Source organism: Pseudomonas sp. FP818, from assembly GCF_030687335.1.
GTDB classification, from domain to species: Bacteria; Pseudomonadota; Gammaproteobacteria; order Pseudomonadales; family Pseudomonadaceae; genus Aquipseudomonas; species Aquipseudomonas shahriarae.
Genome location: NZ_CP117427.1, coordinates 3,191,690 through 3,305,091, shown reverse-complemented (window position 1 = coordinate 3,305,091; position 113,402 = coordinate 3,191,690). Strand labels below are relative to the sequence as shown.

Sequence of the window (113,402 nt, the reverse complement as noted above, 5' to 3'; positions counted from 1 at the left end):
TCGGGCGGTCGGCAGTGAAGTCGCCCACAAGCTTGTCGAAGAATGCCTGCCGATCAGCGCCCTCCAGGCCCGGCACTGGGGAATGGTCCAGGACATCGGCCCACGCTGCCCACGGGCATTTGGCTTATGGCTGCTGCAACAGGCCAGTGACGCGTTGACCGATGAAAGATACGCCCTGCATCGTGCGCGCAAATCGAACATGGACCTTGCGCAGATTGAGCGCTGCCGCGAAAACGAGCTGGCACAGATGCGGTTGGATATGGTGGAAAACCGCCAGCAGTTTGCCGAGAAGTGCCGCAACTTCGTGTTCAAGCGCAAAACCTGCCAGACCCCGCAGCGCTTGCAGGCGCCGTGGGCATTGGCGCCCAGGGCCACACTGGTTGACTGAGAGGAAAACGCCGCATCTACTCTTTTACCGCCAGGGCGGAATTTCCTTTCTGCCGTGGCGGTCCATAATGCCAATGGAAAAAAGACAGAAAAGGGTGAATTGATGCGGCGAATTTATAGGGGCGTCATCTGCCAGGCCTTGCTGGCCATGGTTATGGCTATCAGCCTGCCGGGATGGGCAGATGCGGCCGCCACGCCGGCGCCAGTAGAGGTCGTCGACAGCCTGGTGCTGTTGCCCGAAGACGCCAACCTCAAGCAGCTTGGCCAGCAGCTTGAGCTGATTCGCCAGAGTGTCCCCATCAGTACCAGTGACGAAAAGCTGGCGGAATTTCGACAGGGCGCACTGCAGGTGCAACAACTGGCCGGGGCATTGCTCACGGTGCGCGCCACCGAGATGGAGCGCATTGACGATCAACTCAAGGTATTGGGCGCGGCCCAGCCAGGAGAGGCGCAGAGCCTCACCGAGCAGCGGGATGCCCTGACCCGAAAAAAGAACAGCCTGCTTGAGGATGAGCAGCACGCCAAGCAACTGAGCCAGACGAGCCGCGAACTCGCCGCGCAGATCGTCAACCTGCGGCGCAATCTGTTCAATTCCCAGGTCACCTCCCGTACCGATTCGCCCTTCAGTCCCACATTCTGGTCGACCCTGATCCGCCCCACCGCTGAAGACCTGCAGCGCCTGGACAACCTCAAGGCCGAAGGCATCGTTGCCCTCAAGAGTGCCATCAGCCCGGAGCACCGCTGGGCGTTCTTCAGCACGCTGTTGGTGGCGGTACTGATCTGGAGTTTCGGCCGGCGACTGCTCGAGCATCTGCTTACCTGGGCGATGATCCGTTGGCTGCCGGAGGGGCGCCTGCGGCGCAGCACGTTGGCGGTGGCGGTAGGCTTATCGTCGATCCTGACGATCATGGGGGCCGTCTCGCTGATGCGCTGGGGCCTGGAAAGCAATGCGGTCCTGAGTGAAAACCTGGGCCGGCTGTCCGATCACTTGGTCACCCTGGCCACCTTCTGCGCGTTTATTGCCGGCCTTGGACGCGCCTTGCTGATGCTGCCACGCCCGTCCTGGCGGTTGCCGGCCATTGCCGATGAAATCGCCAGTGCCCTGGGGCCTTTCCCGGCGATTCTGGCGGTGGCGCTGATGCTGGTGGCGACCGAGGAGCGGATCAACAATGTCACGGGCGCCAGCCTGGCGCTGACCGTGGCGCTCAATGGCCTGACCGCCCTGACCACCGCGCTGATCTTCATCGCCGCGCTACTGCGCGTGCGCCACGTGCGCAAAAAACTCGAGTTGCAGCGCCCGGGCGGGCTCGTCGGCATGTTGCCCTTTGTCGCGTCGATGTGGGTGGCGGTGATTGTCCTCGCGTTGTTCACCGGGTATCTGTCCCTGGCCTACTTCCTTACCGTCAAACTGTTGTGGGTCAGCGTCGTGGCGGCCACGGCCTACCTGTTGATCGCCTTTTTTGGTGACGTCTGTGAAACCCTGCTTTCGCCCAGGCAGCCCAGCGGCCTGGCACTGGCCAACGCCCTGGGGCTGTCGCCACGGCACCAGGCCCAGGCGTGCACGGTGCTGGCGGGCGTCGGCCGTACCTTGCTGCTGCTCACCGCCGTGATGGCGGCCTTCCTTCCTGCGGGCTCCAGCCCCAGTGAGTTGCTCCAGGGCTTCAGCCAACTGGGCGAATCCAGCAAGACCCTGGGCAACCTGCAGATCGTTCCCCAGGACATCCTCATTGCGCTGCTGATGTTTGTCGTCGGCTTGTTCGCCGTGCGCACCTTGAAGCGCTGGCTGAGTGAGCGGTTGCTGCCGGAAACCAACATGGATGCCGGCATGCGCGCGTCCCTGGTGACCCTGGTGGGTTACCTCGGTTTTGTGTTGTTGAGCCTGCTGGTGATGTCCACCCTGCGGATCAACCTGACCAGCCTGACCTGGGTGGTCAGTGCCTTGTCGGTGGGCATCGGCTTCGGTTTGCAGGCGATTGTGCAGAACTTCATCTCCGGGCTGATCCTGCTCACCGAACGGCCGGTGAAGGTCGGCGATTGGGTCAGCCTGGGGGGCGTGGAGGGCGATATTCGCCGGATCAACGTCAGGGCGACCGAGATCCAGATGTCCGACCGCTCGACGGTGATTGTGCCGAACTCGCAGTTCATCTCGCAAAACGTGCGCAACGTCACCATGGGCAACGCGCTCGGTGTGGTGAGCATCACCCTTACCTTGCCGCTGGATACCGATGTGCTGAAGGTTCGCGAACTGCTGATGCAGTCGTTTACCGAGCACGAGGCGATTCTCGACACTCCCGCACCTTCGGTCACGTTCAAGGACCTGGCCAGGGATGGCTTGATCATTGGGGTCAGCGGCTACGTCAACAGCCCGCGCTCGGTGTCCGGCACCCGCAGCGACTTGCTGTTTATCCTGCTAGCGCGCCTGCAGGACATGGGGATTACATTGTCTTCGCCCCAGAGCATGGTGCTGATTCCGGGAGAGGCCGGTGCAGTGGCTGGTGATGTTCCTGTGAGGCAATCATGAGGTGGCAGTGCGTGACACTGAAAAGCCCGATAACCGTGATCGCTGCGGTCGTGTTCTGTTTTTCCATGGCGGCGTGCAAGAGTAAAGACATGCCTGAAACCTATAGCTGGACGGGAACTGTCTCTGCACCACAGGAATACCCCATGGAGGTATACGGTGGCGCCCTGGTCGCTGAGGGCTTTACCTACGGTTTTGATGCGATCTGGGGCACGCAGAACACCGGTTGGGGGAGTCCTGGCGGAACCATGACCACGGCGCTGGAAAAAAAGGCAGTGCCCTATCAACTGGAGTTCACGTGGTACTCGCTGGTGGAGAGAACGTTCTATAGCGGCCAATGGAACTTGGACCCACAGAAGATAAAGAGCCTCCTGGATGAGGGCTTTATTGATCAAGACACCCATAAAAAAGACACCTACAGCACGTTTATCGTGGGGTTGGCGCCACAGGGCAGGGTGGTGCTCTGGATGAGCGGGGCGGGAAACCAGAAGGAGGTGGGGGTCTTTCAGGCGCAGGCCACAACGCTTACCAAGGAGAGCGCCTACAGCAATGCCCAGTACATGTTCAAAGACGGCTATGCAGACCGCATGCTCAATGATCCATCCTATAAGACCTTCAGTGCCGATATCCGGCAAAAAATAGCCACGCAGGGCTATCCCCTGGCAAACATCTACGACACCTACCGGGAGAAATACAACTGGAGGCCTGTCGTTGTGCTGCAGCAAGGCGAATGGCTAGATTTTGGATTCAGCGCCTACAACGGCGAGCAGGAGAATCTTTTCGGAAAGGCCCTACTCGACAATCACTATGTAAAACGGGCCATTCCAACGTTCTGCGGGTTCTATTGGCGCAATGGCAACAGCCGGTATGGCGTCTGGATTGACGCATTCGATGAAAAAGAAATCTTCGATGTTTTCCAGAAACTGGGCAAACAAAAAGACATAGACCTGCTGGTGAAGGTTGACGCGCAAAACACCCGGGTTTCCCTGGCATTAAGGGCGGGCGCGCAAGAGTTTCCCATCGGCAAAGCCAAAGTCAGGCTGTCCCGTAAAATCGAGTAGGCTCCCCCGCCTGAGGGGAGAGCCAGGTTTCACTGCTCAGCAGGGCTGGGCCGCAAGGCTGTTGCTGACATTGCGTCCCAGCACCAGCACCGTCACAAAACCCAAGCCTACCAGCACCGTGGCGAGGCTCAGGAGCACCGAGCTGCCCAACTGGTCGACGATCCGCCCACCGAAGAATGAACCCAGGGCAATAATCACCTGGAACAGGGCGACGAAGAGCGGCATGCCGCGTTCGACATCCTTGGGCGCCACGACAAACATCCAGATACTGGCACAGGCCGGGAAGGCGCCGAAGGCAAAACCCCAGAGCCCAATCAACATGGCTGCGCCGGTCATGCCGGTGGCGAAGTGGGGGAACAGGGCGGTGCTGGTGCCGATCATCAGCGCCACCAGCAACAGGGTGTGACGTACGCTGCGGTTGGCGGCAAAGCCGGCAAAAATATTACCCGCGACCCCAGCCACGCCGAAGAGCAACAGCAACGAGCCAATCGTCGGGCCGTCGAAGCCGGCACTGTGCTTGAAGAACGGCGCCACATAGGTGTACGCGGCAAAGTGCGCCAGGCCGATCAGCAATACTGCGATCAATCCGACCCGCGCTTGGGGGTTGATAAACAAGGCGGGCAGGTCGCGGATGTGGATGGCTTTCTCCGGGTTGAGTCGTGGCAGCAGAAATATCTGCGCCAGGAGGACCGGGACGCCCATCAGCGCGGTGACCAGGAAGGTCATGCGCCAGCCCATCAGGCCGCTAAGCCAGGTGCCTACGGGCACGCCCAGCACGGTGGCGAGGGTCACGCCGACCATGATGATCGAAGTCGCCTGGGCGACGCCCACACCCTTGGGCGCCAGCCGGCCGCTGAGGGCAATGGCGGTCGCCCAGAAGCCGCCGATGCTGATGCCCAGCAGTACGCGGCCCAACAGCAGCAGGCCAAAGTCGCTGGCAAAAGCCACCACCGAGTTGGCGATGATCATGATCAGCGTCAGGCCGATCAATAAATAGCGACGGTCCATGGTGCCAATGCTGACCGACAGCAAAGGCGCGGCGAGGGCGGCCATGATGCCGGGCAGGGTCACCATCAGCCCGGCGTGACCGGCAGTGATACCCAAGTCACTGGCGACATCATTGAGCACACCCACCGGCAGAAACTCACTGGTTACCAGGGCGAAGGCACCTACGGCCACGGAGAGAATCGCCAGCCACTGCTGTTTGACACTCTGTTGATTATGTTCGGGAAGGCTGCGAGGGGCCTGGTGGGCACTTGGCATGGGTGAAGATCCGGGGGAAATGCAGCCTGAAGCCAGGCCGGGGGGAGAATGTGGAGGCGATTATAGGAATCAGTGTGGGTAATTAAACAGGGCGCTCGGTTTGATAGTCATCATCAATGCAATCAATGCCGCCCCGGCGATGGATTGGGGGAGATGCTGGTGCGCCAGGCGCAGCAAGTGCAAGGTCACGCTATCCGGAGCCAGGCAGATGACCACGCTGCCGGCGGCAACCGCGCCATGGGAAATACTATAAAGTCTCTGCCCAATACTTTTGGCCGCGACTAATCGGTGGTCGCTGGCACAGCGGTGGCGCCGAAGTCGAGCAGGGAGATAAAACTGTCGAGCAACGGTGATTGGTTGTCGGTGTTCCAGCTCAGGTACAGGCCGATGGCCGGATTGGGGGCGGCGCCGACCGGGCCGATCCGGAGAAACACGACCTTGTCGCGCATGATCGAGTTGGCAATCGACTCCGGCACCAGGGCAACGCCGAAGCCACAGGCCACCAGGCCGATCAAGGTATGGAGCTGCGCGGCTTCCTGCACCACCCTGGGGTAAAAGCCGGCGGCTTCACACAGGGCGATCAACTGGCTGTGATAGCCGCTGCCCAGGGCCTGGGGGGTGAACACGAAGTCTTCCCCGGCGAAGTCCCGCAAGTCGATCTGGCCAGCGCCAGCCTTGGGGTGGTCGGCGGGCAATGCCATCACGATCTGTTCGTTCAGCAACAGGCGCGACTCGACGTTTTGCGCCGCAATCGGCAACTTGCGCATGAAAGCAATATCCGCTTCCCCCGACACAATGGCCTTGGCCTGGCTGGCGGAGGGCATCTCCTTGATGACCAATTGCACCTTGGGGATGGTCTCGCGAAACCGGCGCAGGCTACTGAGCAGTGACGCGTAGTAGGTGATCGACACCGCAGTCACCGTCAGTTTGCCCGCAATCCCCTCGGTTACCTGGCGCGCGTGCTCGATACCCCGCTCCAATTCGTTGAGGGTGCTGTAAGCGGCATCCAGGAATACGCCACCGGCCGGGGTCAGTTTTACCCCGCGTTTGCTGCGGGTAAACAGACTGAACCCCAGCTTGCCCTCCAGGCGGTTGATGGCCTGGCTCAGCGGCGGTTGGGCCATGTGCAGGCGTATCGCCGCCTTATGAAAGTGCAGCTCTTCAGCCACGGCAATGAACTGGCGCAGCAGGCGGGTTTCGATCATGTCTTCTGTTCCTTCATTTGAACCGATCAGTGGGCCAGGCGCGGCAATGGTACCGTTTATTGGCCCGCGTCGAGCCCCAGCCTCTTGTCACTGCCCGTCCGCCCACCCCGGCTGGCGCCCGAACGCCTCGAACAGCTCAATGATGGTTGCCTTGACCTTCTGTACCGCATTGCTCTCGACCACCGTGTCATGCCAGCACAGTGAAAGATCGCGCTTGAACAGTCGATGATCGATCCTGGCCAGCTTGAGCCGCTGTTGCCCCAGCTCGGCATGGGCCGCCGCCCACGGCAGGATCGTGACACCCAACTGCGCCTTGACGGCTGAGAACAACAGGTCGGTGGAGTTGGCTTCAAACTCAACCTCGCATTTGAGGCCGGCCTCCTGCAGGGCAAACTCGACCCGGCTGCGGATGGTATTCGGCGCACACGGCAGCACCAGCGGCATTTTTGCCAATGCCTCAATCGACACCGGGTCTTCGGCCAATTCAAATTCCGGCCAGGCCACCAAATACAGTGTTTCAGTTAACAGCCGCTGGAACGCCATGCCTCGGGTTTCGACCACATCAACGTTCACCGCCAGTGCCACCCGCCCCACGGTGATCAGGCGCCCCAGTTCGGCGCTGGGGGCGTCAATCAACTCCAGCTTGATGCCGGGATATCGCTGGCCAATCGCGCGCGCCAAGGGAATGGCCAGCATGCGTGCGGTACTCGAGGGCATGCCGACCGAGACTTTGCCCTGGGGGAAGTCGGCGTCCTGGCGCAGCATTTCCCGGGTGCCATCGGCTTGGCGCAGCAGCTCGATGGCGTGCCGGTAAAGGGTCTGCCCGGCTGCCGTGGGCACCACGCCATGCACGCTGCGCTCCAGCAACTGCATGCCCATATCCAACTCCAGGTTACGCATCTGCTGGCTGATGGCCGGTTGCGCAATATGCAGCGCTTCACTGGCGCGGGTGATGTTGCCGCACTCAATGACTTTGATGAAATAGCGCAATTGGCGCAGGTCCATAGGTGCCTCTCACGTCATATGATTTTCCGATGAAGGTAGAGGAATATCATATTTTAAGTTTATGAGATACGACGCCTAGACTCGGTTCACCACCCACCAAGTGCCCGTTACTGGAGAACTCTATGCAAGCTTTGCACGGCGTGAAAATCGTCGACCTGAGTCGCGCACTGTCGGGGCCGTTCTGCACCATGGTGCTGGCAGATCTGGGCGCCGATGTGATCAAGGTCGAGTCCGGCCCCGATGGCGACATGAGCCGTACCTGGGGGCCCTTTGACCGGGGCGTGAGCACCTACTATCTATCGTGCAACCGCAACAAGCGCGGCATGTGCATTGACCTGCGCAACCCCAAGGGGCTGGCCACCCTCCAGCAACTGATTGACGACGCCGATGTGGTCATCGAGAACTTCAAGCCCGGCACGCTGCACAGCATGGGCCTCGGTTATGAGGTGCTCAGCGCCCGCAATCCGCGACTGGTGCTGGGCAGCATCAACGCCTTTGGCGCCGATGGGCCGATGAGCAGTTGGCCGGGCTTCGACCAGATCGCCCAGGGCTACTCGGGGCTGATGAGCCTGACCGGTTTCGGCGATGGCGACCCGACGCGCACCGGCACCGCTATTGGCGACCTGACGTCGGGCATGTGGCTGGTGACAGCCGTGCTGGGCGCGCTGCTGGAGCGCGAGCGCAGCGGGCGTGGCCAGCATGTCAGCACCTCGCTGCTGGCCAGCCTGGTCGGCTTGTTGAGTGTGCATGGCCAACGCTACCTCAGCCTCGGGGACGTGCCGCGCCGCACCGGCAACGCCCATTCGGTGATTGCGCCTTATGGCGTGTTCCAGACCCTGGATGGCCCGCTCAATCTGGCGCCGATTACCTCGGCCATGTGGGGGCGCCTGTGCATACTGCTGGATTTGCCCGGGCTGCCGGACGATCCACGGTTCGCCACCAATGAAGCGCGGGTCGAACGTCGTGATGAATTACGCGATATTCTCGAAGACCGCTTGAAAACCCGCAGCAAACGCGAATGGACCGCTCTGTTTGTCGACGCAGGATTACCCGCAGGCCCGATCAATACCCTCGATGAGGTGTTCGCCGACCCACAGGTGCTGCACAGCCAACTGACTGAAACACTTACCCATCCGACCCTCGGTGCCCTGCGCCAGGTGGTGACTCCAGTGTTTGGCAGCACTGCCAGCGGTGCCAGCCGCCCACCGCCACTGCTGGGCGAACACACCGTCGAAATCCTGCGTGAAGCCGGCTTCGACAGCACATCCATCAACGCACTGCTCGACGCAAAGGTCGTGTTCCAGGACTCCGCCGACAGCCCCTGCACCCAATCAACAGGAACCGCACAATGAATCCCGCTGCTACTGCCACCGTGACCGTCCACCCAGTCGATGAGCGCATCGCGCGACTGGTCTTCAGCAACCCCGCACAACGCAATGCACTCAGCGCACAACTATTGCAGTCACTCGATGAGAGCCTGCAGACCCTGGCGGCACAACGCATCCCGGTGGTGATCCTGGGCAGCGAAGTCGGCCAATCGGTATGGAGCGCCGGCCACGACATCCGTGAGCTGCAACACGACCGCGACCCGATTGCCTACGGCAAGCCGCTGGAACGGGTCATACGTCGCATCCGTGCTTATCCCGGAGTGGTGATCGCCCTGGTGTCCGGCTCGGTGTGGGGTGGTGCGGTGGACCTGGTGATGAGCTGCGACCTGGTCGTCGCGGACCCCAGCGCCAGCTTTGCCATGACCCCGGTAAATATTGGCTTGCCGTACACCACCAGCGGCTTGCTGCGCTTTTTCAACAATTTGCCGATTCATGTGTTGAAGGAAATGTTCTTCACGGCGCAGAAGCTTGATGCGCAGCGTGCGGAACGCTTTGGCCTGGTCAACCGCCTGGTCGACAGCGATGTATTGGAAGCGACTGCGCTGGAGCTGGCGCAAGGTATTGCCAGCAAGGCGCCCCTGGCGGTTGCGGCGGTCAAGGAACAGCTGCGCATCCTTGAAGACCTGCAACCGATGCCGGTGCAGGCGATGGAACAGATTGCCGAACTGCGCCGACAAGCCTGTGAAAGCGCCGACTTTGGCGAAGGCCTGGCAGCCTTTGCCGAGCGCCGGCCGGCGGTGTTCGGCGGTCGCTAGAACACGCGTGCGGTAGCGCCACATCCCGAAAAAATAATAACAAGGGCGGTACCTGCGGGGCCGTCCGACTGCGGGGAGTCAGATTGCAATGAATAATGAGCTTCTGTCGATTCTGGTGTTGGTGGTCATCTTCGGCATCGCCAGCGTGTTGCCCATCAACATGGGCGCGCTGGCCTTTGCGGCGGCCTTTGTCGTCGGTTCGGTGATATTGGAAATGACCCCGGCGACGATCTTTGCCGGGTTTCCCAGTGACCTGTTCCTGACGCTGGTCGGGGTCACCTATCTGTTCGGCATCGCGCAGAACAACGGCACCATCGACTGGCTGATCGAGCGGGCGGTGTTGATGGTGCGTGGACGCGTCGCCTGGATCCCCTGGGTGATGTTCGTGGTGGCGGCATTGCTGACCGGTTTCGGCGCGCTGAGCCCGGCGGTGGCCGCGATCCTGGCGCCGATTGCGCTGAACTTCGCCGTGCAGTACCGCATCAACCCGGTGTTGATGGGGCTGATGGTGATTCATGGTGCCCAGGGCGGCAGCTTTTCGCCGGTGAGCATTTTCGGTGGCATCACCAATCAGATCGTGGCGTCGTCCGGGCTGCCCTATGCGCCGTTCACGTTGTTCATCACCAGCTTGCTGTTCAACCTGGGGATTGCCATGGTGGTCTTCGTCGTGTTCGGCGGTTTGCGCAGCGCGCGCCTGTCGCTGGCACCGGTCTCGTTCGGCCCCACGTTGCATGCGGCGGGTGCATCCCTGGCGATTCTTGGCCATGGCGGTACGCCGGCTTCCCCGGCCTATCACCGCACCGACCTGACCGGCGCCGGTGCGCCGCTACAGGCTGTCAGTGGCCTGGACGGGGCCAAGCTGTCGACACTGATCGGCTTGTTGGCCCTGGCGATCTCGGCGCTGGTGTTCAAGTTCAATATCGGCCTGGTGGCGATGACGGTCGCGGTGGTGTTGGCCATGTTCGCACCCACGGCGCAGAAGGCGGCCATCGACAAGGTCAGTTGGTCGACGGTGCTGCTGATCACCGGGATCATCACCTACATCGGCGTGATGCAGACCATCGGCACCATCGACTATGTCGCCCATGGCATCTCCGGGCTGGGTGAGCCGCTGCTGGTGGCGTTGCTGCTGTGTTTTACCGCCGCGATCATCTCGTCCTTTGCGTCGTCCACGGCGTTGCTGGGGGTGATCATTCCCCTGGCCGTGCCCTTCTTGAGCCAGGGCCATATCAGTGCGGTCGGCGTGGTCGCGGCCATCGCCATTTCCACCACCATCGTCGATACCAGCCCGTTCTCCACCAACGGCGCACTGGTGGTTGCCAATACACCGCCGCAGGAGCGCGAAAAAGTCTTGCGCAGCCTGCTGATCTACAGCGCAGTGATTGCCCTGGTCGGGCCGTGTGTTGCCTGGCTGACCCTGGTGGTGCCGGGCCTGCTGTGACGATCAGGTACCCATCAGTGGGTTGAACAGTGACTCCAGTGACAGCCGGGCACGGCTCTCCTGGAGCGCTGCTTGGACCGCTTCCTCACCGAATACCAGGCCCTGGAGGTAGGTGAAGTGCGGGTCGAACAGCCCGAGGGTGCCCAGTACCTGGCGCAGGTAAGGTGTCAGGAAGTCCGGTTGCCGTGCCGACGCGCCCTGATGAAAACCACCGGAACCCACCAGCACATACACCGCACGGTTGCTCAGCAGACCGGTCTTGCCCTCGGGCCCTGAGCTGAATGTGCGGTGAATACGCAGGACGTAGTCGATCCACAGCTTGAGTGCAGCGGGCAGCGTGAAATTGTGCATTGGCGTGGCAATCAGCAGGATATCGCAGCCTTCCAACTCGCGGATCAGCGTTTCGGAAACCTCGAAAGCCGGCGCGTCGAACGGCGTGGTCGTCGCCAGGCCCCGGGCGTAATCCATGCCCAGCGGTGGCAGTGGGTGTGTGCCCAGGTCGCGTTCGACCAGTTCGAGCCTCGGATGGCGCTGGCGAAGGGTGTCCACCAGTTCCAGTGCCAACTGGTTCGCATGGGAAACCTGGCCATTGGGGCTGGCGTTGATCAATAGAACACTCTTCATGCCGGACTCTCTGTGTGAAGGCGTTGGGTGAAGTGTATGCCGTGGGCCAGCAGCCCTTGGCGAAAGTAGAAACGTTGGGCCAGCGGCATATGCAGCCCGGTGTCCAGCACAAAATGCGCGCAACCGCGCTGCACGGCTTCTTCGCGCACGGCGTCCAGCAGCCGTGCGCCGAGGCCACCGCGCTGCAGGTCGGGGTGTACCACCAGGTCATCGACGTAAATGAAGCGCCCGTAGAGCAGGTTCTCCAACTCGCGGTAACCGGCCAGACCCACCACCTGCCCAGCTTCCCATGCAGCCAGTAGACGGTAGCCTTGCCCGACCTGGCGCAGCAGTTGCGCGACATAGTGGGCCGGGTTGGCGACATGGGGTCGCAGCACGTGCATCAGGTTGAAACTGGCCGCGAAGGCCTGCTGGTCCTCCAGATGCCCAAGGGTATAAGCCATGTCGGTCGTCCGTTGTAGAGAGGTAGCTGACCTTAAAGCCCCGATGACTTAAGCTACAGGGCCGAAAAGTGCATAAATGACTAGGCCATGATTCCTCCCTTTACGCTGGACCGTAGCCAGAGCGCGCCGATGTATCGCCAGCTTTACCAGCGATTTCGCGAATCCATTGCCGATGGCCGCCTGCGCCCGGGGGATCGCGTGCCTGCCGTACGCGCGTTGGCGGCGCAGTTGAACCTGGCGCGTGGCACGGTAGAAGCGGCTTACCAGTTGTTGATAGGGGAGGGTTACCTGATTGCGCGGGGCGCCGCCGGGACGATTGTCACGCCGCAACTGGCTGCCGTTGCCTCGCCCGTACTCCAGGCCCCGGTTGCTGCGCCGCAGTACTCGTCCAATCATTGCGGGGCGCTGCCGTTGGCACTGCAGATGGGGCTGCCCGCACTGGATGCATTTCCCCGCAAGCTCTGGACCCGGCTGGCCGGTCGTCAACTGCGCCAGGCCGGCCTCGAGGGGCTGGTGTACCCGGACCCGCGTGGCCATGCAGCATTGCGCACAGCCATTGCCAGCTACCTGGGGATTGCCCGAGGGATTGCCTGCCGCCCGGAACAGGTGTTCGTCTGCGCGGGCTATCGCGCGTGCCTGGACCTGATCAGCCACACGCTGATGCGCCCCGGCGATCGCTGCTGGCTGGAAGAGCCGGGCTACTTCATGGCGCGCAACACACTCCGGGAGGCCGGCGTGCAGTTGGTGCCGGTTGCCGTGGATGAGCAGGGGCTTGATGTCGCACAAGGCATCGCCCGCTGTGCGGATGCACGCTTTGCCGTGGTCACGCCGACCCACCAGAGCCCGCTGGGGGTATCACTGTCCCTGCCGCGCCGGCTGGCACTGCTGGACTGGGCCAGTCGCCAAGGCAGTTGGATCATCGAGGATGATTACGACAGCGAATACCGCTATCAGGGCCGGCCCTTGCCTGCGCTCAAGAGCCTCGATCAGCAGGGGCGGGTGCTCTATACCGGCACCTTTAGCAAGGTGTTGTTTCCGGGCCTGCGCCTGGCCTATCTGGTGGTGCCGCAGGCGCAAAGCGACGCCTTCGCCCGCCAGGCTGACCGCCTGCACAACCACTGCCCGCAGCTTCTCCAGGCGACGGTCAGCGCCTTCCTCTACGAGGGGCACTTTGCACGGCATTTGAAAAAAATGCGTACGCTCTACGCGCGCCGCCGCCAGTGGCTGGTCGATGCGCTACAGCAACAGTTCGGCGAACGGCTGTCGATCAACCTCCAGGCCGGAGGCATGCACCTGATTGCGGGCCTGAGTGAAGGGGATGATGTGGAACTCGCCCAGCGTGCCCGGGCCATTGGCCTCGCTGTCGAGCCGCTGTCGCAGTGGTACCTCGAGGCCAGGTCCAGGCACGGCCTGGTACTGGGTTTTACCAACATCGCCAGCGCCGAACAGGCTGCCGCGGTGGCGCTTCGATTGGCTCAAGTCATCACTTAGGTGGTGTGCCGGAAAAAGGCTTTTATCGCTAGGTAAAACCCTACAACTGTGTGTCTCGAAGGCACTCAAAGGACGTGCTAGCGTAGCCCTTTCATTGCCCTGGGAAGCAAACATGACCACCCGCTACGCAAAAATCGTCCTGACCCTGATGCTGGCGGCCTTCGCCGCGCTGGTGGCGTTCAACAACCTTACTGATTACGGCTCCAACTTTGCCTTCGTCAAGCATGTGTTGAGCATGGACACCACCTTTCCCGGTAATACGGCCATGTACCGGGCAATCACTACACCCTGGCTGTGGCATGGCGCCTATGGGCTGATCATCGCCGGCGAAGCCTTGACTGCCGTATTATTGGCCCGTGGGGCGCTGGCAATGTGGCGGGCCAGGCTAGGTACTGGCCGGCAGTTCGATGCCGCCAAACAGGTGGCCATTGTCGGTTTTACTGCGGGCCTGCTGGTGTGGTTTTTCGGCTTCATGGTGATTGGCGGTGAGTGGTTCCTGATGTGGCAATCCCATCAGTGGAACGGCCAGGAAGCGGCATTCAAGTTCTATATGGCGCTGCTCGGGGGGCTGATTTTTCTCAACCAGGCGGAGGCTGATCGCGACTGAAGCGCCTCATACGGTCCGCGAACGAATTTGACGAACATCCGTTCAGGGACGTGTTCGTCAAGGTGCTCGATGCTCCCGCTGGGGATAAACCCGGCCTTTGCGATCATGGCCTGGGAAGCGGTGTTGGAGGCAGGGTGCGAAACCGTCCCTATGCAGGCTGAGGATTGGGGCCTTCTGCCTTAAGCCATTTGCGCAAGCGCCCACGTGCATTGTCATAGGGGGAGGCGGTGTTGAACTGGATCATCCGCCCCATCGTCCAGTGCTCGTACCACGGGCATTCATACAGCTCGGCATTCTCGCGGCTCTGGATGCTGGACACGATCCGCTGCTTTGCGCTGTCGAGCCGCTCGAGCAATTGCTCAAAAGGGATGCCTTGGTAGTCGCGGTAGAACTTCTGTGCAAGCTGGCCCAACTGGTTCCACTTGAAGCCGGTTTCCGGGAAGTCGATGACAGTGCCGGCGGCGTCCGCGTCCAGCCACTTGAGCACCAATTCATTCCAGCCCACCAGGTAGGCGACCAGATTGGCGACGCTCATCTGCGTCCCCTTGGCGTGCCCCTCCAGGCTGCATTCGTTGACCCGGGGCATGGGTACCCGCCGGATGACGCTGAGTAATTTTTCATAGGTTGCATTAATGGCATCGAGCAACTCTTGTTTGTCTTGAGGGACCGCCATAATTCACCCGCACTGTAAAACTGCATCCTGCCTCAGCGTGGGGGGCGAGATCTACACCCACTGCCCTCGATCCTGCCCCATGACCGTCTGCGTGCCCCGTGTGCCGGTCCGAGGCGCCTGTATCGGCCGGACTAGAGTCGGCCGCAGACGACTGCCTTTCTCAACGGCGTTTCGAGAGACTGCTGGTCGATGACGACCCATTGGTACTGATCAGCAGTGGGGCGATGCCGGATATGACGGGTAGACACCGGCCGCCCTGACGCTAATCCGGATTTCGCAATTTGATCTGAACTAACGCCCCCGGGGTGTCCTCGCAAGAAGAGGAAAACCCAGGAGGAACACTGATGATCAACTATCCAAAACCCCCTTTCGCACCTCAACAGCAACCTGTGCCGGGTGATCAACGCCGAATGGATCCCCAGCCCGATTGCGGTGAACAAACCTATAAAGGCTCAGGCCGGCTTGCCAACAAAATCGCCTTGATCACCGGGGCTGACAGCGGCATCGGGCGCGCCGTGGCCATCGCTTTTGCCCGGGAAGGCGCTGACGTAGCGGTGTCATACCTGGACGAACACGAGGACGCAAAAGAGACTGCGCGCTGGGTCGAGGCGGCCGGGCGCCAATGCCTGCTGCTGCCGGGAGATCTGAGGAACCTGGCGCAGTGTGCGGCCATCGTGAATGACACGGTGGAGACGTTCGGGCGCATCGACATCCTGGTCAACAATGCTGCGTTCCAGATGTCCCACGAAACCCTTGAAGAAATCAGCGATGAAGAATGGGTAATGACATTCGATGTCAACGTGACAGCGATGTTTCGCATCTGCAAGGCCGCGCTGCCCCACATGGCCGAGGGCAGTTCCATCATCAACACCAGCTCGGTCAACTCCGACACCCCCAACCCGACGCTGTTACCTTACGCGGCCACCAAAGGCGCCATCGCGAACTTCACCGCCGGGCTGGCGCAGTTGCTGGGTAAGCGCGGTATCCGCGTCAACAGCGTTGCACCGGGGCCAATCTGGACGCCCTTGATCGTATCGACTATGTCGCAGGAGGCGGTGAAGCATTTCGGTGCCAATACGCCCCTCGGTCGGCCCGGCCAACCGGTCGAGGTGGCGCCGATTTACGTACTGCTGGCGTCGGACGAGGGCAGTTACATCTCCGGTGAACGTTATGGCGTGACCGGCGGCAAGCCGATTCTCTGACGCGCCCCTGGTGCTGAACGAAGCGGCGCAGGTCACTGATCCGCCGCGACTTTCAAGGCCTCGGCGCACCCCCAATTCACCGGCGAATTGGGGGTGTGTACCGCCACCTCCGAGCCGGGGATCGGTCACTATCTGGGCATTCTCGCCAAGGCGATTACCCCACCGGCGGCAGGTGGGATGATTGCCGGGATACCACCATTTCCTCGAGGATCTCCCGGACAAGCCTATTGATTCCCGACTCGGCGTGATACTGGGCACGATTGATGCTCGCGATGGTGAATTGATTGGCATCTTGCGCTAAAACAGTCACTGACAGGCTGCCGTCCGGGTTGATCAGGCAGGTGACGACACAGTTGGGTAGGCGACTGGAAAGAGCACTTTCGATCTCTGTTTTGGTGAGCGTTTCCATGAGTTCACTGTGTAAGAAGGAGCGGCAGGGCAAGGCTAGCTCAAAAAGACGCTGCGTAAATACTGGCAGGGTAATGGCAGTGCCTGATGGCGCCACGGTGCGGATTTGTGTGGCGCGATAGTGGACGTTTCGTTGTGCCTCGCCCGGGAGAAAAACAGCGGCCAGGCGCTTCGTGGCTCTAGCTGGACTCATCGAAGTTTGACGTTCTCGCGGCCTGGCTTTGCTGGTGTTTTTCAAACGCCTGCGCCAGAAAGTCGATCAAGGTGCGCACCGACGGTAACAGCCCGCGCCTTGAAGGGAAGACAGCGCTGATCACGCCTTCGGTGGGCTGCCAGTCGGGGAGCAGGCTGACCAGGCGGCCGTCGTCTATCTCATCCTTGACCACGGCCAGTGGCAGGTTGGCGATGCCCACGCCCAGCAGTACCGCACTTTTCAGGGTCGGCATGTCGTCACTGACCAGCCGTGGCGTGTGGCAGATCTCAGCCCTCATGCCTTCTGGCCCGGTCAGCCCCCAGGTGTATTGCAACAGCGGGCTGCCCCAGTTGATGGTCGGCAGTCCCGATAAATCCGCAGGGCGTAGGGGCAATGGATGCGCCTGCAAAAACGCCGGGCTTGCTACCAACACCTGGGGGCTCCTGGCGAGCAGTTTCATCACCAGGTCGCTGCTTTCCAGGGGCGGGAAACACAGGTTCAGCGCAATGTCATAGCCCTCGCTGATCACATCGACCTTGCGGTTGAAACTCTTCACATTGAGTTCAACGCTGGGGCACTGCGCCATGAACTGGCCCAGCATCGGCGCTACCCAGTAATTGAGCAGCGCGGTGGTGCAACTCAGGCGAATCACTCCGCGCGGCTCGGCTTTGTTGAAGGCGATCAGCTCCTCGGCGGACTCTGCCTCGGCGGTCATTGCCACGCAGTGGCGGTAGTAGGCCTGGCCAATATCAGTGACCTGGAACTGACGGGTGGAGCGTTGTATCAGGCGTGCCCCCAGCCGCGCTTCCAGCTGGCTGACCCGGCGGCTCAAGGTCGACTTGGGCATGTTCAGCGCCCGACCGGCCGCTGCGAAACCACCATGCTCAACCACCTTGGCGTAGAGGAAGAGCTCATTCAGGTCGAACATGGGTATCGTTCCATTTTTGAGATGGTGAAGTTTAATTCAACCACTACCGAGCACCTAGTGTGATGACTAAAGTGGGACCCTGGTTTTTTCCTACAACCATCAGCGGGGCACGCGAGGACGGTCAATAGGCGGGTTTTGTCAGTGAAAGTGGTTCAGTGACGACGAGCTAGACTCCCAGCGCCATAAACACCGTTGACTCTTTCCGGTGCGGCCCATTTCGGGAAACACCTTTTTACCAGGAGCATCATGATGTCTAAACCCTACGTTCGCCTGGACAAAGACAACGCAGCTGTCCTGCTGGTTGACCATCAGGCTGGCTTGCTGTCACTGGTCCGCGATATCGAGCCCGACAAGTTCAAGAACAACGTACTGGCCCTGGCTGACCTGGCCAAGTACTTCAAGCTGCCGACCATCCTCACCACCAGTTTCGAAACCGGCCCCAACGGCCCGCTGGTGCCCGAGCTCAAGGCGCTGTTCCCGGACGCGCCGTACATTGCCCGCCCTGGCCAGATCAACGCCTGGGACAACGAAGACTTCGTCAAGGCCATCAAGGCTACCGGCAAGAAGCAACTGATCATCGCTGGCGTGGTGACCGAGGTGTGCGTGGCGTTCCCGGCGCTGTCGGCCCTGGCCGAAGGCTATGACGTGTTTGTGGTGACCGATGCCTCCGGCACTTTCAACGAACTGACCCAGCAATCGGCCTGGGCCCGCATGACCGCCAACGGCGCGCAACTGATGACCTGGTTTGGCCTGGCCTGCGAGCTGCACCGCGACTGGCGCAACGATATCGAAGGCCTGGGGACCTTGTTCTCCAACCACATCCCGGACTATCGCAACCTGTTCACCAGCTACAACGCGTTGACCGAGGGCAAGTAAGCCCCAGCCCCCACCTCCTGCAGGAGCCGGCTTGCCGGCGAAAATCGTCAACGATAATGCGGGCAACCTGCAGAAACGCAGCCAGTTTGCGTTTTTCGCTGGCAAGCCAGCTCCTACAAAAAGCCGGGGCTCATCTGACCCTGTAGGAGCCGGCTTACCGGCGAAAACCGTCGACGATGACGCCGGGTGTCAGGTCTCTTATTTCACCGCAGGTTGGCCCACCGGTATACGTCGCTCTTCACTCGTCAGCAGGCGGATCAGGGGCGAGGCGATAAAGGTACTGATGATGGCCATGATCACCAGCATGGTGAAGTACTCCTTGGGCAGCACGCCCAGGTCATAGCCCACGTTGAGCACCACCAGTTCCATCAGCGCCCGGGTGTTCATGCACACGCCGATCAGCGCGCTGTTGCGCGGTGTCTCGCCCAGCCAGCGGCTGGCGCCGTAAGCCCCGAAGAATTTGCTGGCGAACGCCACCAGGCACACCAGAAAGCAATTGAGCAGCGCCGTGTCGCCGTTGAGCGAGCCGATGTCGGTGCGCAGGCCGGTGTAGGCAAAGAACACCGGCAGGAAAAACGCATTGACCAGACCACTGACCTTGGCATTCCACTGTGTGACAAAGGGCCGGTGGGTGTGCAGGGCGACGCCGATGATAAAACCGCCAATGATCGAAAATACGCCGATCAGGTTGGTAATCACTGCACTGCCAAACAGCACGATCAGCATCAGGGAAATACCCTGGGCCGACAGCGGCTTGCGCTCCAGGTCGCCGATGATCCAGCGCAGCACCAAGGGCCGCACCACCCACAGCACCAACACGATAAACACCGCCAGCGCGAGGATCCTGCCCAGGGAGGCCCACACACTGAAATTGGACGCGATGATCGACGTTACCCCACCGAGGATCAGCCAGCCGCACACATCATCGATGGCCGCCGCGCCAATCGTCAGGGTGGCCACGCGGGAGCGGGACAGCCCCAGTTCCATGAAGATCCGCCCAAGGATCGGCAAGGCGGTGATCGACAACGCCGTGGCAAAAAACAGTTGGAAGGCCAGCAGTGGCGGCTTGTCGCCGACGATCTGTTGCCAGAAATACTCGGCCACCAGGAAGCCACTGGCAAATGGCACCAGCAGTCCACCCAGGCTGATCGCCATGATCGAGCGTTTACGCCCCTTGAGGTGGGCGCCGAATTCAAATTCCAGGCCCACCTGGAACATCAACAGAATCAGGCCGACCTGGGCCGTGGCGACAAAGGCGGTGGAGGTTTGCGGCACAAAGATACTGCTGAGCAGTTCCGGGAAAAAATACCCCAGCAGGCTCGGGCCCAGGACCAGCCCGGCGAGAATTTCCCCAGCCACCGGGGTTTGCCCCAGGCAGCGGGTGCTGAGCCAGGAGATCAGGCGGCTGGCGCTGAAAATCACGATCAGTTGGATCAGGAACAACAGGGTCAAATGCTCGGCCTGGGAGCCCACGGCCGATTGCCCGCCCGCAGGCGCAGGGGCTTGTAGCGTGATAGCGCTGGTGTTGGTTTGCATGGGGATGTCCTAGTACTTGAGGTGTCAGAGCGGGGGCTTGCGCCAGCCGCCGAATTCCATTTCCAGAAAGCGCGCGGCTTCCAGTAACAACGCGTCCTGGCCCAGCCCGGCCACCAGTTGCACGGCCACCGGGCAGCCCTGGTCGAGGCGCCCCATAGGCAAGCAAAGGGCCGGAAAACCGAGGACATTGAACAGTGCGCAATAGCCGATATCGAACGGGCGCTTCAGGGCGCTGCCATGGGCCGGCGCCACGCCCGGGGTGGCCGGCAACACCAGAATGCTCTGGCCGTCGAACAGCCCGGCCAGGGCCTGCTGCAAGTGATCGCGCTGCTTCAGGAACCGCGCGAGCCCCGGGTTGCCCAGCCGATCGCCGCAGCTGTCCATCAAGCTGGCAAGCAGTGGCCCCCGGGAGAACTGCGGCCTGCCAGCCAGGGCTGCATACAACGCCCGTGGATAATTCAGTGGCTGCCCATCCCCGAGGTAGTCGGCCAGGTGAATACGGGTCTCGCACTTGAGGACGGCCAGCCAGATAAAAAACGCGTTGGTTAAACAGCTTTCACTCCAGGCTTGCACCTCCACACCTTGGTCCGCATAACGCTGGCCGGTCTCGATCACCGCAGCAGTCACGGCGGGCGAGAGTGGCGTGCCCCATTTGACAGGGGCCGGCAGGCAGATGAATACGCGCTTGAGCGGTGTCGCCTGGGGCGGTTGCTGGTAGCCGGAGTGGATATTGCGGTCGATCCCGTCGCTGCCGGCGATGACCTCCAGCACTACGCCCAGGTCCTCTGCGTACCGGCACAGGGGGCCCGCTGCAAAGTGGCCGGCAACGGCTTGGGACACCGGCAATGACCACCGCTGGTCATCCAGCGGCAGGTGCCCACTCAGCGGCACCAGCCCCCGTGACGGCTTCAAACCAAAAATCCCATTGAACGCCGCCGGGATGCGGATCGAGCCGCCGCCGTCGGTGCCCAGGGCAAAGGGCACGCATCCGCTGGCGACCATCACTGAGTCACCGCCGCTGCTGCCACCGGCGGTGCGTGAGGTGTCGTAGGGGTTGAGTGTGCGGCCATACACCAGGTTGTCCGTTTCGGGCCACAACGCCATCTCTGCCTGATTGCCCAAGGCCAGGGGGATGGCGCCGGCCGCCAGCAGCCGCGTGGCCACCGTGGCGGTGCTGCGGGCGCGGGTGTTGCTGCGCAGGCGTGAGCCGCAGGTCTTGGGGGCCCCCGCAAGGCCCAGGCCTTCCTTCATGGAGAAGGGCACGCCGTGCAAGCGTCCCAGTGGCCGCCCCTTGAGCACATCCTCTTCGGCCCGGCGGGCAGCGTCGCGGGCAGCCTCGAACAGGTCGACCGCCATCGCATTGCACAGTGGCTGGACCTGCTCCAGGCGCGCAATGCATTGCTCGATCAGTTCCACCGGCGATATCTGCTTGCCGCGAATCAACCACGCCAGTTGCACGGCACTCAGGTCCAGCAGGTCAGTGCGGACCTGCGCCATGCCGTTCATCCGCGACGTACCAGGTCGAGGAAGCCACCTTCCTTGCCAAACGGCGACTTCAGCAGCTCCGGCGACTCGCCATATTTGTAGAACAGTGAAGGGCGCAGGCGCAGGACCGCGGCCCGTGCCAGGTCCTGCACGGCGCCACCGCCATGGCGCAGCAACAACTTGAAGTGGCGTGCGGACAGCGACCACTTGACCATTTTCATCAGCCGCACCCGCAGCAGCGCCGAGCGCAGGTAATAGTTGGAGGCGTAGATCGGCCGTGCGCGGTTCTCCGCCCTGTACAGGTCGAAGTTGATGGTGCGTGAGTAGAGGTTGGGCATCATCTCCGGGCTCAAGCCCGGGTTCGAGCGACGGATCTCTTGCAGCAGGCAGGCAAACGGCAGGGGCGAGGGTTGCATCTCGCGGGTGTAGCGCGGCAGCAGGTCGGCAAATTGCTGGGCCTGATGACCATCGAGAAAATCCCCGGTCATGTACATCGGCAACACCACGTGGAAGTACGCCATGTTGGCGAACAGCAGGGTCCAGCCCATCATGAACGGGTCGTCCATCACCTCGTACCACTTGCTCCAGGTGTCCTGCAGGGCCAGTTGCGCCTGGATGTGCGACTCCAGGCAGTTGACGTAGGCGGGTGTCAGGCTGCCGTGGATATCCTTCTCGATCATCGCAGCGACTTGCGGGATCTGCTGCGCCACATAGGCCAGCCCGGCGCTGTTGGCCGGGTCGAAGGTAAAGGCTGCGTCGCCCAGCAGGAACCAACCTTCGGTCGAGTAGTATTGCCGCGCCTCGTACATGTAGTTGTGCATGGCCTGGGTATCGACCAGTTGGCCCGACTCGATCAACTCGGTAATCACCGGATGGTCGGCCATGACCTTTTCCTTGAAGGCCTCCAGGGTGCCGATTTTCTGCTCGATCATGTCCGGCCGGTAGGTGATGCCGATGCTGATCATCTCGTTGCCGTCGTCGCTGCGCATCGGGATCATCCAGATCCAGTAGCCCTTGCCATAAAAATGATGGGTCACGTAGTACGGGTCGTAGCAGTGATGCTTGTCCTTGTGCGCGGTGATGCTGGACAAGATGCTGCGGTCGAAGTCCTTGAGCCTGAGCCAGAAGGTACTGCGCTGGTACGTCGCTTCTTTGTGCAGCTTGAGCTTTTTCGCCATGAAGCGATTGCGGCCGGTGGCGTCCACCACCCAATCGGCGGTCAGTTGCTGTTGCTCATCGGCGGCACTGCGCAGGGTCAGCAGGTGGGTGGCGTGCTCACCGGCATTGAGGTCGACGGCAGTGACATCGGCCTCAATCATTTGTACCTGCTGATCACCGACAATCTGGCGCAGGTCCTTGTCGAAACTGAAACGGTTGAGATTGTAGGCCGGCATGCGGATCACGCCCGGAGCCTCGTGCACCACGTAGTTGCGGCACTCGGGGTTGTTGCGCAGCTTCAGGTAATAGGTCAGGCCGTACTTGTGGTAGTGCTTTTCTTCCAGCAGGCGCCCCAGCCCCAGGCCCTTGAAGAAGTGGGTAGTCAACTCGACTGTGGACTCGCCGACGATCGGGCGCTTGCGGTCCGGACGCCCGATCAGGATGACTTCGACACCCGGTAACCTTTTTTTGAAGTACAGCGCGGCCAGAGGTGACCGGCTACACCGGCCCCCATGATTGCGATTCGTTTCATGTCGTCAGTCCCTGAACAAGTGGGTTCGCCAAAGGCGTGGGTGCCTTCGGCGAGGGTTGCCGGTTATACGCGGCTGGCGGCCGTGATCAATTCCTGTGGCTCTACCCGTTGCGAGTAGTCCACGTTGACGAAGGCGGCGCGGATCAGCCCGTCCTGGCCGATCACAAAGGCGCTGGCCAGGGGCAAGGTCAGGGCGTCGGAGCCGTTGAATAGCTTGAGGTCGGCACCCAGGGAGCGGTAGACCTCATCCAGCTCGTCTTCGAGCTTGAACACGATGCCGTACTGGCGCGCCAGCTGGTTATCGGTATCGCTGAGCAACAGGTATTTGATGCCGAGGGCTTCGCGGGTCTTGCGCGTGAACTCCGGCGTTTGTGCCGACACGGCCACCAGGGTGGCGCCCGAGGCGGCAAGGTCTCCGACCATCTGCTGGTAGGCGGTCAATGCCTGGCCGCAGAAGGGGCACCACAGGCCTCGGTAGAACACCAGCACCAATGGACCTTTATCCAGCAACTGGCGTAGGTCCACATCCTGCTCGTCAGCATCCTTGAGCACCGCCAGGGGCGCCTTGTCGTTGACCTTCAGAGCCTTGTCGCCCAAATGGCTGTCGAGCAGCGTCTGTAGCGATGCCTGGAACTTGTGCAGGACCTCGGCAGGCAGCTGGGCCATCTGGTCCTTGACGGTTTGTAGCTTTTCTTTGAGCGACATTTGTGACTCCTGTTCACATCTATTGAGAAAGGCTGCGGGTAGCCCGGGTAAAAATCCTGGTGGCGGCTTTGCCGCTGGGTGGGTAGCGCTCGAACAAATGCTGCACCCAATCCGGCCGGGTCTTGCTGGCGTCGTTGATCCAGTTGGCGACCGAGTCCTGGGCGTATTTGTCGGTTTCATCGAGCATGGCAATCAGCAAGGGTTCGGCCATCTGCGGCTCGGCTTTGAGCGGGGCGATGTGCTCGCACCAGACCCCACGCGGGCGCAGGATTTCAACGCAGAAACGGCGGATCAGCGGGTCATCGCTGCGGGCATGGCGGCGTAGCATCTCCAGTGCGCCCGTCAGGTCCCGGGCCAGCAACGGTCGCAAGGCAATCCAGGCCCATTCGCGCACGCCGAAATGCGGGTCGGTGGCGAATCGGAACTGGCTCAGCAAAGCCTGCTCCGGTTCGCTGTTGCGTTGGCAGTAGGCGTTGGCAAAGGCCGCCCAACTGCGCACGGTGTCCGACGGATGCTCCAGCAGCAGGCCCCAGGTCTGCTCGCGCAGGGGCAGGGCGGCGCTCTCCAGCCACTGCCCCAGCGCAAGGCCCAGGGCGGCGACTTTCTTGGAAATGCCCAGAGCCTGGCCGGCCTGGGCTGCGCTGTAAAGTGTTCGCGCCAGAGACGGCTCCAACTGCGCGCCAAGGGCCGCTGCCAGCGCTACCTGGTCAACGGCCAGACACTCGCCCAGATTGCGGGTGGCCAGGCGGCCCTGGTCAATCAGGTCCTTGCGTTCCTCACTCATCTCGATACCACCTACGCGGTCATGGCCTGGTCAGGCGTTGGGTTTGTGGCGCAGTAACGCCCTGGTGAAAGCAGGTTGCCCGGATCCAATGCGGCCTTGATCCGCGCCCCGAGCTGCCAGGCGGGCCCCTGAGCGTCGGTCAGCAGGTGCATGAAGCTGGCGGGCACGCGATACGGCAATACGCCCTGTGCCTTGCCTTGGGCGAACAGTTGGCGATAGCACTCATGGGCCCGGGTTGACGCCTGGGCGTCCGCACGATCGAACAGCAGCGGTACGGTGCAGTCGATGGCACGACTCGACAGGCTGGTCAGCGTCACCGGGCAAGGCATTTGCTGCTGGCGGCACCGACGCTCCATGGCGCGCACAAAATCGGCGACCTCCTGGATTTTCAGCGGCAGGATCGGTGCGTACCAGATCAGCCCGCAGTTATCCCGCGCCGGGTTCAGGGGCGCATCGGGCAGCGGCTTGGCGCCGGCAGTGTAGGCCAACGGCAGGGCCACTTCGCTGGGCTGGCCTTCCATCAGGTCGATGCCTTGCAGCATCTTGCCCAGGGTCCGCTGCCAGCGCCGGGACCAGCCGCCGGGCAGATGGCCTAGCAAGCGTCGAGCGGTGGTCAACTGACCACGGCTCTTGAACATCGATTTGCTGGCGAAAGCCTCAAGTTCACGGTTGATCATGTGTTTGAGCGGGGCGTACTGGGCTTTCTGGCAATAGATCGAACCGACGCCCATCCACGCCGGCAGGCCCAGGGCATCGGCGGCGGCCCGTTGCTCCTCTTCACTCATGCCCACCACCTGGGTGTCTTCGCTGGCCATGGTCAATAGCCGTGTGCGGTTCATCAGGTTGATACCACCAATCTGCCCGGGGGCCAGGTCCAGCATGCGCTTGATCCCTGCCAACGCGGCTTCCAGCCCTTGCTCTTCATCCACCCAGAAATAAAACGGCTGGATAACCTCGGGCTTGCGCACCAGGGCAATCGACATTTGCGTCACCACGCCCAGCCCGCTCTGGCTGAACAGCCCGTCCAGGTACGGTCCCACACCCCATTTGAAGCAGGGCGCCGTGACCCCCAGGGCCATTGGCGAGCGGTACAGCGTGCCGTCTGCCATCACCGCTTCGATGCCGAGTACCGCCTGAAAGTGATCGGTATGGGGGGTGATGCCAAAACCGCGCTCCAGTGCATTGCCCAGCACGCTGCAGGTCGGGCCCGCGCCGGTGACGGGTGTCAGCCAGGGCAAGTTGTGCTCCTGTAGATAACGGGCGAGATCGCCCTGGGTCACCCCTGGCTCCAGGGTCACCACCGACAGCTCCTCATCGAACCCCAGAACCCGGTCCATCCCGGACAAATCCATCAGCACACAGCGGGCGTCGCTGGTCGAGGCGCTGCCATAACCCCAGTTGTGCCCGGTGCTGATCGGATGCACGGCAACCCCATGGCGCTGTGCGATCACCATACATGCCGAGACTTGCTCGGTTGAGCGTGGCGCAATCACCACCCTGGCATACGCGGGGGAACACATGGTGTCTTGCCCGAAACGCTCGATGCTTGCCGGGTCGACGCGCACACCCGCGTCACCGAGAACCTCGCGCCATTGTTGCTGGGCAAATGTCAGGTGGGCGGATTCAAAAGGCACTGGCCAGGCCTCCCAGGCGCAGGAACAGGCGCAACTGGTTCACATCCGCCTGGCGACTGGCGGGTAGCGCAGTGTAGCGGCGGCGGAACTCGGGTTTCATTACCTTCACGCAGCGTCGCTTGGGCGTGCGAATCACCATCATCAACGGGCTGAACGCGGTGCTATAGACCTTGGCACACGGGCCCAGGTAACTGGCGGCCAGGGTCTGGAACTCTTCCAGCGAGAAAGCCGCGAGCAGCGAGTTTCGATAGTCCAACAGGGTTTCCGCGTCCGCGCCGTCGCTGGCGCGCTGGACAAAGTAGTCGACGGACTCGATGGTTTTCAGGCGCCCGAAGTCATTCAGGTAAATCGCCCGGTCATTGCGCAGTACCCGGGAGATATTGCGAAAAGTACCTTCCAACTGGCCAAGGTTTTCCAGGTGGTGCAGGGCCATCGACGAGATCACTACATCCACGCTGCGGTCAGCGATCATGCTGAGCCGAGTCATGTCATCTTCAACCAGTTGCACGTTGTCGATGCCTTGCTGATGACACGCTTCACGCGCCACTTCCAGCATGTTCTGCGACAGGTCCATGCCAATGAATTCGGCCCGTGGGTTGAGCCGTGCGACTTGCAGCAACAGGGCCGCCGGGCCGCAGCCGATGTCCAGCACCACGTCGCCGGGCTTGATCAGCGCGCACATCTGCGCACAGTGATAAAGGTGGGTGCCGGACAAGGCCTGGCCCTGGGCCGCACTGTCGGCATAGGACGCCACACTCTGTTGTGCTTCCATGACCAAGGCCGGTTCGGGTATGCGCTCGAACGGTTGCTTGATCGTTATTTCCCTGAATATCGCGCGCAGCAATCCGCTGTCCATACTGCTTCCTCCATGAAATGACGTTTGAACGTGCTTACGCCAGGGCCAGTGCTCGCTGGACCCGTGGCGACAGGTTTCGGCCATGCACGCCACAGCGCGCCATATGCGTCAGCACTTCTTGCGCGTCCCAGCGGCGTACGCTGCCGGTAGCGGGCAGGCGGATATGGGCGTAGTCACTGCGGCAGAAAAAATCGAAGAAGTGCGTGCGCTGGCCTTCGACGGAAAACCCCAGGGTGGGGCGCTGATAAGCCTGCTGAAAAATCGCCGGCGCGTTGCCCAGATCCAGACACAAGGGCAGCGACAGGGCGTTGTTTAGCTTGGTGTAGGGCTGCACCCGGCCCATGGGGGAGAAGAACAATACATTGCGATAAAACGCCCCCGCCCGCGGATGCACGGCGATCAGCAAGCGCTGTACCCCGCGAAAATGCATGGCCCAGCGAAACATCGCATTGTAGAGCATCAAGGGCACCCCTTTGCCTCGGTAACCTGCAGCCACCGCCAGGGTGCCGACCTCTGCCAGCCGGCCGCCGGCCAGGCGCTGCATGACGACCTCGTTGCCATGGACTTCTTCCAGGGGCAAACCGAGCATGGAATCTTCGATCAACGAGACGGTGCCGACGATCTGTTGATCCTTGATCGCCACAAAGGTGGTGGTGCCCGGCAACAGGTGGAACGCCGAAAAGCGCATTCCGGCCCGGCACACTGTGGAGATACCGCGCCGTGCATAGCTGTCGTTGACCAGGCGCAAGGCCTCTTCCAGTTCGAACAGACTTTGCACCGGGCGAAACTCAAAGCCTTCGATGGCCAGGGAATGGCGGGCGATACGCTTGATAAACAAGCGCCGGTAAAGCGTGGGTGGGATGTAGCGTTCCAGGGAAACCATGCTGTGGCGGATGACATCGACGCCACTGTGGATCCGTGGCTTCCTGCCGAAATTGGTCATCACTCGCTGACTGTGCAGCATCAAACACCTCCTTGTGTGACTACCGCGATTGAAGCAATTGAAACCCGGGCCTAATGCTCATCCGGCAGTTGCTGGGACAGTGCGTGGCTGGCCGAGATGCAATAAATCGACTCGGACAATGCCTGGCGCTGCTCAATGCTCAAGCCCTGGATGATGCCGCTGATCCAATCCGTGTGTTCGGCAAACACCTCATCGACCACGCGTTTACCGTCGGTGGTCAGGCTGATAATCAGCTTGCGTCGGTCGGTCGGGTCGGTTTTGCGCTTGATAAACCCGTCGCCCTGCAAGCCATCGAGCAAGCCGGTAACGGTGCCGGTGGTAATTGAAAGGCGGGTCGCCAACTCCAGCGGCGACAGCTTCCCGCCGGCACTCTTGAGGGTGAGCATGATGACGAAGCGGCCCTCCGACAGGTTGTAGCGAGCCAGGCGGATGGCACACACACGATTGATCGCGGCCGCGGCCGACAGCAGCTCGAAGCACAGCTTGACACTGTCCCTGACCTCGGCTGGCACCCCATCAAGCTCGCGCAGCATGATGTGGTGTTTGTTCTCTAAAATATTCATAAGGCGCAGTTTATCTTGGCGCCTTACTAAGTCAACATTTTGTTTATCGTGCGCGGTGCGTCATTGTCTGCGGGCCCTGGGCCACGCCGCAATTAGCCCGCCGTATCCGCCGCCGGTACGTCTGTGCGCGGCTTGCTCACCGACCGACTGGCCAGCAGCCCCAGCTCAAACAGAATCCACATCGGCACCGCCAGCATGGTCTGCGAAAACACATCCGGCGGGGTCAGTAGCATGCCCACCACAAAGCAGCCGACGATCACATACGGCCGGCTCTTTTGCAGGGTCTGCACATCGGTGATACCGGCCCAGATCACCAGGAAGGTGGCCACCGGAATTTCAAACGCCAGGCCGAACGCCAGCAACAGCGCGAGGATGAAATCCAGGTACAGGGCGATATCAGTCATCATCGCCACGCCGTCCGGGGTCACGCTGGTAAAGAAGCCGAACATCATCGGGAACACCAGGAAAAACGCGAACGCCATGCCCAGGTAAAACAGCACCACGCTGGCGGCCAGCAACCAGGCGGCGGTGCGGCGTTCCTGGCGATACACCGCCGGTGCGATCATGCCCCAGGCCTGGTGCAGCAACAGCGGCATGCTGATAAACAGGGCAATCATCATGGTCAGCTTGAGCGGCGCCAGGAACGGTGACGTCACCCCGGTGGCGATCATGGTTGCGCCGCTGGGTAAGAAGTCGCGCAACGGTTGCGAGACGAAGCTGTAGAGCTGCTGGGCAAAGGGGAACAGCGCGCAAAACACCAGGAGGATCGCCAGGACGCAGCGCACCAGGCGCGAGCGCAACCGGGTCAGGTGGCCGGTCACCGACAGGCGCGGAGCAGGCAAGGGCAGGTCGCTCATGGGGCAGGTGGTCCTTTGGGCGTGGCGGTTTCTGGCAGCGGGGCGTCCAGGCGGATGCCGTCGCGCAGTTGCTGCTCCAGTTGCCGCAAGGGTTGCTGGTCGATGCTCTGCAGCAGGTGTTCGTGGTCCAGTTCCTGGGTGACCTGGGCCTTGAGCGTATTCATCGCCCGCTTGGCCCGGCCCAGCCACAGCCCGGCATTGCGCGCGGCAATCGGCAGGCGCTCGGGGCCCAGCACCAGCAGCGCCACCAGGCCCACCAGCAGCAGTTCGCTAAAACCGATATCGAACATCAGAGTTTGCTGTCGGCAGGTCGCTGAGGTTCGGCTTGCACCTCAAGGCTGGTCTTTTCTGCCGCCTGGGCGCCGGGTTCGTTGCCCATGGAGGAGCGAAAGCCCTTGATGGCCTCACCCACATCACTGCCCAGGCCCTTGAGGCGCCGGGTGCCGAACAGCATCACCACGATCAGCAGCACGATGACCAGTTGCCAAATCCCTATACCGCCCATAACGCCACTCCAAGCCATTGATTTGAAATATGAAGGCGCAGTTTGCCGAGGCTTTATGACGGCGCGGTGACGGTTTTGCGGGAATTGTGTGAGTCTGCCACTTGGTTGAAACATCCACTGTGTTGACTGTCGCCAGGATCTCCATAAAAGGTGGCGTGGCAATGGACAAGAAACGGCAGCAGGGGGCGGCGTTGTTGATGGTGCTGGTGGCCCTGGCGATGCTGGCGGGGGGCATGGCCTGGATGGTCGAGCAGGGGCGCCAGCAGGTCGACAGCGTGCGTCTGGTGCAACAGCGGGTGCAGGCCCGCGCGATCGAACGGGCGGCGCTGGCCTTTACCGAACAGGCCCTGCAAGACCCGCTGTGGCGCGCCAGCCCGTTGTTCTGGCAGGCCATGCGCGGGCAGCCGTTGGCTTATGACTTCAAGGGGGGCAAGGCGAGCATCCAGATTCGCGACCTGCACACCTGCTTCAACGTCAACGCGCTGATCGGCCCCGAAGCCGAACGTGCCCAGCGCCAGTTGGTGCATCTGCTGGGGGCGGACATGGCCGCCGAACGCTTGGCCCAGACCCTGGCCGACTGGCTCGACGCCGACCAGCAGACCCGCCTGCAAGGTGCCGAAAGCAACGAATACTTGCGCCAGTCGCCACCGCGCCTGGCGGCCAATCAACGCATGCGCGATATCAGCGAGCTGAACCTGCTGGCGGTGCCCGACGCGCTGCGGGCGTTGCGTTACCCGCAGTTATGCAGCCTGGACGAGACGGCGGGCTGGCGCCTGAATGCCAATGCGTTGAACCTGGAAATGCTGCCGCTGCTGGATGCGTTGTACGAGGGCGAGGTGTCGCGTTCGGTGCTGACCCGCTTGGTCAGCGCGCGGCCGGCGGGGGGCTATCGCGATGCGGGCGAACTGCGCCAGGCCCTGGGGGCGATGGACGACGCGATGTTCGAGCGCTTGAGCGAAGGTCTGCAGCTCAACGGTGACCACTTTCTGCTGCTCCTGGACATAGACCTGGATGGCCAGCGCTTTCGCAGCCAGTACCGTGTCGAGGCCCAGGGGGTCGTGAAGTGGCATGCGCGGGTGCCGGCGCAGGGCATGCTGCTGCGCTCGCGCGAGCCTTTGCCGTTATAGCGCGTATGGGAGCGGATTTGTGTGGGAGCGGGCTTGCCCGCGATGACGGTGTATCAGTCGATAAATCTATTGGCTGACCTGCCGCCATCGCAGGCAAGCCAGCTCCCACATTTGATTTGTGGTGGTGCCAACATTCTCTGCCCCGCGCAGATCCCCTGTGGGAGCGGGCTTGCTCGCGAAAGCGGCAGTCCAGTCACTGTTTCTGGCGGCTGATCCACCGCCATCGCAGGCAAGCCCCCACATTTGCTGTGCAGTGTGGCGCAAACCCGAGATCCCACCTGTTGATTTTGAGATCACCACAAAGCAAATGTGGGAGCTGTCGAGCCCCGGCGAGGCTGCGATAGCGGTAGATCAGCCAACATCCATGCTGGTAATGACCTCGTCATCGCAGCCTCGCCGGAGCTCGACAGCTCCCACAAGGATCGTGATGCAGGAGCCGGGCCGGCTCCTGCCGCTGGATCAGATCGCCAATTCACCCCCGTCAGCACGCTGGATCACAACCGTGGAGGCGCGAGGGCGGACTGTGCCGACCGTGACGTCGGTAGCCACACCGGTGGACGGCCAGTTGTCCGGGTGTTGGATGTTGACGAACACCGTCTTGTTATCGGGTGTGAAGGTCACCCCCGTCACTTCAGAACCGTTAGGCCCGACGAAGAAGCGGCGCAGGTCGGCCTGGTTCTGCGCATTGACCGGCACTTGCTTGCCCTGGGCATCGACCATATTGGTCGGGATCACCACCAGCATCTGGTCGTTGGTGTAGTCGGTCAGGGTTTTTTCGCCGTTGTCGGTCTGGATCCACATTACGCCACGGCTGTCGAAGGTCATGCCATCCGGGCTGGCGAACTGGTTCAGTGTGGTCAGGCCTGAGCGGTTGATGTCCGGGGCGCCTGCGGCGTTGGCGCCAAACACAAAGATGTCCCAGGTGAAGGACACCTGGTTGTCCGCGTCATGCCAGCGAATGATGTGCCCGTGCTTGTTTTTGACGCGCGGGTTGGCGGCGTTGGCCACGGTGCGGCTGGTGTTGTTGGTGAGCGTCAGGTAGACGTCGCCATTGAGCGGGTTGACCGAGGTCCACTCCGGGCGGTCCATCGGCGTGGCGCCCACGGCGTCGGCCGCGCCACGGGTGTTGAGGATGATCCCCGGCAGGTCGGTGAACTTCGCGCCCAGGGTGCTGCCATCCACGGTCGGGCTGGCCACGTCGAGCAGCAACCAGTTGCCGCTGCCGTCGGCATTGAAGCGCGCCACGTAGAGTTTACCGCTGTCCATGTACTTGGCGCCGGTGGCCAGGCGATCGCTGGGGTTGGCATCGGCCGGGTCCCACAGCGCGGTGGAGACGAATTTGTACAGGTACTCGTTCTGCGAGTCGTCACCGCTGTAGAACACCACTGGCTTGCCGGCGGTGGTCAGGCCCGGCCAGCAACCTTCGTGGCGGAAACGGCCGAGGGCGGTGCGTTTCACGGCGCGGGTCGAAGCGTTGTACGGGTCGATCTCAACGATATAGCCATAGGTGCTGGCTTCGTTGCGGTAGTCATCAGTGGCGGTGGCGCCGCTTGGGGTCACGTCGAAGCGGCTGAACTCACCGTTGACCTCGCTTGGATCACCGGCAACGCTCTCCCAGCGATAGTTGCCGTTGCCGGTGCCCACGCCGATGCGTACCTGGTCTGCCGGGCGGGCGCCACTTTTATTGACGAAAATTCCTGGCCAGTTTTCTTCGCAGGTGAGGTAGGTGCCCCACGGGGTATAGCCGTTACCACAGTTGTTGTTGGTGCCGCGGGTCTGGGTGCCGGTCGGCGAGAATTTGGTTTTTACGTGCTCGGTGCCTTTCATCGGCCCCGCCAGGTCCATGACCGTAGCCGTGGTGAAGCGGCGGTTCAACGGATCGTTTTCCATCACCTGCCAACGGCCGTTGACCTTGCTGATGCGCATCACGCCCGCACCGTGGGCGTTGATTTCCTTGCGCACTTCTTCGACCGGACGAACACCGCCGACCAGGGTCGGGCCCGCCGGGTGCAGGGCTTGCGCATCGATGTATTCGTGGTTGATCGCAAGCAGGCCGTCGGTGGAGCTGCCATTGATTGGAAAGAAGTGCATGCCGTCGTGGTGCATGCCTACCGCGTTGGCCTGGTCGGTCGAGGTGTTGCTGCCATCGCTTTTCCAGGGGGCGGCGTTGCTGTTCAGCGGTGTACCCCAAGGGGCCAGCACGTGGGCGGTGTAGCCGGCGGCCACGGTGCAGGCATCGGTGAGGGAGCCGGGGATCGAGTTGAAGCCCAGTTTCAGTGCAGGTTTGCCGGGTTCGGTCGGGGTGTCGTGGTCCGAGCCACCGCCGCTGTCAAAACAGCCCGTCAGGCCGGTACCGGCAATCATGGCGATCGCGGCGCCAAGCCCGCCCCGTACCACACTGCGGCGGCTCAGGTAGGCAGTGAGTACCGATTCCATCGGCTCATTGAGGCTCAGGTTGCGATTCTGGTTGTCGCCAGTCTCTCGACTCATTTCATCAGGTCCTTTGTAGATCACGATTTTTGAAAGGAGCCCGAACTCTAAGAGCCGAATGTGATGATTCGCGGTCGGTTTTGTTAAAAATGTATTTAAGTTTAATTTTTTTATTTCCTTTTGTTGCAAATTTGCATATTTCACTCCTGTTAAAAAACTGACATTAAACCGTCATTAATTGACCCCCACTATGCCGCCCTTAAAGCAGTTAGCCTCAGGGTGAGAGATCAATGGTTTCAATGGTGCGGCGCGATGTATTGGGATGGATGACGCTGGGCGCCTGTGCCCCGTGGCTGGCCGGCTGCTCCAGCCGGGGGGCTGCGGCGGGGCCTGCGGACAGCCAGCCGGTCGACCTGTTGTATATCGCTGACACCCTCGATGCACGCCTGCCGGGTCGCCCGGTGGTGCCCGCCACACGCCTGGGGCCGGCGACACGCATCGGCCAGGCACCGTGGATCACCGGGGCCAATGCGCGTTTTCGTCAGGCCGATGGCAGCCAGTTGGATGGCCTGCTGGATGCCTCCTTAAGTGACGGTGTGCAAACCGGCGGCTACGCGGTACTCGGCGCGGTGTTGCAACGCCTGCGCGATGACGCCGGGCCTGAGAATAGCCTGACCCTGGAAAACGGCCAGTGCTGGAATGGCAGCGGCCTGGCCTACCTGACCCGTGGCCTGTCCGGGGTCCAGGGTAGCCAGTTGCTCGGTAGCGAAGTGCGAGTCAGCAGCGACGAGCGCGTGCTATGGCCCGAACAATGCCAGGGCCTGTACCAGCAATTCGGCCACCCGGTGCTGGGCGCCGGGCTGGCCAGCGCCAGCGCGCAACGCCTGGCCACCCCAGGCATGCAGGTGTTCCGCCGGGGCGGCGTGCGCATCGCCGTGGTTGGCATTACCGACCCTTATGCGCGGGACCAGCAAGGGTCTTTGAAAGAGTGGTTGCACAGCCTGCAACCGGTGCTCACCCAGGCCCGTGAAGAAGCCGACCTGGTGGTGGCCCTGGCCGATGTCGGTACCGGCCCGGGCTTCTGGCTGGCCGAGCGCCTGAGCCAGGTGGACTTGATGTTGTGTGCCCGTGGCCAGGACCTGTGGCCGCAGCCGGTAGAAATCCTGCAAAGCTCCGGCAAGCGCGTCCCGGTGGTGCTGGGCGGGACCCGGGCCAGCGGCGCCTTCCGTATCCGCTGCCAGGCCCAGGCCGGGCAATGGCGCTTTGATGCGCGCTTTTTTGCGGCCCAGGCCAGTGCGTTGGACGCTCCCGCCCAGGCCCACGCCCAGCGCCTGCAACCACGCCTGCAACAACAGCGCGCAGCCCACGCGGCGTGGCTCGACCAACCCTTGGCCAAGGCCCCGGAAAACCTCTGGCGCCGCGATGTACGCGCCGGCAGTTGGGATCGCCTGTTGCACCAGGCCCTGGCCCGCGAGCCCAAGAGCGCGGTACTGCTGCCGGGCCTGCGCTACGACAGCCCCTTGGCCCGTGGCCAGATGATTACCCGCGAACACTTGATCAGCCTGAGCGCCAGCTACCCGGCGCCGGTCGTGGATGTCCCGGCGCAGCAGGTGCGCCAGGTCCTGGAAAACGGCGCCGAACAGCTGTTTGGCGAACCACTGCTATTGGATAACAGCCAGGACTTGCCACGCTGGCTCGGCCAACCCTGGCAGGTCACCTATAGCCCGGGCGGCAAGCGGGTCAGTGAGTTTGCCGAGCCGGTCGGCACCTGCCGCACCTTTGGCCTGGGCTTTGCCGCCGATGCCGGGCAACCGCTGTGGCAGCACCTTGAAGGCTGGTTGCGCGAGCAGCCGGCGGATTGGCAACTGGCGCCGCTGCAATTGCCCGAAGTGCGCTACGTGCAGGGGCATCCGGGATGGCATCCACGGAGCCTGGTCAGTTGAACCGTGCGGGCAACCTGCTGCTGGCAACGCTCCTGGCCTGGCTGGCAGCGCAATGTGTGCTGCAACTGTGGCACGGCATCGCGCAACCGATCGCGCTAAACCCGCCAGCGGCGCCGGTCGCCGACCTGTTGAGCAACCACTGGACACCGCGTCAGGCCCCCAGCGACGACCTGCCGTTGACCACCCTCAAGGTCGATTACCTGGGCAGCCTCAAGGCCACGCCGTTGCGCGCCACGGTACTGGTCCTGCGCTATCAGCAACAAGAACGCACGCTGACCCTGGGTCAGCGCCTGGCTCCCGGCATCGTCCTGCAAGACATTGATGACCGTGGGCTGATTTTCGACAATCAAGGGCAGCGCGAGCGCTTGCCATGGCCGACTGAGCGACCGGTGATCGGCCTCAAGCGCAAGGAATGAACCGACGATGCACATGATCAATAAATGCCTGGGCCTGAGCGCATTGTGCCTGGCCTTGAGTGTGACTCCAGCCCACGCCGAAGACGCGCCGGCCTTGTATGAAGTGAACTTCATCGACACCGAACTCACGGACTTTATCGACAGCGTGTCGCGCATCACCAACACCACCTTCATCATCGACCCACGGGTCAAGGGCAAGGTCACGGTGCGCAGCCTCGATATGCTTGGTAGCGAGGCCATCTATGACATCTTCCTCGCCCAGTTGCGCGCCCAGGGTTTTGCTGCGGTCAACCTGCCCAATGGCAGCGTGAAAATCGTGCCGGACCAGGCCGCACGCCTGGAACCGGTGCCGGTGGAGTCTGCGCGCCAGGCCGTGCAAGCCAACGATGGCATGGCTACTCGGGTATTCAGTGTGCGCAATGCCGCCAGTGAACAGATGCTCAATATCCTCAAGCCGCTGATTGACCCCCGGGTGGGAGTGATCAGCCCGTACCCGTCGGCCAACCTGCTGGTGATCACCGACTGGCGCAGCAACCTCGACCGTATCGACGCGCTGTTGCAGCAACTCGACCAGGTCAGTCAGGAGCCCCTGGAAGTGCTGCCCCTGGTCAATGCCAGCGCCAACGACACCGCACAATTGATGACCCGCCTGCTGGCCCGCGAGCAGGGCGCCGATGGCGCGCAGGTGGTTGCCGACCCGCGCAGCAACGCGTTGCTGGTACGCGGCAGTGCCGACAGCCGCCAGCGGGTGCGCGCGTTGCTCAAGCAATTGGACCAGCCACAGACTGCCTTGCGACCTTCGAACACGGTGGTGATGTACCTGCGCCATGCCAATGCGGCTGAGGTGGTCAAGGTGCTGCGCGGCTTGAGCCAGGACACCCCGGGCGCCGGTGGCGAAGGCGTGCCCACCGAAGGTGCGCCCAAGCAGATGGCGGTCAGCGCCTCAGGCATTCGCATGGAGTCGGAGGAGGGCACCAACGCCGTGGTGATGGTCGGCCCGGACAGCGAAATCGCCGCCTACCGCACCATCGTCGAACAACTGGATATCCGCCGCGCCCAGGTGGTGGTGGAAGCAATCATCGCCGAAGTCTCCGATACCCGCGCCCAGGAACTGGGGGTGCAATGGCTGTTTCTGGGCGACTCGTTTGGCGGCGGCGCGGTGAACTTTACCAATGGTGGGACGAGCATCGCCGGCCTGGCCGGGGCCGCTGGCAGCGGCGACACCGCAGGCCTGGGCAAGCTGTTGGCCAATGTGCCAGGGGCGACCGCCGGCTTTGGCAAGCTCAATGGCGGCGGGCTGAACTTCCTTGCGCTGCTCAATGCATTGAAAAGCGAAAGTGGCTTCAACCTGCTCTCGACCCCGACCCTGCTGACCCTGGACAACGCCGAAGCGTCGATCCTGGTGGGCCAGGAAGTACCGTTTGTGACGGGCTCGGTGACACAGAACAACACCAACCCCTACCAGACCATCGAGCGCAAGGAAGTGGGGATCAAGCTGCGGATCAAGCCGCAGATCAATATCGACAACACCGTGCGCCTGGACATCGTGCAAGAGGTTTCGTCGATTGCCGAGAGTACCGGCGCCAGCGATGTGATCACCAACAAGCGCGAGATCAAGACCAAGGTCATGGTCGAAGACAACGGCCTGGTGGTGCTGGGCGGGCTGATCGGCGACGAGGCCAAAAACAGTGACCAGCGTGTGCCGTGGCTCGGCGATATCCCAGGGATAGGGCGGCTGTTCCGCTCCAACGCCAGCCAGCGCACCAAGCAGAACCTGATGGTGTTTATCCGCCCGCGGATCATGCGTGACGGCGAAACCCTGGCCCAACTGAGCAGCGAGAAGTACCGCAACCTCAAGGTCAATTCGAACCTGGCATTGCCCGCGATCTCCGATAACAACGCCTTGCTGCGCCTGTTCCCGGCCAGCCGCGAGCGTCTCGACGAGGGCGTGTGGTGAGTACGTTGTTGCCCTATCGACTGGCACGCCAGGCGGGCCTGGCGCGGGCGCCGGGCGCGCAAGGCTGGACCTTGTGTTTGCGCGAGGATGTCGACACCGACGCCTTGCAGGAAGTGCTGCGCGTGCATGGCCTGCCGACGCTGGTCGAGCACCTCGATCCGGCCCAATACGAACTGCGCCTGGGGGCCTTGTACCAGGCCGGCGAGTCGGCCACGGCAGCGTTGATCGAGGGCATCGGCGAGCAGGTCGATCTCGACAGCCTGATCAACGAGCTGCCACGGATCGAAGACCTGCTGGAGAGTGACAACGAAGCGCCGGTGATCCGCCTGATCAATGGCCTGTTCGCTGAAGGCCTGCGCTTGCGGGCCTCGGATATCCATATCGAGACCTTCGAACAGAGCCTGGTGGTGCGCTTGCGGGTGGACGGCCATCTGCGCGAGATCCTGCGCCCGCCACGGGCCTTGTCGGCCATGCTGGTGTCGCGGATCAAGGTCATGGCGCGCCTGGATATCGCCGAAAAACGCCAGCCCCAGGACGGGCGCATTACCTTGCGCTCCGGCGGGCGCGAGGTGGATATCCGGGTTTCGACCTTGCCCGGCATTCACGGCGAACGTGTGGTAATGCGTGTGCTGGACAAGCAGGCCAACCTGCTGGACCTGAACAACCTGGGCATGCCTGCAGAGGTCGAACAGGCTCTGCGCGCCTGCCTGTCGCGGCCCAACGGGATCTTGCTGAGCACCGGGCCCACCGGCTCGGGCAAGACCACCACGCTGTATGCCAGCCTGAATGCGCTGAACGATGGCTCGTGCAATATCCTCACCGTCGAAGACCCGGTGGAGTACGCGATTACCGGCATCGGCCAGACCGCGATCAACCCCCGCGCCGGCATGACCTTCGCCAGCGGCCTGCGGGCGATCCTGCGCCAGGACCCGGACGTGATCATGCTCGGCGAAATCCGCGACCAGGAGACCGCCCAGATCGCGGTGCAAGCCAGCCTCACCGGGCACCTGGTGCTGTCGACGCTGCACACCAACAGCGCGGTGGGCGCGGTCACGCGGTTGCGGGACATGGGCATCGAACCGTTCCTGATCGCCTCCAGCCTCAAGGGCGTGATGGCCCAGCGTCTGGTGCGGCGTTTGTGCCATTGCGCAACGCCGGCACCGTTGCTGGCCGCCGAACGCCAGTTGTGGCCGGAGCTGGCCCTGCTGGAACACAGCTTTCACCCCCAGGGCTGCGACGACTGCCAGGGCAGTGGTTACCACGGGCGGATCGGCCTCTATGAATTCATCACCCTGGATGCCGGCTTGATCAGCCTGTTGTACGACGGCGCCAGCGAAGCGGCCATGCACGAATACCTCGCCGACAAGCGCCAGAGCCTGACCGCCATGGCCACCGAATGCCTGCGCCGTGGCGAAACCAGCCTGGAGCAGGTTCTGCGTGCGGTGCGCGACTGATGCCGACCTATCGCTACCAGGCGCTGGACCTGCGCGGCAATCGCCGCAAAGCCAGCATCCAGGCGGAAAACGAGCGCCATGCCCGGCAACTGCTGCGTGAGCAGGGCCTGTTTGCCCGTGAGTTGCAGGTGCAGGGCGCAAGCCTGTCGAGCCCGCGCGGGCAACGGTTGAACCATGGGCAACTGTGCGAATTGACCCGCCAGTTGGCCACGTTGTTGAGCGCCGGCATCCCCTTGGTGGATGCCTTGGCCACCCTGGAACGCCAGTTGGCGGAGCCGGCGATTCGCAACCTGCTGGTGGCGGTGCGCGGTGCCCTGGGCGAAGGTTTGAGCCTGGCCCAGAGCCTGCGCCGCCAGGGTGGGCAGTTCAATACCCTGTATTGCGCACTGGTCGAGGCCGGCGAGCGCTCGGGCAAATTGGCGCCGGTGCTGGAGCGCCTGGCCGAGCACCTGGAGCAAGTGCAGAAACAACGGCACAAGGCGCGCACGGCGTTGATCTACCCGGCGGTGCTGATCCTGGTGTCGCTGGCGGTGGTGATCGGCCTGATGACCTTTGTGGTGCCCAAACTCACCGAGCAGTTCAGCCACACCGGGCAAAGCCTGCCGCTGATTACCCGGGTGCTGATCGGCGCCAGCGAGGGCCTGGTGATGCTCGGCCCGTGGTTGCTGGGGCTGGGCTTGTTGCTGGCGCTGGGCGCGCGGGTGTTGCTGCGCCAGGCGGTATGGCGCTTGCGCCGCGACAGCCTGGCCTTGCGCCTGCCGCGTATCGGCGTGCTGTTGTCGGTGCTGGAAAGCGCACGGGTCTCACGCAGCCTGGCGATTTTGCTCGGCAGTGGCGTGCCATTGCTCGAATCCCTGGAGGTGGCCACCGCCACGGTTGGCAACCGGCAGATCCACCAGGCCCTGGAGGCGGTGCGTGAACAGGTCGAAGGTGGCGTGACCCTATACCGCGCCCTGAGTGCCAGCGGGCACTTCCCGCCAATGCTGCTGAACATGGTCGCCAGCGGCGAGGCCAGCGGCACCTTGCCCGACATGCTGGAGCGCGTCGCCGACAACCAGGAGCGTGGGTTTGCGCGCCAGGTCGACCTGCTGCTGGCGTTATTCGAACCCCTGATGATTCTGCTGATGGGCGCGGTGGTGCTGTTCATCGTGCTGGCGGTGTTGCTGCCGATCATGCAGCTCAATCAGGGCCTGAGCCTTTGAACAGACAACCTGAAAACGGAGAACTTGAAATGCAAAAGCACGCCATGCCTGGCAATCGTGCGGTCAAGCGTCGCGAGCGCGGCTTTACCCTGATGGAAATCATGGTGGTGATTTTTATCATCGGCCTGTTGATCGCGGTGGTTGCGCCCAGCGTACTCGGCAGCCAGGACAAAGCCATGCGCCAGAAGGCCCTGGCCGACCTGGCGACCCTGGAGCAGGCGCTGGATATGTACCGCCTCGACAACTTGCGATTCCCCACCTCGGAGCAGGGTTTACAGGCCCTGGTCAGCAAGCCGAGCCTGGAGCCCTTACCGCGCAGTTGGCGTGCCGACGGCTACATCCGCCGGCTGCCTGAGGACCCGTGGGGCAATGCCTATGGCTATCGCACCCCGGGGCAGCATGGCCGGGTGGACCTGTTTTCCCTGGGCGCCGACGGCCAGGAAGGCGGCGAAGGCACCGACGCCGATATCGGTAACTGGGACCTCTAGGCATGCAGCGCAGTCGCGGGTTTTCGCTCCTGGAAATGCTGGTGGTGTTGTTGATCGTCGGCTTGTTCAGTGCCCTGGGCGTGGCCTACCTGGACGCCGGCCAGGCGCCGATGCGCCAGGCCCTGGCCCAACTGGCCAGCGAGGCGCGCAGCCAAGCGGCCCAGGCGCGGCATGCCGGGCAGTTGCTGGGCTTGCGCTGGAATGGCCGCAGCCCGGAGTTCGTACGCTGGCAGGTGGGCCGGGGCGCGCATGGGTGGCAGGTCGCACCCTCGCGCGGCGCGCCCTGGCCGGCCGGCTTGCAACCTGACTGGCCGGTGAGCCGCGAGCCCCAGGTGATGTTCACCCCGTCGGGGCTGGCCCGCCCGGTGTCACTCACCTGGCGCTGGGCCGAGGGCCGCCAGCGTTGGCAATGGCAAGCGGACAACACCTTGCATATCGCGACCCTGCCATGAAGCGCCAGCGCGGTTTTACCTTGCTCGAAGTCATGGTCGCCCTGGGGATTGCCGCGTTGATGGCGGTGATGGTCAGCCAGTTGTTGCGCCAGCGCATCGCCACCCATCAAGCGGTCGCGCAACATCGCCTGGGCAGTTTGTGCGCGCGGGAGCTGGAGACGCGGTTTGGCGTGGAACAGTACTGGCCGCAGATCAATGCGGTGAGCGGCGAGCTGCGTCAGGGGCCTGCCACCTGTTACTGGCAACTGACCCTGGGCAACACCGGGGTCAACCGCTTGCGCAGGGGTGAGTTGAGCTTATTTGCCGATCCCCAGCAGCGTCAGCCCCTGGGTCAGTTCAGCTTGTTCCTGGTGCGCCCATGAAGGCGGCGCAGCGTGGCCTGACCCTGATTGAGCTGTTGGTAGCCATGGCCCTTACGGCGGTGGTCGGGGTGTTGCTGGCGGCCTTGGTCAATGGCTGGGTCAAGGTGCGTGAGCGCCTGGACGAGCCCGGCAGCGAACCCCAGGTATTGGAGTTCTGCATGGCCCTGGAGCGCCGCTTCGATGGCCTGGTGTTGCGCCAGTTGTACGAGCAGCGCTTGCCCCTGGACCTGGCGTGGCTGGAGTGGCAGCCGAGCCTTGGGCAATTGCAGTGGGTGGCCCTGGGCGCCTGGCCGCCGGCAGAAGGCGCGTCGCGTGTGCAACGCCAGCGCCTGATGTTCGATGCGCGCCAGCAGCGCTTGAACCTGCTGGTCTCGGCCGACCTGTACGCCGCCGACAAGCCGCGCTGGCAACTCAAGGAGTCACTGGCGCCGGTCGAGCGCGCCACGTTCAGTTTTTACCAGGGCACGCGTTGGCTGGCCTTTCCTTCTACTGTTGCCGCCCAGCCCAATCGCGGCGTGCGGATCGAGTTCGAGCACCATGGAGCCCCTTATGTCTGTACTTTCGCCTTGCCCGATACCCAGCCATGAGCCGGAGCGCAGGCATGTTTGAGCGTCTGCGGGGCAAACCGCGGGAATGGTTGCTGGTGCGCCCGCCGGCCACCGCCGAGGGCCGTTGGCAGTGGTTGCACTACAGCGCGCACCGGGCTTGCGCAAGCGGCGCCTGGCCGCCACCGTCGGCGCTGCTGCAATTGCCGGGTGCCTTGATTATTCCAGCGCTCGATTGCAGTCACTTCTGCCTGCCGGCACCGCCGGGGCTCAAGCGCCACGAGTGGCCGCAGTTGTTTGAAGAGTATGCGCAGCAGCCTGGCGAAGCGTTGCTGGTCAGCTGCCTGTCCCGCGAGGCCGGGCAGCTTGAGTTGTTGGTGATGCAACGCGAGCAGGTCCAGCAATGGCTGGCCGAGTGCGCCGCGCTTGGGCTGCAGATCACCCATGGCTGGGCGGAGTTGCAGTTGTTGCCGCCAGCAGAGCCTGGGCAGGTGGTGGAGTGGCGGCGCGAATCGCTGCGTTGCCTCAAGGCGCATTCCCGGCAATGGTTGGTGTGGCCGCCGGTATTGGGTGAGCGCTTACCCCAGGCTTGGCGCGACCTGCCTGCCGAGACGCTCGAGGGCGACTGGCCGTCGCGCCTGGCGCGCCTGGAGCAGTTGCCCAGTGTGCTGGAGGGTATGCGGCCGACGCGTACACGGGGGCCGCGAGCGCCACGGGTGAGCCGCGTACAACGACATTTGCTGCTGGGTTGCGTGGCGTTGGCGGCGTGTTGGAGTGCGGTGTATCTGGTGCAAAGTCTGCGTCAGGTTGATGTTTGGAAAGCCCAGGTCAGGGCGCTGGCCGGGCCGGCCAACAACCCGCAACAGGCGCGTACGGCCCTGGCGCGGGTGCAGGGCGAGGCGACCGAATGGCAGGTGCGTCAACAAAAAATCGTGGCCCTGGAGCAGGCGCTCTCGGGCTGGTTGCAGCAGCAACCGGGCTGGTCGGTGTCGCGCATCGAGTTTGACGGCAGCCGTTGGCGCCTGGCCTTGCGCGGCAATGGCCCCCAGCCGCTGCCCGCCGAATGGCAGGCCATGGCCCAGGCTGCCGGCGCGCAATGGACTGACCAGGCGCAACATGTCGCCGGTCAACTGCACCTGAGTTTTGATCTGGGAGAACAACCATGAAAGCCCGGATGCTGGAGTACCTGGCCCACTTCAACCAACTGCCACCCAAGCGCCGCTATGGCCTGTTGGCTGGCTGGTCAACCGTCGGGCTGTTGTTGCTGGTGCTGCTGACACGGCCGCTGCTGGCGGCCTGGCAGGATGCCCGCCAGTGGCAGGCGTTGGCGCAACAGGCCGGCGCGCTGGTGCCGCCAGCGGCGTTCTCCAACGAGCAGTGGCAGGCCCTGGCCGTGTCGCGCCAATGGGTACTGACCCGCGTTGAACAGCAGGGCGACCGCTGGCAATTGCAGGGCGAGCTGCCGGGGCCTCAGGCCCTGCAGCTGCTGCTACGGACCGTGCAGGAGCAGGGTGGGCGACCCGTGCAGTGGAGCCTGGAGCAGGGCGGCGGCCAGGGTTATGCCTTCAGCCTGGAAGTGGCGGCGCGGCCATGAGTCGCGCGGTCATCCTCTGGGGTATTTGGGTGTTCAGCCTGACCGTGCTACTGGAGCTGCCGGCCGCCTTCGTTGCCCGCCAGTTGCCATGGCCGACCGGCTGGCAGCCCGGCAGCGTTTCGGGCAGCCTGTGGACTGGCCGCGCGGCACGCGTCGGAGCCCTGGCGCCGGTGGACTGGAAGATCCGGCCGTGGGCGGCGCAAGTGAACCTGGGCTTTCAACAGCGCATCTGGGAGCTGTCGATCCATGGCTGGCCGTGGAACTGGCAGGCGCAGATGGCACCGCGTGCGGTCAGCGCCTTGCCCGCGCCGATGTTCGTGCTGGACGGACGTTGGGAAGGGCGATTGCAGGTCAATGGCGCGGGCATGAGTTGCCTTCGGGCCGAAGGCGAATTGCTGGGGCACGAGCTGGCGCTGTTGAGCCCGTGGCTGGTCAAGCTGGGCAATACCCGGATCGAGTTGCAGTGCCGGGATGGGGTGCGGTTGCTAGCGGATCTGCAACTGGCTGGCGAGCATCATTTCAAGGTCGAAGCCAAGCCACAGCGGTTGCAAGTAGACGGGCAGGTGGAGCCGGGTGCTGCCGTGATTCCGCTATTGGTGCAGGCGCGATGGCTGCAGCCCGCTGCCCAGGCGTTCAGCAAGGTGCTGGGTAAACCCTGAGGGTTCGATGGATCACCAAAAACTGTCTATCGTCTATGGGCAGGTAGTCTCGCACTTGCGTGTGCGTGGTGTGATTTTCGGTGCGGGTTGTTAGGGCGCCCTGGCGCCTGGAGCGCTCATGGAAAAGCTCAACGTTGGCCCCAAGTCGTCGCTGCAAGGCAAGGTTTCCAATCTTTCTACTGCACGGGCTTATCTGCTCGCCTGTTCGCTGCTGCTACTGGCCATGTTTCTGTTGGTCGGGGTGTTGCTGGTGTCCATTGCCGAGCACTTGAATCACGATGCCGGCGAGCACAGCCGCATTGATATCGAAAACGCCCTGCTGTCGGTTGAGCGCGTCGCTGGTTCGACGGTCAAGGACTATGCGTTTTGGGGGGATGCCTACGAACACCTGCATCAAAAGGTGGATGTGGACTGGGCGTTTGTCCGGCAAAACATCGGCACGACGCTGTTTTCCGACTTCGGTTTCCAGGGGGTGTTTGTTGTCGATCCAGCCGGTCGCACGGTGTATTCGCTGATTGAGGGCCAACTGCAGAGCGTCGCCGTGCAGGACTGGTTGCACCTGCCGATCGAGCCCCTGCTGGCCCAGGCCCGGCAGGCCGCGACCAACAGCCAATCGGTGACCCGTCTGATACAGGCCGATGGCATGCCGGCGGTGTTGGCCGCCGCTGCGCTGACGCCTGGCACCGATCCGAACGTAGAGGCCGATAGCGGTCCCGCTTCGGTGTTGATCTTCATTGCCAAGCTGGCGCCGCAACGGCTGGCTGCACTGGGCGAGGATTTTGGTGTGCAAGGTCTGCGGGTCGCCCCGGCCGGCGGGGCGGCGGCGGGCGCACCGAGCCTGAGCCTCAGGGACAATGCAGGTGTTGTGCAATGGACCGCGGAGGATCCTGGGCGCCAGTTGCTGGGGCTGGTTGTGCCGCTGGTGACAGTTGCCGGCCTGATCTTTGCCTTGATGGCCTGGGTTATCCAGCGCCGCAGTACCGCTGCCGCGCGGGTCATGGACCTTAATTACGCCACCCTGCAAGCCAGTCGTGCGGCGCTGGCGGTCAGCGAGGAGCGCTTTCGTGATGTGGCCGAAGCGGCGTCCGACTGGATCTGGGAAGTCGATACCCAACTGCGGTTTACCTACCTCTCGGAGCGCTTTGATGTAATTACCGGCCTTGTCGGGGCCAACTGCCTGGGGTTGGCGGTGGATCAGCTGCTGACCTCTGATCAGGGCCTGTTGGCCATCTGGTTCAAGGACCACGCCCATCGCCCGAATGCCATCGTGCAGTGCAGCTATGTGTCTGGCGAGGGTCAGCGACGCATTTGCCGGCTGTCGGTGCGCGAGATACCTGGCCAGGGTTATCGAGGCACCGCCAGCGACATCACCGAAGAGGTCGAGGCCCGGCGGCGCATTGAATATCTGTCGCAACACGATGCCTTGACGGGGCTGGCCAACCGCACGCGCATGCAGGAATTCCTCGAGGGCAAGCTCAAGGCGGTGCCGACCCTGGCAAGGCCGTTGGTCATGCTCAGTATTGATCTTGACCGCTTCAAGCCGGTCAACGACCTGCTGGGGCACGCGGCTGGCGATGATGTACTCAATCAGGTGTCCCGGCGTTTGCAGGGCTGCCTGCGTGGGGATGATCTGGTGGCGCGCATAGGTGGCGATGAGTTTATGTTGGTGGTGGCGGGCGTGAGCTCGCCGCTGGAGGTGGAAGGCCTGTGTCGGCGCCTGATCGACTGCATCGAACAGCCGTTTTACATCTGCGAACATGAAGTGTTTATCAGTGCCAGCATTGGTATTGCCATGGCGCCGGCGGACGCGACCCTGGCCGAAGAGCTGCTGCGCTATGCCGATATCGCCCTCTACGAAGCCAAGGAAGGCGGGCGTAACACCTGGCGCTTTTATGCGGGCGATATGAACGCACGCATCATTGAGCGGCGCCAACTGGAAGCCGATTTGCGCCAGGCGATCAAGCACGGCGAACTGCGCCTGGATTTCCAGCCGCGCTACCGCATTGAAGGCAAGCGCCTGGCCGGTGCCGAGGCCCTGGTGCGTTGGGAGCACCCAAGGCGCGGGCTGCTGGGCCCCGACGTATTCGTCCCCATCGCCGAAGAAACCGGGCTGATCCTGCCGTTGAGCAACTGGGTGCTGCACGCGGCCTGCCAGACGGCCGCGGGCTGGCCTGACGACGTGATGATTTCAGTCAACCTGTCCTCCACCGAGTTCCAGCGTGGGCACTTGGTGTCGCGGGTCAAAGCGGTGTTGCTGGAGACGGGCTTGAACCCGGCGCGGCTGGAGCTGGAGCTGACCGAAAGTGTGATGCTCAATGACGAGAAAGTCGCCTTGAGCATCATGCAAGGCCTCAAGGCCCTGGGCGTGCGCTTGCTGATGGATGACTTTGGCACCGGCTACTCGTCGCTGAGTTATCTGCGCTCATTCCCCTTCGACGGGCTGAAGATCGACCGCAGCTTTGTCGGCGGCCTGACCTCCGGTGGTGGCGATCAGTCGATCATCCAGGCGATTGTCGGCCTGGGCCGGGCGCTCTCGCTGACGGTGACCGCCGAAGGCGTAGAGACCCTCGACCAACTCACGGCGCTGAAGGACGTGCAGTGCGATGAAGCGCAGGGTTTCTACCTCAGCGTGCCGGTGGATGCCCAGGCCATCGGCGCGCTGATCACGGGCCGGACTGCTTAGCCGCTCCTGACCCTGCTTGCACTGACCGCATATAGATAATATGTTAACAATATAACTATAAATGGTCTGTGGGAGGGGGTATGCCTGCCTTGTTCAACCCTTGCGTTGAGTTCGCCAACTGGAATCGTGACTTGCGTGCAGTCTGCGGCAATTTCAGCACCGCGCAGTCAGATCGACACAGCCTGTTTATTGGCAGCGTCCACGGCCAGGACGTGTGTGGCCTGGAGTTGGCGCATATCCGCACCAATGCCGGGCTGATCAGCCGCCATCACACCCACGGCGATGGCGACGATGACCGCCACTGTTTTCTGATCCTGCAGGGCAGCGGCCATCAACGCATCCGCCAGCAGCACCGGGTGATTGACCTGGGGCCCGACGATATCGCCCTGGTGGACTCGGCCCAGGCCTTCGAGATTGAGCCCCAGGGACTGGTACAGAATATCTCGGTGCATCTGTCCCGCGCCGAGGTCGCCCGGCAATTCGGCCAGCAGCGCCTGTTTGGCAAGCTGGCGCGCAACAGCGTCGCCACCCATATGATTCGTGCATTGGTGCGCTCCCTGGAGGATGCGCAACTGAGTGAAGGCTATGGTGGCGAGAACGATGGCCCGGCCGTGGAGCAGGCCCTGATCGGCCTGGCGGTTGCCGGTCTGGACGAGCGCGCTGAGGGCCAGCCGGGCTTTGCCTGCGTGGGCCAGGACGACATTTATGGCCTGGCCACGCGCCTGGTGGAAGCCTCCCTGCAAGAGACCGAATTGAGCCCCGAATACCTGGCGCGGCACCTGAATGTCTCAGTGCGCCAACTCTACCGGCTGTTCGAGCAGCGGCATGAAAGCATCGCGCGCTACATCCAGCAGCGCCGTCTGGAGCGGGTGGCCCAGGACCTGCGTGCGCGGGATTTGCGGCATGAGTCAATCACCCAGATCGCCTTCAAGTGGGGGTTTGTCGATGCCGCGCATTTCAGTCGCGCCTTCAAGCGGCATTTCCAGCATGCGCCCCGGGACTTTCGCCAGCAGCCGCTATAGGCCGCGCTTTGGCAGGGAATGCCAAGGGCTTTGGCAGCCTCAGTCAAGTGGCCGCAGGTGGCAGACCCTCTAATAGCGTGGCCTGAGTCGATTAATGTTGGAGAACAATAACAATGAATACACGGAGCCTGCTGTTGGGCACGCCTCTGCTATTGAGCGCGTTCGCCACCCTGGCCTTGGCCGGGCCGGCCCAGGTCGATGGGCCGCGCATCATCGCCGCCGACCGTGAGCCCGGTAACTGGATGAGCCACGGTCGCACCTACGATGAACAACGCTACAGCCCGCTGGACAGGGTGAATGCCGGCAATGTCGGCCAACTGGGCATGGCCTGGACCACCAAGCTGGATATCGACAGTGGCACCGAGGCCACGCCGCTGGTAGTCGATGGGGTGATGTACACCACGGGTGCCTTCAGCATCGTCTATGCGATCAATGCGGCCACGGGTGAGTTGTTGTGGAAGTACGACCCCAAGGTCCCTGCCGAGAACCTTGGCCAGGGCTGCTGCGGTCCGGTCAACCGTGGCGTGGCGGTGTGGCAGGGCAAGGTCTATGTGGGCAGTTTCGATGGGCGCTTGATTGCGCTGGATGCCGGCACTGGCCAGCCGGTGTGGAGCGTCGACACCCTCATTGATCGCAGCAAAAGCTACTCGATTACTGGCGCGCCACGCATCGTCAAGGGCAAGGTATTGATCGGCAACGGGGGCGCCGAATTTGGCGTGCGCGGTTATGTCACCGCCTATGACGCCGACACGGGTAAGCAAGTCTGGCGCTTCTACACCGTGCCGGGTGACCCCAAGCTGCCGCCGGAAAATGCGGCGATGGCCAAGGCCATGAAGACCTGGGACGGTGACGGCTGGGTCAAGTGGGGCGGCGGCGGCACGGTGTGGGACTCGATGGCCTACGACCCGCAACTGGACCTGCTCTACGTGGGCACCGGCAATGGCTCGCCGTGGAACTACCAGTTCCGCAGCAATGGCAAGGGCGACAACCTGTATGTGTCATCCATCCTGGCGCTGCGCCCGGACACCGGCGAGTACGTCTGGCACTACCAGATCACCCCGCAGGACCAGTGGGACTTCACCGCGACCCAGCACATGATCCTCGCCGATATCGAGATGAATGGCAGCGTACGCAAGGTGATCATGCAGGCGCCCAAAAACGGCTTTTTCTATGTGCTGGATCGCACCAACGGCAAACTGTTGTCGGCAAAGAATTTCGTGCCGGTGAACTGGGCCAGTGGCATCGACCTGCAGACTGGGCGGCCGATTCTTACCGGCGCGGCGGACTATTCCAAGGAGCCCAAGGTGGTGCAGCCGAGTTTCCTTGGCGGGCATAACTGGCATCCCATGTCCTACAGCCCGAAAACCGGCTACGTGTACATTCCGGCGCAGTACACCCTGGCCGAGTTGAAGGCGGCCAAGGTCCCGCAGTTCCTGGCGAACAAGTCAGTGGTGAACTTCGGCCTGGATGTGCCGGACCTGCCGGAAGACCCGAAAGTCCTCAACCAGATCCGGGATGCGTGGAGCGGAGAGTTGATCGCCTGGGACCCGGTCAAGCAGAAGGCGGCCTGGAAACAACCCTATGTCAGCGCCGGCAACGGCGGCACCCTCGCCACGGCCGGCAACCTGGTGTTCCAGGGCACGGCCGATGGACGGGTGGTGGCCTATCGCGCCGACACCGGTCAGCCGCTGTGGGAGCACCGGGCCAACTCCGGGGTGATGGCGGGGCCGGTTACTTATACGGTCAATGGCGAGCAGTACGTGGCGTTTTCCGTGGGGTGGGGCGGGATCCTGCCGCTGTTGACCGGCCCGCTGACCAACAAGGGCAAGGTGCGCGCTGAGTCGCGGGTGATTGCCTTCAAGCTCGGTGCCACCGGTGAGCTGCCACCCCCCAAGGCCGCGCCGGTACTGCCGACTACCCGCCAGGTACTCACGGCGACCCCCGAGCAACTGGTGCAGGCGCGTGGCATGTTCAATGGCCTGTGTGCCGGTTGCCATGGCCTGAACGCGATCAGCGGCGGGGTCGTGCCCGACCTGCGTTACCTGGATGACAACAAGCACGCGGCATTTCCGGCCTTTGTCAGTGGCGCGTTGATCAATAAGGGCATGCCGAACTTCTCCGACATTCTGCAGCGCGAAGACATGGAGTTGCTGCGCCAGTACCTGGTCAAGCGCACCCGGGATCTGCAGGCCGACCTCAACGCCATTCACTGATCTCCCCTTGTTTGAACTGTGCCGGGCGACGTCTTTTGACGTCGTCATGGCCGAGTGTTGCCTCCAATAACAATAACGGTACTTGCCATGAAAACACTTAGCATCCTGACCCTGCTCTTCAGCCTGGTTCCATTGGCTCACGCCGACGTCAAGCCGGACCCCGGCGACTACACCGCCTTGCCCCAGGGCACCGATGTGGTGGTGCTGTACCAGCAGAACCCACGGGGCGACAAGGTTTACTCGGGCGGCAAGAAAGTCGCCGACAACCTTGACCTGGACATGACCGTCGGGGTGTTGCGCCTGATCCACTTCACCGAGTTCCTCAACACCGGCCTGACCTGGGACCCGCAAATAGTCATTCCTTTCGGCTACCAGAAGACCGGCGCCAGCGACAGCAAGCACTCAGGGTTGGGCGACATTACGTTTGGCGGCACGCTGTGGACCCTCGCGGACCTGGCCAACAACCAGCACCTGGGCTGGTCGGCGTTTGTCACCGCGCCCACGGGCAGTGACAAGGACCAGGGTTTTGCCCTGAGCAACAACCGTTGGGCCCTGGATTTCCAGGTGGGCTATATCAAGGGGCTGACCGACAAAATCACCTGGGATGTGATTGCCGAGACGGAGTTCTACGGTGAACAGCGCGCCACCGATGCCAAGAAATATCCGCTGCTGCAACTGCACAACCACCTGCGCTACAACTTCACTCCAGAGACTTACGCGGCGATCTCCTATCGGCACAATTGGGGCGCCCGCGAGACGCTGGACCATGAAACCCTGGCCACCAGCCGCAGCAATGGCACGCTGGGCTTCACCGTGGCCACGATGGTGGGCAAGCAGGTACAGGTACTGGGGCAATTGATGCATGACGCGGCGGTGCGCGAAGGGGTGAAGATCGACAATTCGCTGCAGTTTCGCCTGGCGTATTTCTACTGACGCTGTCTGTAGGCGCTGTCTCGCGGGGCGTGACAGCGCGGTCTTATTGTTGGGCGAGGATGCTTTCGAGCAACCCGGGAAATCGCTCGGCCAACACATCGGCCCGCAACGAATTCATATGGGTCGTGCCCACGCTGCGCGTATGCACCAGCCCGGCATCACGTAAAACCCGGAAGTGGTGGGACATGCTGGACTTCGGCCGCCCGCCATCCAACTCGCCGCAACTGGCTTCTTCTACGCCGGCCAGGCAGCGCACGATGTCCAGGCGCACAGGGTCACTCAACGCATAGAGCAGGCGTTCGAGGGTCAAGTCTTCGGGGGAGGGGTGTTTAAAGGCTCGCATGAACCGAATGATAACAGGGCTGGCATTGTTTACCATAGTTCGATTAAGATCGAACTATCGAATCAAACGTCACCCTCGTTTCAGGAGCTTTTTCATGTCTGCATTGTTCGAACCCTTCAAGCTCAAAGACGTTACGTTGCGCAATCGCATCGCCATTCCACCGATGTGCCAGTACCTGGCCGATGACGGCATGGTCAATGACTGGCATCACGTCCACCTCGCCAGCCTGGCCCGTGGCGGCGCCGGCCTGGTGGTGGTCGAGGCCACCGCCGTGGCTCCCGAAGGCCGGATCACGCCGGGTTGCGCGGGTATCTGGAGCGATGCCCATGCCCAAGCCTTTGTGCCCATGGTGCAAGCGATCAAGGCGGCAGGCGCGGTGCCCGGCATCCAGATCGCCCACGCCGGGCGCAAGGCCAGTGCCAACCGCCCATGGGAAGGCGACGACCATATTGCCGCCGACGATGCCCGTGGCTGGCAAACCCTGGCACCCTCGGCGATCGCGTTTGGCGCGAACCTGCCGAAAGTCCCCCAGGCCATGACCCTGGAGGATATCGCCCGGGTGCAACAGGACTTCGTTCAAGCCGCACGCCGTGCCCGTGACGCCGGTTTTGAGTGGATCGAACTGCATTTCGCCCACGGTTACCTGGGCCAGAGCTTTTTCTCGGAGCACTCCAACCAGCGCACCGATGCCTACGGTGGCAGCTTCGACAACCGCAGCCGTTTCCTCCTGGAAACCCTGGCCGCCGTGCGTGAAGTCTGGCCGGAAAACCTGCCGCTGACCGCGCGTTTCGGGGTGCTCGAATATGACGGGCGTGACGAACAGACCCTGTGTGAGTCCATCGAACTGGCCCGTCGTTTCAAGGACGGCGGCCTGGACCTGTTGAGCGTCAGTGTCGGCTTCACCATCCCCGACACCAACATCCCTTGGGGGCCAGCGTTTATGGGGCCGATTGCCGAGCGCGTACGCCGCGAAGCCGGTCTGCCGGTCACGTCGGCCTGGGGTTTCGGTACACCGCAACTGGCTGAAGGGGCGTTGCAGGCCGGTCATCTCGACCTGGTTTCCGTGGGCCGTGCGCACCTGGCCGACCCACACTGGGCATACTTCGCCGCCAAGGAACTGGGGGTGGACAAGGCTTCCTGGACCCTGCCGGCGCCTTACGCGCATTGGCTTGAGCGCTATCGCTAAGGGTGACCGTGTTGTGTGTGGGAGCTGTCGAGCTTTAGCGAGGTTGCGATGGCGTCCTGTCAGCGATCCATATATCGACTGATCCAGTGCTATCGCAGGCAAGCCAGCTCCTACAGTGGAGAGTCTTTACTCAGCCGTCGCAGCCTCTGCGACGGCTTTTTTTGTGGGCCATGAAAAGTACAATCTTCCATCCGGAACGTGCATGTTGCGCTGCGACCAAGCGCCACATACTGGGCGTGTCTTTACGAACGTTCCCGGTTGTTTCAAGCCTCCTGCCGAGTGAGCAGGGCGCAGGCAGGCCAGGAATGGGGATATCCAATAATAAAGAGAGCACCCATGAAAAAGCCAAACCCTCTGTTGGAAGACCTCAAGTCGGTCTTGCCCGCGATTGCTGCCAATGCCTTCGCCGCCGAGAAAGATCGCAGCGTACCTGCCGAGAACATCGCGTTGCTCAAGGGCATCGGCATGCACCGGGCATTTCTGCCGAAAAAGTACGGAGGCATGGAAATCTCCCTGCCGCAGTTTGCCCAGTGCATCGCTTTGCTGGCCGGCGCTTGCGCAAGCACCGCGTGGGCCATGAGCCTGCTGTGTACCCATAGCCATCAGATGGCTATGTTCTCGGTCAAGTTGCAAGACGAGGTCTGGGGCGTCGACCCCGACGCCACCGCCAGCAGCAGCATCGCGCCATTTGGGCGTACTGAAGAAGTGCCGGGTGGCGTGACCTTCAGCGGTGAGATGGGCTGGAGTTCGGGTTGTGACCACGCCGAATGGGCGATCATGGGCTTTCGCCGCAAAAACGCCGAAGGCACCCAGGATTACTGCTTCGCGGTACTGCCGCGCAGTGACTATCAGATTCGTGACGACTGGTATGCCGTGGGCATGCGTGGCAGCGGCAGCAAGACCCTGATCGTCGATCAGGCTTTCGTGCCCGAGCACCGTATCCAGAAGGCCAAGGACATGATGGAAGGCAAGTCGGCGGGCTTCGGCCTGTACCCCGACAGCAGGATTTTCTTCGCCCCCTACCGTCCGTATTTTGCCAGTGGTTTCTCCACCGTCGGCCTGGGCGTCGCCGAGCGCATGCTCGAGGTGTTCCGCGAAAAAACCAAAAACCGTGTGCGGGCCTACACCGGTGCGGCCGTCGGCGCCGCGACCCCTGCGTTGATGCGTCTGGCCGAGTCTACTCACCAGGTGGCCGCCGCACGCGCCTTACTGGAAAAAAGCTGGGACGAGATCGCCGAGCACAGCGAGCGCCATGAATATCCAAGCCGCGGCACCCTGGCGTTCTGGCGGACCAACCAGGGCTACGCCACTAAAATGTGCATCCAGGCGGTGGATCGCCTGATGGAGGCGGCGGGCGGTGGCGCCTGGTTTGAAACCAACGAACTGCAGCGCCTGTTCCGCGACGTTCACCTCGCCGGCGCCCATGCCTACACCGACTATGACGTTTGCGCACAGATTCTCGGGCGCGAATTGATGGGCCTGGAGCCTGACCCGGCGATGGTCTGACCACGCTACGCTTACCTATAAGAATAATCAGGGCAGGGCCTTCAGCCTGTCCGGGAGTCTTGCATGTCTATTGAAAACCAAGTCGATACCCGCGCCTTTCGCCGTGCCCTGGGCAATTTTGCCACCGGTGTCACCGTGGTCACCGCCGCCGACGCCAGCGGGCGCAAGGTCGGTGTCACCGCCAACAGTTTTAATTCGGTGTCTTTGGACCCGCCGCTGATTCTCTGGAGCATCGACAAACGCTCCACCAGTCACGCCGTGTTTGAAGCCGCCACGCACTTTGCGGTGAATGTGCTGGCCGCCGATCAGATTGACCTGTCGAATAACTTTGCCCGGCCCCGGGAGGACCGTTTTGCCGAGATCGAATACCAGGCGGGTGCGGGCGGGGCGCCGGTGTTGGCCGACTGTTCGGCACGCTTTGAGTGTGAGAAGTACCAGCAGGTCGATGGGGGTGATCACTGGATCATGATTGGCAAAGTGGTGGCCTTCGACGACTGCGGCCGCTCACCGTTGCTCTATCACCAGGGCGCCTATTCCATGGTCCTGCCACACACCCGCATGACCCGCCGTGAGGAGGGCCAGCCAGCGAGCAGCCATTTCCAGGGGCGCCTGAGCCATAACCTCTATTACCTGATGACCCAGGCGCTGCGGGCCTATCAGGCCAGCTACCAGCCCCGCCAACTGTCCACCGGCCTGCGCACCAGTGAAGCGCGGATGCTGATGGTGCTGGAGAACGATGCCGGCCTGAGCCTGGCCGAGTTGCAGCGCGAAGTGGCAATGCCGGTGCGCGAGATCGAAGAGGCGGTGAACAACCTCAAGCGCAAGGCGTTGGTACGCGATGATCAGGACCGGGTAAAGCTCACCACCAAGGGCATCGACGAAACCGAGTCGTTGTGGACCATCGCCCGAGAGCAGCAGGACACGGTCTTCAGCCAATTCAGCGAGGAGCAACTGGAGACCTTCAAGACGGTACTCAAGGCAGTGATCCGGCACTGAGCGCGACGGGTCAATCCAGGTGTTGGAATTCTTTGACAATAAAGTCGATAAACACCCGGGTCTTGGCCGGCAGGTGGCGTCGTGAGGGGTAGACGAGGTTGATTTCCAGGCGAGGCAGGCTCCAGTCGCTGAGGATCGGCACCAGGCGCTCGGCGACGATATCGTCGTGGATCACATAAGTGGGTTGCGCGAGAATGCCCTGGCCCTGCAGCGCGGCCGCGCGCAACAGATAGCCGTCGTTGGATTCCAGCGCCGGAGTGGCGGGCACCGTGATGGTCTGGTCTTCGCGCTGGAACGTCAGCTCATAGGGATCGGTGGCGTAGGTGTAGAGCAACAGTTGATGCTCGGCCAACGCCTGCGGATGTTGTGGGCGGCCGCAGCGCTCGAGGTAGTCCGGCGAGGCAGCCAGTATGCGTCGGGTATCGGTCAGGCGGCGGATCACCAGGCTGGAGTCCGGCTCACTGTCACGGGTGCGCAGGGCGACGTCGATGTTGTCGTCAATGATGTCGTGGTAGCGGTTCTCGGCCACGATATCCAGGCGTACATCCGGGTACTGCTCCTTGAACTTGGGCACCAGCGGCAGGATATGTTGCAGGCACAGGGATAAGGATGCAGTCACACGCAACACCCCATGGGGGTGGTTTTTGCTCGCGCTGACGGCCTCGGTCGCGCCTTGCATCGCCGTGAGGGCTGCCTTGGAATTGGTGTAGAACACTTTGCCGACTTCGGTGACGAACAAGCGCCGGGTGCTGCGCTCGATCAGCCTCACGCCCAGGCGATTCTCCAGTGCCGCCAAGTGCCGGCTGGCTGCCGCACTGGACAGGTCCAGGGCGTCTGCGGCCTTGGTCACGCTGCCCAGCTCCGCGACCTTTACAAACAACTCATATTCGGTCCAGCGATCCATCAGCATTGCTCCACTGCGCGCAAGGGTGTTTTCCAGTTACAGCATTTTTCAGGTGTATGCCGACCGTTAAGCTTTTTTTGCCCCTGCCAGTCTAGCCGTTGAGTGCAGGGAAAAACTTGATTGGAGTCGAAATGAGCAAGCATCTGGATGTGGTGAAAAAGTACTTCAAGTATTGCGTCGACGGTAAGGATGTTGAGCGCGTAGCGGAATTTTTTGCCGACGATGTGGTGGTTCACCGCCCCGATTGTCCGGCGCCTATCGTCGGTGTCGAACCGTTCAAACAGGCCTTGCGCCTGAACGTGACCGAGCGCTACGAGTCGATCGCGACAACCTTCCAGAAAGAAGTGGTGGCCGGTGATGTGGTGGTGGTTGCGTTGATGCATCACGCCAAGGGTTCCAACACCTGGCATGGTTTTGATGTGAGCGGTAAAGACCTGTCCTGGAGCGCGTTGACGTACTTCCGGTTCAATGCCGAAGGCAAAGTGGTCGAGGAAATCGTCGAGCGCAATGAGCTGTTCATGGCCAAGCAACTGGGGATTGTCGAGTACGACTGACCCGGGCGATTCCCCTGCAGGGACGCAGGCGCACAGCGCACTTTCACTGTGCCAGTGAAACTCTTGACGCGTGCGGGTGGTTTTTCTCGGCGGGGCGAAGGGTAACGATGGACTCGCTGTTTTTGCCTATTTTGATTGGAGTCCTTTTATGGATCTGGTAAGCCTGTCCAAGCGTCGTTATACAACCAAACTCTTCGATTCATCGCGCAAGATTCCCGTGGCAACCATTGAATTGTTGCTGGAACAACTGCGCAACAGCCCGTCTTCCGTCAACTCGCAGCCCTGGCACTTTATCATTGCCCACGAAGACGAGGGTAAAGCTCGGATTGCGGACAGTATGCAGGGTGGTTTTGAGTTCAATCGCGCGAAGACCCTCGATGCCTCCCATGTGATTGTGCTCTGCACGCGTACCCAGATGCCCGAGGAGTACCTGCAGGCGCTGCTGGAGCAAGAAGCCAGCGATGGGCGTTTTGTGGATGAGCAGGCCAAGGCCGGGCAGGACAAAGGCCGGCGGCGGTTTGTCGATCTGCATCATTATGACTACAAAGACCTGCAACACTGGATGGAAAAGCAGACTTACCTGGCCCTGGGCACGCTGTTGCTCGGCGCTGCTGCCCTGGGCCTGGATGCCACGCCCATGGAAGGCTTTGACAGTAAGGCGCTGGATGCCGAACTGGGTTTGCGCGAGCGCGGCTTTACCAGCCTGGTGGTGGTGAGTGTGGGTTACCACAGCCATGAGGATTTTAATGCGGGCCTGCCCAAGTCCCGCTTGCCGGCGCCGGTGTTGTTCGAGTTTATCTAAGGGGGGGCTGTGGCGAGCGGGGCAAACCCGCTTGCCGTTCAGCTAAGCGAGGGTGCAGGCAATCGGTAACCTGTGGCGAGGGCGCTTGCTCCCGTTGGGGCGCGAAGCGGCCCTAAAATGCGACTGCTACGCACAATAAGCCATAGGCTCCAAGCTTGCTGTCAGCTCACCGGTGCCAGCCACCCACGCAGCCTCTGCGGATGGCGCGCCAGCCACTCCCTGGCCGCCTCATCCGCCGAGCGTTCACCCCGATTGAATGCATCATCCAGCTCGGCAACGATCGGGTTCGACAGACGAATATTATCCAGCACCTGAATCTCTGCCCGGGTCAGCAACGCCAGGCGATCTTCCCGTGCCAGCAGCACTGCCCGATCCACATTACCGAGCAAACCCCTGGGGTCCTTCAGTTCGCGGATACGGTAGCGGTGGTGCAGGAACTGCGGATGCCACAAGGGCACGATGCCCCAGTGCCCTTGGCGATACAGGGCCTCAAAAGCGTCGACGCAATCGTCCTGAGTGCCGGTGCGGAATTGGTAGCCGGCGTCGCTCAAGCCGTACTCATCCATGATTTTCAGGGAAAACCGGGTAATTCCCGCACCCAACCCAATGCCCTGAATCAGCGGGTGCATGCGCGCGCGAACCTCGGGTTTGCGCAGGTCGTCGATGGATGCCACGTCAGCCTCGCTTACATAGTCGGGCACGCCCCACATGGCATAGGGCTGGTAATGCAGGCCCAGTTCACGGGCGGGCACGGCCTGTCGGTACACGCCATGGCTGCATGGCAGCCAGGCCGAGGCCAACATGTCGATGGTGCCTTCGCGCAAGCGCTCGAAATTCACTTCGTGCAGGGCATATTGCCGTTCGACAGTCAGGCCCATGCGCTGCAGGACCAGCGCCACCACGGCGGCAGTGGCGCGATGGAAGGACAGATCGGTGACGCCCAGGCGCACCACACGCGAGCCGTTGGCGATATTGGCCAGGGAAAAATCCTGGTGGGTCACGGTCGGCGTTTTTGCTGGGCGCCGGGGTGGGGGTCTGCGCATGTTGCTTCCTTCAAGAGCTGCGGCTGATCACGGAGCTAGAGGGTGGGGGCCGGCGCTGCATCAATCTTCACGCGCAGCAGGCTGTAGGGCTTCTGGCGCAAGTCGCGACCTGCGTGGAAGATGCCCTGGCGATGCAACTGGTTGGCCATGAAGTACAGGTAGCCGTCCGGCCCGATGGACAGGGTGTCGGGCCAGAGCACACGCGGGTCGTGGACGATGGTCTGCCACTGTCCATCCGCCAGGCGTTTGCGCACGCTGTTGTGTTCGTAGTCGCCGGCATACAGGGCGCCGGAGGCATCGGCTTCGAGGCCATCGGAAGCGCCTTTTTCCCCCAGGTCCTTGACCGCCATATCCAGCCGCGCTTCGCTGACCGAGGTGTCACGCAGCAACGCGGTGGGTACCGAGTACAGATGGCGGCTGGACAGCGGGCAGAAGTACAGCGTCTGGCCGTCAGCGGACAGGGCGATGCCATCGGACGCTACTGCAAACGGACGGGTGCTGCCGTCGGTGTTGCGAACCTGCAAGACCTGGCCTTCGACCTTGGGCACGAAGTTCGGGTCTACCGAGGTCGAGGTGGCGCCGCTGAGTCGGCGCAGGGCAGTGCCGCTGGCAATGTCCATGACGATGATCGCCCCGGGGCCGCTCAGGGAAGAGTCGGTGATGTAGATCACCCCTTCATCGCCCACCCGGAAGTCAAAACGCATATCGTTGACGTAGGTGCTGGGCAGCATCACGTTTTTCGGGAACACCAGGGTCTTGACCACTTTGTTGGTGGCCAGGTCGATGGCTACCAGCTTGGCACCGCCCGGCGTTGGCGAGGCGAAACCGGGGGCGGCAGTGTCCAGTATCCAGATCCGCCCGCGACCATCGGCCACCACACTTTGCACGCTGATAAAACCCTTGGCCGGGTCTTTCGGGTCGGCCTGGTTCATAGCCAGGTCAGGGTAGGGCACGACCTGGCCATCGCGCAGTTCACCCACGGTGAACGGCACCGCGTCGCCCCAGCGTGGAAAATTGACAAAGATCCGCCCGTTTTCGGCAACGCTGACGCCGGTGGGCATGGCGGCGTGGAAGGCGAACACCTGCTCGAGGGTGCCAATGGTTTGCTCGCTGGGCATCGGTTGGGCCTGAGCCGCCTGGCTGCTGATGGCAATCGACAAGGCCAGGGCAGACCAGATAAAGGAGTGCTTGAAGTGCATGAAAAGCTCCGGGAATCCGCAGGAAGGGGCGCGTTGCAGCCCATGGTGTGCGTTCCCGGTCCATGGAAAAACCCACGAATGGCGCTAACAGTTTCATCGCAATCGAGAAAGTGCAGGGCGTTTGAGCCTTGATTTGCGGCGGTTCCAGGTAAATCTGCGGTTGCATGCGCCACTGTTCGCCCGCCAACAGTCAATCAACAGTTTGCTGATTAACCGTGTGTGGCATGGCTATGGAGCTGTCGCAAAGTGAGGAATCATGGGGTTCTCAATCTTGGCGTAACTCGTGCAACGGAGCGCACCTGGCTATATAACTAACGCATCCACGTCGCTCTGCACGCGGGTTTACACCGGCGCAGGCGATGGCATGAGCATTCTTCGGGCAACCAGTAAGGGCGTATTTGCATGAGTGAAACCGAACGCGGACAGGCGACAAAGGCCATCCGCAACGCCGATGTGCTGATCATCGGCGGGGGCCTGAGCGGCACGCTGCTGGCCGTGCAGCTGTTGCGTTTGCCCGGCACGCGGAAGGTTCTGGTGATCGAGCCGCGCATGGAGCTGGGGCGAGGCGAAGCCTATAGCGCGGTGGAGCTGGGGCACACCCTCAATGGCAATGCGGCGCGCATGAGTGTGGACCCGGACAACGCCGATGACTTGACCCACTGGTTGAGCGAGTACATCGCCGCCGGCGGCTGGCCGGAATCGGACCAGCAGCACGTGCCGGTCAGCGAGCTGTTTCCACCCCGGGGGATCTTTGGCGTGTACGCGCAACAGCGGCTGGCGCAGGCTCGGGCGGGATCGGCGTCAACCGTGGAGCATATTCGCGCCGAGGTCATCGACGTGCAGGTAGAGCTGGGAGGCGTGCGCCTGACCCTGGATGACGGCCGGGCACTGCGCGGTGCCCGGGCCGTACTGGCCACCGGAATGTTTCCGGCGGCGCGCACGCCACAAACCCACTCCAGTGGTGTGAATGCGGCGGCGGTTGATCCGTGGGATGTGCGCGCCATGACGCAACTGGACCCACACGCCACGGTGTTGATCATCGGCTCCGGCCTGACCATGGTCGACGCCGTGGTGTCACTGGAACAGGCTGGCCATCGCGGGCCGATCGAGATCTTTTCGCGCCATGGCCTGTTGCCCCATGTGCGCCGGCAACCCCCTACGTGGGCGGACTTTCTCGCTGACGATCATGGCCTGCGCAGCCCACTGCAATTACTGCGGGCAGTGCGCCGCGAATGCCAGAAAGCCCTGGCCCAGGGCATCGACTGGCAAGCACCGCTGGACACCGTACGCGCCCATATCGGTCGTTTGTGGAGCCAGGCCAGCGAGCGCGAGAAACGCCAGTTCGTGCGCCATGTGCGGCCCTGGTGGGAGAGCCATCATCATCGCTCGCCACCCCTGAGCGCCGAACTGCTGGCGCGCCTGCACGGGGAGGGGCGCCTGCGTATCCACGCGGCCTCGTTCCTGGGCCTGGAGCCCACGGTAAACGGCGAAGTGACCCTGCGCCTGCGCCGTCGTGGCGAACAGCACACCACCCACTTCAGTGGCGCGGCGTTGATCAACTCCAGCGGGATCGAATACGACTGGCGCCGCGTGGCCCGGCCGTTGCCCAGGCAATTGCTGGCCCGCGGCTTGATCAAACCCGGGCCCTTGGCATTGGGGATAGCGGCGGATGCCTCGGGGGCGGTACTGGATGAGCACGGCGTTGTGAGTGAGCGACTCTTCGCCATGGGCCCGCCGCTGCGCGGTATGTGGTGGGAGAGCACGGCGGTGACGGATGTGGCGCTTCAGGCCAAGGCACTGGCGCTAAAGCTGGCGCAACTCTAAAGGTGGGAGCTGTGGTGCATCCAAAATCGCCCCGCCGACAAGGCCCCCTGTGGGAGCGGGCTTGCTCGCGATGGCGGCAGCTCAGTCACCGTTTCTAGCGACTGACCCACCGCCTTCGCAGGCAAGCCAGCTCCCACCTTTGATTTGTGGTGGGGCCAAAACTCTCTGCCCCGCGCAGATCCCCTGTGGGAGCGGGCTTGCCCGCGATAGCGGCAGTTCAGTCACTGTTTCTGGCGGCTGACCCACCGCCATCGCAGGCAAGCCAGCTCCCACCCTTGATTTGTGGTGGGGCCAAAATTATTTGCCTCAGTGAGATCCCCTGTGGGAGCGGGCTTGCTCGCGATGGCGGCAGTTCAGTCACTGTTTTTGGCGGCTGACCCACCGCCATCGCAGGCAAGCCAGCTCCCACATTTGATTTGTGGTGGGGCTAAAATCATCTGCTCCAGTGAGATCCCCTGTGGGAGCGGGCTTGCCCGCGATGGCGGCAGTTCAGTCACTGTTGCTGGCGGCTGACCCACCGCCATCGCAGGCAAGCCAGCTCCCACATTTGATTTGTGGTGGGGCCAAAATTATCTGCCTGAGTGAGATTCCCTGTGGGAGCGGGCTTGCTCGCGAAAGCGGCAGTTCAGTCACTGTTTCTGGCGGCTGACCCACCGCCATCGCAGGCAATCTCCCACCTTTGATTTGTGGTGGGGCCAAAATTATCTGCCCGAGTGAGATTCCCTGTGGGAGCGGGCTTGCCCGCGATAGCGGCAGTTCAGTCACCGTTTCTGGCGGCTCACCCACCGCTATCGCAGGCAAGCCAACTCCCACATTTTGGATCTACGTTTATCTTGGGGCTGCATCCAGCCTGACAAACCCGGGCTTGAGCCCGAATACCTCTACGCCTTGGGCGGTAGACTGGCCCGTGGTGACTGTCATCCGTTCCACCGGCTGGTCCATTGCCGCCCGGTACTCCACGCTCATGGTCCCGGCATCATGGCTGATCGCCTGGGCCGGCACGATGATCGCCTGGTCATTGTTGTAGGTCACGACGGTCAGGCGTGCGCTCATGCCCAGGCGGACCCTTTGCAGTTGTTTCTCGGTCAGTTTGGGAATCGACAGGGTCACCGGAAATTGCGCGCTGCCCTGGCTGTCATTGGCGATCGCCAGGCCGCTGACGACGCTGACCGAACCGCTCAGGTGTTCGCCATCGAAACCGTCGCCCATGACTTCCACCGGCTGGCCCTGATGCAGCTGGTTGATATCCAGCTCCGAGACTTTGGCGACGATCTTCAGGCGTTCGATATTGGCCAGCCCGAACAACACCTGGCCCTGGCTGACCTTGCTGCCCGCCTGTACCGGCGCGTTGCTATTGCCGCTGCCTTGCGGGGTGGCGCTGCCCGGTGGCGGCACGACGATCCCGGAAAACGGCGCCTTGACCTCCTGGCCTTCGAGCAGTTTGCGCAGGGCGTCGTACTTGACCGTGGCGTTGGTCAATTCCATGTCTGCAATCTGCCGGTATTCACCCTTACCCTGATCAAGGGCCTGTTGCAGTTCACTGCGGGCGGCGGTCAGGTCCAACTGTTGCTGCTGGGCCTGTTGCTTGAGGTCGTCCAGTTCGTTGCGTGGGATGATGCCGCGCTTGAACAGGTTCTCGCTTTCAACCAGTTTGCGCTGGGTGTTGTCGGCGCTCATTTGCGAGGTGCGCAGGCTGCGTCGGGCGCGGCTGACGGTGGGGCCGCTGTCCCAGTCCTGCATTTCCTGCACGGTCCGCCGGGCCTTGAGCTGGGCGGAGAGCGCTTCGCGCAGTTGCACTTCGAGGGTGGCGGGGTCCATGCGTAACAGAACCTGGCCGGCTTCGACCCGTTGCCCCTGTTCCACCAGGTTGGCCTGCACATTGCCGTCGAAGGGGGCTGTCAGGGTGACGGTGGTGTCCGGTTCGATCTTGCCCACCAGGCCGATCTGGTGCACCAGGGCTTCGCGCTTGACCTCCAGCCATTGCTCGGCCGTACCGGTCTGATCGGCGGCAGGCGTTGGGCGACTGAGCAGCGCGAATCCGCCAGCGCCCAGCAGTATCAGCAGTGCAACGCCCAGCAGGGCTTTTTTAGTAGTCATTGAGGGCGATTTCCCAACTTTCCAAGGTCATGCCCAGCGTCAGGTCGAGCTGGGTCTGGGCATTCAGGTAAGCAATCAGGGCATTGAGGCGGGCGTTTTCGGCGTTGCGCAAGTCCGCTTCGAAACTCAGCACCTGGAAGTTGGTGGAGCGCCCGGCGCCGAGCTTGTCCCGTTCGATCTCGATCTTGCGCCGGGACAGTTCCACCGCCCGCTGGGCAATTTCATACTGGCGCCAGCGGGTGCCAAGGTCGCGCACCACGTTATTGACGCTACGCTCCAGTTCCTGGCGCGCGTCGGTGATCAGGATGGCCTGGTTCTCCACATTGACCCGTGCGCGCACTTCGGCCTGGCGGGTACTGATATCGCCGATGGGAATGCGCACCTGGACCCCGGCATAACTGTCCCAGCGCCGATTGCTGGTACTGCCCGCGTCGTTGTCGGTGTTGGCGCGGATCTGATTGGCGCCGCCCACCAGGTCGACCTGCCAGCGCCCGGAATCCTTGGCCAGCACCAGGTTGAGGTCGGCCTGTTGGCTGCCCAGCAGCGCCGAAAGGTATTCGGGCTGCTGGTTCTGCGCCAGGTTAAAGGCCTCACGCTTGTCGATGTCCATGCGCGTGGCCTCCAGGGCTTCGGTGGCACGGATCGGGGTCGCCAGGTCCAGGGCCAGCAGGCGCAGCAACGCCAGGCGGCTCATGTCCAGTTGGTTCTGGGCTTCCTCGACCCCCAGTTGCTGGGAGGCGATGTCGGCCTCGGTCTGCACGATTTCGAACTCGGCCATGCGCCCGGCATTGATCAAGGCCTTATTCACGTCCAGTAGGGTATTGGAGCGCTTGAGGGCTTCCTGGGCGATGCTCAGTTGCTCCTGGGCACGCAGCAAGTCGCGGTAGGTGGCGATGATCTGGCTGATGGTCTGCGCGACGTTGGCTTTGAGGTTCAGGCGGTTGGCTTGCTCGGACAGGCGTGACAGCCGTAGCGGGGCGGTGGTGGCATCCCAGCCGGCGCCACGCATCAGCGGCTGGATGATGGCCAGGTCCAGGCCGTCGCTGCGGTAGCGCCCGGCATGGTTGGCGTTGTTCAGTTGCTGGGTCCAGCCCATGCTCAGGCGGGTGCCGTACTCGCCGAGCAAGCTGGTGGTGGGTGACAGGTTGGCATTGCGGGCGCGGTCGTCGCTGCCCTGGGTGGTGCGGTAGGCACTGTTGAGCACCAGCTTGGGGTTGAAGGCATCTTCGGCCACTCGCAAGTCGAACTTCTGCGCCACTCGTTGCAGGTAGGCGCTGCGAATCGCCGGGTTGTTGCGCAGGCCCAGGTACACCGCGTCGCCCAGGGTCAGGGTGGTGAGTTGGGCATTGAGCGAGACACTGTGCTCATAGCCGCTGCGGGTGGTGGTCGGCGCCGAAGGGCGGATCACGATATCGGCGGCCACGCAGGGCAGGCTCACCAGGGCAATCAGCCACAGCAGGGGTTTATTCATCGCGCAGGGCCTCCACCGGCTGCAAGCGTGACGCCGAGACCGCCGGGTAGATCCCGAAAAACAATCCCACCAGCAAGGTGCTGCCCACGCCCAGGGGCAGGGCCGACACCGCCAGGGAAAACTGCCAGCCCGACAGCCAGGCATAGAGATAGGCGGCCCCCATGCCCAACACCGCGCCGCACAGGGCGCCGACGGCGGTGAGGGTCACGGCTTCGAGCAGGAACAGGTTGCGGATGTCGCGCTGGCGAGCGCCGAGGGCCATGCGGATGCCGATTTCCCGGCGGCGTTCCGAAACGTTCATCAGCATCACATTCATCACCCCGACCCCTCCGCCCACCAGGGAGATGGCGCCCAGGGCCAGCAACAGATAGGCGAAGGTGCGGCTTTGCCGGGTCATGCCGTCGATCATTTGCTGGGGGATCTGGATCTCGACGGTGTGCTCGGTAAGTTGCGCGCCCAAGGCCTTGGTGGTCTCGGCGGCGATGCGCTCCATGTCCTGGCCGGCTGCTGCGCGCAGGACCACGCTGCCAACCTGCGGCGAGGAATAGATACGGCGCATGCCGGCTGCCGGGATGAACAGTGACTCGTTGGTTTGCACCGGAATCAGCATCGACCGCGGCTGGTTCTGCAGGATGCCGATGACCAGGTACAGGTAGTCGTTGACCCGCACCCGGTCGCCCAGGCGCAGCGGGTCACCGGGCGTGCTTAACGCCTGGGCGATCTGGTCGCCGACCACCGCGTAGGTTTCGCCGCTGTCGAACTCGGACAGGAAACGCCCTTCGCGCAGCGCCAGGCGCATCGCCTCCTTGAGGCCAGGGGTGCTGCCAATCAAGCCGGCGTTGGTGGTGCGGCCATGAAAGATCACCGGCCCGCTGAATGAGGAAATCGCGCCGATGTGGGCGATGCCCGGCACGGCCTGGCGTACGGCTTGTAGATCGAGGTGGGTGGGCATGTGCGCATTGCTGTTGCCTTTGGGCGGGAACTGCGCCACCAGGGTGTCGGTGCCCATGTCCTTGAAAATCATCGCGGCATCTTCGGCGGCGTTATGTCCGATATTGATCAGCGCGACTACCGATGAACTGCCAATGACGATCCCCAGCAGGGCCAGGATCGAGCGCTTGCCCAGGGTGCGCAGGCTGACAAAGGCTTCATGCAACAACTGGCTCAGGCTCTGTTCGACCCGCAGGCTCATACGCACTCTGCCTCGTGGACCACGCCGTTGCGCACCAGAATCTGGCGATCCAGGCGTTCGGCGATATGCGGGTCGTGGGTGACGATGATCAGCGTGACGCCTTGATCGTGGTTCAGGGCCAGCAGCAGGTCCATGATGTCCTGGGCGGTGTGGCTGTCGAGGTTGCCGGTGGGTTCGTCGGCCAGAATCACTGCCGGCGCGCCCACCAGCGCGCGGGCAATCGCCACCCGCTGGCGCTGGCCACCGGACAGGTCGGCGGGGCGATGATGGGCCCGTTCGGCCAGCCCAACTTGCTCCAGCATATGCAGGGCCCGCGCCACCGACTCCTGGCGCGACACACCGCGATAGCCCAGGGGCAGGGCAACGTTGTCCAGGGCGCTGAGGCGCGGCAGCAGGTTGAAACTCTGGAACACAAAGCCGATCTGTTGGTTGCGGATCGCGGCCAGTTGATCCGGCGTGGCGTGGAAAATGTCATGGCCGGCGAAGTGATAGGCGCCGCAGTCGGGCAGGTCCAGCAGGCCGAGGATATTGAGCAGGGTACTTTTGCCGGAGCCCGAAGCTCCGAGAATGCCGCAGCTTTCTCCGCGGTTGATAGAGAGGCTGACGTCATTGAGAATGGCCAGGTGCTGTCCGGCCAATTGGTAGCTTTTGCCGATGCCTTGCAGAGAAATAAAGCCTGGGAGCGTTGGAGTATCTGTCATCATGACTACGCCTTGCGCTGCGGCTATCCGGCTTGCTCCTGAAAATCGTTGTAACATCTTCAGGGCCTGCGTCACGATTGCCAATAGCTGGTTTTTATTCTTTTTTTAAAAACATTGTTTGAATAGTAACTGTGATGCCACAGCTTCGCCAGCCACAGAAATAGAGCGGTTGTTCTGGTGGCAGAGCCTATACCGGTGGCAGGAAAACGCCTGGTCCTGCCATGGGCAAGCCGTTTACAGGGCGAGCGGCAACGCGCTTGGATAGTATGGTGCAGTGTCACTACTTGCTTTCAAGCATCCGCCCCGGTATAAAAAATCAAATTTTTTTTTAAAACATATTTCCCCCGTGGAACTTATATGGTCGCGAAGAAACTCAGCGCTCCAAATGTAACCAAGACTCGACTGCTGGATGCGACAGAGGCTCTTTTCATCAAGTACGGCTACGACGCCGTGCTGTTGCGGCAAATCACCGAGAAGGCTCAGGTCAATCTCGCCGCAGTAAATTATCACTTCGGGGACAAGGACTCCCTGATGAAAACATTACTGATGCAACGCCTGGAGCCGCTCAACGAGCAGCGCCTGGAGTTGCTCGCCCGGTGCGAGGCCGAGTCTGACGGACCGCTCGACTGCGATACCTTGCTGGGTGTGCTGTTCGCCCCGGCCATGGGCCTGGAGCGCAGTGATCCGGCCAGCGGCGAGGGGCGGTCCTTTATTCGTTTCCTCGGGCGGGTCTACAGTGATACCTCGCCGTTTATCCAGGAATACCTCAAGGTGCATTACCAGCCGGTGTTCCAGCGCTTCTTCGAAGCCTTCGCCCTGGCGTTGCCCGACCTGCCGCGCAATGAGCTGGGGGTGCGCCTGCAATTTGCCCTCAAGGCGATTTCCGGGGTGATGGCCGGGACCGAACTGCGCCTGCTGATGAACTCCATGAGCCTAGGGCGCCCGGCCACTGACGCCGAAGTCATGGCCAAGCTGATCACCCTGGTCTCGGCGGCCATTCGTGTGCCGCAGCAAAGCCCGGAAGCTGAAACGGCGCTGGCGCGGGTACTCGATACCCAGCGTGCGATTCGCGGCCAGTCGGCGCTGCCGGCAACCGGTAAAGTTGCGCGCTGAGCAAATCACGCGCAAAAAAAAGCCCGCTGGGGCGGCGGGCTTGATGTACAACGTTTGTAACGGATGAGGCTTCACAGTACGTCTGCGGATGTGAATAAAACGTGAAAAAAATGTGGATCCAATATTAAGTTGCAGCGTTTTTCAGATTTTCCACGCCTTGGCACTTTTCGCCAATCGGGCGTGCATCGCGTCGACATTTGCCGCCAGTTGCGCGGTCAATAACCGATAGCCATCCAACGCACTGTGCACTGGCGCCTCCAGGGCAGCTTGGGGATCAGGCGCAGCTAGGCTGGTTCGTTCCAAGCGTTGCGTGGCGCCGGATTGCAGGGCCCGCGCCATCCCGATCAACTGCACACGAATCTGCCGATGCTCAGCCTTGAGCGCCAGTTGCAAGCGTGCCATGGCCTGCTCATCCCGTGGGTCAGGGCGGGTATTGCCGAGAATTTCCAGGGTGCTGATGCACATCCGTAGATGGCGCTGGATCGCGTCCAGCTCGGTCATGGAAATCCGCACTTCCTTGGAGACCGACGGCATCAACGAACGCAGTTGCAACATCGCCGCATTCAAGCGATTGAGCAGCTTGAGGTGCTCGTCATCGGTGACCGACTGGCCACTGATGATCCGGCTGTAGATGGCGGCGCAGTCGCGCAGCGCGCTGGCCAGGTTGTAGCGCCAGGAGTACACGGCATACAGCGGCAGGGCGAAGGAAAACGCCAGGGCCAGGGCGATGCCGATCAGGATATCGACGGTGCGCCACAGGCCATCGGACAGCGGGTTGTCCCCGTGGCCGGCGACGATGAACACGGTGATCCCCGACAGCAACGCGGTGTATCCACCCTTGCCGATGGCGTGATAGGAAAAAAAGCCACACACCACCGACATCAACAGGTAGGTCAACAAGGGTTGGCCCAGATAAGCCTGTTGCGCCACCAGCAGCAGGCCGACACTGGCCCCGATCAGCGTGCCATAGGCCCGCTCCACCGCTTTCTTGCCGATATTGCCGTGGTGCTGCAAGCCGCCAATCACCACCAGCATGGTCACCGAGGCCCATTCACCGTGGGGCAGGTTGATACCGGTGGTCAGCAGGATGGTCGCGAGCAGGCCGATGGACACCCGTACCGCGTGGATCAGTTTGGCATGACGATAACGGCGATAGGGGTCGAGCAGCGGTCGCAACAGGCGGCGGGCGAAGGGAGGCAGATTCATCGGGATTAAGAAGGCCTCATCGTTAGATGTTATGAGGTCCAATGTGGGAGCTGGCTTGCCTGCGATCGCATCACCTCGGAGTCACTGACACGCCGAGGCACCTGCATCGCGGGCAAGCCCGCGCCTACATGGGAGCAGTTTAGAAAATATAGTCGGTGGTCAAAAAGCTCGACGCCCGGTCCCGAATGATATCGCTGATCAGTGCTTTGTTGCTGTCCTGGAACTTGGTTGCCACCAGGGTGCGGATCGAGAACACCCGCAGGGCGTCATGCACCGACAACGTGCCTTCGGCCGAGTTCTTGCGGCCATTGAACGGGAAGGTGTCCGGGCCGCGCTGGCACTGGGCGTTGATATTGATCCGGCCCACCTGGTTGGCGAAGGTGTCCACCAGGCGCCCGACTTGCGCCGGGTCGGTGCCGAAGATACTCAACTGTTGGCCGAAATCCGACTCCAGGACGTAGTCGATCACCGTGTCCAGGTCGCGGTAGGGCACGATCGGCACCACCGGGCCGAACTGCTCCTCGTGGTACACCCGCATCTGTGGGGTCACCGGGTACAGCACCGCCGGGTAGAAGAACGAGCCACGGCTGGCACCGCCATTGGCGTTCACTACCTTGGCCCCGTGTTGCGCCGCGTCGGCTACCAGACCGTTGAGGTAATCCACCTTGCCTGCTTCCGGCAGCGGCGTCAGCGACACACCTTCGTCCCAGGGCATTCCCGGTTTGAGGCTGGCGAGTTTGTGGTTGAACTTCTCGATAAAACGTTCGACCACGGCTTCATGCACAAACAGGATTTTCAACGCGGTACAGCGCTGGCCGTTGAACGACAGCGAGCCGGTGACCGCTTCGTTGACCGCGTTATCCAGGTCGACCTCAGGCAATACGATGCCGGGGTTCTTCGCATCCAGCCCCAGGGCTGCTCGCAAGCGATGTGGGCGCGGGTGCAACTTCTTCAAGTCACTGGCTGCCTTGTTGGTGCCGATAAACGCAAAGATATCCACCTTGCCGCTGGCCATCAGCGCACTGACGGTCTCGCGGCCGCTGCCATAAATCACATTGATGACGCCGGCCGGGAAGCTGTCGCGGAAGGCCTCCAGCAATGGCCGGATCAACAGGACGCCGAGCTTGGCCGGCTTGAACACCACGGTGTTGCCCATGATCAGCGCCGGGATCAGTGTGGTGAAGGTTTCATTGAGCGGGTAGTTATAGGGGCCCATGCACAGGGCGACGCCCATGGGCACGCGGCGGATCTGCCCGAGGGTGTCCTGTTCCAGCTCGAAGCGGCTGGAGCGGCGGTCCAGTTCCTTGAGGGCATTGATGGTGTCGGTGATGTAGTCGCAGGTGCGGTCGAATTCCTTCTGGGAATCCTTGAGGTTCTTGCCGATTTCCCACATCAGCAGTTTCACCACGGCATCGCGCTGTTCGCGCATGCGCCGCAAAAACGCCTCGACATGCTGAATACGCTCGACCACCCGCATCGTAGGCCATTGGCCCTGGCCACGGTCGTAGGCCCGAACTGCGGCGTCGAGGGCGAGCAGGGCGGTCTCGGCATCCAGCAGCGGCGTGCTGCCGATAATCACGGGGGTGTCACCGTCGGCACCGGCCAACTGGACAGGGCTGCGCACCTGGGCCAACGGGCCGTTCCAGGTGCGTAACTGGCCGTCGACCAGATAGTCGCGTTGCTCGATGGGGGCGGCGAGGCGAAATTGTTCGGGAATGCCTTCGGCGGTCGGGAACAGATTGGCAAGCAGGTGAGTGGTGGTCATGTCGCTACCCCTGGAGTGGTTGCACAGCTTGAGTCAGAGATTCCCCCATCGGAGGGCTCTGTTGCAAGGCTTACACGCATTTCCCTACGCACACTGGGGCGCGGCGGGTAAACTACGCGGCTTTCTTGAAGGAGTTCATATGAGTCAGTACCAGCCGGGCATTCTTGCCGCACCGGTGCCGTTGCAGGCACGCCATCTGTTTTTCGCCATCGAGTCCATCGACGCCGTGCCGGCAGCGCTCGACGCGCTGGTGCAGTTGGTCGACTCGGCAGTGGTGGTGGGTTTGGGTGAGCCGCTGGTCAAGGCACTGGGCGCGCACATCGAAGGGCTGCGCAGTTTTGCGCCCATCTCGGCGCCGGGTGCCCACAACCCATCCACCCAACAGGCGCTGTGGTGCTGGTTGCATGGCGAAGACCGTGGTGAGTTGCTGTTGCGCAGCCGGGCCTTTGAAAAAGCCCTGGCGCCGGGCTTTCGCCTGGTGCAGATGACTGAAGGTTTCCGCTACAAGACCGGCTTTGACCTGACCGACTACGAAGACGGCACCGAAAACCCCCATGACGACGCCGCCGTCGAAGCCGCCGTTGCCGGCAGTGGCGCCAGCTTTGCCGCAATCCAGCAATGGCAACACGACCTGGACGGTTTCGCCGCCTTGCCGGCCCAGGAGCGCGACCACATCATCGGGCGTCGCCATGGCGATAACGAAGAGCTGGACGACGCCCCCGAGTCCGCCCACGTCAAGCGCACCGCCCAGGAGAGCTTCACCCCCGAAGCCTTTGTGGTGCGCCGCTCCATGCCCTGGGCCGAAAATGGCCAGGCCGGGTTGATGTTCCTCGCGTTCGGCCACTCCTTTGACGCCTTTGAAGCTCAGTTGCGCCGCATGAGCGGCCTGGAAGACGGGATTGTCGATGGCCTGTACCGCATCAGCACACCGTTGACCGGTGGCTACTACTGGTGCCCGCCGCTCAAGGATGGGCGTCTGGACCTGGGCGCGATCTTCGCGGCCTGAGCCAAACGCTTGTAGGAGCCCACAAACGGGCTCCTATGAGGTCAGGCGCCGCGCATGGCTTCCAGCCACGCTGGATCCAGGCGCGTTTGTTCAGCCTTGATTCCCAGCGCCTTCATCTGCGCCTTATGTTTCTCGATCTCCCCGACCAGTTGCGCCTGGGCGCTGGAATTGGCGTCCAGTTCATGCATCTGCGTCAGCCCCAGGTGATAGAACCGCAGCAGCTTCATCGCCGTCGGGTCGTTGGCCTGGACCCGCTCGGTCACCTTATGCATCACATTGGTCACCCGCATCAGGCTGCGCTTGAGCTGCCAGCCATAGATCGCCGGCGCCAGCCAGGCCTGTGACCAGAGCGGACCGCGTACCAGGGCGATAGTCAGCACTACGCCGGCCGCCACTCCCCCGATATTGAAACGAAAGTTGTCGCCGCCGGGCTCGCCAAACAGCATCACGGCCAGGCTCGACAGCAGCATGGCCAGGGCGATGAAGATCACCGCGACAATCAGCGTGCTGCGGCGGGTCTGCTGGCGATAGGTTTGCGGATCGACAGGTTTGATCTCAAACATGCGGGATGCAGTCTCCATGAACTAAGTAGGGGTATTGCGCGGCGCGGCATCTTCTCATGGTTTGTGGGTGGGCGTGAGAAAGTTGAACGATGGCAGCCGGGGTTTTCTCTAACGCATGTATGCATCGTCAGCAAAGCGAAGGAGATGACTGTGACTGAGCAATCGAACAAGCCCGATGGCCCGCATTCGTCGGAACACGCCAGTGATCAGCACGATTTGGGGTTTGACCCAGACTCACCGGATGTGGCCGACCCGCAGGTCGACCCGGTCGGCCCGGCCATTGCGCCGTTGGACAAGAAGCACAAAGCCGGCAAGCAGCCGGCTTATGATCCCTTGGGCGATCTGAAACCATAACTTCACGCCCATCAGTGCAGGAGCTGGCAAACCAGCTCCTGCCGCAGCCCCTACAGGCGCTTGGGGGCGATCCAGGTGACGTCGGTGATGCCGTATTTCTCCGCCCATGGCCGCGTGGTCTTCTTGGTGCGCTCGTGGCCAGGACGGCCAATGCGCCCGACGTGGGCCACCCCGGCGTCACAGCTGGCCCAATGCCATGCCTCGGCGTTATTCATCACCTCCGCACGCACTACAAAAGACTTGGGCTCGCCATGCAGCCTGTATTGGATGGTGTAGATCGTTGCCGTGCCCATATTGCCTCCCTGTTTTGATATGGAGTTGATGCAATTAGGTTCAGAAAGGTTCAGAAAGTTTGCGCCCCATTCCTACGATCTATTGCCACAGATCAGTATTGGCAGCGGCAACGGTTACGGGTATTAGTGAAACCTTCGCCCGCGCCCAAGGATCGCGCCATGTCCCAGGATTCACCGAACCTGACCCACAGCCGCCTGTACCTGCAACGCCTGGGGTATGACAGCCCGCCAGCACCCACATTGGAAACCCTGGCGCAGTTGCAATTGCGCCATGTCTGTACCTTCGCCTTCGAAAACCTCTCGGTGTTGGCGCAACTGCCAGTGCCCCTTGATCTGGCCAGCATCGAGCAAAAAGTCCTGTTCGACGGGCGGGGAGGTTATTGCTACGAACTGAACCAGATGTTCCTGGCCTTGTTGCAAGAACTGGGCTTCGATGCTCGGGGCATCACCGGTCGGGTGGTCATAGGCGGGCCGCCTGATGCCCACACCCCGCGTACCCATCGCCTGAGCCTGGTGACCCTGGCGGGTGTGCGCTACATCAGCGATGTCGCGTTTGGTGGCATGGTGCCAAGCAGCCCGCTGCAACTGGACAATCTGGCGCCACAGGCCACGGCCCATGAACCCTATCGCCTGACCTTGAAGGACGGCAGCTACACCCTGTGGGCCCAGGTTGGCGAGGAATGGCGAGGGCTGTACGTGTTCGACCTGCAGCCGCAGTCGCACTTCGACTATGAACTGGGCAACTGGTATGTCTCGACCCACCCCGATTCGCCGTTCATCAAACAGTTGAAAGTGGCGCTGATCGGGCCCGGCCTGCGGCGTACGTTAAACAACGGCAACTACGCCGTTCATCACGTGGGCGGTGACAGCGAAAAACGCTCGATCACCGACGTCGACCAATTACTGGAACTGCTGCGTGAAGCGTTTGGTTTGCGCGTGCCCAAGCACCCACAGCTACGCCCGCGACTGGCGCAACTATTGGTCGATAGCTGATAGGCCTACTCTGGAAGGCTTGATCCAGAGCCTTCGCTGAAGCGTTTTACCTCCAACTCCAAGGCAAATTAAATCGAACCTTTTGCAAAGCAGGGGGTTCGAACCGTTTCTTGAATAATTTGCCCACCTAAAAAGGAGATGTAAAACGATGTCCAAACTATTCGGAAAAATCCTCAAGAATTCCTCGGTCCTGGCCCTGGTTGCCGCACCGGCGATGGTATTCGCTGCGCCGTCCACCGATCCGATTTCCACCTTCGGTATCCTCGGCAGCTACAACGACTTCAAGCTTGAAGGCGGTAGCGAAAGCGACAAGGATCATATGCCGGAAGCCGGCCTGTTCTATAACTTTGGCAACAAGCTGACTGCCGAGTCCGGCTTTATCTACCAGGCCGGCGTGGACGCCAAGTTTGGCAAGAAAAGCGACAACAAACTCAAGGAAGGCCAGGCCGACCTCGACCTGGGCTGGCGCGCCGCGCTGGATGCGCGCAACTTTGTCGATGTGCTGGTCGGCGGTGGCTACAGCTGGACCCGTTATGAGCCGGACTCTGGCGACTACGACATGAAACTCACCAACAAGTCGCCGTTTGCCAAGGCGGCGGTGGGTTACAACCATCAGTTCGACAGCATGACCATGCGCGTCGAAGTGGGCGCCCGACATACCATTGACGGCCGCGCCAAGCTCAAGGTTGACGGCATTGGCAGCGACACCGTGGACCTCAAGGACCGCACCAATCCCTACGCCGAAGTCAGCTTGCTGATGAACCAGAACGGCGACCTGCCGGTGATGGCGGGCCTGTATTACACCCGTACCGAGTACAAGCTCGACGCGGACTCCGAAGTGGCCGATAACACCAAGCTCAAGCGCGATGAGTACGGCTTCAAGGTCGGTCTGGCTTTCTAAGTCGGCTGTTGCGGGCGCCGGCGTTCTGTAATGGAGCGCCGGTCGCCCGACCCTGTCCGCCCAAGTCCCCCTTTGTGTCCCCCAATACCCTCAACGCCGCGCCGTCCCTGACTTAGTGTGAACCCAACTGTTCATACTAAAAAAGAGAGGCTGGCTATGTGGTCTACGACCTCCCGCCGCATGGGTTTGCTGCTGGCCTTGCTTGGCCTGCTGGCCGCCTGTGACGACAAACCGCAACATCCCCCGCAGCCTGCCACGGCAAGCAACGCCATGCCTGCCGACCCGGCGCTGGCCCAGCTCTACGACACCAGTTGCAAACTGTGTCACGCCAACCCTGCCTCCGGCGCGCCGTTGACCGGCGACAGCCAGGCCTGGAGCCCGCGTGTTGCCCTGGGCGCGGACACCCTGCTGGACCACACCCTCAACGGCTACAACGGCATGCCGCCGATGGGCCTGTGCATGCAGTGTTCCGAGGACCAGTTCCTGGGGCTGATCAGTTTTATGGCCGGTGTTCATATCCAATAACAACAATGGGGTAGGTAATGGTGCTTTCACGCAGGCAACTGTTGCAGCGCTCGGCGGTGGCCGGCGTATTTATGGCAATCAGCAGTAACCCGGCGCTGGCCCAATTGGCTCGCGCGCCGCGTTTGATCCCCTGGCGCAATTGGTCGGGCGCCCAAAGCTGCCTGCCCCTTGAGCGGCTGGCGCCCAAGGACCTGGGGGAGTTGGTGCAGATCATTCGCCAGGCGCCGGGCAAGATCCGCCCGGTGGGCTCGGGCCATTCATTCAGTGCCCTGGTACCGACAGATGGCACATTACTGTCACTGAGTTTTTTCAATGGCTTGCTCGAGCACGATGCCAGCAGCCTGCAAGCCACCTTCGCCGCCGGCACGCCCATGTCACGCATGGGGCCGGCGCTCAAGGCTGTCGGCCAGGCCCTGCCGAACATGGCGGACATCGACTATCAGACCCTGGCCGGCGCCATTTCCACCTCGACCCATGGCACCGGGGTTGGGTTTACCTCGTACTCAGCCGGTGTCACCGGCCTCCAACTGGTGACGGCCGAGGGCGAGGTGCTGGACTGCGACGCCGGGCGTGAGCGCGAGTTGTTCAACGCCGCCCGGGTGTCGCTGGGCGCGCTCGGCGTGACCACCCGCGTGCGCATGCAAAACCGCACCCCTTACCGCCTGCGGGAGCGCCAATGGATAGCGTCGACCGAAGAGCTGTTGGAGGACGTGGCGAACAACACCCGCGAGAACCAGCACTGGGAGATGCTGGTGGTGACACATTCCGACTACGCGCTGTCCATCGCCCTCAACGAAACCACCGACGCGCCAACCCCGCCAATCGACCCGGCAGAGGCGGGCGGCAATGAGTTTGTGTCGATTATCGAGAACCTCGACAAATATGCTAGCGACTTCCCCGCAACCCGCCGCACGCTGCTGAACAGCCTGCGCTATTTCGCCAGTTTCCAGGACCGTGTGGCTGAATCGTTCGAGGTCTACGCCAACGTGCGCAATGTGCGGTTCAACGAGATGGAGTATTCGGTGCCCGCCGAACACGGTCCGGCCTGCCTGCGGGAAATCCTCAAGCTGATCCGCGACAAAGACCTGCGCACCTGGTTTCCCATCGAGTACCGCTACGTCAAGGCTGACGATATTCCCTTGAGCATGTTTGAAGGCCGCGACAGCTGTTCGATCTCGGTGCACCAGCACTACACCATGGACCATCACAACTTTTTTGCCGCGATCGAGCCCATCTTCTGGAAATACGCCGGCCGGCCGCACTGGGGCAAATTGCACACCCTCAATGCCCGCGCCCTGCAGGCCCTGTATCCGCGTTGGAACGAGTTCGCGCGGGTGCGCCAGGCCCTGGACCCCAGCGGCAAATTCCTTAATGCACACCTGTCATCAATCCTGGGAGTAGCCTGATGAACCGCAGACATTTCATGGTCGGCACCCTCGGCGCCGGTGCGTTGCTGGTGGCGGGCGCGGCGCTGCTGCGTCCGGCTGACCGGGGCTCGCCCTACAGCGAATATTTTCGCCAGTTGAACCAGCAGCTCAAAGCCCATGGGCCGATGCGTCCGGTGCTGCTGATTGACCTGGATCGCCTGGATCACAATATCGACATCGTCGTGCAGTCGGTGCAGCGCGGAGGTAAACACCTACGGCTGGTGGAAAAATCCCTGCCTGCGCCGGGCCTGTTGGCCTACATTGCCAAGCGCGCCGGCACCCAGCGCCTGATGTCGTTTCACCAACCCTTTCTCAACCATGACGCCCAGGTGTTTCCCGACGCCGATATCCTGCTGGGCAAGCCGTTGCCGGTGCGTTCTGCCGAGCTGTTCTATCAAGGCCATCAGGGGCCCTTCGACCCCGCCCGGCAATTGCAGTGGCTGCTGGATACGCCACAGCGCCTGCAACAATACCTGGCGCTGGCCCAGGGCCTGGGCACACGGCTGCGGATCAATATCGAACTGGATGTGGGCCTGCACCGCGGCGGTATCAGCGATAACACGGTGCTGGGGCAGATGCTGGGGTTGATCAGTGCACACCCCAGGCACCTGGAATTTGCCGGCTTCATGGGCTATGACCCGTTTGTCGGCATGGGCGTGCCGGGCATCCTTGGCTCGCCCCAGACGTTGTTCGACAAGGTCATGCAGCGCTACAACGGCTTTGTCGACTTCACCCGCCAGCAGTTTGCAGGGCTGTGGCATGCCGGCCTGACACTCAATACCGCTGGCAGCCCCAGCTATGGGATGCATGAGCAGGAGCAACTGAGCAGTGAAGTTTCCGTGGGCACCGCCATGCTCAAGCCAACGCACTATGATTTGCCATCCCTCAGCGAGCACGTCCCGGCGGCCTACATTGCCACGCCAGTGCTCAAAAGCACCGGCGCGGTCAACATCCCGGCGCTGGATGATAAATCCCGGTTGTTGTCCTGGTGGGATCGCAACCAGCGCGCGACGTTTTTTATCTATGGTGGCAACTGGATGGCCGAGTTCGAGTCGCCTTCGGGGCTGCAAAGTAATGGCTTGTATGGCCGCAGCTCCAACCAGGAGATGGTCAATGGCTCGCCGGGGGTTGGCTTGAACATCGACGATCAGGTGTTCATGCGCCCGACCCAGACTGAATCGGTGCTCTTGCAGTTTGGCGATCTGCTGGCGGTGCGCGGCGGTAAAATTGTCGACAATTGGCCGGTTTACAGCGGTTGAAATGACGCACTCCTGCGCAGGAACTGGCCTGTGGCAAGGGGGGCTTGTTGTGGCAAGCCCCCTCGCTTCAGGCGGATCCTACAACGCAAACGGAATCGTCAGCTTGGCCCACAACATATCGCCTTCCGGCCGGTTCTCTACATCAAACTCCTTGGCCCAACGAATCTCCGCACTGGCGTACTTGAGAAAGGTGAAGTACACCGCCGGCCCCACCGCAAACACCTGGCCCCGCACCCCATCGTCGACATCTTCGCCGTAGATATTGGTGACAGTGCGCCCGTACTGCTTATCGTCAGTCGTCTGCTTGAGATAGTAGCCATTGATACCCAGGCTCAGGTTATCGGTCACCTTGTAGCTGGCCGAGTAGTCGAAGTGGAAAATCTGCCCGGAACGGTAGTCCGTGGCGTGGTTTTCCTTGTTGAAACTGTAGGTGGTCTTGATCGACAGCTCAGTGCGCTCGTCAGGCAGCCATGTCACCGACACCAGGGGCTTATAGGTGTAGAAATTGTTGCTGGTATTGGCCAGGCGGAAAGCATCGTACTCACCGGTAGGCACGGTGATTTCCACGGCGGCACCCAGGGTCAGGTTTTTGCCCAGGTCCCACAGGATTATCGGTGCGATGGTGGTGTCACCCATGCTTTCGCGCTGGTCAGACATGCCGAACAGCGCCACTTGTTGCTTGAGGTAAGGCTGCGCGATGTAGCCGCCCAACCGCCCGCCAAACACCCGCAACGGGCTCAGGTAGTCCAGGCGCGGGATGATCGCGTCCGAGCGGATCTTCACCTGCGGCACTTTGCCCCCCAGGGAACTGATGTCCAGTTTCGTCGCTTCATAGTGGTTGTAGTAAAGGTTGAAAGCGAACATGTGGTCCGGCAGGTGATCGACATCCAGGGGCAGGATGTAAAAGCCGTCGGTACCAGGGCCGATATTGTCTACGCCGCCCTCGGTGGCCAGGGTCGGCAGGCTGATGCTGATAAGCGCCAGGGCAAAGGGCAGGGGGGCAAGCGCACGGGTCGGATTCATGTCAGGGCTCATTATTATTGTTGGAAGGTCGGCCCTCACCGGGGCCTGGCCCATACAAATAAGCCCTTGGCGCCCTAGTGGGCAGGGTATTGGCGGCCACATAAGGGGGCTTTGCCGGACAGCGTTCATTCAGAGTGCGGCGAGCCTTGCAAGCACCTATGATTGTCAGGATGTTTCTAAAACAATAACCGGGCATACAGTCGGGAATCGCAGATCCATGCACAGCAAAACCGTTGATCCACATTACGAATTGGCCCTGGTCTCGCCCTTTCTCCTGCAAACCCTGGGGCAGGTTGTGGCGCAAAAGGGCGCCAATGCCGAGCATCTTTGCCGTGGCCTGGGGTTTACCCTGGCGGACCTGGACGACCCGGCGCTGCGCATTTCCTACCGCCAGGCCGTGGCGATGATCCAGCGGGCCCTCAAGGTCATGCCTGAGCAGGGTCTGGGCCTGTGTGTCGGCAATCAGAATGTGCTGGGCACCCTGGGTTTGCTGGGGCATGTCATTTCGTTGTGCAAGACCCTGCGCGATGCCTTTGCCGTGGGCGAACGGCACCAGCACACCTCCGGCGGCATCGCCACCTCGCGCACCCTTGAAGGCGCGCTGGAGGTCATGGTCGAGGTCGAATGCCTGCTGCCCTATGCCGACGTCCAGGTTTTTGCCGCCGAAGAGTTCTTTACCAGCCTCATGGTCTACGGTCGGACCCTGGTGGGCAGCGAATTCAAGCCGTTGCGCATGGAGTTCATGCATGCGCCGCCGGTGTATGCCGCCGAGTACCAGCGCTTGTTCGGTGATGATGTGCGTTTTGGCTGCCTGCACAACCGCATGGTGCTTGAGGCCCGCTGGCTCGACGTGCAATTGCCCAATCACCATGCCCTGGCATTGCGCCAGGCCCTTGGCCTGCTGGAACTGGAAAGTGCCCAGCTGCACCGCAAAATGGACCTGATCCAGGCGGTGGAGCGCGCTATTTCCCGCGACTTGCAGGGCAGTCAATTGGAGAAGGTCGCCAGTGACCTGAACATGAGCGGGCGCACCCTGCGTCGGCGCCTGACCGACCACGGGCTGACGTTCGAAGCCTTGCTGGAACAGGTGCGTCGTGCCCGGACCATGGGTTTGCTGGGCAACCCCGGGCTGTCCATCGAGCGTATTACCCAAGAGGTCGGCTACAGTGACGTACGTAGCTTTCGCCGGGCGTTCAAGCGCTGGACGGGGCTCAGTCCCAGTGCGTTTCGCAGCGTGGGCTGAGGGCCGGCGCGTGGCCGTGGATTTGCATTGAACCCTGTGGCGCGGGCAGTGCCACATGATGGCAACGCACACTTATCTGGAGGTTGGCATGCGCACCATTGATCTGGCGGGTACCCCGGTTCCGGTCATCGGCCAAGGCACTTGGCGTATGGGGGAAGATTCTGCACGGCGAACAGCGGAAGTCGCTGCCCTGCAATTGGGTATCGACGAGGGCATGACCCTGATCGACACCGCCGAGATGTACGGCGAAGGCGGTGCGGAAGAAGTGGTCGGGGAGGCGATCCAGGGGCGCCGGGACCAGGTGTTCCTGGTCAGCAAGGTCTACCCGCACAACGCCAGTAAAACCGGGGTCCCACGGGCCTGCGAAGCCAGCCTCAAGCGCCTGGGCACCGATCACATCGACTTGTATCTGCTGCACTGGCGCGGGCAATACCCTCTTGCAGAAACGGTTGACGCCTTTGAGCGGCTGCGCGATGCCGGCAAGATCGGGCGCTGGGGCGTGTCCAACTTCGACGTATCGGATCTTCAGGAGCTGGCATCACCCGCCTGCGCCACCAATCAGGTGCTCTACAACATCGAGCAGCGCGGCATTGAGTTCGACCTGCTGCCCTGGTGGCAACAACACAACCTGCCGTTGATGGCGTACTGCCCGATCGCCCAGGGAGGAGACCTGCTGAGCAGCCCCACCCTCAAGCAGATTGCCCGTCGACACGAGGCCACACCGGCTCAAGTGGCCCTGGCATGGGTACTGCGGCAGGACCGCGTTATCGCCATCCCCAAAGCCGTGAGCCCCGAACACGTGCGCCTCAACGCGGCGGCGGCCAGGCTGGTTCTTGACGAGCATGACCTGGATGCCATCGACCGGGTATTCGGCGCACCAATCCGCAAGCATCCGTTGGCGATGGTGTGACACACCCGACTGCAACGGCATCGCAGCTTGCGACGCCGTTGCTGCCGGGTCGGGCTTCAGCCGGCCACCGGGCTGCGCCAGTCGTCAGAGCCTGAAGTGCCCGAAACCTCATGGGTCCAGACGATTTTGCGGTAGGTAAAGTGCACATCTTCCAGGTGGGTGAAATGCGCATTTCCCGGATCCTGGCAGTTGGGCATCCGTGACTGGATGTCGACGATGATCGCGTCCTCCAACTCGATGGTGAAGTAGTGCTCCTGGGTACCGGCGGATGATGTGCGATACCACTCAAGGCGGCACTTGACCATTTCCCCGGACGTCAGCGCGCTGAACAGCAGCGGCGAAGATTTATCGAATACCTTGCTGATCATCAGCGGCTTATGGACACGCTGGCCGGTGGGCTGGCCCGATTGCGGATCGCGGGGAATGATGACCTGATGCTGGAATGCCTCGACCAGGATCTGATCCTCGTGGCCTTCCTGATAGATGTTGCCTACCGAATCCTGGGTGAACGTGCCTGCCGTGATCAAACCTTGCTTGGTGCCGGTGATCGAGAGGTATGCGGGTGTTGGCATGACGGGTTTCCTTGCCTGACAGATAAGTTTGCGCCGAGGGGCGCCGTTGCCGGATGGGCGCTGCTTACTAACAAGAAGTGTGCCGGATTTCAGTCGGCCTAATAAAATAAGGGCGCTTGTTCATGGTGGAGACTTAATAGGTGTCGAGTTAGAAGGGCTTTAGTCTTTGAAGTTGAGTTTGTTTGCGCAGTAGTGCGCAGTTAATTGCCTGGTCAGCGTACGTCGCAGTGTTGATAGGTGGATATATAGTTTTAATGCAGCTTGCTTGGAAAGTGTGCGCAGCTTTTTGCGCAAGGGTGCTGGCAGGTATGTCGCCCAATAAAATGGGCTGTTTTATTGGGTGGGAAGAGGGTCGTTGAGCACGCTTAGTTACAAAATTGCGGGCTGCTTTGATTTTGTAGGAATCTCCTTAAGTGCGCCTGGCTGACTTGCCCAATAAAATACAGCTGGCTATGGTTCGTACTTGTCGCTACACGGAAACGGAATTCAGTAAGTGAGGTGTTGGCGTTTATATAGATGCTTGCCCTACTTTAATTGAGCATTGATCAGCACACTGCGGCCATCATGGTTTATTCAGACAAACTTTCTGCTTATTACTTGAAACTTGCCCGGTCGCCGATTTCGGTTGACTGTTTTGCAGGGGAGGATATGCGTTTTTCGGCGGGATACGAAGCGCTGGAAAGTGAGCTGGAAAAAGCCCGCTCGATCCATGGCAACAGCCAGCCGGACTGGCAGTCCGTAGTGGACCAAAGTGAAGCCTTGTTGCGTCACGAATCCAAGGATTTGCGGGTGGTTGCCTGGTTGACATGGGCTCTGTATCAACGCGAGTCCTTTTCCGGCCTGCTCGCCGGGCTCGGCCTGTTGCGCGACCTGTGTGAGCACCATTGGGCGACGGTTCACCCCCTCAAGCAGCGTACCCGCATTGCGGCCTTTGGCTGGTTGGTACAGCGCATTGAACCGGTGTTGGCGCAGAGTTTTTCGCTCAAGCACCAGCGTTCCCTGTTCCAGTGCCTGGCCGAGCAATTGTCCGACCTTGACCAGTTGTGGGTCAGGCACCTGGGGGACGATGCGCCGTTGCTACTGGCTGCGCGCAGGCAACTGGCGGACAAGCTGCAACAGGCCCAGGAGAACGATCCGCCGCCATCCGGGGTGAGCGGGGTGGTTGCCCAGGTCAAGCAGGTCGCGACCCAACTGCTGGCGCCTGAGCCGGTGGTGAACAACGAAAAAGACGTTCACAGGCTCCTGCGTACGCTGCAGGACGGCGCTCGACCGCTGTGTACCTGGTGGCTGCGCCAGAACGCCACTGACCTGCGGGCCTTGCGCCTGAACCGGACGCTGGGCTGGCTGGGTATCACTGGTCTTCCCGACAGCAACAGCGAACAGATAACGCCGTTGCGTGGGTTGCTGCCCGACAAACTCAAGCGCTACCAGGAGCGCTTTGCCCAAGGGCATTACGCCGACCTGTTGCTGGAGCTTGAGGCCAGCCTGGCGGGCGCGCCTTTCTGGTTTGACGGCGTGCGCATGCTCTGGGAGTGCCTCCAGGCGCTGCAGGCCGAACTGGCGATGGTCGAGACAGAGATTCAGTTCGCCCTGTTGCTGCAACGATTACCGGGGGTCGCTCAATTGCGCTTCCACGATGGAACACCCTTTGCCGACGCTACCACTCGCGGGTGGATCGACAGCCAGGTCAGTCACCACCTGCAGGCAAGGGTGCCGCCCAGGAATATTGCCAGAGTTGGTCCGGCGCCATGGGAGGAGGCCTTGCAGACGGTCGCTCCGTTGCTGCGCAAGGAGGGGCTGAAGGCCGCTGTCCAGGCCTACAAAAACGCCATGCAGGCTGCGCGAGGTGACCGTGCCCGGTTTTATTGGCGCCTGGGCCTGGCTCGGTTGTGTATCCAGGGTGCCAAGCATGAGTTGGCCAGGATCCAGCTTGAACAGCTTGAGCAGGAGTTGCAGCACGGCAGCCTGCATCGCTGGGAACCGGACCTGACCCTGGAGGTGTTGCAACTGTTGTACGCCTGTTACGACGTATTGCCCCAGGGCCATGGTCTGCGCGAGCGCAAGGACGATGTCTATCGCAAGCTGTGCCAGGTCGATCTGGAAGCGGTACTCCAATAGGTTTTCCGTCATTACGCAAAGGAGAAACATCATGGCCAAAGAAGGTTCGGTCGCCCCCAAGGAACGCATCAACATCACGTTCAAGCCGGCCATAGGCGGTGCCCAGGAAGAGGTTGAGCTACCCCTGAAGCTGCTGGTCCTGGGTGACTTCACCCAGCGCGAAGACACACGCAAGGTCGAAGACCGCAAGCCCATCGGTATCGACAAAAACACGTTCGACGAGGTGCTGGCCAAGCAAGCCTTGAGTCTGCAGCTGGGTGTTCCCAATCGACTGCAGGAAACCGATGAAGCCGATGAGTTGCCCATCCAGGTCCGCATCAACGCCATGCGGGACTTCAACCCGGCCCAACTGGTCGAGCAGGTTCCGCAATTGAAAAAGCTGATGGAGTTACGTGAGGCGCTGGTCGCGCTCAAAGGCCCCCTGGGCAATACACCGAGCTTTCGCAAGGCCATAGAAAGCGCCTTGGCCGATGACCAGGCCCGTGCACGGGTATTGGCCGAACTGGGGCTGAACAGCCCCGACCCATGACTTTCTCAGTAAAAGGACACTGACCTTATGACCACTAGCCCTAGCGCCCAGGCCACCCCCCTGGATAGCGCATACAGCATTCTCGACGACATCATCGCCCAGACCCGCCTGACGGCCGATGATGGAACCTACGACATCGCCAGGCGCGGTGTGGCGGCCTTTATCGAGGAATTGATCAAGCCACAAAACCGAGGCGAGCCGGTCAAGAAACAACTGGTGGACCGCATGATTGCCGAGATCGACGCCAAGCTCAGCCGGCAAATGGACGAAATCCTCCACCATCCCGACTTCCAGGCACTGGAAGCGGCCTGGCGGGGTTTGCAGCTGCTGGTGGATCGCACCGACTTCCGGGAAAACATCAAGATCGAGCTGCTCAACGTCTCGCGGCAGGACCTGCTGGACGATTTCGAGGACTCGCCGGAGGTTGTGCAGTCGGGCCTCTACAAACATACCTACAGCGCCGAATACGGTCAGTTTGGTGGTCAGCCTGTCGGCGCCATCATCGCCAACTATTTCCTGTCGCCCAGCGCGCCTGACGTCAAGCTGATGCAATACGTATCCAGCGTCGCCTGCATGGCTCATGCACCGTTCATTGCCGCCGCCGGGCCGGGTTTCTTCGGTCTGGAGAGCTTTACCGGCCTGCCGGACCTGAAGGATCTGAAAGACCATTTCGAAGGGCCGCAGTTTGCCAAATGGCAGAGCTTCCGCCAGAGCGAGGATGCCCGTTACGTGGCCTTGACGGTGCCACGCTTTCTCCTGCGAACGCCCTACGACCCGGTGGACTGCCCGGTCAAGACCTTCGCCTATAACGAGCATGTGGTCAGCAGTCATGAGCATTATCTGTGGGGCAATACGGCCTACGCCTTTGCCACGCGCCTGACTGACAGCTTCGCCCGCTTCCGTTGGTGCCCCAACATCATTGGCCCGCAAAGCGGGGGCACGGTGGAAGATCTGCCGCTGCATCACTTCCAGAGCATGGGCGAAATCGAAACCAAGATCCCCACCGAGGTGCTGGTCTCCGACCGTCGTGAGTACGAGCTGGCGGAGGAGGGCTTCATTGCCCTGACGATGCGCAAGGGCAGCGACAACGCGGCGTTCTTTTCCGCCAGTTCCGTGCAGAAACCCAAGCGCTTCGGCATCAGCGCCGAGGGCAAGGCCGCCGAGTTGAACTACAGGCTGGGCACCCAACTGCCGTACATGATGATCGTCAACCGCCTGGCGCACTATTTGAAAGTGCTGCAGCGCGAGCAGTTGGGTTCATGGAAGGAGCGCACCGACCTGGAGTTGGAGCTCAACAAGTGGATCCGCCAGTACGTGGCCGACCAGGAGAACCCCAGCGCCGAGGTGCGGGGGCGACGACCGCTGCGGGCGGCACGGGTCGTCGTCAGTGACGTCGATGGCGAGCCGGGCTGGTATCGCATCAACCTCAGCGTACGCCCGCATTTCAAATACATGGGGGCGGATTTCACCCTGTTCCTGGTTGGCAAGCTCGATAAAGAATGAGCCGGGGGCCTGAGATGAGTCACTACAGCGGCTTCCTTGAGCGCCTTGCAGGCACCGCGCCTCAGTCGACGGGGCGCACGCCACTCGCCTGTGTCGCCGCGTCGGTGGCCACCCAACTGGGCAACATGCTCAGCACCCGAGCGGGCAGTGTGCAGACGCTGCCCGACTATGGCCTGCCGGACCTCAATGACATGCGTCTGAGCCTGCACGAATCCCTCAGCCAGGCACGCTTTCTGATCGAGCGGTTTATCGCGGCCTACGAACCGCGCTTGAGCAACGTACGGGTCGTTGCGTTGCCACGGGATCGCGACCCGCTAGCCCTGGCCTTTGATATCCAGGGCGCGTTGACCATCGACGGCGTCGTGCAAACCGTGGTGTTTTGCGCAAGCCTGACGGGCAACGGACGTGTCGAGGTCGCCCCAGGTGTCCTTTAACCGCTATTACCAGAGCGAACTCAATGCCTTGCGGCAGTTGGGGCGACGCTTCTGCGAACGCAATCCGGCGCTTGCCCCGTTCCTCGGGGACAGTGGCCGGGATCCGGATGTCGAGCGGTTGCTTGAGGGCTTTGCGTTCCTGACGGGCCGCTTGCGACAGAAGCTCGACGACCAGTTGCCCGAGCTCAGCCATTCGCTGATGCACCTGTTGTGGCCCAACTACATGCGCCCATTACCCGCGTTCAGCATGTTGCAGTTCGCACCGCTGCTGCGTGCCGGGCCGGCAGTCACGGTCGAGCGGGACACGCCGGTGGAAAGTGTGGCGATTGACGGTGAGCGTTGCCGTTTTCGCACCTGTTATGCAACGGATGTGCTTCCCCTGCAAATCAGCGCGCTGGATTACTCGGCCCAGGGGGAGGGTGCCTTGTTGAGCCTGCGCCTGGAGATGACCGCCGAAGGACATATGGGCGAACTGTTGCTTGAGCACCTGCGCTTGCATTTTGCCGGGGAACGCTACGTCAGCCAGATGCTGTACGTGAGTCTGCTGCGCCACCTGCACGGTATCGAACTGCTGCTACTCGATGGCCAGGGCGAACCGCTGCTGGCCCATGACGGGCAGGTGCGGTCACTGCAACTGCCGGCCTGCGAGGTTCAGCCAGCAGGTTTTTCAGAAGCAGAGGCATTGCTGCCTTATCCGCCAAATGCGTTCACTGGGTATCGGCATCTGCAGGAGTATTTTGCGTTTCCAGACAAGTATCTGTTTGTCGACGTCGGTGGTCTGGATGTTCTGCAAACCTTGCCGGTTGACGTGCTCAAACAGGTGCGGGGCGTTGAGTTGCGCTTCAAGCTTGGCCAGCGCAATCCCGAGCAGGTGCAGCCCACACTGGACAACGTGAAGCTGTTTTGCACGCCGGTGGTCAACCTGTTCAAGCACGATGGAGTGCCGATCCGACTGGATGGCCGGCAGGACGAGTATCTGCTGCTGGGGGCTGACTATGCGCCAGGTCATTGCGCGGTGTTCTCCGTCGACCAGGTCACGGGATGGCGTCCGGGTGGCCTGGGCTACCAGACGTATGTGCCATTCGAGTCGTTCGAGCACGATGAGCAGACCGCGTGCTACAGCATCCGCCAGCGGCCCTCCGTGCAACACAGCGGGCTGGATACCTACCTGAGCTTTGGCAGTCGCCAGTCCGGTGATCAGGAAACCCTGTCTGTCGAGATGACCTGCACCAACCATGATTTGCCGCGCAAATTGCGTATCGGTGACATCAATCAAGCGTGCGAGCAAACACCCGAATTCCTGTCCTTCAGCAATATCACGGCAGCCACCCCTGGCATTGCGCCCCCGCTGGACAGCGACTTTCTCTGGAAGCTGATCAGCAACATGTCGCTCAACTACCTGTCCCTGAGCGATATCAATGCGCTGAAAGTGGTGCTCGAGACCTATGACCTGCCGCGCTACCACGATCGCCAGGCGGAAAAAGTCAGCATCCGCAGGCTGGGCGGGTTGCGCTCGATCAGCCAGCGGCCGATTGACAGATTACACGGCGGTTTGCCGATTCGAGGTGTGGCAATCGACCTGACCGTCGACCTCCAGCACTTCCTCGGAGAGGGCGACCTGTTTGTGTTTGCCTCGGTCCTCAACGAGTTTTTTGCCCTGTATGCGAGCCTCAACTCGTATCACGAACTGCGTGTTACCAGCACACAAGGAGAGGTGTACCTATGGCCATCCCGGATGGGCCTGCAGGCTCTGCTTTAACCGAACTGTCGCGGACCATTCGCGAGTACTCGCTGTTCCAGGCGATCTCGCAGGTGATCGAGCGTTTGCGTGACGCCCATCCGTCCCTAGGCGATGAGGCGCTGTATGAACGCCTGGAGTTCCAGGCCAACCCGGGGTTGGGGTTTCCCGGCAACGATATTGACCGGGTGACGTTCTTTGTCGAGGGCGGGCAACTGCGCGCACGTTTGCGCCTCAACGTATTGGGACTGGTGGGGGCGAATTCGCCACTGCCGGCGTTTTATGGTGAACACGCATTGACCGAACGGGCGGGCGGTAATCCTGTCGGCGACTTTCTCGACTTGTTTCACCACCGCCTGCATCGGTTGATGCTGCCTTTGTGGCGCAAGTACCGCTACCGGGCGTGCTTTCGGGCGGGAGCCAGCGACCCGTTTTCCGAGCAGATGTTCGCCCTGATAGGCCTGGGCGGCCGTGCCGTTCGGGGCGCGACGCAACTGGACTGGAAGCGCCTGCTGCCCTACCTGGGCTTGCTGGGTATGCGCGCCCATTCGGCGGCGCTTATCGAAACGGTGCTGCGTTACTACTTCAAGCACCCGCAGTTGCTGATCGAACAGTGCGTCAAGCGCAAGGTGGTGATTGCCCGCAGGCAACGCAACCAATTGGGTCAGGCCAGCAGCCTTCTGGGCCAGAACCTGGTCCTGGGGCGGCAGGTCGTCGACCGTGCCGGCAAGTTCAGGGTGCATATCCAGAACCTCGACTGGCAGCGGTTTCATGATTTTCTGCCCACCGGCGCAAGCCACTCTCCGTTCGGCGCGCTGGTGCGTTTCGCCGTGCGCGATCCGCTGGACTATGACCTGCGTCTGGTGCTGCGTACTGAGGAGGTGCGGGCGCTGCATATAGGCCAGCGCAATGTGTGCCGGCTGGGATGGACCAGTTGGATGGGGCAGGCGCGCGCGGATGGCGTGCTCACCCTGGCCAATAAACTCGGTAGAAACGGATGACGATGATGAATGTGGACTTGCAACAACTGATTCGCGTGTTGACGACACACACTCGCCGAGACCTGGAGCGTGCCGCCGAACGCTGTGTGACCCGGGGCGGGACGCAAGTCCTGGTGGAGGACATGTTGCTGGCGCTACTGGAGCACCCGCAAGGATTGCTGGTGCGCGCGCTGCAAGATGCCGGTGTCGAACAGGGCGAGTTGCAAGCCACCCTGCAGCCCAGGGTGGGCCAGGGCACTTCACGCAATCCGGTGTTTGCGCCGTTGCTGGTGCAATGGTTGCAGCAAGCGCTGGTGGTTGCCCAACTGGAATTGGCGCAATCCCAGGTCGGTGACGCAGCCTTGATCCTCGCCTTGCTGCGTAACCCACAGTCTCACGCAGGCAGTCGTTATCAGGTGCTGCTGGCGCGCCTCGATGCGCAGCGCCTGCTTGAATTCGCCCTGAGCGCCGAGATTGAGGGTTCCCGTGGGACAGCCGGCGCCAACAATGAGTCGTTGTTGCAGCGCTTCACCCATGATCTGACTCAGCAAGCCTTAGAGGGGCGGGTTGACCCGGTATTGTGCCGCGACGCAGAAATCCGCCAACTGACCGATATCCTGGCGCGTCGGCGCAAGAACAATCCGATCATTGTCGGTGAGGCCGGTGTCGGCAAGACTGCGCTGGTCGAGGGGCTGGCCCGGCAGATCGCCTGTGGGCAAGTGCCGCCAGTGCTCAAGGATACGCGCCTGCTGGTCCTCGACATGGGGCTGCTGCAGGCCGGTGCCAGCATCAAGGGCGAGTTCGAGCGGCGGCTCAAGGGCGTTATCGACGAAGTGAATGCCTCACCGGTGCCGGTGATCCTGTTTATTGACGAGGCACACACCTTGATCGGTGCCGGCAGCGCGCCCGGCAGCGGCGATGCGGCGAACCTGCTCAAGCCGGCGCTGGCCCGTGGCGAGCTGCGTACCATCGCCGCCACCACCTGGTCGGAGTACAAGAAATACTTCGAAAAGGATCCGGCATTGGTCCGGCGCTTTCAGCCGGTGCATGTCCAGGAGCCCAGTGTCGATGACGCAGTGACCATCCTGCGGGGTCTCACTGCGGTGTATGAAGCCAGCCATGGCGTGTACGTGCGCGATGACGCCGTGGTTGCCGCCGCGCAGTTGTCTGCCCGTTACCTGGCGGGGCGACAGTTGCCCGACAAGGCCGTGGATCTGCTCGATACGGCCTGCGCCCGTGTGCGCATCAGCCTGGTGACAGCCCCGCCGGCGTTGCAGGCCGTGGCGGCGCAGCTGGCTGAAAGCACCGGCCAGCACCAGGCGCTTTGCCGCGATAGGGACGCTGGGTTACCTATAGATCCGGGCGCGCTGCAGGTTCTGGCTGCACGCCTGCAAACCATCGGTTGCGAACACGAGCACCTCAAGCAGTGCTGGACGCGCCAGCGCGAGATGGCCGAAGCGATACTGGCCCTGCGCATACAGGTGAGCCAGGCTCGTCAGTCGGGGCAGGCAATCGAGGTGCTTGAGCAGCAATTGTGCGAGGCCCACGGCAGTCTGCTGGCCGAGCAATCTCACCAGCGCCTGGTCAGCTTCGAAGTGTGCCCACGGCTGGTGGCGGAAGTAGTCAGCGCGTGGACGGGAATTCCGCTGAGCCAGGTGGCCTGCGAGCACAGCACCCAGGTCCGCGATTTCGCCACCGATCTGCGGGCGCGCATTCTTGGCCAGGCGCACGCCGTACAGGCGCTGGATCGCTCAATGCGTGCGGTTGCGGCAGGCCTGAACCGCCCCGATGCGCCCGTGGGCGTGTTTCTGCTGGTCGGCCCCAGTGGCGTCGGCAAGACAGAAACGGCACTGGCCCTGGCCGAGCTGTTGTATGGCGGTGAGCGGTTCCTGACCACTATCAACATGTCCGAGTACCAGGAGCCACACTCACTGTCGCGCCTGATAGGTGCTCCGCCCGGGTATGTCGGCTATGGCGAAGGTGGCGTCCTCACCGAGGCGGTCAGGCAAAAGCCCTATTCGGTGCTGCTGCTCGATGAAGTCGAGAAGGCGCACTCCGGTGTGATGAACCTGTTCTACCAGGTCTTCGACAAAGGGCGGGCCAATGACGGTGAGGGACGTGAGATCGACTTTCGCAACACCCTGATCCTGATGACCTCCAACCTTGGCAGCGAATGCACCATCGACCTGTGCCGGGCCACACCGCATCCCACCCCACAAGCGTTGCAGGAAGCACTTGCGCCGCTGCTCAAGCAGCATTTCAAGCCGGCGCTGCTGGCCCGTATGCGCGTAGTGCCGTACTACCCGATCAACGGAGCGGTGCTGCGGGAATTGGTAGAAAGCAAATTACAGCGCCTGGCTCAGCGTTTGTTGCAGCGCCAGTTAGCGTTCAGCTATTGCCCGCGGCTGGTCGATTACCTGGCAGAGCGCTGTACCCACACCGACAGCGGGGCGCGGTATGTCGATCAATGGATCGACGCCAATCTATTGCCCCTGGTTGTCGATCGCCTGCTTGAGGCAATGGCCAGGGACGAGCATCTGCAGCGTGCCCACGGGACGCTGGATGGCGACGGTCACGTAATCTGTGAGTTTGCGTGATGAGGGAGAACCCGTTGTCACAGGCGCTTGAACCTGCCGAACAGCTGGTGCAGTGGCTCTTGCACATGGGCATCGACAGCGATCGGGCAAGTATGCCTGGCCAACTTGCCCATGCCGCCGTGCAGTTGAGCCAGTGCTCGCTCAGCCAGGTGTACCTGGCAGATGAGGGCGACCGTGGTCTGGTGCTGGCTGCCGAATACCGGCGAGATGCAGGGCCTGGGGATATCGGCGCACGTGCAGCAGTTGATCAGCAGCACCAGCAATTGCTGCAGTTCGCCCTGGAGCACAAGCGCACCTTGAGCATCCGCGGCCTGCAAGACAGCATTTATGACACGACTTTTATTCCGTCAGGCCCGGCGCCCTGGCAATCGTTGCTGTGCGTCCCCGTCACCCATCGCCACCTTGCTGTGAAGGGCGTGTTGTTATGCGTAACCGAACGCAGCATCGACCTGCAGGGGTACGCCACGACACTGGGGCAGTTGGCGGTGTTTGCGCTGCGCCAGCGGTCGCTGTTACCGGAGCCTTGCCCGCCGCCGGCCCATTCGGCGCGCGATAACGTTCTGCGTCCCAACGGCTTCGGCCTGATCGGCAACAGTACGGCGATGGATGAGACCTGCCGCCTGATCGGCAAGGTGCTGGACAGTACCTATACCGTGCTTTTGCGCGGCGAGACCGGCACGGGCAAGGAGGTGGTCGCGCGGGCGATCCATGCCATGGGCCCGCGCCGGTCCAAGGCCTTTGTCGTGCAGAACTGCGCGGCATTCCCGGAAGGGTTGCTGGAGAGCGAACTGTTTGGCTATCGCAAAGGCGCGTTTACAGGCGCCGACCGGGACCGACCGGGGCTGTTCGATACCGCCAACGGCGGCACGTTGCTGCTCGATGAAATCGGCGACATGCCGATGTCACTGCAAGCCAAGTTGTTACGGGTATTGCAGGAGGGCGAAGTACGCCCGCTGGGCGCCCGCGTCGCCCATAAAGTGAATGTACGGATCATTGCCGCCACCCACCGCGACCTTCCTGCAATGGTGGCCCAGGGCAGCTTTCGCGAGGACCTCTACTACCGACTGGCGCAGTTTCCAATCGAGCTGCCGGCCCTACGCCATCGCGAAGGCGATGCACGGCAATTGGCTCGCCATTTTGCGGGCCAGGCCTGCGCGACCCAGGGGCGAGCACCGGTGTCCTGGTCGGACCAGGCCCTGGATCAACTGTCCAGCCACAGCTTCCCCGGCAACGTGCGCGAACTCAAGTGCCTGGTGGAACGCGCGGTGTTGTTGTGCGACGACGGGGTGATCCTGCCGCAACATTTGTCGTTGCCAGTGGCGTACTCCGCACAGGCCAGCGACGCAACGCTGCGCCAACGCCTGGAGCGCGTCGAACGTGGCTTGCTGATTGATTGCCTGCACAAGAATCGCGGCAATCGCACCCGCACCGCCCGCGAGCTGGGAGTCGCCAGGCGCACCCTGTTGTACCGCCTGGCGCGGCTGAATATCCCTTTCGGTGAAGCATCAAGGGGGAGCGCTGAATGACACCAGCCCTGACTGACAGGCGCCGGCTGTTGCGCTCGGACGGATTTATTTCAATGGGAGAGGCGTGATGATTGTTTCTCGGTGGCAGGTATTAGTCCTTGTTCTGCTGATGTTGGTGCTGAGTGGTTGTACGGCAAATTACGTGTTTGACGACGATGAATATCGGCCGCTGGGAGATCCGCGGCCCGACCAGTACGCGCAATAAGCCCGGAGGCCCCGTATGCAGTTGATATTTGAGATCTGTGGCAGTTGGCAAGGCATGCCCGGCTCGACCCGCAACAAAGTGTTTGACGGCGCCGGCGGGGTGATTGGCCGTGGTGCCGATTGTGATTGGGTCATTCCCGATCCCAGCCGTCAGTTGTCCAATCATCATGCCTTGATCAGCTTTCGTGACGATCAGTACTTTCTGACGGACATCAGCAGCAATGGCATTTGCCTGGGGGACAGCGCCGTGCGCTTGCGCAAGGGCCAGGCCCGGCCTATTGGTCAAGGCATGGTGTTTCGGATGGGCCCGTTTGATATTCGCACGCAGTTGGTGGCGGTGGCTGGCGCCGTGAGTCACAGCGACAACCTGATTCCGGATGACGCGTTCCTGCAGCTGGATCCGCTGTATGCCATGCCCGGCCAGGCCCATCAGTCAGAGGAAACGCGCTGGACGGACACCAGCACGGTCGAGCGCCAGCATGTGACTGTGCCGACCCTGGTAGAGCCTGTCCCGCAGATTGCACCAGCGGCAGAAAGCCCCCCGGCAGGTAACGACCACGCGCTGTTCTGGGGGGCGTTTTCCAAGGCGCTGGGCGTGTGCCTGGACCCGCTCGACGAACCAGGGCGGCAAGCGCTGGCAATCAAGGTCGCGGGCTTGCTCAGGCAGGCCGTCGAAGGGTTGCAGCAGAACCTGCACACCCACGAAGAGTTGAAAAGTGAGTTGAGCGCTTCGCTAGGGCGTCCGAGCGACCAGCCTCCCTTGATGGGCGGTGCCGATTCCCTGGAGGCCATGTTGGGCGGTGAGCGGCAGGGGCTGCCAGCCGAACTGGCGGTTATCCAGGCTTACCGCGATTTGCAGGTGCATCAGGTCGCGGTGCTCGCGGGTTGTCGTGCCGCCGTGCGCGGCGCACTGGCGGCGTTTGCCCCGGGCCAGTTGCTGGTGCGTTTCGAACAGCAGGGCAACACGCCGCGGCTCCCCACCAGCGGCGCCTATTGGCGCGCCTACCTGCGCCACTATCAGCGCCTGGTCGAGGACGAAGGCTGGAGTGAGCGCTTACTGAGCGAGGACTTTGCCAACGCCTACCGGGAGCAGGTGCGCCTGGTTTCCACCCTTCACAGTACTTGTTCTGGATGATCCCCATGTCACGCTTCACCTTTGTTCTGTTACTCGCTGTGATGGGCCTGTTGCCCGGCTGCAGCAACCTGTCCCCCTATTCGAAGCTGACCAAGCTGGACCTGACGCTGAATGCCAGCGATCAGGTCAACCCGGATCTGAATGGTCGGCCGTCGCCTATCGTGGTGCGTTTGCTGGAGCTCAGCAATCCGGTGGCCTTCGAGAACGCGGATTTTTTCAGCCTGTATGGACGTGCCGAAAGCACCTTGCCCAAGGACCTGATAAGCAGCGAAGAATGGGAGTTGCGCCCTGGTGAGCAGGTCCCGCTGAAGCTCAGTGCAACGTCGGGCGGCCGCTACATCGGGGTGTTGGCGGCCTACCGGGATTTGCCCCAGGCACGGTGGCGCTATGTCGTGCCGTTGGCCGTTGGCTCGCGGACCCGTGTAGAGCTGTTGTTCGATGAAGCGGGCGTGCGCGCAGCCGATTGGCAGCCGACCCAGGCAGGTGACTCACATGCTGCTCGATAAAGTCACCTGGCAGGAGGGCATGTTGTTGCGCCCTCAGCATCTGCAGCACAACGACCGTTACTACCACCAGCAACTGGCCCGCCGCAGCCAGTTGTCACAGGGCTATGCCTGGGGCTTCCTGACCCTGGAAATCGACCCGCAGTACCTCGAGATGGGCAAGGTGGTGGTCAGCCAGGCCAGTGGCGTGCTGCCTGATGGGACGCTGTTCGATATGCGTGACCTGAGCGCGCCGCTGGTGCTGGAAATTCCTCCAAACAGCGGCAGTCAGGCGGTGTACCTGGCGTTGCCGATGGTTGCCGGCAATGCCGTCGAGGTTCGCCGCCCGGCGCAAGCTAATGTAGTGGCGCGCTACACCGCGTACGAAGTGGAAGTGGGAGACGCCAATGCCGGCGAAGACACACGCTGCGCCATAACCTGCGCCCGCCCGGATTTTCGCCTGCTGCTTGGCGACGACCATGACGTCCAGACCTACGTCAGGCTCAAAGTCGCACAGGTCCTGGACTGTAACGGCCAGGGCGTTGTAGCCCTCGACAGCCTGTTCTCGCCGACGTTCATGCACCTTCATGGGTCGCCCTTTTTACTGTCCTGCCTCAAGGAGGTGGTCAGCCTGTTGGCGTTCCGCGGGGACGCGATTGCCGAGCGTTTGCAGGACGCTGGCCAGGCGGCCGGGGCCGAGATGGGGGACTTCCTGATGTTGCAGTTGATCAACCGTACGGAGTTGATCCTGCGCCACTATCTGGACCAGACCCGCTTGGGCCCCGACGTGTTGTACCAGGCTCTACTGGCGTTGCTGGGGGAGCTTTCGACGTTTTCCAGCGCTACCAAACGCGCCGGTTTTGATGGGCGCTACCAACATAGCGAGCAGGGACCGAGCTTCCGTGAACTGATGACGGCAATTCGTGCGGTGTTGTCGATGGTACTCGAGCAGCACGCCATTGAGCTGGTGCTGCAGCCCCGTCAATACGGGGTGTTGGTGTGTCCGGTCAACGACTTGAACCTGCTGGGCGCTGCGACCTTCATTGTGGTCGCCAGTGCCCGCAGTGATTCGGAGGTGTTGCGCCAGCGGTTGCCGGCGCACCTGAAAATCGGGCCGGTGGAGCGGATCCGCGAGCTGGTCAACCTGCACCTGGCTGGCATTAGCGTCAAGCCGTTGCCTGTGGCGCCCCGGCAGATTCCTTTCCATGCCGAAAAAACCTATTTCATGCTCGAGCTCAGCCCCCGCGACCTGGAGCAGTTGGCACATTCAGGTGGATTCGCCTTCCATGTCAGCGGCGAGTTTGCCGATCTTGAATTGAAATTCTGGGCTATCAGGAACTGAACCGATGACGATGGAAAGGACATACCCGCAGGATGACAAGACGGTCCTGCTGGATCGTCATGGATTTGGCCCGGCGCAGGGCGCCATCACGGATTTCGAGGCACCACCGCGCTTTGAACAGCTTGAGGACCGGATGATGTACGCCGCCCATTTGCAGGGCGCAGAACACTTCAGGCTGGGGCTCAACCCGCTGGTGACAGCGGCCTGGGACCTGTTGTCGGAGGTGGTCCGGCTCAAGGGCGGCACGGCCCGTGAAGGCCTGCACGCGCTCAATGATCGGTTGTCATCGGGCATTACGCTGTTTGAAACCCGCGCCCGCCACGACGCAATCCTCGACAGCCAGATCACGGCGGCGCGTTACGTGCTGTGTAGCGTAATAGACGAAGCGGTGGTGACCACGGCCTGGGGCAGTCAGAGCGACTGGTCGCAGATGAGCCTGTTGAGCCGCTTTCATAACGAAACCTTTGGCGGTGAAAAATTCTTCGAGCTGCTTGAGCGATTGTCCAGGGATCCGATCAAGCATCTGGCGCTGCTGGAGTTGATGTACGTCTGCCTGGCGCTGGGCTTTGAAGGCAAATATCGGGTGATGGAGCGTGGCCTGCTGCAATTGGACGGCATTCGCGACGCTTTATACCGGCAGATCATCCATGTGCGCGGCCACGCGCCTCTGGCCAGTGAGCCCCGGCCACCGTCCAGCCGCAAACCCCGGCAGGCGATGCGCATTGTTTCTGCAACCTGGGTCTGGGTCTTCGTCGTAATGGGCCTGGCCCTCATGTATTCAGGGTTCGCCTGGGTGCTTGGAGAACAGCGCGAGAGCGTGCTCAAAGCCTATCTGCCGACCACCACCGACATCATCCGGACACCGCAGTAGCGCAGGGAGCGATCCATGAAAAATCTATTCAAAATGCTGGCCTCTGCCTTGGGTCTGACCTGGGTCTGGAGCTTGCTGCTGGTACTGTTGCTGGCGTGGACCGTGTGGCGGTTCGGGCCGCTCCTGGCGGTCGATGACAAGCGTTTCTGGCTCGGTGCGACATCTCGCTTATTGACCATCAGCGGCTTGTTCCTGGCCTGGGGGTTGGCAATGGTCTTTGCCCAGCGGCGCACCCCCGCACAATCCCCCGCACAGGCTTGCGGCCCGGACCAGGCGCTGCCTAAGTCCCGCAAGGGTCTTGTGGAGCACGAACAGCACAACGTGCGTGGCCGCTTCAAGGAAGCGCTGCACACCCTCAAGGCAGCGCGGCGTTATGGCAAACGCAGCGAACGTTGGCGCAACGAATTACCCTGGCACCTGGTGATGGGCGCCAGCGCCAGTGGCAAGACCTGCCTGTTGCAGGCGGGTGGCATGCAGCTGCCATTGGACCGGACTGATTGCGGCGCCCCCCACACTGCCGGCGCAATACCCCATTGCGAGTGGTATTTTGCCGATGAGGGGGTCCTGATCGACACCCCGGCGCGCTACCTGGCCCATGCCGACAGTGAGGTCGATGGTGGCGGCTGGGCGACTTTGTTGACGCTGTTGAAAGCCCGGCGCCGTGCGCGCCCGCTCAGCGGCGTGCTACTGACACTGTCGGTGGATACCCTACTCAATGGCAGCGAGCAGGACCTGAGCGTTGCCGCGCGCCAGTTCAACAGCCGTCTTCACGATCTGCAGCAGACCTTGCATGTGGAGTTACCGGTCTATCTGGTGCTGACTCAGGCGGACCATTTGCCCGGTTTTGTCGAGTTCTTCGAGCGAACGGAGGGGCAGGGCAGCGACGGTCTGTTGGGCGAGCCCATCGTACCCGGCACGGCGGGAACCGATAACGCCCAGGTGCGCCAGGCATTTGAAGCCGTGCTGCAGCGTTTGAGCGGGGAACTGATACAGCGCCTGCATCTGGAGCGCAGCGGCGAGCGCCGCGGGCGTATGGTGGATTTTCCTCGGCAGGTGGCGCAGATCGGCGAGCGCCTGTGTCTGTTTACCGAACTGGCGTTTTCTGCCCATCGTTACCAGCGCGTCAACGCATTGCGCGGTTTCTACTTGACCAGCGCCGGTGAGCGTCCACGGTTTATCCAGGGCCTCTTCAGCCGGGTGGTGTTCGGCGAGGTCGACCTGGCCGGCCTGGACCACCGGGAGCGCGCGCAGATCCGCCGGCGCCAGCGAGGCCTGGCCCTGGCTGCCTTGCTGGTGCTCGGCGGCGCAGGTTCGCTGTGGATGTACAGCTATTCGCAGAATCATCAACGCCTGGAACAACTGCGGGAGTTGGCGCGGTCTCCGGCTCCTCGGCAGGCGGCAGAAGACCCGAGCGTGGCGATAGTTCCACTATTGGACCGTCGATGGGCGGCCACGCAGGTTTTTCCGGCACCGCAAGGTGCGGGATGGTTGCAGTTTTCAGGTTTGTACCAAGGTGACAGGAGCCGCCCGGTGCTGGACACCGCCTACCGCCAGGCATTGCTCCAGCACCTGATGGCACGGGTCAGCGAGATGCTGGAGGAGCAGGTGCGCAGCAACTTGCACGACCGTCAGCAGTTGCTTCTCAGCCTGCGGGCCTATCTGATGCTCAATCTGCCTGAGCGGCGGGACACACAATGGTTGATGGATCGCGTCGCCGAGCTATGGTCGCTGCGCTACCCTGGCGACACTGCCCTGCAGAAGCGTTTGAATGCACATTTTGCACAATTGCTTGCGCAACCCTTTGTGGCACCCCTCAACGAAACCCTGGTGGCCCAGGCTCGCCAGGTCTTGAAAGCGCAACCTTTGGCTGGCGTGATCTACCGTCTGCTGCGTGAACAGGGCAGCGAGCTTGAACCCTATCGTTTCGCGCAACACCTGGACCCCCAGGAGCAAGTGTTCGCCGGCATTGACCAACCCATTCCTGGCTTCTTCACCCAGCAGGGCTACCGTCAGTTCTTTGCCGTGCAGGGCACTCGGATGGTCGCGGCCATCGTGCGTGATAACTGGGTACTGGGGGAGGGTACAGAACTGAGTGCCATGGGCCTGCGCCAACTGATGGTCGAGCTGGAGCAACAGTATTTCAGCGACTATGCCCAGGCCTGGGGGGCGGCGCTGGCCCAGGTGCGCTTGCAGGAAAACGATAGCCCCCGCGAAATTGCCGAGCAGCTGGCGGGCCTGACATCAGCCCGTTCACCGTTGTTGCAGTTGCTGCAGCAGGTCCGGGAAAACACCCGTTTTTCAAGCCCTGTCGAACGCCTGGAGGTGCTTCAGTCGGGTTCGCCGGTGGCCCAGGCGGCCGTGGACAGTGTCGCGCAACGGCTGCCCGACACCCCGCAGCGCGCAGTGCAGCGGCGCTTTGAATCACTGCATCAGTTGCTCGATGAGCAGGACAACCCTGGGCCAGAATTGTCCCAGGTGCTGCAAACCCTCAACCAGGTGCATCTGCAGTTGGCCGCCCTTGGGCGGGAGAACCGGCCTGAACGAGCCGCCTTTGAGCTGGTCAAGCGGCGCATGCAGGGACAACAGGACGCCCTGGGCAACCTGCGCAATGCTACGGCGCGCCTGCCGGCTCCCCTCAACGGCTGGCTCGCGGGTGTCACTGATGACACCTGGCGCCTGGTGCTTGACGAGGCCTACCGCCACCTGAACCGGCGCTATCAGAGTGAGGTGTATGGGTTCTATGCTTCGGCGATCAAGCAACGCTACCCGTTCAGCGCCCATGCCAGCAGCGACGTGGCCCTGAATGATTTTCGCGAGTTCTTCAAGCCCCAAGGGGTGATGGCGCGGTTTCTTGACGACGACCTGCGGCCTTTTGTGATGGGGGACGGCGACCGCTATCGGTTGCGCAGCCTGGATGGCCGCAGCCTGCCGATGTCGCGGGCGTTGCTGGACCAACTGGCAAAGGCGCGCACCATACGCCAGGCGTTCTTCGCCGATGACCCGAGTGAACCGGGGGTGCGCTTTACCCTGGCGCCATACAGCCTGGACCCCACGGTCAGTCGAGCGATTCTGCGGTTCGGCGACCAACAGATGGAATACCGCCACGGGCCGATTGTCCCGATGCTGTTCCAGTGGCCCACCGATACCGAGGACGGGCGCAGCAGCCTGGTGCTGGAAGGTATGGCGCAACGGCCAATGGGCATCGAGAAAAACAGCGGACCATGGTCGCTGTTCCGCCTTTTTGACTTGCTGCAAGGCGAACCCTCGAATGGCCGCGATGCGCGCCTGCTCAAGGCGGACATCGGCGGCCTGCGAGCCCATTATCTGTTGACCAGCCAGCGCACGCCGAACCCGTTCGAGATGGCGACGTGGCGGACCTTCCGCATACCGGAGCAACTATGAGCCCATGGCAAGACACCTGCCGCAACGCAATGGGCGAGGCGTTGAACCCGGAACCCCCGAATTGATGCTGGATCGCGGGTTCGACGGAGCATTGCGTGGTCAGGCCAGGGGTAATCTGACGGCCCTGGTGATGCAAGCATGATGGAAAACCAGCCCCAGCCTGGCGCCTGTGCCCCGCTCATATCGAGCCCGCTGCCGATGTTACTGGGCGGCCGCTATCGCCTTGAACGGGTGCTCGGGGAAGGGGGCATGGGGATTGTCTATCGCGCCCGTGATTTGCTCCACGAGCAATTCGGTGAGCCAAGGCCCCTGGTGGCACTCAAGGTTCTCGGTGAAAGCCTTGCCCAGTCACAGGATGCGCACCTGCTGCTCTACAGGGAGTTTTCCCTGACCCGCAGCCTGGGGCACGCGCGCGTGGTACGGGTGTTTTCGTTTGATGTGGATGCGGCGAGCGAAGTGGCGTTCTTCACCATGGAGCTGATGAGTGGCGCGACCCTGGACCAGTTGTTGCTCGACTGCCCGCGCGGGGTGCCTTGGCAAGAACTGCGGCGTATTGCAACGGGGCTGCTGGACGCGCTGGGTTACATCCATCGACAAGGTGTGTTGCACGGCGATGTGAAGCCCAGCAATGTCATGTTGGACGATGACGGGGTGCGCCTGTTTGACTTTGGCCTTGCCCAGGCGCTTGCGCCGCCGCTGTCCGGGCTGCCGGCCTTGAACCCACAGCGCTTCACTGCCTGGACACCGGCCTATGCCGCCCCGGAACTGCTGGACGGCGCACCCCTGTCAGCCAGTAGCGAGGTCTATGGTGCAGCGTGTCTGGTGTATGACCTGGCGCTGGGCAGGCGTAGTACACAAGGCGCGCGACTGGCGCCTCCGCGACAACTGCCCCGGCGTTGCTGGCCGGCACTGAAAATAGCGCTCAATGGCGACCCGCAGCGGCGAACCATCACCCTCGACGAGTTGCAGGTGGCGATGCAGTGTGAACATTCGGTGGTGGGCCGCTGGTTCGCTGCCCGTTAAGGTGAACTGTCTGCCAGACCATGCAGCTGACAATACTCAGCCCACTCCAGTCCCGCCATCTGGGCCACTTCCTTGTGAACCTCCAGGCGCTTGGCCTCGAACTCCTGTGGCGACTGGCTGATCAGTTGCAGTGTCAGTTCCCAGGCAAACAGGTTGCGGGCTTCTGCCTCGGCCTCAAAGGCCTCATGCAGGCGCTCGGCCCGGTATTGCGCCATGGTTTCCCGCTTGGCCTGGGCCGCCAAGGGGTTCAGCGTGTCCAGTTCGGTGCGCAGATCGGGGTGCTGGCTCAGGAATATATCCAGGGCAAGCTGAAGGTTTTCGCCAGGTTCAGACAAGGGGGGACTCCGCAAATACAGGTTGCGCGACCTCAGGACGAGGCTTGTTCGTAACGGCTTTTGCGTCGGGCACGTTTACGCAGCCGATTGGCTGTCCACTGTTGCAGTGGATCCAACAAGAAAAAAAACAGGTAGGCGGTCAGCACCAGGGTCAAGTCGATCCAGGTTTTGCTGATAGGCCCTTCGACGGCTTCAACGGCGGCCTTGATCAAAAACAGTACAGCGACCCCACACAACCAAAGCCCTACGGTGAAAACCAGAGGTCGCGCACGATTTGTAAGCCTGCGTTGCATGTTCAATACATCTCCCTGAGAACGCTGGGTCAGTCGGCGTACCGATGCCTGCGGGTGTAAACGTGGCCTGCGGATCGAGTCATTCGATGCCGGCCTGCGGGTCGACAGACCCGTACAGCTCATGACATGAGCGGGTGGCAGTTGGTTCCGAAAACCTGCGGTACCCGCGTGGGCAGCAAGGCCCTCACGCACGGTATTGTTTCAAAAAGCGTAGGAAATTACACCCTTGTCTGCACGTCTGCTGGTATCCCAGGACGACGCATCGATGCCAAACGCGGCAAAATCCTTTCATTTTCGGGGCCCGGCCGTGTAGCGTTAAGCCCTCGTTGAAGACCGGTGTGATGGCCCGAGGGCAGGGAGATAGTCATGGCGCAGACGCTGTTCAAGCTGTTCTTCACCCAACGCCTGGCAGCCCTGGCAAGCACGGAGTCGCTGCGAGCCATCCGGGAAGGCCTGTTATGGATCTTGCCATGCTTGCTGGTCTCGGCGGGTTTTCTGCTGTTGTCCGAATGCGCCCGCATTCTCGACTTCCCATCGCCGGTCGTGGCATTCCTGGCCGGCCTGCATGCCAAGATCAGTTCCGTGATCCCGCTGCTGGTGGCCGCTTCCATCGGCTATATGCTGGCAATCCAGCACCGCTTAGCGCAGTTGCCAGTAGCGTTTTTGTGCCTGGCACACGTGGTCATTGCCTCCTTTGTCCTGCGGGACTATCCACGTGCGTCGGCAACCTTTGTCCTGTTTATTGCCATCGCCTCGCCGTTGATCAATGTCCCGGTGATTGCCTGGCTGCATCGCTACCGCTGGACCCGCTTGGTCAACGCAGACCTGGTGGGACACAACCTCAGGGGTACGATCAACATGGTGGTACCGGGAGCAATCACCGCATTGCTACTGGTGGTGACGTTGTCGTTGCTGTTGCAGGTTGCTCATGTGGCGCAGTTCCAGGGCCCGGTGATGCTCGATACGCTGCAGTCCCCTTATGGCACCGGTGTGTTTGTCACGGCGATCAATTCGCTGCTGTGGTTTTTTGGCATCCATGGCGTGTACGCGATCCAGCCGCTGTTTGATGCCCTGGACCAGGCCGTGATACTCAATGGCGCGGCATTGGCGGCGGGGGAGCCCGTCCTGTATGCGTTGAATGGCGGTCTGCTGGGGTGCTTTGCCTTTATTGGCGGGGCTGGCGGTTCCCTGTGCCTGTTGCTGGCGATTCTGCTGTTTTCCAAGAGCCAGTCCATGCGGTTGCTGGCGGTGGCCAGCCTGCCGCTGTCGCTGTTCAACGTCAGCGAAGTGCTGCTGTTTGGCTTGCCGATCATTCTCAACCCGCGCCTGTTTATCCCTTTTTTAGCCGTGCCGGTGATCAATACGGTGCTGGCATTGCTGGTGGTGCAGGCCGGCTGGGTATCGCCAGCGGTGGCCAGCGTGCCGTTCACCGCGCCGGTGCTGCTCAACGCCTACCTGAGTACCCAGGGCGATCTGGCTGCGGTGGCGCTGCAACTGGTGCTGCTGGGAGTCGGGATACTGGTCTATGCGCCCTATGTCCGCGCGATTCATCGGCAGGCGGTGGAGGGCGGTACGGTTTACCTCAAGTCTTTCGACATGACCTTTCGCGGGCTCGAAGAAAAAGGGCGTCTGCTGGAACTGGACCCAGTGCTGACCGCGCACCGGGCGCTGGCACGCCAGGCCAGTGCATTGAGCAGGATCCAGCAGATCAGCGACTACGAGTTTTACCTGGAGTACCAGCCCCAGGTGTCCTCCCTGACGGGCTTGTGCACCGGCTGTGAAGCGCTGATGCGCGCGCGGGACGGCCAGGGCAAGGTGCATTCGCCGTGGGAGTTCCTCCAGTGGCTGGCCCAGGCCCGGTTGATGCCGGACGTGGACGTCTGGGTCGCCTCCCAGGCCGTGCGTCAGTACCAGAAGTGGCAGAAAATCGGCTTTGCCCTACCGATCACCATTAATGTCTCCAGCGCCACCCTGACGAACCCCGCCTATGGCAGGCAACTGGTGGACATCCTCTCCCTGGCCCACGGCCATGTGTCGGTGGAGATCACCGAGGATGCGCTGGTGGGCGATATCCAGGCGACCCGGCAGATGATCCAGAAGCTGCAGGCCATTGGTGCCAAGGTCTATATCGACGACTTTGGCACGGGGTTTTCGGCGCTGAGTTACCTGCACCAGTTCCCGGTGGACTTCATCAAGATCGACCGCAGTTTTGTGGTGGCCCAGCAGGACCCCAAGGGCGCGCAGGTCTTGACCGGCATGCTGCGCTTTTGTGAGGCGCTGAACCTGGGGGTGGTGGTGGAAGGGGTGGAAACCGCTGAGCAGTTGGCCTTCCTCCAGTCGGGCAGGGGGCACGCCGGGGCGGAGTTGATTATCCAGGGCTGGTATTTCAGCAAAGCGTTGCCCGGCGACGCGGTGCAACGATTTGTTCGCGAGCGGGCAGTCAAGATGAATGATGAGGCCGGTGCATAGCCACGTCTTGCATTGATCCTACAAATAAGTCCTGCAAATAATTCCACTCTATATTGAGCCTTGACTTCCCGTGCGCTGGCGCTTGCGCCGAAGTTGGCCGCTGGTTCGAGTTATTCGACTTTCCTACGAGTATAAAGCTGTTGCGTAGGACTTCTCGTAAATGGAGGGTGCCCCTCTGGCGTAAGTAATTTTTTCAGGTAGATTATTTGATACGAGTTTTAAAAAGAAATTTCTAAATATAGGCTCTTGTGGAGGCGATTGACTTGTCTGCAATGTTTTTAGGCGCAATTTTCTAGTTTAAGTTTCCGTACTTGCTTGGGGCCTTGTTTGATGTCGGCACTGCTCTGTATCTATGTTCTTTATGGAAGGTGTTGGCAAAGGGCTAATCAGGTCTTGCAGTATCGACCTGTCGCCAATGCCCACCCGGCAGGGCTCCTGGAGTGGGTGTAGCAGTACCAGCGTCGTCTTGCTTGATCTGAATGTCGTGGGTTTTTTCGGAGTCGATGGGGCTCACAAACGCTTATTGCCAGGAATTTGTCTGCCTTGGGGTTAGGGACGTTACTGAGTGTATGTGGCGTTAAATAAAGATGCAGCGCGCCCTATGTAAGTGTCCGGCAAGCCAGAAACTATCGAGTGCTAATAAAGCAGAGCTGCTCGGGGTTTTGTAAGTTCAAAAAGGTTCCTGGATTGATAAGCGATTTAATGCCGTTATTTGAATTGAGATTTGGTCGGAGAGGGGGTGTCACAGCTTCAATGTGAACTCTTGCTCATGGCCATTACCCCGGCGAAATAGTTCGCCATCCATGTGAGGAAAAATAATGAAAAGTTTGAAAGCCCTCGTTCGTGTAAGTTCGTTTGCTCTGTTGTTCGGGGCGGCTTCCATGGCCAGCGCCGTGTCGATTATTCCGGAAGGTCCATTTACCACTGAGGCAGGCACGATTGTTGTAACGTCGCCATCTTCCTTCGGGGCTCCCATTACCTGCGGCGTCACTTTCGGCGGCAATGTATCCGCAGGCGTAGCCACCATCACTTCGGCAACGCTCACTGGCGGTGGCCTGTGCAATCTGCCGAAGATGAAAAACGTTCCGTCTCCGGGTTGGGTATTGACCGCGACCAGCTATAACGCGAGCACCGGCATCGGTAGCGGCACCGTCTCAAACGTGGGTTGGACCGTGGCGTTCCCTTCCTCCAACTGCGGCCCGGGTACCCTCAATGGCGAGTGGAACCAGGCGACTCGCACGTTGACCGGTAAAAACCAGCCGCTTTCCGGCAACTGCGCCGTCCAGTCCCTGACCGTCAAGGTCCCGAGCCTTAGCGTGGCGCCTTGAGCCATCGCGCTTGCTAGTGCAAAGGGCTGATCACCCGTGAAAGGCAGGTGCCTTATTCGAGGCACCTGCTGGGGTGGGTAACGATACGACGGAGTGGTGCATGAAACACAACAAACAGCAGGTCCTGGCATTCTTTGCCCTGGCAGTGTTGGGTGGGCTGACGGTTGCGGCGTGCCCGGTCCAGGCCGGCGGGTTCATGACGCCGACTGCCAACACCGCAGGCTGGGGCCGGGCGTTCGGTGGCGGTTCGCTGTTCAGGAACGACCCATCAGCGGCCTTCAACAACCCGGCGGCGATGGCCTTTATCGACCGGCCCGTTTCGCAGTTCACCCTCAACTACGCCAATGTCGACATCAAGTACAAAGGCTCGGCGTATGACTACGCGGGCAATCCCGCATCCATTACGGTCCTTGATCCTGATACCGGCCTGCCGACCTCGACGCCGCGCACCGGTGACGGTGGCCAGGGTGGGTTTGAAGCCTGGGCACCGACGGGCTTTACGGTTATCCCGATCAACGAGCGTTTTGCCTTTGGCCTGAGCCAGGTGGTGCCCATGGGGGCCCGCACGACGTGGGACGAGGACTGGAAGGGCCGGGACTTTGCGGTAGATACCAAAATCGAAACCGTGGGCCTGACCGGTTCGCTGTCGTTCAAGGTCAATGATCAGTTCTCCATCGGTGGCGGGGGGATTTTGCAGCACACCACAGGCTTTGTAAGCCAGAACGTTGACCTCTACGCCGCCGCTGCGCAGTCGCCGGACCTGGGCTACACGCCGTTTCCCGCCGGCCAGGGCCTGGCATTGATGCGGGTCAAAGTCGACAACACTTCCCTGGGCTGGTTTGCCGGTATGGCTTGGAAGCCGACCTCCCGGGATACCTTGGGCCTGAACTACCACGCCAAGATCAAGAACAAGCTGGAGGGCAAATACAATATCTACGCCGATGCACTCTCCAGAGATGTCATGACCACCCCTGTGCTGGATGGCAAGACCCTGGTCGAACTGGCCTATCCAGGCCTGCATCTGTATCCCGGTGGCGCTAATGCCTCGGCCCAACTGGACATCCCGGCCAATGCCTCCCTGGATTGGGTACACCAGTTCTCCGACCGCCTGACCCTGGGCGTGAGTGCCACCTGGACCCAATGGTCATCCTTCAAGGCCCTGACCTTGAAGTCGGAGGGCAGCACCCTGGTGTCGATTCCCTACAACTACAAGAACACCTGGATGTACGCCCTCGGCGGCGACTACAAACTCACCGATGACTTCACCCTGCGCAGCGGCGTGGCCTTTGACCAGACCCCGACCCCCAACTCCACCCGTGACCCGCGGATTCCTGATGGCGATCGGATATTTGCGTCCCTGGGGTTTGGCTACAACATCCGGGCGGTTCCGGGCTTGAGTATCGACGGTGCCTATTCACGGCAGTTTGTAGAAACCGTCAAGCTCAAGACCAAGAACGTTGATCGCCTTGGCGCGGCGTCGCTGGACGGCAAGGCCCAGCTCAAGGGCGAAGTGCTCAGCCTGGGGGCTACCTACGCCTTCTGATCCAGATCCCGTGTGGCAGCGGGCCTGCCCGCGATGGCGGCCCTTCAGTCACCGCCGCTACTGGCTGGCACACCACTGTCGCCAGCCATCCAGCCCCCCCATCAATGCGAAGTCCCCTCCGCAAACTCAATCTTGTTCCCCACGTTGTACTTGCCCGAAGGCTTGTTCATGGGGATCCGCTTGACCTCCTGCAACGTCTGGCTGTCATACACGATCAACGCGCCCTCGCGATCCCAGATGCTCAACAGCAAGTAGCGCCCATCCTTGGTGAACTCCACATGTGCTGCGGTCTTGCCCGGCATGGGCCGCAGGGTATGGGCGATTTCCAGGGTCTGCTTGTCGATCAAGTGGATCGCATCGTTGCCGGGTGCGAAAAACACATCACTCCACACATAGCGCGAGTTGCTGTGGCTGCGCATAAAGAACCCCGGCCCGAGGGTGGGAATTTCCTTGATCAGTTTCCAGGTCTTGAGGTCCAGCACCGAGATCTGCCCCTTGCTGATATTCGGCGTGGCAAACACCCACTGCCCATTGCGTTGCCAGTAGGTCCCCGAGCCCAGGTGCGGCATACCCGACAGCGCGATGTCGGTGACCACCTTCCCGGAGTCGAGGTCGATCACTTGCCCGCCACCGGCCTTGCGCGAAGTGGCGAGCAGTTGCCGGTAGTCAGGGGAAAAGGAAAAGTCATCGAGCACGTCCTGGGCCTGGATACGCCGGGGCTCGAAGCTCGGGGTCGCGGCCGCGTAGGACAACTCCCAGACCTCATTCACATCCTTGAGGGCGACGATAAAACTGTTGCGCGGCGGCGCGGTGTACACCGCGCTGACCCGCGAATTCGTCGGCAGGGTCTTGACCAGCGACAGGTCGCGCGCATCCAGCACCACCAGATTGCCCGGCAGGTAATTGCCCACCAGCACCCAGCGCCCGTCCTTGCTCACCGCCAGGTTGCGGGTATTGAGGCCGGCGCGAACCTCGGCGATCAGCTTGAGGTTATGCAGGTCATACAGGCTGATCCAGCCGTCGCGCGAAGCAAAGTACACAAAGCGCCCGTCCGGGGAAAACTTCGGCCCGCCGTGCACGGCAAAGTGCGAGGCAAAACGGTCGAGCACCTCAAAACGGTCACCGTCGAGAATGTCGATGTGATGGTCACCGGATTCCACCACCACAAACAGGTTCAGCGGGTCGGCGTGATGCTGCGGGGTGCTCGGCAGTTGGCTGAGGTCGGCCAGTTGGCGGTGGCTGCTGCGGATATCCTGCTCGTTCCAGGTCGCGGGCGTGGCGGGCGGCTGTTGCAGGAACGTCACCAGGCCGTCGATCTGTTGCGCGCTGAGTTGACCGGCGAATGCCGCCATCTGGCTGGCCGGGCGACCGTGTTCGATGACCTGGCGAATCTCGGCCGGCTTGATCCGCCCCAGGCTCTCCGGCAACAACGCCGGGCCGGTGCTGCCGACCCGGTTGAGGCCATGGCAGCTCTGGCAATGCTGCTGGTAATCGGCGGCGGCATCCGGCGCACCGTGGGCGGCGCTGGCCCAGAGCAACGGCACCAGCCACAGGCGCTTCATACCGCCACCCTGGGCCGCGCGAGATGAGCGGGCGCGAGGCTGGCGGGGTAGTGCAGGGGCGCATCGGCAAACAGATCCACCACATGCCCGATCACCGTCAAGGTCGGCACGCCGGGCTCGCACATCAGGGCCAGGGCCGGCAGTTGGCGCAGGGTGCCGCGATGCACTTGCTGGTCGACGCGGGCCCCATTGCAGATCAGCGCCGCCGGCGTCTCGGCGGACAGCCCGGCGCCGATCAGGCGTTCGGCGATCATCGCCAGGTTCGACAGGCCCATGTAGAACACCAGGGTCTGGCTGCCGTCGGCAAGGCTGTCCCAGGGCAATTTCAACTCACCGTCGCGCTGCAAATGCCCGGTGACGAAGCGACACGAGTTGACCAGATCACGGTGCGTCAACGGGATGCCCGCATAGGCGCTGCAGCCGGATGCCGCGGTGATGCCTGGAACCACCTGGCACGACACCCCTTGCGCCAGCAGGTATTCCAGTTCTTCGGCACCGCGGCCAAACACGAAGGGATCGCCGCCCTTGAGCCGCACCACGCGCTGTCCTTGCTGAGCCAGTTCGGCCAGCAGTTCATTGATCTGCTCCTGGGGCAGGCTGTGATAACCGCTGGCCTTGCCCACGTAATGGCGGGCGCAGGTCAGCGGGATCAGGGTCAGCAACTCGGCACTGATCAGGCGATCGAACACCACTGCATCCGCCTGCATCAGCAGGCTCCAGGCGCGCAGGGTCAACAGGCGCGGGTCGCCGGGACCAGCGCCGACCAGGGCGACTTCGCCGGGGTGGAAGGGGCTGTGCAGCGCGTAGGGTAAGGCGTAGGTTGAGTGCATGAGACTTCCTTGGTTCATCATCAGGTTGGCGCTCCCCGGTTGTTTCACCAGGTGAGCGGCCGGTGGTTCAGCGTGCCGAGCAAGGAATCAAGGTGGGCGGGGTGCGGGCGATTTCTGCGTTGCTGAGGTAGCAACCGGGGTCCGGGCCCCAGAGATCGCCGTCGGCCCAGGCGCGGGTGCGCGTGTTGCCGTTGCAGATGTTCAGCCAGCGGCAGTCGGTGCAACGGCCACCGACCTCCCGCGGGTATTGGCGCAGGCGCAGCAGTAACGGGTCGGGGCGTTCCAGCCAGATTTCGCGAAACGAGGTGCGGCGCACATTGCCCACCGAGTGTTGCCACCAGTAAGTGTCCGGGTGCACTTCGCCGGTGTTGTCGATATTGGCGATACCGCTGCCCGAGGCATTGCCGCCCCAGGCATGCAGCAGGTGTTCGAGTTGCGGGTAGTGTTCCGGCAAATGCTGATGCACCCATTGCAGCAACAGCACGGCGTCGGCGTCGTTGTTGCCGCTGACAAAATCGCTGGCCACGCCGTTCTGGACGTCGTTCCAGGCCTGCTGGAAGATCATCAGCATGGCGTCGCGGCTCATCTGCTGATGGGCGTCCAGTTGCCGGCTGCGCTTGCCGCGCCCGCTGTAGTTGAGGTGCGAGAGGTAGAACTTCTGCACATCGTATTCGCGCATCAGCCCCAGCAGTTGCGGCAACTGCGCGTGGTTTTCCTGGGTCAGGGTGGTGCGCAGGCCTACACGAATGCCAGCCTGGCGGCACAGGCTGATGGCATGCATCGAGCGCTCGAAACTGCCCTCGCACTGGCGGAATGCATCGTGGGTGGCCTTCAATCCATCAATGCTGATGCCCACATAGTCAAAGCGCGCATCGGCGATCTGCTGGATATTGCCTTCGTCAATCAACGTGCCATTGCTCGACAGCGCCACGAAAAAGCCCTTGGCGCGGGCATAGGCGCTGAGCTGGAACAGGTCATCGCGCAGCAAGGGCTCGCCGCCCGAGAGGATCAACACCTTGACCCCTGCGTCGTGCAGGTCGTCGATCACCTTCAGCGCGGCCTCGGTATCCAGCTCATCGCGGAACACACTGTCGGCGCTGGTGGCGTAGCAGTGCTTGCAGGTCAGGTTGCAGCGGCGCAGCAGGTTCCAGATCACCACCGGCGCGCGGTCGCTGCCCGGTTTGGCGCTGCGCGGTGGTGGGCATTGGCCGGCCAGGGTGCGCAGGTAATGACTGATCCTAAGCATGGAGTGGTCCTTGTGTGGGGGAGCTGTCTCGCCCTGCGGGGCTGCGTTGGCGGTGGGTCATCCAGCATCTGTGTGGGCAGCTTCCACCGTGGATCGTTGGGTCAGGCGCAGGCCGGTTTTTTTCAGGATGCGACTGCTCACCAACATCTCGCCCGCCCGGCTGGCATCGCCCAGCAAGAAGCGCAGGTGTTCACGATAACTGTCGATCTCTTCGCGGCTGCGGCCATGGACCATGGCGAACAGGTTGTAGGGCCAGTCCGCGCGCCGGGGCCGGCGATAGCAGTGGCTGACAAAGGTTTGGGCGCCGATCAGTTCGCCCAGGCGCGGCATTTGTTCATCGCACACATCCCACACGGTCATGCCGTTGTGGCGATAGCCCAAGCGATAGTGATTGGGCACGGCGGCGATCCGGCGGATCGCGCCTTCACCCTGCAAGCGCTTGAGCAGATCCAGGGTGGATTCGACGCTGATCCCCAATTGCTCGGCGAGCCAGGTCCAGGGGTCTTCCAACAGGGGTAGGCCGGCGTCGGTCAAATGGATCAAGCGCTGGGCCAGGCTCTCGTCAAACCGGGAAGTACAGACCGACATGGTAGGTTTGCTCCTTGGGCAGGTTAAGCACCTCAAGCCCGGTGATGGTGTGGATGTGCGAGAGGGTCTGCTCGAGGTCTTCGGCGGTGCCGCAGGCCAGCACAAACCACATGTTCCAGTGATGCTCGCGCCGGTAGTTATGGGCCACTTGCGGGAGTTCGTTGAGCTGCGCCGCGACCTGTTCAAAGCGTGCTTCAGGTACCGCCAGGGCGGCCAGGGTGAAGGCGCCGCCCAGGCGCTCAATATCAAACATCGGCCCGAAGCGCGTCAGCACGCCGTCTTCGAGCAGCAGGTGCAGGCGGTCGAGCAGTTCGTCGGGCGTGCTGTGCAGCTCTGCAGCCAGTAACTGCCACGGGTGACGAACCAGGGGCAGGCCCCGTTGCAGGCGGTTGATCAACTGACGGTCAAGTTCATCCATGGGCCCATACCTGGGATGGCGGTGGCGCAAAACGCCCGCCGCACTGCTTGAACATGCGTGTGCTGAATAACAGGTGGTGGGGCAGGTCGCTGAGCAGGTGCTGTTGCAACAGTGCCTCGATCTGCGCCTGCACCGCTGCGCGCTCACGCCCGTGGACCATGCAGAACAGGTTGTAGCGCCAGTGCGGCAAGCGCCGTGGCCGCTGATAGCACAGGGTGATGCCCGGCGCGCAACCCAGGCGCTGGCCGACTTCGTCGATCAGCGCATCGGGCACATCCAGCACCAGCATCGCGTTGGCCACAAAGCCCAGGGCGCGGTGGTTGAGCACCAGGCCGACGCGGCGGAACAGGCCCTGCTCCTGCCATTGCTGCATCTGCCGCAACACTTGCTGGTGATGGGCGCCGATCT

104 protein-coding genes (2 of these 104 running past the window's edge) are annotated in these 113,402 nt (G+C 62.1%); 61 read left to right on the top strand and 43 right to left on the bottom strand.

Features of this window, described 5'->3' with window-relative positions:
- The 3 genes from PSH80_RS14730 to PSH80_RS14720 all read left to right on the top strand — a co-directional run.
- On the top strand, positions 1-388 hold the 3' end of the coding sequence (locus PSH80_RS14730) for a hydrogenase maturation protein (RefSeq protein WP_057959278.1). It extends 1,331 nt beyond the left edge of the window; 388 of the gene's 1,719 nt are visible here — the last part of the coding sequence; the start codon falls outside the window, past its left edge; the stop codon is at positions 386-388.
- 147 nt (positions 389-535) lie between these two features.
- The gene (locus PSH80_RS14725; protein ID WP_370693740.1) at positions 536-2,908 is read left to right on the top strand and encodes a DUF3772 domain-containing protein; all 2,373 of its coding nucleotides are present in this window, start codon (positions 536-538) and stop codon (positions 2,906-2,908) included.
- Between the two features lie 11 nt (positions 2,909-2,919).
- Positions 2,920-3,966 (top strand): DUF2931 family protein, encoded by a 1,047-nt coding sequence (locus tag PSH80_RS14720; RefSeq protein WP_305417279.1) that lies wholly within the window; start codon positions 2,920-2,922, stop codon positions 3,964-3,966.
- 36 nt (positions 3,967-4,002) lie between these two features.
- Here PSH80_RS14720 and PSH80_RS14715 read toward each other — a convergent pair whose 3' ends face one another.
- The 3 genes from PSH80_RS14715 to PSH80_RS14705 form a co-directional block, all read right to left on the bottom strand.
- Entirely contained in the window at positions 4,003-5,229 is a 1,227-nt protein-coding gene (locus PSH80_RS14715) for an MFS transporter (RefSeq protein ID WP_057444027.1), read from the bottom strand.
- A gap of 281 nt (positions 5,230-5,510) precedes the next feature.
- Positions 5,511-6,434, bottom strand: coding sequence for a LysR family transcriptional regulator (locus tag PSH80_RS14710; RefSeq protein WP_057959282.1), 924 nt, complete (start codon positions 6,432-6,434; stop codon positions 5,511-5,513).
- A gap of 87 nt (positions 6,435-6,521) precedes the next feature.
- Complete coding sequence (locus PSH80_RS14705; protein ID WP_305417275.1) at positions 6,522-7,439, bottom strand: LysR substrate-binding domain-containing protein; 918 nt, start codon at positions 7,437-7,439, stop codon at positions 6,522-6,524.
- A gap of 122 nt (positions 7,440-7,561) precedes the next feature.
- Here PSH80_RS14705 and PSH80_RS14700 point away from each other — a divergent pair, with 122 nt between their 5' ends.
- From PSH80_RS14700 to PSH80_RS14690, 3 genes are all read left to right on the top strand, one after another.
- On the top strand, positions 7,562-8,791 hold the full coding sequence (locus PSH80_RS14700; protein ID WP_169989966.1) for a CaiB/BaiF CoA-transferase family protein: 1,230 nt from the start codon (positions 7,562-7,564) through the stop codon (positions 8,789-8,791).
- Complete coding sequence (gene scpB / locus PSH80_RS14695; protein ID WP_057959285.1) at positions 8,788-9,582, top strand: methylmalonyl-CoA decarboxylase; 795 nt, start codon at positions 8,788-8,790, stop codon at positions 9,580-9,582. Before PSH80_RS14700 ends, scpB begins: the two co-directional genes overlap by 4 nt.
- A gap of 88 nt (positions 9,583-9,670) precedes the next feature.
- Positions 9,671-11,023 (top strand): SLC13 family permease, encoded by a 1,353-nt coding sequence (locus PSH80_RS14690; protein WP_057440912.1) that lies wholly within the window; start codon positions 9,671-9,673, stop codon positions 11,021-11,023.
- Positions 11,024-11,026: 3 nt separating this feature from the next.
- On the opposite strand, the gene PSH80_RS14685 is transcribed toward PSH80_RS14690, so the two are convergent.
- Complete coding sequence (locus PSH80_RS14685) at positions 11,027-11,647, bottom strand: FMN-dependent NADH-azoreductase (RefSeq protein WP_057959286.1); 621 nt, start codon at positions 11,645-11,647, stop codon at positions 11,027-11,029.
- The gene (locus PSH80_RS14680; protein ID WP_120733364.1) at positions 11,644-12,090 is read right to left on the bottom strand and encodes a GNAT family N-acetyltransferase; all 447 of its coding nucleotides are present in this window, start codon (positions 12,088-12,090) and stop codon (positions 11,644-11,646) included. Before PSH80_RS14680 ends, PSH80_RS14685 begins: the two co-directional genes overlap by 4 nt.
- An 87-nt stretch (positions 12,091-12,177) precedes the next feature.
- Here PSH80_RS14680 and PSH80_RS14675 point away from each other — a divergent pair, with 87 nt between their 5' ends.
- Together PSH80_RS14675 and PSH80_RS14670 are read left to right on the top strand one after the other, a co-directional pair.
- Positions 12,178-13,581: a PLP-dependent aminotransferase family protein gene (locus tag PSH80_RS14675; RefSeq protein ID WP_169989965.1), complete on the top strand. Its 1,404-nt coding sequence runs from the start codon at positions 12,178-12,180 to the stop codon at positions 13,579-13,581.
- 112 nt (positions 13,582-13,693) lie between these two features.
- Positions 13,694-14,188 (top strand): DUF2165 family protein, encoded by a 495-nt coding sequence (locus PSH80_RS14670; RefSeq protein WP_169989964.1) that lies wholly within the window; start codon positions 13,694-13,696, stop codon positions 14,186-14,188.
- Between the two features lie 148 nt (positions 14,189-14,336).
- Here the strand turns inward: PSH80_RS14670 and PSH80_RS14660 are convergent, their stop codons facing one another.
- Positions 14,337-14,861 (bottom strand): ClbS/DfsB family four-helix bundle protein, encoded by a 525-nt coding sequence (locus tag PSH80_RS14660; RefSeq protein WP_198799333.1) that lies wholly within the window; start codon positions 14,859-14,861, stop codon positions 14,337-14,339.
- 344 nt (positions 14,862-15,205) lie between these two features.
- Here PSH80_RS14660 and PSH80_RS14655 point away from each other — a divergent pair, with 344 nt between their 5' ends.
- Complete coding sequence (locus PSH80_RS14655) at positions 15,206-16,063, top strand: SDR family oxidoreductase (protein WP_057959291.1); 858 nt, start codon at positions 15,206-15,208, stop codon at positions 16,061-16,063.
- Between the two features lie 154 nt (positions 16,064-16,217).
- Here the strand turns inward: PSH80_RS14655 and PSH80_RS14650 are convergent, their stop codons facing one another.
- Both PSH80_RS14650 and PSH80_RS14645 read right to left on the bottom strand, forming a co-directional pair.
- Positions 16,218-16,472, bottom strand: a complete 255-nt coding sequence (locus tag PSH80_RS14650; protein ID WP_198799332.1) for a hypothetical protein — start codon at positions 16,470-16,472, stop codon at positions 16,218-16,220.
- Between the two features lie 178 nt (positions 16,473-16,650).
- Positions 16,651-17,592: a LysR substrate-binding domain-containing protein gene (locus tag PSH80_RS14645; RefSeq protein WP_198817488.1), complete on the bottom strand. Its 942-nt coding sequence runs from the start codon at positions 17,590-17,592 to the stop codon at positions 16,651-16,653.
- 249 nt (positions 17,593-17,841) lie between these two features.
- Here PSH80_RS14645 and ycaC point away from each other — a divergent pair, with 249 nt between their 5' ends.
- Positions 17,842-18,468, top strand: coding sequence for an isochorismate family cysteine hydrolase YcaC (gene ycaC, locus PSH80_RS14640; RefSeq protein ID WP_032861405.1), 627 nt, complete (start codon positions 17,842-17,844; stop codon positions 18,466-18,468).
- A 198-nt stretch (positions 18,469-18,666) separates the two neighbouring features.
- Here the strand turns inward: ycaC and PSH80_RS14635 are convergent, their stop codons facing one another.
- The 12 genes from PSH80_RS14635 to tatA all read right to left on the bottom strand — a co-directional run bounded on the left by PSH80_RS14635 (position 18,667) and on the right by tatA (position 30,047).
- Positions 18,667-20,004 (bottom strand): cation:proton antiporter, encoded by a 1,338-nt coding sequence (locus PSH80_RS14635; protein ID WP_057440923.1) that lies wholly within the window; start codon positions 20,002-20,004, stop codon positions 18,667-18,669.
- 24 nt (positions 20,005-20,028) lie between these two features.
- On the bottom strand, positions 20,029-21,501 hold the full coding sequence (locus PSH80_RS14630; RefSeq protein WP_233100757.1) for an amidase: 1,473 nt from the start codon (positions 21,499-21,501) through the stop codon (positions 20,029-20,031).
- A gap of 5 nt (positions 21,502-21,506) precedes the next feature.
- Entirely contained in the window at positions 21,507-23,033 is a 1,527-nt protein-coding gene (locus tag PSH80_RS14625; protein WP_305417261.1) for an NAD(P)/FAD-dependent oxidoreductase, read from the bottom strand.
- Positions 23,034-23,242: 209 nt separating this feature from the next.
- Positions 23,243-23,884: a peroxiredoxin-like family protein gene (locus PSH80_RS14620; RefSeq protein ID WP_120733354.1), complete on the bottom strand. Its 642-nt coding sequence runs from the start codon at positions 23,882-23,884 to the stop codon at positions 23,243-23,245.
- A 19-nt stretch (positions 23,885-23,903) separates the two neighbouring features.
- Positions 23,904-24,668 (bottom strand): hypothetical protein, encoded by a 765-nt coding sequence (locus PSH80_RS14615; protein WP_057440929.1) that lies wholly within the window; start codon positions 24,666-24,668, stop codon positions 23,904-23,906.
- 11 nt (positions 24,669-24,679) lie between these two features.
- The gene (locus tag PSH80_RS14610; protein ID WP_305417259.1) at positions 24,680-26,302 is read right to left on the bottom strand and encodes an FAD-binding oxidoreductase; all 1,623 of its coding nucleotides are present in this window, start codon (positions 26,300-26,302) and stop codon (positions 24,680-24,682) included.
- On the bottom strand, positions 26,292-27,158 hold the full coding sequence (locus PSH80_RS14605) for a class I SAM-dependent methyltransferase (RefSeq protein WP_057440933.1): 867 nt from the start codon (positions 27,156-27,158) through the stop codon (positions 26,292-26,294). Before PSH80_RS14605 ends, PSH80_RS14610 begins: the two co-directional genes overlap by 11 nt.
- Positions 27,159-27,192: 34 nt before the next feature.
- Positions 27,193-28,122, bottom strand: coding sequence for a GNAT family N-acetyltransferase (locus PSH80_RS14600; RefSeq protein ID WP_057959296.1), 930 nt, complete (start codon positions 28,120-28,122; stop codon positions 27,193-27,195).
- A 50-nt stretch (positions 28,123-28,172) separates the two neighbouring features.
- Positions 28,173-28,685, bottom strand: coding sequence for a MarR family winged helix-turn-helix transcriptional regulator (locus PSH80_RS14595; RefSeq protein ID WP_057440936.1), 513 nt, complete (start codon positions 28,683-28,685; stop codon positions 28,173-28,175).
- Positions 28,686-28,777: 92 nt separating this feature from the next.
- On the bottom strand, positions 28,778-29,542 hold the full coding sequence (gene tatC, locus PSH80_RS14590; RefSeq protein ID WP_057440938.1) for a twin-arginine translocase subunit TatC: 765 nt from the start codon (positions 29,540-29,542) through the stop codon (positions 28,778-28,780).
- Positions 29,539-29,832 (bottom strand): Sec-independent protein translocase protein TatB, encoded by a 294-nt coding sequence (tatB, locus tag PSH80_RS14585; RefSeq protein WP_057440939.1) that lies wholly within the window; start codon positions 29,830-29,832, stop codon positions 29,539-29,541. The genes tatC and tatB overlap by 4 nt, the downstream gene beginning before the upstream one ends.
- Positions 29,832-30,047 carry a twin-arginine translocase TatA/TatE family subunit gene (gene tatA, locus PSH80_RS14580; RefSeq protein ID WP_115128392.1) on the bottom strand — a complete coding sequence of 72 codons (216 nt, stop codon included), beginning with the start codon at positions 30,045-30,047 and terminating at the stop codon, positions 29,832-29,834. The genes tatB and tatA overlap by 1 nt, the downstream gene beginning before the upstream one ends.
- A 161-nt stretch (positions 30,048-30,208) precedes the next feature.
- Here tatA and gspK point away from each other — a divergent pair, with 161 nt between their 5' ends.
- Positions 30,209-31,174 carry a type II secretion system minor pseudopilin GspK gene (gene gspK, locus PSH80_RS14575; RefSeq protein WP_057440944.1) on the top strand — a complete coding sequence of 322 codons (966 nt, stop codon included), beginning with the start codon at positions 30,209-30,211 and terminating at the stop codon, positions 31,172-31,174.
- A 459-nt stretch (positions 31,175-31,633) separates the two neighbouring features.
- On the opposite strand, the gene PSH80_RS14570 is transcribed toward gspK, so the two are convergent.
- A complete protein-coding gene (locus PSH80_RS14570) occupies positions 31,634-33,664 on the bottom strand; it encodes a PhoX family phosphatase (RefSeq protein WP_120733352.1) in 2,031 nt (676 codons plus the stop codon).
- A 230-nt stretch (positions 33,665-33,894) separates the two neighbouring features.
- On the opposite strand from PSH80_RS14570, the gene PSH80_RS14565 reads away from it, so the two are divergent.
- The 16 genes from PSH80_RS14565 (at position 33,895) to PSH80_RS14490 (ending at position 51,527) form a co-directional block, all read left to right on the top strand.
- Positions 33,895-35,547, top strand: coding sequence for a hypothetical protein (locus PSH80_RS14565; protein WP_057959299.1), 1,653 nt, complete (start codon positions 33,895-33,897; stop codon positions 35,545-35,547).
- Positions 35,544-35,963, top strand: coding sequence for a general secretion pathway protein GspB (locus PSH80_RS14560; protein ID WP_232545672.1), 420 nt, complete (start codon positions 35,544-35,546; stop codon positions 35,961-35,963). Before PSH80_RS14565 ends, PSH80_RS14560 begins: the two co-directional genes overlap by 4 nt.
- Before the next feature lie 7 nt (positions 35,964-35,970).
- On the top strand, positions 35,971-37,920 hold the full coding sequence (gene gspD, locus PSH80_RS14555; RefSeq protein WP_143110470.1) for a type II secretion system secretin GspD: 1,950 nt from the start codon (positions 35,971-35,973) through the stop codon (positions 37,918-37,920).
- Positions 37,921-37,925: 5 nt separating this feature from the next.
- Positions 37,926-39,374 carry a GspE/PulE family protein gene (locus PSH80_RS14550; RefSeq protein WP_081044222.1) on the top strand — a complete coding sequence of 483 codons (1,449 nt, stop codon included), beginning with the start codon at positions 37,926-37,928 and terminating at the stop codon, positions 39,372-39,374.
- Positions 39,374-40,576 carry a type II secretion system inner membrane protein GspF gene (gspF, locus tag PSH80_RS14545; protein WP_057440948.1) on the top strand — a complete coding sequence of 401 codons (1,203 nt, stop codon included), beginning with the start codon at positions 39,374-39,376 and terminating at the stop codon, positions 40,574-40,576. Before PSH80_RS14550 ends, gspF begins: the two co-directional genes overlap by 1 nt.
- A 29-nt stretch (positions 40,577-40,605) precedes the next feature.
- Entirely contained in the window at positions 40,606-41,064 is a 459-nt protein-coding gene (gene gspG / locus PSH80_RS14540; RefSeq protein ID WP_269835616.1) for a type II secretion system major pseudopilin GspG, read from the top strand.
- Between the two features lie 2 nt (positions 41,065-41,066).
- Positions 41,067-41,516 carry a type II secretion system minor pseudopilin GspH gene (gene gspH / locus PSH80_RS14535; protein WP_057959300.1) on the top strand — a complete coding sequence of 150 codons (450 nt, stop codon included), beginning with the start codon at positions 41,067-41,069 and terminating at the stop codon, positions 41,514-41,516.
- Positions 41,513-41,878 (top strand): type II secretion system protein, encoded by a 366-nt coding sequence (locus PSH80_RS14530; protein WP_057440952.1) that lies wholly within the window; start codon positions 41,513-41,515, stop codon positions 41,876-41,878. The genes gspH and PSH80_RS14530 overlap by 4 nt, the downstream gene beginning before the upstream one ends.
- The gene (locus PSH80_RS14525; protein WP_198831395.1) at positions 41,875-42,465 is read left to right on the top strand and encodes a prepilin-type N-terminal cleavage/methylation domain-containing protein; all 591 of its coding nucleotides are present in this window, start codon (positions 41,875-41,877) and stop codon (positions 42,463-42,465) included. Before PSH80_RS14530 ends, PSH80_RS14525 begins: the two co-directional genes overlap by 4 nt.
- A gap of 14 nt (positions 42,466-42,479) precedes the next feature.
- Positions 42,480-43,589, top strand: a complete 1,110-nt coding sequence (locus PSH80_RS14520; RefSeq protein ID WP_200659715.1) for a type II secretion system protein GspL — start codon at positions 42,480-42,482, stop codon at positions 43,587-43,589.
- A complete protein-coding gene (gene gspM / locus PSH80_RS14515) occupies positions 43,586-44,017 on the top strand; it encodes a type II secretion system protein GspM (RefSeq protein WP_115128383.1) in 432 nt (143 codons plus the stop codon). Before PSH80_RS14520 ends, gspM begins: the two co-directional genes overlap by 4 nt.
- Positions 44,014-44,676 (top strand): hypothetical protein, encoded by a 663-nt coding sequence (locus PSH80_RS14510; RefSeq protein WP_305417243.1) that lies wholly within the window; start codon positions 44,014-44,016, stop codon positions 44,674-44,676. The genes gspM and PSH80_RS14510 overlap by 4 nt, the downstream gene beginning before the upstream one ends.
- Before the next feature lie 118 nt (positions 44,677-44,794).
- On the top strand, positions 44,795-47,359 hold the full coding sequence (locus PSH80_RS14505; RefSeq protein WP_305417241.1) for an EAL domain-containing protein: 2,565 nt from the start codon (positions 44,795-44,797) through the stop codon (positions 47,357-47,359).
- Positions 47,360-47,439: 80 nt separating this feature from the next.
- Positions 47,440-48,381, top strand: coding sequence for a transcriptional regulator FeaR (feaR, locus tag PSH80_RS14500; RefSeq protein ID WP_057440965.1), 942 nt, complete (start codon positions 47,440-47,442; stop codon positions 48,379-48,381).
- A gap of 113 nt (positions 48,382-48,494) precedes the next feature.
- Positions 48,495-50,594, top strand: coding sequence for a PQQ-dependent dehydrogenase, methanol/ethanol family (locus PSH80_RS14495; protein WP_186625200.1), 2,100 nt, complete (start codon positions 48,495-48,497; stop codon positions 50,592-50,594).
- An 87-nt stretch (positions 50,595-50,681) separates the two neighbouring features.
- Positions 50,682-51,527 carry a transporter gene (locus tag PSH80_RS14490; RefSeq protein WP_305417238.1) on the top strand — a complete coding sequence of 282 codons (846 nt, stop codon included), beginning with the start codon at positions 50,682-50,684 and terminating at the stop codon, positions 51,525-51,527.
- 43 nt (positions 51,528-51,570) lie between these two features.
- On the opposite strand, the gene PSH80_RS14485 is transcribed toward PSH80_RS14490, so the two are convergent.
- Positions 51,571-51,906 (bottom strand): helix-turn-helix transcriptional regulator, encoded by a 336-nt coding sequence (locus PSH80_RS14485; protein ID WP_057440971.1) that lies wholly within the window; start codon positions 51,904-51,906, stop codon positions 51,571-51,573.
- Between the two features lie 58 nt (positions 51,907-51,964).
- Between PSH80_RS14485 and PSH80_RS14480 the strand changes: the two genes are divergently transcribed.
- The 3 genes from PSH80_RS14480 to PSH80_RS14470 all read left to right on the top strand — a co-directional run bounded on the left by PSH80_RS14480 (position 51,965) and on the right by PSH80_RS14470 (position 55,558).
- Complete coding sequence (locus PSH80_RS14480; protein ID WP_057440973.1) at positions 51,965-53,056, top strand: NADH:flavin oxidoreductase/NADH oxidase; 1,092 nt, start codon at positions 51,965-51,967, stop codon at positions 53,054-53,056.
- A 336-nt stretch (positions 53,057-53,392) separates the two neighbouring features.
- Positions 53,393-54,562: a p-hydroxyphenylacetate 3-hydroxylase oxygenase component gene (locus PSH80_RS14475; RefSeq protein WP_057440975.1), complete on the top strand. Its 1,170-nt coding sequence runs from the start codon at positions 53,393-53,395 to the stop codon at positions 54,560-54,562.
- A gap of 63 nt (positions 54,563-54,625) precedes the next feature.
- A complete protein-coding gene (locus PSH80_RS14470; protein ID WP_115128375.1) occupies positions 54,626-55,558 on the top strand; it encodes a p-hydroxyphenylacetate 3-hydroxylase reductase component in 933 nt (310 codons plus the stop codon).
- Between the two features lie 10 nt (positions 55,559-55,568).
- Here PSH80_RS14470 and PSH80_RS14465 read toward each other — a convergent pair whose 3' ends face one another.
- Positions 55,569-56,462 (bottom strand): LysR family transcriptional regulator, encoded by an 894-nt coding sequence (locus PSH80_RS14465; RefSeq protein ID WP_252117173.1) that lies wholly within the window; start codon positions 56,460-56,462, stop codon positions 55,569-55,571.
- Positions 56,463-56,593: 131 nt separating this feature from the next.
- Between PSH80_RS14465 and PSH80_RS14460 the strand changes: the two genes are divergently transcribed.
- Positions 56,594-57,016: an ester cyclase gene (locus tag PSH80_RS14460; RefSeq protein WP_057440981.1), complete on the top strand. Its 423-nt coding sequence runs from the start codon at positions 56,594-56,596 to the stop codon at positions 57,014-57,016.
- Positions 57,017-57,164: 148 nt separating this feature from the next.
- Positions 57,165-57,818, top strand: coding sequence for an oxygen-insensitive NAD(P)H nitroreductase (gene nfsB, locus PSH80_RS14455; protein WP_305417235.1), 654 nt, complete (start codon positions 57,165-57,167; stop codon positions 57,816-57,818).
- A gap of 161 nt (positions 57,819-57,979) precedes the next feature.
- Here nfsB and PSH80_RS14450 read toward each other — a convergent pair whose 3' ends face one another.
- Positions 57,980-58,861: a glycine betaine ABC transporter substrate-binding protein gene (locus PSH80_RS14450; RefSeq protein WP_120733323.1), complete on the bottom strand. Its 882-nt coding sequence runs from the start codon at positions 58,859-58,861 to the stop codon at positions 57,980-57,982.
- Between the two features lie 35 nt (positions 58,862-58,896).
- Complete coding sequence (locus tag PSH80_RS14445; RefSeq protein ID WP_370693700.1) at positions 58,897-60,060, bottom strand: L-dopachrome tautomerase-related protein; 1,164 nt, start codon at positions 60,058-60,060, stop codon at positions 58,897-58,899.
- 402 nt (positions 60,061-60,462) lie between these two features.
- On the opposite strand from PSH80_RS14445, the gene PSH80_RS14440 reads away from it, so the two are divergent.
- The gene (locus tag PSH80_RS14440) at positions 60,463-61,884 is read left to right on the top strand and encodes an FAD/NAD(P)-binding protein (protein ID WP_057959319.1); all 1,422 of its coding nucleotides are present in this window, start codon (positions 60,463-60,465) and stop codon (positions 61,882-61,884) included.
- Positions 61,885-62,712: 828 nt separating this feature from the next.
- Here PSH80_RS14440 and PSH80_RS14435 read toward each other — a convergent pair.
- Genes PSH80_RS14435 through PSH80_RS14420 form a run of 4 tightly spaced genes read right to left on the bottom strand, consistent with a single transcriptional unit; the run spans position 62,713 to position 67,348 of the window.
- Positions 62,713-63,981, bottom strand: a complete 1,269-nt coding sequence (locus tag PSH80_RS14435) for an efflux RND transporter periplasmic adaptor subunit (protein ID WP_057959327.1) — start codon at positions 63,979-63,981, stop codon at positions 62,713-62,715.
- Positions 63,971-65,452 (bottom strand): TolC family protein, encoded by a 1,482-nt coding sequence (locus PSH80_RS14430; protein ID WP_057959328.1) that lies wholly within the window; start codon positions 65,450-65,452, stop codon positions 63,971-63,973. Before PSH80_RS14430 ends, PSH80_RS14435 begins: the two co-directional genes overlap by 11 nt.
- On the bottom strand, positions 65,445-66,644 hold the full coding sequence (locus PSH80_RS14425; RefSeq protein ID WP_057436939.1) for an ABC transporter permease: 1,200 nt from the start codon (positions 66,642-66,644) through the stop codon (positions 65,445-65,447). The genes PSH80_RS14430 and PSH80_RS14425 overlap by 8 nt, the downstream gene beginning before the upstream one ends.
- A complete protein-coding gene (locus tag PSH80_RS14420; protein WP_128592964.1) occupies positions 66,641-67,348 on the bottom strand; it encodes an ABC transporter ATP-binding protein in 708 nt (235 codons plus the stop codon). The genes PSH80_RS14425 and PSH80_RS14420 overlap by 4 nt, the downstream gene beginning before the upstream one ends.
- Before the next feature lie 354 nt (positions 67,349-67,702).
- Here PSH80_RS14420 and PSH80_RS14415 point away from each other — a divergent pair, with 354 nt between their 5' ends.
- The gene (locus PSH80_RS14415) at positions 67,703-68,458 is read left to right on the top strand and encodes a TetR/AcrR family transcriptional regulator (RefSeq protein ID WP_057445041.1); all 756 of its coding nucleotides are present in this window, start codon (positions 67,703-67,705) and stop codon (positions 68,456-68,458) included.
- A gap of 141 nt (positions 68,459-68,599) precedes the next feature.
- Here the strand turns inward: PSH80_RS14415 and PSH80_RS14410 are convergent, their stop codons facing one another.
- On the bottom strand, positions 68,600-69,664 hold the full coding sequence (locus PSH80_RS14410) for an FUSC family protein (protein WP_169989792.1): 1,065 nt from the start codon (positions 69,662-69,664) through the stop codon (positions 68,600-68,602).
- A gap of 139 nt (positions 69,665-69,803) precedes the next feature.
- Positions 69,804-71,429: an NADP-dependent glyceraldehyde-3-phosphate dehydrogenase gene (locus PSH80_RS14405; RefSeq protein ID WP_115128367.1), complete on the bottom strand. Its 1,626-nt coding sequence runs from the start codon at positions 71,427-71,429 to the stop codon at positions 69,804-69,806.
- Between the two features lie 139 nt (positions 71,430-71,568).
- Between PSH80_RS14405 and PSH80_RS14400 the strand changes: the two genes are divergently transcribed.
- On the top strand, positions 71,569-72,435 hold the full coding sequence (locus PSH80_RS14400; protein ID WP_057959333.1) for a Dyp-type peroxidase: 867 nt from the start codon (positions 71,569-71,571) through the stop codon (positions 72,433-72,435).
- A 41-nt stretch (positions 72,436-72,476) separates the two neighbouring features.
- On the opposite strand, the gene PSH80_RS14395 is transcribed toward PSH80_RS14400, so the two are convergent.
- Positions 72,477-72,998 carry a DUF3087 domain-containing protein gene (locus PSH80_RS14395; protein ID WP_057959334.1) on the bottom strand — a complete coding sequence of 174 codons (522 nt, stop codon included), beginning with the start codon at positions 72,996-72,998 and terminating at the stop codon, positions 72,477-72,479.
- A gap of 150 nt (positions 72,999-73,148) precedes the next feature.
- Between PSH80_RS14395 and PSH80_RS14390 the strand changes: the two genes are divergently transcribed.
- Positions 73,149-73,352, top strand: a complete 204-nt coding sequence (locus PSH80_RS14390; RefSeq protein ID WP_232544792.1) for a DUF6021 family protein — start codon at positions 73,149-73,151, stop codon at positions 73,350-73,352.
- A gap of 50 nt (positions 73,353-73,402) precedes the next feature.
- On the opposite strand, the gene PSH80_RS14385 is transcribed toward PSH80_RS14390, so the two are convergent.
- Complete coding sequence (locus PSH80_RS14385; RefSeq protein ID WP_057436926.1) at positions 73,403-73,645, bottom strand: DUF6555 family protein; 243 nt, start codon at positions 73,643-73,645, stop codon at positions 73,403-73,405.
- Between the two features lie 159 nt (positions 73,646-73,804).
- Here PSH80_RS14385 and PSH80_RS14380 point away from each other — a divergent pair, with 159 nt between their 5' ends.
- From PSH80_RS14380 to PSH80_RS14360, 5 genes are all read left to right on the top strand, one after another.
- Positions 73,805-74,638, top strand: coding sequence for an arylamine N-acetyltransferase (locus PSH80_RS14380; RefSeq protein WP_216312069.1), 834 nt, complete (start codon positions 73,805-73,807; stop codon positions 74,636-74,638).
- Positions 74,639-74,786: 148 nt separating this feature from the next.
- Complete coding sequence (locus PSH80_RS14375; protein ID WP_057436922.1) at positions 74,787-75,539, top strand: outer membrane beta-barrel protein; 753 nt, start codon at positions 74,787-74,789, stop codon at positions 75,537-75,539.
- A gap of 156 nt (positions 75,540-75,695) precedes the next feature.
- Positions 75,696-76,064 (top strand): cytochrome c5 family protein, encoded by a 369-nt coding sequence (locus PSH80_RS14370; protein ID WP_115128364.1) that lies wholly within the window; start codon positions 75,696-75,698, stop codon positions 76,062-76,064.
- A 17-nt stretch (positions 76,065-76,081) separates the two neighbouring features.
- Entirely contained in the window at positions 76,082-77,470 is a 1,389-nt protein-coding gene (locus PSH80_RS14365; protein WP_216312070.1) for a D-arabinono-1,4-lactone oxidase, read from the top strand.
- Positions 77,471-77,538: 68 nt separating this feature from the next.
- Positions 77,539-78,750, top strand: a complete 1,212-nt coding sequence (locus tag PSH80_RS14360) for a DSD1 family PLP-dependent enzyme (protein ID WP_169989835.1) — start codon at positions 77,539-77,541, stop codon at positions 78,748-78,750.
- 78 nt (positions 78,751-78,828) lie between these two features.
- Here the strand turns inward: PSH80_RS14360 and PSH80_RS14355 are convergent, their stop codons facing one another.
- The gene (locus PSH80_RS14355) at positions 78,829-79,773 is read right to left on the bottom strand and encodes a transporter (RefSeq protein WP_169960654.1); all 945 of its coding nucleotides are present in this window, start codon (positions 79,771-79,773) and stop codon (positions 78,829-78,831) included.
- Positions 79,774-79,990: 217 nt separating this feature from the next.
- Here PSH80_RS14355 and PSH80_RS14350 point away from each other — a divergent pair, with 217 nt between their 5' ends.
- Both PSH80_RS14350 and PSH80_RS14345 read left to right on the top strand, forming a co-directional pair.
- Positions 79,991-81,016: an AraC family transcriptional regulator gene (locus tag PSH80_RS14350; RefSeq protein ID WP_169989797.1), complete on the top strand. Its 1,026-nt coding sequence runs from the start codon at positions 79,991-79,993 to the stop codon at positions 81,014-81,016.
- Positions 81,017-81,104: 88 nt separating this feature from the next.
- Entirely contained in the window at positions 81,105-81,926 is an 822-nt protein-coding gene (locus PSH80_RS14345; protein WP_057436903.1) for an aldo/keto reductase, read from the top strand.
- Positions 81,927-81,982: 56 nt separating this feature from the next.
- Here the strand turns inward: PSH80_RS14345 and PSH80_RS14340 are convergent, their stop codons facing one another.
- Positions 81,983-82,498, bottom strand: coding sequence for an Hcp family type VI secretion system effector (locus PSH80_RS14340; RefSeq protein ID WP_029291189.1), 516 nt, complete (start codon positions 82,496-82,498; stop codon positions 81,983-81,985).
- Between the two features lie 564 nt (positions 82,499-83,062).
- Between PSH80_RS14340 and tssA the strand changes: the two genes are divergently transcribed.
- The 15 genes from tssA to PSH80_RS14265 all read left to right on the top strand — a co-directional run bounded on the left by tssA (position 83,063) and on the right by PSH80_RS14265 (position 102,382).
- Entirely contained in the window at positions 83,063-84,616 is a 1,554-nt protein-coding gene (gene tssA / locus PSH80_RS14335; protein WP_169989798.1) for a type VI secretion system protein TssA, read from the top strand.
- A gap of 31 nt (positions 84,617-84,647) precedes the next feature.
- Positions 84,648-85,145 (top strand): type VI secretion system contractile sheath small subunit, encoded by a 498-nt coding sequence (tssB, locus tag PSH80_RS14330; protein WP_057959343.1) that lies wholly within the window; start codon positions 84,648-84,650, stop codon positions 85,143-85,145.
- 27 nt (positions 85,146-85,172) lie between these two features.
- The gene (gene tssC / locus PSH80_RS14325; protein ID WP_057959344.1) at positions 85,173-86,648 is read left to right on the top strand and encodes a type VI secretion system contractile sheath large subunit; all 1,476 of its coding nucleotides are present in this window, start codon (positions 85,173-85,175) and stop codon (positions 86,646-86,648) included.
- Between the two features lie 14 nt (positions 86,649-86,662).
- On the top strand, positions 86,663-87,082 hold the full coding sequence (gene tssE, locus PSH80_RS14320; RefSeq protein ID WP_305417218.1) for a type VI secretion system baseplate subunit TssE: 420 nt from the start codon (positions 86,663-86,665) through the stop codon (positions 87,080-87,082).
- A complete protein-coding gene (gene tssF, locus PSH80_RS14315) occupies positions 87,072-88,841 on the top strand; it encodes a type VI secretion system baseplate subunit TssF (protein ID WP_186625182.1) in 1,770 nt (589 codons plus the stop codon). Before tssE ends, tssF begins: the two co-directional genes overlap by 11 nt.
- Positions 88,805-89,821, top strand: coding sequence for a type VI secretion system baseplate subunit TssG (gene tssG, locus PSH80_RS14310; protein ID WP_057959347.1), 1,017 nt, complete (start codon positions 88,805-88,807; stop codon positions 89,819-89,821). The genes tssF and tssG overlap by 37 nt, the downstream gene beginning before the upstream one ends.
- A 2-nt stretch (positions 89,822-89,823) precedes the next feature.
- Positions 89,824-92,397 carry a type VI secretion system ATPase TssH gene (gene tssH / locus PSH80_RS14305; protein WP_305420599.1) on the top strand — a complete coding sequence of 858 codons (2,574 nt, stop codon included), beginning with the start codon at positions 89,824-89,826 and terminating at the stop codon, positions 92,395-92,397.
- The gene (locus PSH80_RS14300) at positions 92,397-93,923 is read left to right on the top strand and encodes a sigma-54-dependent Fis family transcriptional regulator (protein ID WP_200656180.1); all 1,527 of its coding nucleotides are present in this window, start codon (positions 92,397-92,399) and stop codon (positions 93,921-93,923) included. The genes tssH and PSH80_RS14300 overlap by 1 nt, the downstream gene beginning before the upstream one ends.
- A 67-nt stretch (positions 93,924-93,990) precedes the next feature.
- A complete protein-coding gene (locus tag PSH80_RS14295; RefSeq protein WP_081044223.1) occupies positions 93,991-94,128 on the top strand; it encodes a type VI secretion protein TagU in 138 nt (45 codons plus the stop codon).
- Positions 94,129-94,143: 15 nt separating this feature from the next.
- Positions 94,144-95,262 carry a type VI secretion system-associated FHA domain protein TagH gene (gene tagH / locus PSH80_RS14290; RefSeq protein WP_305417212.1) on the top strand — a complete coding sequence of 373 codons (1,119 nt, stop codon included), beginning with the start codon at positions 94,144-94,146 and terminating at the stop codon, positions 95,260-95,262.
- 5 nt (positions 95,263-95,267) lie between these two features.
- On the top strand, positions 95,268-95,768 hold the full coding sequence (gene tssJ / locus PSH80_RS14285; RefSeq protein WP_128592973.1) for a type VI secretion system lipoprotein TssJ: 501 nt from the start codon (positions 95,268-95,270) through the stop codon (positions 95,766-95,768).
- The gene (gene tssK, locus PSH80_RS14280) at positions 95,755-97,086 is read left to right on the top strand and encodes a type VI secretion system baseplate subunit TssK (protein ID WP_305417209.1); all 1,332 of its coding nucleotides are present in this window, start codon (positions 95,755-95,757) and stop codon (positions 97,084-97,086) included. Before tssJ ends, tssK begins: the two co-directional genes overlap by 14 nt.
- Before the next feature lie 4 nt (positions 97,087-97,090).
- Positions 97,091-97,957: a type IVB secretion system protein IcmH/DotU gene (icmH, locus tag PSH80_RS14275; RefSeq protein WP_057436893.1), complete on the top strand. Its 867-nt coding sequence runs from the start codon at positions 97,091-97,093 to the stop codon at positions 97,955-97,957.
- Between the two features lie 15 nt (positions 97,958-97,972).
- Positions 97,973-101,359, top strand: coding sequence for a type VI secretion system membrane subunit TssM (tssM, locus tag PSH80_RS14270; RefSeq protein WP_198792246.1), 3,387 nt, complete (start codon positions 97,973-97,975; stop codon positions 101,357-101,359).
- Positions 101,360-101,500: 141 nt separating this feature from the next.
- Positions 101,501-102,382 (top strand): serine/threonine-protein kinase, encoded by an 882-nt coding sequence (locus tag PSH80_RS14265; protein WP_305420597.1) that lies wholly within the window; start codon positions 101,501-101,503, stop codon positions 102,380-102,382.
- On the opposite strand, the gene PSH80_RS14260 is transcribed toward PSH80_RS14265, so the two are convergent.
- A complete protein-coding gene (locus tag PSH80_RS14260) occupies positions 102,379-102,717 on the bottom strand; it encodes a DUF6388 family protein (RefSeq protein ID WP_057959356.1) in 339 nt (112 codons plus the stop codon). The two genes, PSH80_RS14265 and PSH80_RS14260, sit on opposite strands and share 4 nt — an antisense overlap.
- A 32-nt stretch (positions 102,718-102,749) precedes the next feature.
- Positions 102,750-102,929: a hypothetical protein gene (locus PSH80_RS14255; protein ID WP_232544788.1), complete on the bottom strand. Its 180-nt coding sequence runs from the start codon at positions 102,927-102,929 to the stop codon at positions 102,750-102,752.
- Between the two features lie 447 nt (positions 102,930-103,376).
- On the opposite strand from PSH80_RS14255, the gene PSH80_RS14250 reads away from it, so the two are divergent.
- The 3 genes from PSH80_RS14250 to PSH80_RS14240 all read left to right on the top strand — a co-directional run bounded on the left by PSH80_RS14250 (position 103,377) and on the right by PSH80_RS14240 (position 108,350).
- The gene (locus PSH80_RS14250) at positions 103,377-105,479 is read left to right on the top strand and encodes an EAL domain-containing protein (RefSeq protein ID WP_120733281.1); all 2,103 of its coding nucleotides are present in this window, start codon (positions 103,377-103,379) and stop codon (positions 105,477-105,479) included.
- 818 nt (positions 105,480-106,297) lie between these two features.
- A complete protein-coding gene (gene praB / locus PSH80_RS14245; protein ID WP_057436883.1) occupies positions 106,298-106,807 on the top strand; it encodes an alkane oxidation protein activator PraB in 510 nt (169 codons plus the stop codon).
- Between the two features lie 100 nt (positions 106,808-106,907).
- Positions 106,908-108,350 carry an outer membrane protein transport protein gene (locus PSH80_RS14240; protein ID WP_057959358.1) on the top strand — a complete coding sequence of 481 codons (1,443 nt, stop codon included), beginning with the start codon at positions 106,908-106,910 and terminating at the stop codon, positions 108,348-108,350.
- 101 nt (positions 108,351-108,451) lie between these two features.
- On the opposite strand, the gene PSH80_RS14235 is transcribed toward PSH80_RS14240, so the two are convergent.
- From PSH80_RS14235 to PSH80_RS14210, 6 genes are all read right to left on the bottom strand, one after another.
- Positions 108,452-109,912, bottom strand: a complete 1,461-nt coding sequence (locus PSH80_RS14235) for a cytochrome D1 domain-containing protein (RefSeq protein ID WP_057959359.1) — start codon at positions 109,910-109,912, stop codon at positions 108,452-108,454.
- A complete protein-coding gene (cobA, locus tag PSH80_RS14230) occupies positions 109,909-110,742 on the bottom strand; it encodes a uroporphyrinogen-III C-methyltransferase (RefSeq protein WP_115128345.1) in 834 nt (277 codons plus the stop codon). The genes PSH80_RS14235 and cobA overlap by 4 nt, the downstream gene beginning before the upstream one ends.
- A 67-nt stretch (positions 110,743-110,809) precedes the next feature.
- Complete coding sequence (gene nirJ / locus PSH80_RS14225; protein WP_115128344.1) at positions 110,810-111,988, bottom strand: heme d1 biosynthesis radical SAM protein NirJ; 1,179 nt, start codon at positions 111,986-111,988, stop codon at positions 110,810-110,812.
- A gap of 57 nt (positions 111,989-112,045) precedes the next feature.
- Positions 112,046-112,576 carry an Lrp/AsnC family transcriptional regulator gene (locus tag PSH80_RS14220; RefSeq protein WP_057959362.1) on the bottom strand — a complete coding sequence of 177 codons (531 nt, stop codon included), beginning with the start codon at positions 112,574-112,576 and terminating at the stop codon, positions 112,046-112,048.
- The gene (locus PSH80_RS14215) at positions 112,551-112,994 is read right to left on the bottom strand and encodes an Lrp/AsnC family transcriptional regulator (RefSeq protein ID WP_057959363.1); all 444 of its coding nucleotides are present in this window, start codon (positions 112,992-112,994) and stop codon (positions 112,551-112,553) included. Before PSH80_RS14215 ends, PSH80_RS14220 begins: the two co-directional genes overlap by 26 nt.
- Positions 112,987-113,402, bottom strand: partial view of an Lrp/AsnC family transcriptional regulator gene (locus tag PSH80_RS14210; protein ID WP_057436868.1) — the 3' portion only. The gene runs 100 nt beyond the window's last position; the window shows 416 of its 516 coding nt (coding positions 101-516); the start codon falls outside the window, past its right edge; it ends in the stop codon at positions 112,987-112,989. The genes PSH80_RS14215 and PSH80_RS14210 overlap by 8 nt, the downstream gene beginning before the upstream one ends.

Bases quoted from the DNA above. Each gene is read 5' to 3' on its own strand.
- PSH80_RS14725 (WP_370693740.1), top strand. From the start codon at position 536: ATGGTTATGGCTATCAGCCTGCCGGGATGGGCAGATGCGGCCGCCACG.
- PSH80_RS14715 (WP_057444027.1), bottom strand. From the start codon at position 5,229: ATGCCAAGTGCCCACCAGGCCCCTCGCAGCCTTCCCGAACATAATCAA.
- PSH80_RS14710 (WP_057959282.1), bottom strand. From the start codon at position 6,434: ATGATCGAAACCCGCCTGCTGCGCCAGTTCATTGCCGTGGCTGAAGAG.
- PSH80_RS14705 (WP_305417275.1), bottom strand. From the start codon at position 7,439: ATGGACCTGCGCCAATTGCGCTATTTCATCAAAGTCATTGAGTGCGGC.
- PSH80_RS14700 (WP_169989966.1), top strand. From the start codon at position 7,562: ATGCAAGCTTTGCACGGCGTGAAAATCGTCGACCTGAGTCGCGCACTG.
- scpB (WP_057959285.1), top strand. From the start codon at position 8,788: ATGAATCCCGCTGCTACTGCCACCGTGACCGTCCACCCAGTCGATGAG.
- PSH80_RS14690 (WP_057440912.1), top strand. From the start codon at position 9,671: ATGAATAATGAGCTTCTGTCGATTCTGGTGTTGGTGGTCATCTTCGGC.
- PSH80_RS14685 (WP_057959286.1), bottom strand. From the start codon at position 11,647: ATGAAGAGTGTTCTATTGATCAACGCCAGCCCCAATGGCCAGGTTTCC.
- PSH80_RS14680 (WP_120733364.1), bottom strand. From the start codon at position 12,090: ATGGCTTATACCCTTGGGCATCTGGAGGACCAGCAGGCCTTCGCGGCC.
- PSH80_RS14675 (WP_169989965.1), top strand. From the start codon at position 12,178: ATGATTCCTCCCTTTACGCTGGACCGTAGCCAGAGCGCGCCGATGTAT.
- PSH80_RS14670 (WP_169989964.1), top strand. From the start codon at position 13,694: ATGACCACCCGCTACGCAAAAATCGTCCTGACCCTGATGCTGGCGGCC.
- PSH80_RS14660 (WP_198799333.1), bottom strand. From the start codon at position 14,861: ATGGCGGTCCCTCAAGACAAACAAGAGTTGCTCGATGCCATTAATGCA.
- PSH80_RS14655 (WP_057959291.1), top strand. From the start codon at position 15,206: ATGATCAACTATCCAAAACCCCCTTTCGCACCTCAACAGCAACCTGTG.
- PSH80_RS14650 (WP_198799332.1), bottom strand. From the start codon at position 16,472: ATGGAAACGCTCACCAAAACAGAGATCGAAAGTGCTCTTTCCAGTCGC.
- PSH80_RS14645 (WP_198817488.1), bottom strand. From the start codon at position 17,592: ATGTTCGACCTGAATGAGCTCTTCCTCTACGCCAAGGTGGTTGAGCAT.
- ycaC (WP_032861405.1), top strand. From the start codon at position 17,842: ATGTCTAAACCCTACGTTCGCCTGGACAAAGACAACGCAGCTGTCCTG.
- PSH80_RS14635 (WP_057440923.1), bottom strand. From the start codon at position 20,004: ATGCAAACCAACACCAGCGCTATCACGCTACAAGCCCCTGCGCCTGCG.
- PSH80_RS14630 (WP_233100757.1), bottom strand. From the start codon at position 21,501: ATGGCGCAGGTCCGCACTGACCTGCTGGACCTGAGTGCCGTGCAACTG.
- PSH80_RS14620 (WP_120733354.1), bottom strand. From the start codon at position 23,884: ATGTCGCTCAAAGAAAAGCTACAAACCGTCAAGGACCAGATGGCCCAG.
- PSH80_RS14615 (WP_057440929.1), bottom strand. From the start codon at position 24,668: ATGAGTGAGGAACGCAAGGACCTGATTGACCAGGGCCGCCTGGCCACC.
- PSH80_RS14605 (WP_057440933.1), bottom strand. From the start codon at position 27,158: ATGGACAGCGGATTGCTGCGCGCGATATTCAGGGAAATAACGATCAAG.
- PSH80_RS14600 (WP_057959296.1), bottom strand. From the start codon at position 28,122: ATGCTGCACAGTCAGCGAGTGATGACCAATTTCGGCAGGAAGCCACGG.
- PSH80_RS14595 (WP_057440936.1), bottom strand. From the start codon at position 28,685: ATGAATATTTTAGAGAACAAACACCACATCATGCTGCGCGAGCTTGAT.
- tatC (WP_057440938.1), bottom strand. From the start codon at position 29,542: ATGAGCGACCTGCCCTTGCCTGCTCCGCGCCTGTCGGTGACCGGCCAC.
- tatB (WP_057440939.1), bottom strand. From the start codon at position 29,832: ATGTTCGATATCGGTTTTAGCGAACTGCTGCTGGTGGGCCTGGTGGCG.
- tatA (WP_115128392.1), bottom strand. From the start codon at position 30,047: ATGGGCGGTATAGGGATTTGGCAACTGGTCATCGTGCTGCTGATCGTG.
- gspK (WP_057440944.1), top strand. From the start codon at position 30,209: ATGGACAAGAAACGGCAGCAGGGGGCGGCGTTGTTGATGGTGCTGGTG.
- PSH80_RS14570 (WP_120733352.1), bottom strand. From the start codon at position 33,664: ATGAGTCGAGAGACTGGCGACAACCAGAATCGCAACCTGAGCCTCAAT.
- PSH80_RS14565 (WP_057959299.1), top strand. From the start codon at position 33,895: ATGGTTTCAATGGTGCGGCGCGATGTATTGGGATGGATGACGCTGGGC.
- gspD (WP_143110470.1), top strand. From the start codon at position 35,971: ATGCACATGATCAATAAATGCCTGGGCCTGAGCGCATTGTGCCTGGCC.
- gspF (WP_057440948.1), top strand. From the start codon at position 39,374: ATGCCGACCTATCGCTACCAGGCGCTGGACCTGCGCGGCAATCGCCGC.
- gspG (WP_269835616.1), top strand. From the start codon at position 40,606: ATGCAAAAGCACGCCATGCCTGGCAATCGTGCGGTCAAGCGTCGCGAG.
- gspH (WP_057959300.1), top strand. From the start codon at position 41,067: ATGCAGCGCAGTCGCGGGTTTTCGCTCCTGGAAATGCTGGTGGTGTTG.
- PSH80_RS14530 (WP_057440952.1), top strand. From the start codon at position 41,513: ATGAAGCGCCAGCGCGGTTTTACCTTGCTCGAAGTCATGGTCGCCCTG.
- PSH80_RS14525 (WP_198831395.1), top strand. From the start codon at position 41,875: ATGAAGGCGGCGCAGCGTGGCCTGACCCTGATTGAGCTGTTGGTAGCC.
- PSH80_RS14520 (WP_200659715.1), top strand. From the start codon at position 42,480: ATGTTTGAGCGTCTGCGGGGCAAACCGCGGGAATGGTTGCTGGTGCGC.
- gspM (WP_115128383.1), top strand. From the start codon at position 43,586: ATGAAAGCCCGGATGCTGGAGTACCTGGCCCACTTCAACCAACTGCCA.
- PSH80_RS14510 (WP_305417243.1), top strand. From the start codon at position 44,014: ATGAGTCGCGCGGTCATCCTCTGGGGTATTTGGGTGTTCAGCCTGACC.
- PSH80_RS14505 (WP_305417241.1), top strand. From the start codon at position 44,795: ATGGAAAAGCTCAACGTTGGCCCCAAGTCGTCGCTGCAAGGCAAGGTT.
- feaR (WP_057440965.1), top strand. From the start codon at position 47,440: ATGCCTGCCTTGTTCAACCCTTGCGTTGAGTTCGCCAACTGGAATCGT.
- PSH80_RS14495 (WP_186625200.1), top strand. From the start codon at position 48,495: ATGAATACACGGAGCCTGCTGTTGGGCACGCCTCTGCTATTGAGCGCG.
- PSH80_RS14490 (WP_305417238.1), top strand. From the start codon at position 50,682: ATGAAAACACTTAGCATCCTGACCCTGCTCTTCAGCCTGGTTCCATTG.
- PSH80_RS14485 (WP_057440971.1), bottom strand. From the start codon at position 51,906: ATGGTAAACAATGCCAGCCCTGTTATCATTCGGTTCATGCGAGCCTTT.
- PSH80_RS14480 (WP_057440973.1), top strand. From the start codon at position 51,965: ATGTCTGCATTGTTCGAACCCTTCAAGCTCAAAGACGTTACGTTGCGC.
- PSH80_RS14475 (WP_057440975.1), top strand. From the start codon at position 53,393: ATGAAAAAGCCAAACCCTCTGTTGGAAGACCTCAAGTCGGTCTTGCCC.
- PSH80_RS14470 (WP_115128375.1), top strand. From the start codon at position 54,626: ATGTCTATTGAAAACCAAGTCGATACCCGCGCCTTTCGCCGTGCCCTG.
- PSH80_RS14465 (WP_252117173.1), bottom strand. From the start codon at position 56,462: ATGGATCGCTGGACCGAATATGAGTTGTTTGTAAAGGTCGCGGAGCTG.
- PSH80_RS14460 (WP_057440981.1), top strand. From the start codon at position 56,594: ATGAGCAAGCATCTGGATGTGGTGAAAAAGTACTTCAAGTATTGCGTC.
- nfsB (WP_305417235.1), top strand. From the start codon at position 57,165: ATGGATCTGGTAAGCCTGTCCAAGCGTCGTTATACAACCAAACTCTTC.
- PSH80_RS14450 (WP_120733323.1), bottom strand. From the start codon at position 58,861: ATGCGCAGACCCCCACCCCGGCGCCCAGCAAAAACGCCGACCGTGACC.
- PSH80_RS14445 (WP_370693700.1), bottom strand. From the start codon at position 60,060: ATGCACTTCAAGCACTCCTTTATCTGGTCTGCCCTGGCCTTGTCGATT.
- PSH80_RS14440 (WP_057959319.1), top strand. From the start codon at position 60,463: ATGAGTGAAACCGAACGCGGACAGGCGACAAAGGCCATCCGCAACGCC.
- PSH80_RS14435 (WP_057959327.1), bottom strand. From the start codon at position 63,981: ATGACTACTAAAAAAGCCCTGCTGGGCGTTGCACTGCTGATACTGCTG.
- PSH80_RS14430 (WP_057959328.1), bottom strand. From the start codon at position 65,452: ATGAATAAACCCCTGCTGTGGCTGATTGCCCTGGTGAGCCTGCCCTGC.
- PSH80_RS14425 (WP_057436939.1), bottom strand. From the start codon at position 66,644: ATGAGCCTGCGGGTCGAACAGAGCCTGAGCCAGTTGTTGCATGAAGCC.
- PSH80_RS14420 (WP_128592964.1), bottom strand. From the start codon at position 67,348: ATGATGACAGATACTCCAACGCTCCCAGGCTTTATTTCTCTGCAAGGC.
- PSH80_RS14415 (WP_057445041.1), top strand. From the start codon at position 67,703: ATGGTCGCGAAGAAACTCAGCGCTCCAAATGTAACCAAGACTCGACTG.
- PSH80_RS14410 (WP_169989792.1), bottom strand. From the start codon at position 69,664: ATGAATCTGCCTCCCTTCGCCCGCCGCCTGTTGCGACCGCTGCTCGAC.
- PSH80_RS14405 (WP_115128367.1), bottom strand. From the start codon at position 71,429: ATGACCACCACTCACCTGCTTGCCAATCTGTTCCCGACCGCCGAAGGC.
- PSH80_RS14400 (WP_057959333.1), top strand. From the start codon at position 71,569: ATGAGTCAGTACCAGCCGGGCATTCTTGCCGCACCGGTGCCGTTGCAG.
- PSH80_RS14395 (WP_057959334.1), bottom strand. From the start codon at position 72,998: ATGTTTGAGATCAAACCTGTCGATCCGCAAACCTATCGCCAGCAGACC.
- PSH80_RS14385 (WP_057436926.1), bottom strand. From the start codon at position 73,645: ATGGGCACGGCAACGATCTACACCATCCAATACAGGCTGCATGGCGAG.
- PSH80_RS14380 (WP_216312069.1), top strand. From the start codon at position 73,805: ATGTCCCAGGATTCACCGAACCTGACCCACAGCCGCCTGTACCTGCAA.
- PSH80_RS14375 (WP_057436922.1), top strand. From the start codon at position 74,787: ATGTCCAAACTATTCGGAAAAATCCTCAAGAATTCCTCGGTCCTGGCC.
- PSH80_RS14370 (WP_115128364.1), top strand. From the start codon at position 75,696: ATGTGGTCTACGACCTCCCGCCGCATGGGTTTGCTGCTGGCCTTGCTT.
- PSH80_RS14365 (WP_216312070.1), top strand. From the start codon at position 76,082: ATGGTGCTTTCACGCAGGCAACTGTTGCAGCGCTCGGCGGTGGCCGGC.
- PSH80_RS14355 (WP_169960654.1), bottom strand. From the start codon at position 79,773: ATGAATCCGACCCGTGCGCTTGCCCCCCTGCCCTTTGCCCTGGCGCTT.
- PSH80_RS14350 (WP_169989797.1), top strand. From the start codon at position 79,991: ATGCACAGCAAAACCGTTGATCCACATTACGAATTGGCCCTGGTCTCG.
- PSH80_RS14345 (WP_057436903.1), top strand. From the start codon at position 81,105: ATGCGCACCATTGATCTGGCGGGTACCCCGGTTCCGGTCATCGGCCAA.
- PSH80_RS14340 (WP_029291189.1), bottom strand. From the start codon at position 82,498: ATGCCAACACCCGCATACCTCTCGATCACCGGCACCAAGCAAGGTTTG.
- tssA (WP_169989798.1), top strand. From the start codon at position 83,063: ATGGTTTATTCAGACAAACTTTCTGCTTATTACTTGAAACTTGCCCGG.
- tssB (WP_057959343.1), top strand. From the start codon at position 84,648: ATGGCCAAAGAAGGTTCGGTCGCCCCCAAGGAACGCATCAACATCACG.
- tssC (WP_057959344.1), top strand. From the start codon at position 85,173: ATGACCACTAGCCCTAGCGCCCAGGCCACCCCCCTGGATAGCGCATAC.
- tssE (WP_305417218.1), top strand. From the start codon at position 86,663: ATGAGTCACTACAGCGGCTTCCTTGAGCGCCTTGCAGGCACCGCGCCT.
- tssG (WP_057959347.1), top strand. From the start codon at position 88,805: ATGGCCATCCCGGATGGGCCTGCAGGCTCTGCTTTAACCGAACTGTCG.
- tssH (WP_305420599.1), top strand. From the start codon at position 89,824: ATGATGAATGTGGACTTGCAACAACTGATTCGCGTGTTGACGACACAC.
- PSH80_RS14300 (WP_200656180.1), top strand. From the start codon at position 92,397: ATGAGGGAGAACCCGTTGTCACAGGCGCTTGAACCTGCCGAACAGCTG.
- PSH80_RS14295 (WP_081044223.1), top strand. From the start codon at position 93,991: ATGATTGTTTCTCGGTGGCAGGTATTAGTCCTTGTTCTGCTGATGTTG.
- tagH (WP_305417212.1), top strand. From the start codon at position 94,144: ATGCAGTTGATATTTGAGATCTGTGGCAGTTGGCAAGGCATGCCCGGC.
- tssJ (WP_128592973.1), top strand. From the start codon at position 95,268: ATGTCACGCTTCACCTTTGTTCTGTTACTCGCTGTGATGGGCCTGTTG.
- tssK (WP_305417209.1), top strand. From the start codon at position 95,755: ATGCTGCTCGATAAAGTCACCTGGCAGGAGGGCATGTTGTTGCGCCCT.
- icmH (WP_057436893.1), top strand. From the start codon at position 97,091: ATGACGATGGAAAGGACATACCCGCAGGATGACAAGACGGTCCTGCTG.
- tssM (WP_198792246.1), top strand. From the start codon at position 97,973: ATGAAAAATCTATTCAAAATGCTGGCCTCTGCCTTGGGTCTGACCTGG.
- PSH80_RS14265 (WP_305420597.1), top strand. From the start codon at position 101,501: ATGGAAAACCAGCCCCAGCCTGGCGCCTGTGCCCCGCTCATATCGAGC.
- PSH80_RS14250 (WP_120733281.1), top strand. From the start codon at position 103,377: ATGGCGCAGACGCTGTTCAAGCTGTTCTTCACCCAACGCCTGGCAGCC.
- praB (WP_057436883.1), top strand. From the start codon at position 106,298: ATGAAAAGTTTGAAAGCCCTCGTTCGTGTAAGTTCGTTTGCTCTGTTG.
- PSH80_RS14240 (WP_057959358.1), top strand. From the start codon at position 106,908: ATGAAACACAACAAACAGCAGGTCCTGGCATTCTTTGCCCTGGCAGTG.
- PSH80_RS14235 (WP_057959359.1), bottom strand. From the start codon at position 109,912: ATGAAGCGCCTGTGGCTGGTGCCGTTGCTCTGGGCCAGCGCCGCCCAC.
- cobA (WP_115128345.1), bottom strand. From the start codon at position 110,742: ATGCACTCAACCTACGCCTTACCCTACGCGCTGCACAGCCCCTTCCAC.
- nirJ (WP_115128344.1), bottom strand. From the start codon at position 111,988: ATGCTTAGGATCAGTCATTACCTGCGCACCCTGGCCGGCCAATGCCCA.
- PSH80_RS14220 (WP_057959362.1), bottom strand. From the start codon at position 112,576: ATGTCGGTCTGTACTTCCCGGTTTGACGAGAGCCTGGCCCAGCGCTTG.
- PSH80_RS14215 (WP_057959363.1), bottom strand. From the start codon at position 112,994: ATGGATGAACTTGACCGTCAGTTGATCAACCGCCTGCAACGGGGCCTG.